We start from the raw sequence: 113,418 nt of genomic DNA, 5'->3' as shown, positions 1-113,418 counted from the left end.
GTAGAGAAGTTCCAGCACCCCCAAAGGACCGGATCGGGACAACATCAGGTAGACCAGCAAACCGACGACGACTGGTGGGAACCCCATCAGAGCGTTCACAAGGATAATCAGCGCCCGCCGTCCCGGAAACCGCGCGACGGCCAAAGCTGCCCCAATAGGCATCCCGATGACCGCCGAAATCAGAACAGCAAAGATCGAAACACGCAGCGACAACAACACAATTGCCCACAGCTCTGCATCCCCTTCGAGGATCAGCGAGAGCGCTTGGGTGAATTCTGATGCAAATCCCTGCATATCCTACCATTCATGCCGTATGCTGTGACAAAATGCTATAAATTACAGGGAAATACTAAAGGTTCTGTCCAGCAAGTACAGGCACAAATTCGACATTCAAAACTAAGAACGCGGCCCCGTCAGGGCCGCGTTTGATTGGCACGTCTTTTGCTGTAGCTGGCTCAGTTCAGCGCAGCGTCGGTGATCTGATGTGTCCATGCTCCTTCAGGCTTTTTGGTGATAACCGGATCAGATCCGCCCGCCAACAGGGTATCAACCGTGCGGTCGAAATCGGCTGGATCCAGCGCCCCGTTCGACCCTGCGGTCAGCTTGGCAATCTCGCCCATCATGCGCTTTTGATGCTCCTCGGTCTGGGCACCGGTCGCATCGTTTTCGAGAACGATCTCAGCGGCTTCATCCGGGTTCTCTTCGGCGTATTTCCAACCCTTCATCGAGGCACGGACAAACCGTTCCATCTTGTCGGTGAAGGCCGCATCGCTCAAATTTTCTTCAAGCACATATAGACCATCCTCAAGCGTGGCGACGCCCTGATCTTCGTATTTGAAGGTTACCAGTTCTTCAGGCGTGACACCGGCATCAATGACCTGCCAATACTCATTGTAGGTCATGGTGCTGATGCAATCGGCCTGACGCTGCAGCAGCGGGTCGACGTTAAAGCCTTGTTTCAGCACTTCGACACCGCTGTCGCTTTTGCCATCGGTACCGATTCCCAGCTGACTCATCCAGCTCATGAACGGGAATTCGTTGCCGAAGAACCAGACTCCCAGCGTGCGATTTTTGAGATCTTCAGGCGAGGCAATCCCCGCATCTTTCCAGCAGGTCAGCATCATGCCCGAGCTCTTGAAAGGCTGCGCGATGTTCACCAGAGGCAGACCCTTTTCGCGCGCAGCAAGTGCAGCCGGCATCCATTCCACCGTAACGTCTGCTCCGCCACCTGCGATCACCTGTGTAGGCGCAATATCAGGACCGCCAGGCAGAATGGTGACGTCCAGCCCCTCTTCTTCGTAGAACCCTTTATCTTTTGCCACATAATAGCCCGCAAACTGCGCTTGCGTGACCCACTTCAATTGCAGTGTCACCTCATCCGCAGCAAGTGTCGCACTGGCTGCCAGGCTAAAGGCCGCAACCGCCCCACTGAGTAGCTTCTTCATCTTCATATCTCCTAGTTGCTTATGTTTGCCCCGTTTATGGGGTCTGTTGAATTATTCCTTTATCCTCGCTGCGACGGATGCCAGAAGGTCACCGCCTTTTCGATCATCGCCACTACGCCATAGAAGGCCGTCCCCGCCAGCGCGGCCACTACAATCTCGGCCCACACCATATCCAGCGACAATTGCCCGACGCTGGTCGATATCCGAAAGCCCATGCCCAATGTGGGGGAGCCAAAGAACTCAGCCACGATAGCGCCGATCAGCGCCAGAGTGGTAGAAATCTTTAGCCCGTTGAAAATAAACGGCATCGCGGCGGGGAGGCGAAGTTTCAGGAAGCTCTGCCAATAGGTGGCGGCATAGGTCTCCATCAGATCGCGCTGCATCGTTGTGGCTTCGCGCAGCCCTGCCACCGTGTTCACCAGCATCGGGAAGAACACCATCACTACGACGACCGCCGCCTTGGAATGCCAGTCGAACCCGAACCACATCACTAGAATGGGTGCGGTGCCCACGATCGGCAGCGCTGCAACGAAGTTGCCGACGGGAAGAAGCCCGAGGCGCAGGAAATCCCATCTATCCACGGCAATTGCCATGAGAAAGGCCGAACCGCAGCCGATGATGTAGCCGCTGAGTGCTCCCTTGATGATCGTTTGAACAAAGTCAGCCCAAAGTGTCGGCAAACTGCCCCAGAAACGGTCCCAGATGACTGATGGCGCGGGCAGAATGACCAAGGGCACTTCTAGTCCACGCACCACCAGTTCCCAGATGCCAATCACGGTCAGACCGAAGATCAGGGGCGCAAGAAACCGCACCATCCGTGTGTCAGAATAGGGTCCGCTGGCCAGACGGCTGTTCAACCACCAGCCAAATAACCAGACAGCGATTGCACCAAGAATAGGTATCATTGTGCCATCCCCATTCGTTTCAGGACGGTCCGCTCGATCAGCCCCAGCAACCCGACGAGACAGGCGGCGAGAATGGCCGCAGCAAACAGCGCCGACCAGATCTGTACCGTCTGGCCATAGTAGCTACCGGCCAACAGCCGTGCACCCAACCCGGCAACAGCCCCGGTCGGCAGTTCTCCAACAATGGCCCCGACCAGCGAAGCAGCGACGCCAATTTTCAGCGATGTAAACAGATAGGGCATCGAGGCCGGCAGCCGCAGTTTCCAAAACCCTTGCGAACGGCTGGCATTGTAGGTTCGCAGCAAATCCAACTGCATAGCATCCGGACTGCGCAGCCCTTTTACCATGCCTACGACGACGGGGAAGAAACTCAGATACGCCGAAATGATCGCCTTCGGAATGATCCCTTGAACCCCAACAGAATACAGAACAACAATGATCATCGGAGCCAACGCAATGATAGGAATGGTCTGGCTGACGATCGCCCAGGGCATCACCGACAGATCCATCACCCGACTGTGCACGATCCCGACCGCCAGTAGGATGCCCAACCCGGTTCCGATAGCAAAACCCAGCATCGTGGCGCTCAGCGTGACCCAGCCATGATAAATCAGAGAGCGTTTCGAGGTGATTTTTTTCTCAATCGTGGTTTCCCACAACTCAATCCCAACTTGATGCGGTGCAGGCAGCCGCGGGCGCTCCTGCGCCCATGTGGCTGGGATTGCAAACGCGTTGTTCAAGGCCAGACCGATCTCACCCATGTCACGGCGATCCTTGGCTGAAGGTGGTTGGACTTCAGCACCCGCGCGCTCCTGTTCGGTCAGAACCCCTTTGATATTCATAGGAATACAGGCCGCGTACCAGACAACGACAATGGCGGCGATCACGGTGAGGACTGCAATGATCTGCTTCATGCGTGCCACTCCATCCGAATGACAGGCACCGTGTCAGGTGGCACCGGAGGCTCTCTTCCCGTCTCAACAAAGCCCTCGCGCCGATAAAACCGTTGCGCGTCGACATTTGGCACATGTGTGGTCAGCCAAAGATGGTCGCGCCCCTCCTTCGCCTTATCCAGCAATTGCTTGCCGATGCCCTGTCCAGTGCGCAAACAATACAGCGCACCAACCTTATGTTCGACCGGATCGACAGACATATAGCAATCAATCGGATCACCTGCGATCCAGATGTCCCTGTTCGGAAACGCCTCAAGGATCAGATCCGCCAGCTTTTCTTCTGGCAATTCCTCGGGTATCCAATCGGCCTGGGCGGCCCAGGTCGCGATGATGCGCGCGCAATCCCCCACATCTTCGCGGGATGCCCGTCTGATGCCTTTATCCGCCATCACACATCATCCCCATGACCCGCTCGCAATCCTTCTCGCACGCGGTGGGCGACCTCGATAAACTCGGGCGTGTCACGGATATCCAAAGGCCGCTCTTTCGGCAGAGGGCTATCGATCACATCCGTGATCCGGCCAGGCCGAGGGCTCATCACCACGATCTTGGTGCTGAGATACACCGCTTCGGGGATCGAATGTGTTACGAAACCGATGGTCTTCTCGGTGCGCGCCCATAATGCCAGAAGCTGTTCGTTCAGATGGTCGCGCACAATCTCATCCAGCGCACCGAACGGTTCGTCCATCAGCAGAATATCCGCATCAAATGCCAAGGCCCGCGCAATACTGGCCCGCTGTTGCATCCCGCCCGAGAGCTGCCAGGGGAACTTACCGCCAAATCCATCAAGATCAACAAGTTCCAGAACCTTTCTAACGCGTTCCTCCTGCTCGGTAGAGGAATAGCCCATGATCTCAAGCGGCAGCTTGATGTTCTTTGCAATGGTCCGCCACGGGTAGAGCCCGGCCGCCTGAAACACATACCCATAAGCGCGCTTTCGCCGTGCTTCGTCAGGCGTCATGCCATTCACGGTCAGGGTCCCGCCGGTCGGTGTTTCCAGCGCTGCGATACAGCGCAGGAACGTCGTCTTGCCGCAGCCCGAGGGGCCGATAAAACTAACGAACTCCCCCTTGCCAATCGACAAGTTCACATCTTTCAGCGCGTGAATAGGCCCATCATTCGTCTGAAATGTAAGATCCAGCTGCCTTGCCTCAATAACGGGCTGAGTAGTATTTTCTGTGTTCATTCCATTGCCTTGAAGAAGCTCAGACCCGGGTCGCCGGAAAGGCGACCCAAGGGGTTTATACACCCGTTGCCGGTATACCTGTCCGCTCAACAGGCCGGGGCGCTGTCAACTCTTTCCAGGTGCTCAGCGCCTTGTTCACATGGGTATTGGCCTCACGTGCCACGAACTTCCCGTGCCCTTCCTGAGTCTGAATCTCGCCATCATATACGGCCACCGCACCGCGGGTCAGCGTGAACCGGGGCAACCCGCGCACTTCCTTGCCTTCGAACACGTTGTAATCGATCGACGACTGCTGCGTATCGGCCGAGATCACCTTGGCCTTATCCGGATCCCAAACCACCAGATCAGCATCCGCGCCCACGAGAACCGCACCTTTTTTCGGATAACAATTCAATATCTTGGCGATGTTAGTTGAAGTAACAGCCACGAACTCATTCGGTGTCAACCTACCTGTATTCACCCCATGTGTCCAAAGCATCGGCATCCGATCCTCCAGCCCTCCGGTCCCGTTCGGTATTTTGGTGAAATCACCCACGCCATATCGTTTCTGCTCGGTGGTAAAGGCACAATGGTCCGTTGCTACGACGCTCAGCGTTCCTGACTGCAAACCGTTCCACAAGCTATCCTGATGCTGTTTGTTCCGGAACGGAGGGCTCATGACTCGCCGTGCCGCATGCTCCCAATCGTGGTGGAAATACTCGCTTTCATCCAATGTTAGGTGTTGGATCAAAGGCTCGCCCCAAACCCGTTTGCCCTGCATCTTGGCGCGTCGAATAGCCTCGTGCGCCTCCTCACAGGAAGTATGCACCACATAGAGCGGCACACCCGCCATATCCGCGATCATGATCGCGCGGTTGGTTGCCTCACCTTCCACCTGTGGCGGGCGGGAATAGGCATGCGCCTCTGGCCCGGTATTACCTTCTGCCAATAGCTTCGCACTCAGTTCTGCAACCACATCGCCATTCTCGGCATGAACCATCGCGGTGCCACCCAACTCGGCCAGACGCTTGAACGAAGCAAACAGCTCATCGTCGTTCACCATCAGCGCGCCTTTATAGGCCATGAAATGCTTGAACGTATTGATGCCACGCGTCTCGATGACGGTTTTGATGTCGTCAAACACCTGCTCGCCCCACCAGGTCACCGCCATATGGAACGAATAATCACAGTTCGCGCGCGTAGACTTGTTGTCCCAACGCTTCAGGGCGTCCAACAGGCTTTCGCCCGGATTAGGCAACGCGAAATCCACAACCATCGTGGTCCCGCCTGCCAGCGCTGCGCGTGTTCCGCTTTCGAAATCATCGCTGGAATAGGTTCCCATAAACGGCATTTCCAGATGCGTGTGCGGGTCGATCCCTCCGGGCATGACATAACAGCCCGATGCATCAAGTTCCTTATCACCTCGTAGGTCCGGCCCAATCTCAGTAATCACACCACCTTCGACCTTTACATCCGCCTTATAGGTCAGATCAGCGGTCACAACGGTTCCGTTCTTGATTACAGTGCTCATGTTAAACTCCCTGATGCGGTCTGCGCCGCTTGCTTCATCTGGCTAAGAATACCCCGGGGGAGCCGCCCATCGGGCGACGGGGGCAGAGCCCCCTATTCCACGATCCCAGCCGTCTCGACGACCGCATGCAACAGAACATCCGCCCCGGCTGCAGCCCAATCCTTGCTGATCTCCTCAGCTTCATTATGGCTCAACCCATCAACGCATGGGCACATCACCATCGCCGTTGGCGCTACCCGGTTGATCCAGCAGGCATCATGACCGGCGCCCGAGATGATATCCGTATGCGAATACCCCAACCGCTCAGCCGCATCGCGCACCGCCGCCACGCAACCTTCATCAAACTTCACCGGATCAAAACCGCCCACTTTCTCGAATTCGATCTGCAGCCCCATCTCTTCGACGATATCTTCAGCTGCGACTCGCAGACGGTTCTCCATATCAGTGATCACGTCCAACTCGGGCGAGCGAAAATCGACCGTGAACACTGCCTTTCCAGGGATCACATTGCGTGAGTTCGGATAGACATCGATATGCCCCGCCGCACCCACGGCATGAGGTGCATGCGACCATGCAATCTCGTCCACTTTCTCAAGAATACGCGCCATCGCCAGCCCGGCATTCTTGCGCATCGGCATCGGTGTAGACCCAGTATGCGCATCCTTGCCGGTCACGGTAACCTGGGTCCAGCTCAAACCCTGACCATGGGTTACAACGCCAATATCCTTACCCTCAGCTTCCAGAATCGGGCCCTGTTCAATGTGCAACTCAAAGAAAGCGTGCATCTTGCGCGCGCCAACCTCTTCATCGCCGCGCCAACCGATGCGGTTCAGTTCATCCCCGAACTTCTTTCCTTCGGCATCCTCACGTGCATAAGCCCAGTCCTGAGTGTGCATTCCGGCAAACACCCCCGAAGACAACATCGCCGGGGCATATCGCGTTCCTTCTTCGTTGGTCCAATTGGTGGCCACAATAGGGTGCTTGGTCTTGATGCCCAGGTCATTCAGCGTGCGAATGATCTCCAGCCCACCAAGCACGCCAAGAACGCCATCATACTTGCCACCTGTGGGCTGCGTATCCAAATGCGACCCTACATAAACCGGCAGTGCCTCGGGGTCCGCTCCCTCTCGTCGGGCAAACATGTTGCCCATCTGGTCCAACCCCATCGAGCAACCGGCATCCTCGCACCATTTCTGAAACAACGCGCGCCCTTCGGCATCCTCGTCCGTTAGCGTCTGACGGTTGTTCCCACCCGCGACGCCCGGGCCGATCTTGGCCATCTCCATCAGGCTGTCCCATAACCTGTCGCCATTGATCCTGAGATTCTGCGCCGGAGCTGCCATCTTGTTCTTCCCTGTTGCTTGCGATTTGGCTCGCTTTTGGTGTCTTGATTTGACCATCTGGTCAAACTCACGCTATCACGGGTTCGACATCAGTCAAGAAATTGCAGTGGCCTGCCGGAATTTTCGACATAATTGACGCCCAACTGGCCGAAAAAAGGACAACAGGTGAACATGCCCAAAGACCGCGCCCCAACCCGGATTCAGCAAAAGAACCGAGCAGCGATTCTCGAGGCGGCCCTGAATGTGTTCTCAGCCCACGGTTTTCGCGGCGCAACCGTCGACCAAATTGCAGCTGAGGCGGGGCTGAGCAAGCCCAACCTGCTCTATTATTTTCCATCGAAAGAAGCGATCCATACAGCCCTGTTGTCGGGTCTGCTTGAAGTCTGGCTCGCTCCCCTGCACGCGTTGAATGAAGATGGCGACCCACTGGAAGAAATACTATCTTATATCCAACGCAAGCTTGAGATGAGCCGCGATCTGCCGCGCGAGAGCCGCCTCTTTGCCAATGAGCTTGTTCAGGGCGCGCCGCGCATTCATGAAGCTTTGTCCAGCGATCTCAAAAAACTGGTCGATGAAAAAACCACGATTCTGACAAGCTGGATGGCTCAGGGCAAAATTGCACGAGTCCATCCCTATCATCTGATTTTCTCGATCTGGGCACTGACACAGCATTATGCGGATTTCGATGTTCAAGTCCGGGCAATTCTTGGGGAAGAAGACCCATTCGAAGGCGCAGTTCCGTTCGTGGAAACGCTCTATCGAAAACTGCTTACACCTTAAGAGACACTTAACCCTATTGAGAAAAGCTCGGAGCATGAAGACGTATCGCTCAGATCCCGAGCCTTGGATCACCCAGCTTTTCTCGTCCCGATCTGCTCGAACGGGAGCTGTTGTGCGACGCTCAGTTGCTTGGGTCGAACGCGAGGTTGGTCACGCGGCTTTTCAGGCAGAAGTGAAACGGCGCGGATACCATTTGATCCGCACCGCCAATCAATATGTCATCATCTGCCACAACGGACCCATCGACATTCTGTTCTGAGTAAATTCGTCGAATTTTCTCCGCCAAGATTTTTCGACGAAAAATCTCTGGCTACTCCGCCGCTTTCGCCATGGGGTTGTTGGGGTGTGTCGTCCAATTGGCATATTCAGGATCAACGACCTTGCCTGTGCGCGGATCAACCGCTCCGGCGGCCATCGGCTCCATGGAAATACACCCCTCTACAGGGCACACATCCACGCAAAGATTGCAGGCCACACATTCCTCGTCGATAACCTCGAACACCCGATCCGCCGACATCGAAATCGCCTGATGGCTGGTGTCTTCACAGGCTGCAAAACAGCGACCGCATTTGATGCACTGATCCTGATCGATCTTCGCTTTGGCGATGTAGTTGAGGTTCAGATATTGCCAATCCGTCACATTGGGCACTGCGCGTCCGATCACTTCGTCGATATTGGCATAGCCTTTCTCATCCATCCATTCTGATAAGCCAGCCGTCAATTCATCGATGATTTTGAACCCATAGGTCATCGCTGCAGTGCAGACCTGAACATTGCCGCAACCCAGCGAGATAAACTCTGCTGCATCGCGCCAAGTGGTGACGCCACCGATGCCTGAGATCGGTAGCCCATGCGTGGCTTCAGCCCGCGCAATCTCGGACACCATCGACAACGCGATTGGTTTCACCGCCGGTCCGCAGTAGCCACCATGGCTGCCTTTACCGTCAATCGAGGGTTCGGGGCTGAACGTGTCCAGATTGACACTGGTGATCGAGTTGATCGTATTGATCAGCGATACCGCATCCGCGCCCCCATTCTTCGCCGCCGCCGCAGGTTTGCGGATATCCGTAATGTTCGGCGTTAGCTTCACGATAACTGGGCGGTCGTAATACTGTTTGCACCAACGGGTCACCATTTCGATGTATTCCGGCACCTGCCCGACGGCAGACCCCATACCCCGCTCGCTCATCCCGTGCGGACAGCCAAAATTCAGCTCGATCCCGTCCGCACCGGTTTCAGCCACACGCGGCAGAATGGCCTTCCAAGCAGCCTCTTCACAGGGCACCATGATCGAGGCGATCAGGGCGCGATCTGGATAATCCGCCTTTACGCGGGCCATTTCCTCAAGGTTCACCTCAAGCGGTCGATCTGTGATCAGTTCGATGTTGTTGAGTCCCAACAACCGGCGGTCCGCACCATAAATCGCGCCATAGCGTGGGCCGTTCACATTCACGACCGGAGGCCCCTCGGCCCCCAAGGTCTTCCACACTACGCCGCCCCATCCGGCCTCGAAGGCGCGGCGAACATTGTACTCCTTATCCGTCGGTGGCGCGGAGGCCAGCCAATACGGGTTCGGGCTTGATATTCCAAGAAAGTTTGATGTTAAATCAGCCATTTATCCGGCCTCCCTGATGCAGTTCTGCATCTTTGTCTTTGAGTTTCACGCGCTCAGAGCAGCGTGGATATCCATCGCGGCATCGCGACCTTCGGCTACGGCGGTCACGGTCAGGTCTTCGCCTCCTGCCGCACAGTCTCCGCCAGCCCACACACCGGCCATTGAAGTGCGTCCCGCCCCGGTCACGGCAATCTTATTGCCATCCAGCGTTAGGCCTTCCGGCGCACCGTCAAGCGTCTGACCGATGGCCTTAAGAACCTGATCGGCCGGCACACGGACAGTTTCACCCGTTCCGGTCAGTCGACCATCATGGCTCGCAGTATACTCCAATTCGATCTCTGCTGCGGCACCATTTCCGTGAATGGCCACCGGCTGAACATTGCAGAGAATCCGAACACCATGCGACGCCGCCAAATCCTGTTCGTACCGGCTGGCACCCATCGCGTCGCGACCTCGGCGATAGGCGATGGTGACGTGCTCAGCGCCTAGCAGTTTCGATTTCACTGCCGCATCTACGGCAGTCATACCACCGCCAATCACAACGACATTGCGACCCACAGGTAGATCAACCAGATCGCTGGCCTGTCGCACATCCGAGATAAAGTCGACCGCCGGGCGCACCCCGTCTTCATCGACCCCATCAGCCCGCAGTGCGTTCACCCCCGCAAGTCCTATTGACAGGAAAACAGCGTCATAGTTCTCCTGCAACCCTTCCAGAGAAATCGTCTCTCCCAGAATCGAACCGGTCTCGATCGCGATCCCGCCTATTTTAAGCAGCCAATCGACCTCGGCCTGTGCAAAATCATTGGTAGATTTATACGCCGCAATCCCGTATTCGTTTAGACCGCCTGGCTTGGGCTTGCCTTCGTGGATCACCACATCATGCCCCAGCATCGCCAGACGATGCGCACAGGCCAGACCGGCGGGCCCTGCCCCGACCACAGCGATTGTCTTGCCGGTTGACGTGGCGCGCTCGAACGGATGAACGCCCGAAGCCATCACATCGTCGGTTGCATAACGCTGCAGGCGTCCGATCTCGACCGGCTTGCCTTCTGCCGTCTCACGCACGCAAGCCTCTTCACACAAAGTTTCGGTCGGACAAACCCGGGCACACATGCCGCCCAGAATGTTCTGCTCCAGAATGGTCTGCCCTGCCGCCTGCGGTTGCCCGGCCTGAATCTGGCGAATGAACAACGGAATATCGATATCCGTAGGACAGGCCGTCACACATGGCGCGTCATAGCAGAAATAGCATCGATCGGCGGCCACAGCGGCCTCGTGCGGGGCCAGTGGCGGATGCAGATCGGTGAAATTCGAGGTCAGCTCATCGCTGGAAAGCCGCCCGGAGACGATCCCGGGTGCCATCTGGCCCTGTGCCATCACTCTACTCCCTGTAGATATGTTTGTTATGGACCCCAGCTTGCCACAATCTGATTTTTTATCAATTGGTAAAATTTGCCAAATGGTCAAAAAATGAAAAATCCGGGCGGAATGGCCCGGATTTAGGCAGAAATTGCCTATTTTGTTGGCAGCGGCGGCTCAGACCATCCCGCCCAGGTGGCCGGATTTGATCCAAACACGGGCTCCGCCCTCTCCTGCTACAGCAGCAAAGCGTGATCCAGGCGGCAAGCGCAACCAGTCCCAAGTGCCAAATTCTTCGCCCGCCTCGGCAAAGCCACCTTCGATAACAAAGACCTCAAACCCCTTATCGGCATCCAATTCAATATGTTCGCCCGCGCCCCAGGTTTGCACCTGGACATCCTCATGCACATCCTTGAACAAATCGATATCTCCGCCCCCGTTGATCGAGCGCCGAACCTCGGTGCGGTCATCGGGGTCGAACTGATGCAATTTGACCAGAATAGTCGCGCCTTCGCTGGCCGAGGGTGTATGGGAGGACGTCGGGGGATTGCGTACATAGCTGCCGACAGGGAAATCTCCGGTTTCATCCTGGAACACTCCGTCCAGCACCAGATATTCCTCACCCCCGTCATGAGTATGCGACGAAAACGCGCTGCCGGGGGCAAAGCGCACGATGGTTGTGGCACGCGCCACTTCCTCGCCAATGCGGTCCAGCATCTTGCGTTCGACGCCAGCAGCCGGTGACGCGACCCATTCGGTCTGATCAAAGTGAACGGCGACCCGCTGTGTGAAATCTGCATTGACCCGCATATGCAATCCTCCTGCGTTGCTGTCACATTAGATGGGAGCACGAGCCGGATTTGCAAACCGGTCATGTTTGGGGTTTTGACGCCCTTCACAGCTTGTTGTACTTCCGGTTGAGGCAGCGGCCGAATACCGGCCCGATCAGAAAGCGCAACACGATGCAGGCAAGCCCGGCGACATTCAACATCCTCATCATCGGGCAAAACAACCGGCTGCAATACGAGGCTCTTTTGTTCGCCGCCTCGCTGCGCCACAGCTCACCAGGGTTCAAAGGTCGGCTGTTCGTCGGGGTGCCACAGCCCGGCCCTCTTTGGCCTCAGAACCCCAGCATTCAGGATGCCGAAGTTCTTGAAGCCCTGCAGCATCTGGGTGCCGAGATTCTGCCTTTTGAATCTCATGCTTTTGGCTCGAGCTATCCCAATGGCAACAAGATCGAAGCTTTGCTGGCGATGCCAGAGGGCGAGCCCTTTGCCTTTTTCGACTCCGACACTCTGATCACCGGCGAAATTTCCGACGTCCCGTTCGATTTCGAACAGCCCGGCGCCTCACTTCGGGTCGAGGGAACATGGCCCAAACCCACGCTCTACGGCCCAGGATATGAGGGTATCTGGCGCGCACTGTATGACCGGTTCGGGCTAGATTTCGAAAGCTCTCTCGATCCCAGCCAGCCCGAGGGCTATTGGCGGCGCTACCTGTATTTTAACGCCGGTTATTTCTTCTACAAATGCCCCCGCCAATTTGGTGAGCGGTTTATGGGCTATGCCCGCACCATTCGCGACGAGGAAATCCCCGAACTGACCGGGCAAGTTCTGAACCCGTGGCTAGATCAGATCGCCTTGCCGCTGGTCATCCATTCCTTCGGTGGCGGACGGGATGCCCTGCCCGAGGGCCTGCTGGATGGTCGGATCAGCTGCCACTATCGCCTGTTCCCGATGCTCTACGCCCGCGAAAGCGATCATGTGGTCGAGATATTGGAAACCGTCGTGGCCCCGAACAAGATCAAAAAAGTGCTCAAAGGCTATGATCCACTGAAGAAGCTGGTGATACAGCGCAAGGGTGCGAAGATCCGGGCATTGTTCGACCGAAACAACCTGCCCGCACGCGAACAGGTCATTCGCAAAACGATCAAGTCCAAGGGGCTTTGGCTGCGGTGACGCGGACATTGTGCCGGGCGAGCCAATGTCCTAGAGATTCAGCAACACACATTCCAACAGGAGATTTCCTCGATGTCTGACGGACCCACCTACGGTTTTGACACGCTGCAAATTCACGCCGGGGCCCGCCCCGACCCTGCCACAGGCGCGCGCCAGACACCGATCTACCAGACCACCGCTTATGTCTTCCGCGACGCTGACCACGCCGCCGCGCTGTTCAATCTGCAGGAAGTGGGTTTTATCTATTCGCGACTGACCAACCCGACTGTTGCGGTGCTGCAGGAACGTGTGGCGACGCTTGAAGGCGGTGTCGGTGCGGTCTGCTGTTCCTCGGGACACGCAGCGCAGATCATGGCGCTGTTCCCGCTGATGGGGCCGGGCTGCAATGTTGTCGCCTCGACCCGCCTCTACGGTGGGACGGTGACGCAGTTTAGCCAGACGATCAAACGTTTCGGCTGGTCGGCCAAATTCGTTGATACCGATGATCTGGACGCTGTGAAGGCCGCTATCGACGAAAACACCCGCGCGGTGTTCTGCGAATCCATCGCCAACCCGGGCGGTTATGTCACCGATATCCGTGCGCTGGCGGATGTGGCGGACGCAGCAGGCATTCCGCTGATCGTCGACAACACCTCGGCCACGCCCTACCTGTGCCGCCCGATTGAACACGGCGCGACTCTGGTCGTTCACTCGACCACCAAGTACCTGACCGGCAACGGCACCGTGACCGGCGGCTGCATCGTGGATTCGGGCAAGTTCGACTGGTCGGCGAATGACAAGTTCCCCTCGCTCAGCGAACCCGAATCCGCCTATCACGGCCTGAAATTCCACGAGACCTTCGGCCCGCTCGCCTTTACATTCCACGGCATCGCGATCGGTCTACGCGATCTGGGCATGACGATGAACCCTCAGGCGGCGCATTACACTCTGATGGGGATAGAAACGCTATCGCTACGGATGGAGCGCCATGTCGAAAACGCGCAGAAAATAGCAGCGTGGCTCGAGGCAGACGACCGTGTGGATTACGTGACATATGCTGGCCTGCCATCCTCGCCCTATAGCGACAGGGTAAAAAAGCACTACCCGCGCGGCGCGGGCGCCCTGTTCACCTTTGCGGTCAAGGGCGGCTATGACGCCTGCGTAAAGCTGGTGAACGCGCTTGAGATCTTCAGCCACGTGGCCAACCTTGGCGACGCACGGTCGCTGATCATCCACTCGGCCTCGACCACACACCGTCAGTTGACGCCCGAGCAGCAGGAAGCTGCAGGCGCAGGCCCTGGAGTGGTGCGCGTGTCCATCGGGATCGAGGATGCAGACGATCTGATCGCTGATCTCGATCAGGCTCTGTCCAAAGCCAGCGCCTGATCCGATGACCGGGCACAACACAAATGAACTGGGTCAACCCATCGGTTTTTCGGTCACGGGCGAGTTTCCTCGCCCCACGCCACCTTACACACCGATGCAGGGCCGGTTCTGTTCCGTTGTGCCATTGGATGTAAACAGGCACGCGCCCGGCTTGTACCGGGCGTTTGCCAATGACATGGACGGCCACAATTGGACTTATCTGCCCTACGGCCCGTTCGACTCTGAGGCGGATTTCACCGCATGGGCGCAGTCAAACTGCATGGATGCGGACCCGATGTTCCATACAGTGCTCGACGCGGATGAGGTACCCGTGGGGATGGCCTCATACCTTCGGGTCGAACCAGCAGCAGGTTCAATTGAAGTGGGTTACATCCACTTCTCTCCCCTGCTCCAGCGCAAACCGCAATCGACCGAGGTTATGTATCTGATGATGCGCCGTGTGTTCGATGAGCTTGGTTATCGCCGCTATGAATGGAAATGCGACGCCCTGAACGCGCCATCAAAACGCGCAGCTGAACGTTTGGGTTTCACGTTCGAGGGCGTCTTCCGGCAGGCGACACATTACAAAGGACGCAACCGGGATACGGCGTGGTTTTCGATTATCGACAGCGAGTGGCCGCGCATTCGCGCGGCATTCGAGAACTGGCTTGCGCCGGGGAATTTCGATGCATCGGGCCAGCAGCGCCAACCGCTGCAAGCCCGCGTTGGATCGTAGCTTACTCCGCGATTTCGAACTCCATCGCGATATTGACCGAAACGGAAATCTCTCCGCCTGCGACCGGCACGCCACCGGCGTCCGACATCGCCATCTCGCGCATCTGAGCCATCGGGCGAACACCTCCGCCGTGGTCGTTGATCGATAGGACGGGACCCAGGGTAACTCCGGACGCCTGCGCCAGTTGCTGCGCCTTCTCGGTCGCATCTGCCACAGCTTTGGCCCGTGCTTCAGCCTCAAGCGGTTTGGGCTCTTGCACGCCAAAGCTCAGACCGCCGAAATCATTGGCACCGTCCTTGATGACCGCATCCATGATCTGGCCCAGATTATCCAGATCCCGCACGCGTACCGAAACGCGGTTGGACGCGGTGAACCCAGTGATCTTGGGTGGCTCATTGCTGGAATTGCTGCGCCCCGACCAGACCGGTGAAAGCGAAAGATCGCGCGTCTGAACATCGCGCGCCTCCAATCCCATTTCGTCCAGTCGTTTGAGGATCTGCGTCACCGCGTCCGAGGTCGCCTGCATCGCTACCGATGCCTGCGCATCCTGATTGGTCACGCCCAGTGTTATCGTTGCCATATCGGGTGCAACCAGAGCCGTACCGGTCCCGCTGACCGAGATGCGACGTTCTTCCGCATGGGCGGGCAGAGTCGCGGTGGCAGCGGCCATGGCGGCCAAAAAAGCAAGTGTCTTCAAGATGATCCCTCCTTGATGCTTGCTCTCAAGATGGGTGGTCGGGCCCGTACACGGCAAGGGGGAAACGTGCCTTTTTCTTTCCCTCGGCGAGTTCCTGCTCTAATCTCGGCGGGCAGACATCTAAGCGTTTGCATAAAAGCCGACAATTATGGTTCATCGCGATTATGAAACCCGCCTTTGCGCTGTCATTTTCTGAAAACGGCATTTCCTTGCATCATCAGTCGGATGGAGACTGGTACTGCATTGGAACCGTTCCGTTAGATGCGTCGGATTTCGCGGACCAGATGCAGGCCCTTCGGGATCAGGGATTCGCGCTGGAAAATGACCTGAGTTGCAAGCTTGTGATTCCTTCAGATCAGGTGCGCCTCTTGGTTGTCGACACCGATGGTTTGGACACCGAAGCAGCGGCGAAAAAGGTCAAGGATACGTTGGCCGCAGCCACGCCCTATGAGCTATCAGAGCTGGCTTATGTCGCGGGCAACGCGGGGACTGAGACCCCGGTTGCCGCTGTGGCCCAGCAAACGCTGGACGAAGCCAGCGCATTTGCCACCGATCATGGCTTTATCCCCGAGGCATTCTGGGTCAGCGCAACCGGCAACGATGCTCTGGACGCGCCATTTCTGGAACTGCCGATCATTGTGGATGAGGACGCTGTGATTGCGGCCCCCAAACCCGTTGATACGCCGGACATACCGGTTCACGCCATCGCTGAAGATGCAGCCCCCCCTGCATTTGAGCCTGCTACCAAAGCACTGCCCTCGTCTGCCAAGACAGGAACGGATCTGAAACGCTTTGCAATTCCTGCGATCGCAGCGTCGGTTGTGGTTGGAATGTTGCTGGGTGTCTGGTCTTACAACAGCTCTGACCCCGAAATTGTCGAAGTGGCCGAACCGTTAGAGCCCGAGCTGCAGCCAGAGCCAGAAATTGCAACTGCAGAACCGCAGGCACAACCCGAACCTCAGGAAACCGAGATCGCAAGCCTCCCACAAGAACCTGAAGTGGCAGAGGAAGAACCGGTGCTCACCCCCACGGACGAGGCCATTCTCGAAGCACTGAAGATTGAACCGGAGCCGGTCGAAGACATCGCTGATCTGCCAGAGAGCAGAACCGAGTTTCGTGAGTTTACCGGCACCGCCCCTGTTGAACCTTCAGAACTGGAGCCAGCGCCTGTGGCTGGCGTGGATAATCAATATCTCACATCGGTCGATCGCTCGGACCTGTCGACCGATTCCGTCGCACTACCCGAACTTGCCAGCCTCGACACAGATGCGTCTTTTGAGTCGATCTCTTTGCCAGGCCAAGCGGGGCAGCGGTTCAACCTGGATGAACGCGGACTTGTGACGCCAAGTGCCGAAGGCACGCTGAACCCGGCCGGTGTGATGGTTTATCTGGGTCGTCCCGCATCCGTGCCCCCCGAACCCCCAACCAGGTTCGAAACAGAACCCGTTGTCATAGAAGAGGTCGATGAGAGACTCGCGGCGTTTCGCCCACGGCCACGCCCGGAAAATCTGGTGGATCAATTCGAACGCCAGCAACTTGGCGGTCGATCCCGGCAAGAGCTGGCCTCGGTCCGGCCTAAGCTGCGGCCCGAGTCTCTGCAAACCCCTCCGCAGGTCGATGAAACCCCGACTGCGCTGGCTGTTGTACGGGTACCCCGTCCAAAAATCAGGCCTGCCAGCATCACGGCGCGCGCGACACGGCAACCTAGTTCTGGGAGTGCAGCGCTGGCCTCGACCGCAAATGTGGCCAGTAATGCCGATGAAGTTGGTTCGTTCCAGCCCAGAACGGTCAACCCCAAAATCCCGTCTTCCGCGTCAGTTGCGCGACAAGCAACCATCGACAACGCGATTAACCTGCGCAAGTTGAACCTAATCGGCGTGTACGGCACCCCTGCAAACCGCCGTGCTTTGGTCCGCCTGCCCAGCGGACGCTACAAAAAGCTGAAGGTGGGCGATCGCATCGACGGAGGTAATGTCATCGCTATCGGCGACAGCGAGTTGCGCTATCAGAAGCGCGGCAAGAACATCACGCTCAAGATGCCGCGCGGGTAAAGAAAAAGCGCCATGTCGGTCAGACACGGCGCTCGGTTGATTTCATTGATTCATGTTTAAGCTGCCGAGATTTCACCCGACTCGATCTGCTCGCGTTCGATCGATTCAAACAGGGCTTTGAAATTGCCCTCACCAAACCCGTCATCCCCTTTACGCTGAATGAACTCAAAGAAGATCGGGCCAATGACTGTTTTCGAAAAGATCTGCAGCAGAATCTTGGTCTCACCGCCATCAACAACGCCTTCGCCGTCGATCAGAATGCCGTGCTTCATCATCCGATGCTTGGGCTCATCATGGCCGGACACACGGTCGTAAGACATGTCATAATAGGCCTCGTTCGGACCGGGCATGAACTTCAGACCCTTCTCGGCAATGGCATCGGTCGAGGCGTAGATGTCGTCGCTGCCCACCGCGATATGCTGGATGCCTTCGCCGTTGTACTTCTTCAGGTAGGAGACGATCTGTCCGGTCTCTCCACGATCTTCATTGATCGGAATGCGGATGCGACCACAAGGTGAAGTCAGCGCGCGACTGTAAAGCCCGGTGAACTTACCTTGAATGTCGAAAAAGCGGATTTCACGGAAGTTGAACAGGTCGCCATAGAATTCGAACCACTTGTCCATGTTGCCCTTGAACACGTTGTGGGTCAGGTGATCGAGATAGTAGAACCCATCGCCGCGCGGTTTTGACTGCTCCAGCCATTCAAATTCCTCGTTGTAGGGCGAGGTGTCATAATACTGATCGATGAAGTAGATCAGCGAACCACCAATGCCCTTGATCGCCGGAACGTTCATGGTCTTGTCTGCGCCATCATAGGGCTCAGCCCCTTTGGCGATCGCGTGCTCATAAGCCTTCTGAGCATCAACAACGCGCCAGCCCATGGCAGGGGCGCAGGGGCCGTGCTCGGCCACGAATTTGGCTGCAAAACTGTCAGGATCCGCGTTCAGGATGTAGGTTACATCACCCTGTTGCCAAAGCTCAACCTTGGGGGTGTTGCGGTGATAGCCGACATAGTCGAAGCCCATTCGCGCAAACAGGTCTCGCAACTCTTGCGGCTCGGGGTGTGCGAATTCAACAAACTCAAACCCGTCGGTACCGGCTGGGTTTTCTTCGCTGATGACAGATTTCGGGGCGTTATGCGGGAAAGGACCCATGGCGCGTCTCCTCGGAAAACAGGAATTTCTTTGCTGATTCAAAAATACGCCTTAATGAGTGCTGTTTCTGCGCATTGTTTTCGTATAAACTAAGTTTAGATGCGTACTTTCCGCATATTGATTGCAAATTTTGGGGAAACGCCGCACGTGCTGGATCGGATTGATATCGGAATACTCGCAGCTTTGCAGCGCGACGCGCATCTGACGTCGCAGCAATTGGGTGATGTGCTGAATCTATCCGCCAGTCAGGCGGGCCGTCGCCGACAGCGCCTTGAGGCCGAGGGTTATATCACTGGGTACACCGCACGACTGGACCCGCTGAGGCTGGGGCTACAGGTTCAGGGGTTCATTCAGGTGCATCTGGGCACTCATGGCCCCGAACAATCCGCAGGCTTCGCCCGCATGGTCAACACCCGCCCCGAGATCACCAGCGCCTGGACGATGACAGGTGAGGCAGATTATCTGCTTCACGTCTATTGTGACGACTTATCCGCACTCAATACCTTGCTTCACGAAGTGATCCTGCCGCATCCTGCAGTTGCACGGGTGCAAAGCCAGATCGTAATGGACCAATTGAAACGCGACGCGCCGCTCCCGACCTGAGCGGATTTAAGAGGACAATAATGAACGAGTTCCTTTATCAGGCATCGATCTATCTGGCAGCTGCGGTGATCGCGGTGCCGCTTTCCGCCCGTCTGGGTCTGGGATCGGTGCTGGGTTATCTGGCCGCAGGCATCGCGATTGGACCAATTCTGGGGCTAGTTGGCGCAGAGACCGAAAGCCTACAGCATGTGGCCGAATTCGGCGTCGTGATGATGCTGTTCCTGATCGGGCTCGAGCTTGAGCCCCGTGCCTTGTGGGATATGCGGGACAAATTGTTAGGCTTGGGCGGGTTGCAGGTCGGCCTGTCGACCGCCGCAATCGCAGCTGTGGCGTTCTATGCGGGTCATCAATGGTCGGTGGCGCTGGCGGTTGGATTGACCTTGTCGCTTTCTTCCACGGCAATCGTGCTGCAGACCCTGTCCGAAAAGGGCCTGATGCAAACCAACGGAGGTCGAGCGACCTTCTCGGTCCTGCTGACGCAGGACATTGCCGTAATCCCGATCCTAGCTTTCCTGCCGCTGCTTGCCCTGCCCGCAAGCATCCACATCGAAGATGACGGCTCCATCAGCCGCGGCGTAGGCATAGCCAAAGACGCGGATTATCACGCCAAACTCTCGCTGGTCGAAGGTCTGCCCGGCTGGGCCGTTACGCTTGTCACCATTGGCGCCGTCGCGTTTGTCGTATTGGCCGGCATCTACCTGACCCGCCCACTGTTCCGTTTCATCCACGCCACCCACCTGCGCGAAATGTATACGGCACTGGCGCTAATGATCGTGGTCGGCATCTCGTTCCTGATGACCCTTGTGGGCCTGTCGCCCGCTCTTGGCGCGTTTCTGGCCGGAGTGGTTCTGGCCAGTTCGGAGTTCCGACACGAAATGGAAAGCGACCTTGAGCCGTTCAAGGGGCTGTTGCTGGGCCTGTTCTTCATCACTGTGGGCGCTGGGATCGATATCGGGTATTTCTTCGCCGACCCGTTTGACCTGATCGGTTTGGCCTTGCTGGTCATACTGGCCAAGGGGATCATCCTGTTCATCGTCGGGCGCGCCTTCAAGCTGCGCGGGCGCGATCACTGGCTGTTCACGCTGGGTTTGGCCCAGGCCGGTGAATTCGGCTTTGTCTTGTTGGCGTTTTCTACGCAGCAGAACGTGATTCCGCCGGGCTTGTCGCAAAAACTGTTGATGATCATCGCGCTGACCATGTTGATCACACCGCTTCTGTTTATCGTCTACGACGTACTTTCGCGCTTTCTCGGCGAGAGCAATCCGCAGGTTGAACCCGATCAGATCGACGAAAAAGGCCCTGTCATCATCGCCGGGATCGGTCGCTTTGGGCAGATCGTCAACCGGCTGGTACAGGCAAGCGGGTTTAAAACAGTTGTTCTGGACCACGATATCGAAACGATCCAGCTGATGCGACGGTTCGGTGTCAAAGGCTTCCTTGGCGACCCCACTCGCCCCGAATTGCTGCGCGCTGCTGGAATCGAAAAGGCAGCGGTCCTTGTCGCGGCCATGGATGACTACAAACAGGTCACACGTCTCGTCGGATATGCCCGCCGCCAGCGGCCCGATCTGCACATCATCGCCCGCGCCCGCGACCGCAACCATGTCTATGAACTGTATCAGGCCGGGGCCAACGACATTGTCCGCGAGATGTTCGACGGATCGCTACGCGCGGGCCGCTATGTTTTGGAGAACATTGGCCTCAGTGAATACGAGGCCGCACAGGCCGAACAGACCTTCTATCACCACGACCGGGGATCGGTGCGCGAGCTTGCAGAACTGTGGATCCCCGGCATGCCGACAGCCGAAAACAAAAAATACATCGAGCGTGCGCGGCAACTGGAAAAAGATCTGGAAACCGCGCTGCTGGAACTGGCCGAGGAACACGCCAAGAAGTCGGCTTAACCGTCCGACACACCTGCTTCAGCGAATGTCGCCATGCCGGAATGGCAAGCAACCGCGCTTTTCAAAATGTTGATCGCCAACGCCCCGCCCGAGCCCTCGCCCAAGCGCAAACCGAGGCTCAGCAACGGCTCTTTGCCCAGCTTGTCTAGCATCGCGGCATGTGCGCCCTCGGCGCTTTGGTGGCCCGCGATGGTGTGATCAAGCGCTGTTTCCGAAATCTGCGCCAGACAGGCTGCAGCTGCGGTGCAGATGAATCCATCCAGAATAACCGGTACCCGCAATACGCGCGCGGCGGCTATCGCGCCAGCCATAGCCGCAATCTCGCGTCCGCCGAGACACCTTAGAATATGAAGTCCATCGCCCTGACCATGCAGAGCGACGCCTTCCGCAACAACCCGGGTTTTGTTCGCCAGTCCGGCATCATCCACACCGGTCCCGCGCCCGGTCCAGTCGGCGGCATCCCGGCCAAATAGCGCGCAAGCGATGGCGGCAGCCGGCGTGGTATTTCCGATCCCCATCTCTCCAACAACCAGCAGATCGGCCTGCGGATCAACCGCCTGCCATCCTGTGCGCAGTGCGCTTAGAAATTCCTCTTCGCTCATCGCGGGGGCTTGGGTAAAATCTGCGGTCGGACGGTCCAGCTCCAGCGCGTGCACGTCCATCTTCGCGCCCGCAGCCTTTGCCAACTGGTTGATCGCCGCGCCGCCATGTTCGAAATTCATGACCATCTGCACCGTCACTTCGGGCGGGAACGCCGAGACACCTTGAGCAGTTACGCCATGGTTGCCAGCAAACACGATGACCTGCGGCGCATCGATCCGAGGCCGCGCATCCCCGCGCCAACCTGCATACCAGATCGCCAGATCCTCAAGCCGCCCCAACGCGCCGGGCGGTTTGGTTAGTTGACCGTTGCGCTCTTCCGCGCCCTGCTTGGCAGCGGTGTCCGGACCGGGTGCGCCGGTCAGCGCATTGCGGAAACTGTTCAGGTCATTGAGTTCGGGCAGCATGGAAAGCCTCGTTGCATCAGAGTGGTTGTGTGTGTTTAACCAATGCTGGCAAAGCAACAAGACCCGGAAAGGCCTGGGAGTGACCAAAAACGACACCGCCCCGTTTTCCCTGTGGGATATCCCGCTGGCTCTGGTCCTTTTGACGCGCCTGCCCCTACCGCGCCTGCCCGATCAAGCGTTCACCCGCCAGTCGCGTGCGGCTTGGGCCTATCCCCTTGCCGGGCTTGTTGTGGGGGCGCTGGCTTGCGGAGTCGCCTGGATTGCAATCTGGGCGCAGCTGCCAACCCTTGCCACCGCCGCCCTGCTGGTCGCCGCGTTGATCATCGCAACCGGAGCGATGCACGAAGACGGGCTAGCCGATACAGTCGATGGGCTTTGGGGCGGCTTTACAGCCGAACGTCGGTTGGAGATCATGAAAGACAGCCATATCGGCACCTACGGCGTGCTGGCCTTGCTGCTGGCCCAACTGCTCCGAATTGCGGCTGTCATGGCGCTGATCGGTGCAGGTCTGTTGACGGGCGTGTTGGCCGCCTGCCTGTTCTCACGCGCCATGCTGCCCGCGCTGATGCGCCTGCTGCCCAATGCCCGCAAATCGGGGCTGAGCCATTCTGTTGGTGCGCCCCCTGTGTCAGCGGTTCTGGCTGGCATCGGGTTGGCCGTCGTACTGTCGTTAGTGCTGCTGGGCGGATCAGCTATTCCGCCGGTGCTCTGCGCCCTGCTTGCAGCGGCTTTTGTCGCTCGCATCGCCAAGACCAAGATCGGTGGCCAAACCGGTGATATTCTGGGGGCCACGCAGCAGACCTCGGAAATCACCTTCCTCCTGGCGCTGACAGCCTCAATCTAAGACGCCCCACCGGTTTCAATGCGCAGCGTCGCGCCACAGTGTTTGCAATGCACAGCATCCGGATCGTGCCGGAACAGGCCGCAGCTTGGGCATTTGTAGCGCACTTTCTGCGGCATGAAGATCGCCTGCGCCAGACGGACAAACAACGCCACGCCAACAACCATGATGAAAACGGAAAACAGCTTTCCCGCTGGTGTGCCCAGCGTGATATCTCCGAACCCCGTTGTCGTCAGGGTCGCCATAGTGAAATAAAGTGCGTCGATATAGGGGGTCTGCGCATCTTCGGGGACGAAAAAGACCAGTACTGCAGTCGAGGTTGCAAAAACAAAGACCATCAGATTGATCGCCGCAATCACCGCGTCCTCGTGGGTTCGGAAGAAAGGACTATCTCGGCGCAAATCCCGCAGCAGATGATAGGAATGGATCAGCCGCAACGCGCGCAATATCCGAAGAAACGCGAGATTGCCGGTCAGGAACGGGTCAAGCAGCAGCGACACGATCACAACGATGTCTGCCATCGTGTAAATCTGGCGCAGCAGTTTCCAGCGGTCTTTGGAAATCCACATCCGCGCGCAGAAATCCATTAGGATGATCAGCCCGACACCCAAACTTGCCGCCGTCAGCCCAGGCCCATGCGGGATATTCGCCGTGGAGACAAAAAAGATGATCGAGGCGATATCGAACAGGATCAGCCCATAGCGAAACCAGACCGAGACCGGCTCGTGGCTGATGTAGAGAAACTTGACAGTTTGCTTCATCATGTCCCCGTATCTTCCTGCAGTTACAGAAAAATACCCGACACACACCACAAGACCAAGCGCCTAGTCACGAAAAAGGGCCGCCCCGGATATCGGGACGACCCTTAAATTGGCTTGAACGCGATCAGGCTGCGCGTGAGGTCAGAACCTCATCGACCTGTTTGGCAGCCGAAATCTCATCGGCGCCAGAAACTGCGGCCACTTCGCGTGTCAGACGTTCCAGCGCGGCTTCGTACAGCTGACGTTCGGAATAACTCTGCTCGCGCTGGTCGTCGGTGCGGTGCAGGTCGCGGACCACTTCGGCGATCGAGATCAGGTCACCCGAGTTGATCTTTTGCTCGTATTCCTGCGCCCGGCGCGACCACATGGCACGCTTGACCTTGGCTTTGCCCTTCAGCGTCTTCATTGCCTGGCTGATCACATCCGGTGAGCTGAGCGACCGAAGCCCCGATTCAGTGACCTTGTTAGTCGGCACGCGCAGGGTCATTTTGTCTTTTTCAAAAGAAATCACGAACAGCTCAAGCGAGAAGCCCGCAACTTCCTGCTCTTCGATTGACACGATCTGACCTACGCCATGAGCCGGGTAGACGACATAATCGTTCGGGCGGAACTCAAGCTTTTTCGATTTCGACATTCATATTCATCCTTCATTACTGATCGGGATATGAGACGACAAAAGCACCACAGCCGAGGCCCTGCATGGCCCCGTCAGGCGGCTTATTTGTCATAAATTCAGAACTCCAAAGCGAGCATACTTACGGAGCACATCCCAATCACAGTCATCATTCGGTCCTAAGTATATCACAAATTTGCGACACTCAAAAGACCGCGCCAAGGTAAATGGAAAATTCCCTTTCTACCTCAACTAATTAATGCACAGATTGATGCCAAATGAACGGTAACCGGCTGCCGAATCGGTCAACCGCCCTCGCCGGGGGCTTCCGAGAAATATTTCTCCATCTTGCCTTCTTCGCCGTCGCGTTCCTCGGCCTCGGGTAAGGGGTCTTTTTTGGTCACGATCACCGGCCACATTTCCGAGTATTTCCGGTTGAACTCGACCCACTGCTCCATCCCCGGCTCGGTATCGGGGCGGATGGCGTCGGCGGGGCATTCGGGTTCGCAGACACCGCAGTCAATGCATTCGTCGGGGTGAATGACCAATGTGTTTTCACCTTCGTAGAAACAATCCACCGGACAAACCTCGACACAGTCGGTGTATTTGCAGCCAATGCAGTTTTCGGTGACAACGTAGGTCATGTTGGATTTCCCGTTTGCGCTTTGGCGACTAGCTAATCCAGTCTGACCGCCGCTTCAAGGTCAGATCACCCCTTTGGGATGCGAGAAAGATCAAGCGCGCGTCTTTCTTTCTTGGTTGGACGACCTTTTCCCTCAAACGCAGGATTCTTGGGCGATACGTCCTGCTTTTCGGTCATATCGAAGTACAAAGCTTGCGCCTCGGGGGCCGGGCCGCGACGCACGCCAAGCGCTTCGATACGTACAACCCGAACAATACGCCCCTGCGGAAAGGTCAGGACATCTCCGGGTGCCACGGCTTGCGCCGGTTTCAGCACCCGATTTCCGTTCAGACGCACATGGCCGCCGCTGACCTGTTTGGCGGCCAGGCTACGGGTCTTGAAGAACCGCGCCTGCCACAACCATTTGTCGATCCGCAGCTTGGCCTCGGCCATCGCGGATCAGTTGCCGTCCTTCAGACCCATCAACGCTGCCGCAAACGGGTTATCGGGATCGATTGCCTTTTCCTTTTTGGGTGGCCGTGACGAGAAGGTCTTGGCGCCCTGAGGCTTGCCCCCCTTCTTGCCATGCGGCTTGCCCTGAGGTTTACCACGCGGCTTGCCCTTGCCCTGCCCCTGCTCGCGACGCGGACCACGGTTTTGCTGACGTTGGCGCCCCCAAGTGAAGGTGTAGAACACCTCAATTTCGGGCTCATCCAATTTGGACTCTGCTGATTTCTCAGTGGCCGTAACCTCTGCTGCCGCCTCGGTGCTTTCGGAGGCTTCGGCTGACGCCTCGGCGGTTATACCGACGTCATCCGCTTCGGCATTTGCGGTCGGTGTCTCATCGACGACGGGTTGTTCCTCAGCTTCCGCCACAGGCTGCTCCGTGGGGACCGGTTTGGCCTTCTCACGTTCGCCGCGTTCGGCCTTGTAACCCAGTCCCTGCATCAGGTCTGCAAACTGTTCCAAGGTCATGCCGGTAATTGACAACATGTCGGGTTTGGCTTCGAACCCACCGCGGCTGTCCTCGGACCGCAGCATGTCGGCCAACCGTTCCAGCATATCGATCCGGATCGAGCGTTCGCCCGCATCGCGGTAGCCGCACATGGTGTCATAGCCCAGCGGCGCGTCCTTGGCGACCGGAACGGTAACCAGACCCGGAGGTGGTGCTTCGGGGAACTCCTGCAAGCCGCCGGACAATGCCCATAGTACCAGACGCAGGCGCGTTGGCGCGGGTTTCAGCAGCAGCGGCATGAAGATGGTGAATTGACCGAACCGGATGCCATGTTTGCGCAGCGCACCACGGGCGTCCTGATCCAGATCCTTGACCTCTTGCGCAACCTGCGTACGGGGCAGCACACCCAACGACTCGACCATACGGAAGGCAAAGCCCTTCGCCAGGCCCGTCAATTCTTCATCCCGCGACAGGTTCAGCAGCGGCTCGAACAGGGCTGCCACTTTGCGGTCGATGAAATGCTGCAGGCGGCGCTGAACCTTCTGTTCCACGTCCGGCCCGGCGGCCTCATCGACAAAAACCTCGACCACAGGCTTGAGAGGCTCGGCACCGGCAACAAGTTTGCCCACGGCATACTCGCCCCACATCAGGCCACCCTGATCAGTGAAATCAATTTCGGTATCGGGCGCATTGTAGAAGCGATCGGCACGCAGATGGAATTGCGGCGCGAGTGCTTGCAGAGAGGCTGACTTCAAGGCTTTCGCTTCAGTCCCCTGCGCGCTTTTGTCCGGGGTAAACCGGAACCCTTCCAGACGACCGACGAATTCGCCTTCGACGGTCACTTCACCCTTGTCATTTACTTCGGCCAAAAGGGCCTCCTTCTGTTTGAGCCGGCGCAGCAACACTGACGTGCGCCGGTCCACAAATCGCTGAGTCAAACGGTCGTGAAGAGCGTCCGACAGCCTGTCTTCTACAGTGCGCGTTTCCTCGCGCCAATGGGATTCGTCACGCACCCAACCGTTTCGTTGCGCAACATATGTCCAAGTGCGAATATATGCCAACCTTTTGGACAATGCATCAATGTCGCCATGGGTTTGGTCGATACGGCGGATTTGCCGCGCCATGAAATCATCGGGGATACTTCCGCGCTCATGCAGATGGCCATAGATCACCTCAAGCAGGCTGGCATGTTCGGCATGGCTGATGCCGCGAAAATCGGGGATTCTGCACACATCCCATAGCAAACGGATCGACGGTCCATCGCTGGCACGGGCAACGACTTCGGTGACTTGGGACAGAGATTTCAGGACGTTCAGATCGTCAGCTGGCCGCGCTTTGATCAGGTGCTCATTGTCTGGGCTGATCTCAAGCGAGTCGATTAGTGCGTCGATTGAGCCGAACCGCAAAGCGGCATTCCGCCAATTCAACTTTTTCATAGGCGTGAACCGGCTGTCCATAATGGCTTGGGCTACGCCCTCATCCAGCGGCGGAGCCTCGCCCGTCACACCAAACGTGCCATCCGACATTCCGCGCCCGGCCCGTCCTGCGATCTGGGCCAACTCGTTGGGGGCCAGAGGCCGCATTCGGCGGCCATCAAACTTGGTCAGAGATGAGAACGCCACATGGTTCACATCCAGGTTCAACCCCATTCCGATGGCATCCGTAGCCACCAGATAATCAACCTCACCGTTTTGATAGAGGTCAACCTGCGCATTCCGCGTGCGAGGGCTGAGCGCCCCCATGACGACCGCCGCCCCGCCCTTTTGGCGACGAAGCAGCTCGGCGATGGCATAGACATTGTCGACCGAGAATCCGACGATCGCACTGCGTGCAGGCATTCGGCTGATCTTTTTCGAACCAGAATAGACCAGCTGAGACATCCGTTCACGCCGGATGAACTGCGCTTCTGGCACAAGGGCCGCGATGGGGCCGCGCATGGTGTCAGAGCCGAGGAATAGCGTTTCATTGGTGCCGCGCGACCGCAACAGGCGATCAGTAAAGACATGGCCGCGTTCGGGATCCACGCAAAGCTGAATTTCGTCAATCGCCACAAAATCAGTGCCCATGCCTTCTGGCATCGCCTCAACTGTACAGACCCAGTATTGTGTGCGCGGCGGTACGATCCGTTCCTCGCCTGTCACCAGCGCCACAACAGACGGACCGCGAATAGCGACAATCTTGTCATAGACCTCGCGCGCGAGCAGCCGCAGCGGCAGACCGATGACACCGGTCCGGTACCCCAGCATACGTTCAATCGCGTAGTGAGTTTTACCTGTGTTCGTCGGGCCAAGTACGGCCACGATTCGGGATGACCCGCTCACCTTTGCCCCCTGCGCCCTGAGACTTACAGCGCCTTGCCTTCAACCTGAGGCTTCAGCCGATTCACGGCATTGGTTACTTCTTCATGATGGGGATGTATAGACAGCGCACGTGAATAGGCCTCAAGTGCTTGTTCTGGCTTACCCACGATCTCAAAGATGAGGCCAAGGCCGTAGATAGCGTCGTAGTTGTTCGGATTCAGCGTCAATGCCTGTTCAAGATCCGCCGCAGCCATGCCAAACCTGTCAATGCCGAAGAAAACCGAAGCGCGCACATGCCAACCCTCGGCAAATTCGGGTGCGTGATCGGTAAGCGCCGTCAAATGATCAAGCGCTGCCTCGACATCCCCGTCATCCAGCGCTTCGCGTCCGCGTTCCAACAGCAAATCCGCCGAAGCCGAACCTGATTGTGACCACAGCGCCTGCAACTGCCGATCCAATCCGATGGCCTGTTCGGGCGTCGATTGCGCCAGTTGCTGCAACAGTGATGCCTCGTCCCGCGAATCCGCCTGCTGCGCGATGCAACTGGTGGAAAACGTGACTATGACGGCAAGTGCCGCGACGGTACGTTTGAGATTGGTGATTGCAATACCCATAACAATGGTCAGTGTAGCGTAGCGACCGGGGATGTCCATTCACGGCGCATGAACAATATGAGGAAGACCATGAGCGATATTCTGGAAAAAGCCGCGGCGGCATTGAATGAGAAACTGTCGGGCGGCGATTTCGATGCGTCAGCCAAATTTGCCATTGCCGATCTGGGTTCTATCATTCTGGATGCAAGCGGTGCGCGGGTAAGCGACGAAGATGCTGATGTGACCCTCAGCGCCGATGCGGACACCTTTGAACAGATCCTCAGCGGCGACCTGAACCCAACCGGTGCGTTTATGTCCGGCAAGCTGAGCGTTGACGGAGACATGGGTATCGCCATGAAACTCGCCTCGGTGCTGGCCTGATGGAGTTTTCGCCGGCCCCCTTATTCGAAGACGTGGCCGGCGGCCCTGCCGATGGTGCGGCGCATTGGCTGATCACCGAAGATGGCAAACGTATCCGCGTGGCACATTGGCTGCCCGACGGCGATGCGCGCGGCACGGTGATGCTGTTCCCCGGTCGCACGGAATACATCGAAAAATATGGTGATACCGCCAAGGAATTTGTGAACCGGGGCTTTGCAAGCCTCGCGGTCGATTGGCGCGGGCAAGGGCTTGCAGATCGCCTGCTGGATGATCCGCGGATCGGTCATGTCGAACAATTTACCGATTACCAGCACGACGTTCGCTCAATACTGAAACTGGCCGAAAAACTGGAGTTGCCCAAGCCTTGGTACGTCATAGGCCATTCCATGGGCGGGGCTATCGGGCTTCGCGCCGTTCTGGAGGGGGCTGATTTTGCGGCCTGCGCCTTTACGGGCCCGATGTGGGGGATTTTCTTTACACCAATCATGAAGCCGCTCAGCCAGCTAACTGCCTATTGGGGGCCACGCTTGGGCTTGGGCGAGAAAACACCGCCCACCACCACGCTAGAGAGCTATGTGGCCTCACAGCCCTTCGAAGGAAACGTGCTGACACGCGATCCGGCGATGTACCGAATGATGCAGGATCAGTTGGCCGCACACCCTGAACTTGCTTTGGGTGCACCGTCCACCATCTGGCTGCGCGAGGCGCTGGATGAATGCACCTGGCTGATGGAACAGACCGCGCCCGAGATCCCTGCCCTGACCTTCTTGGGTAGCCATGAACAGATCGTAGACCGCAAGGCCATTCGGGCACGTATGGCCAACTGGCCTAGCGGTACTCTGATCGAGATCCCCGACGGCGAACACGAAGTTCTGATGGAGGCACCCGAGGTGCGCGGGCCGGTCTTTGATCAACTTGCTGCACATTTCGCGGCAGCCGCGGCGAAACCAAAACCCGAGCCCTGTCATTAAGGTTTGACCAGACAGCTTGCTTGTGATCCGGACGTGCCGCGCCTAAATGTTTGCCAACGCAGTTTATTCGAGGTGTTCCATGCGCGACCTTCCCTTTCCCGTCCGTGATGCAAATGCAGGCGGCAGTGCCGATGATCTGGGCAATTTGCCGGAATGGGATCTGACGGACCTCTATGCCTCGGAAGATGCACCCGAACTGGCCCGCGATCTGGACTGGTTGGAGGGCGAATGTGCGTCCTTTGCCACTGATTATGAGGGTAAGCTGGCCGAATTGGACGCAGCTGGCCTACTGACCTGCGTGCTGCGCAACGAAAAGATCAACGCCATCGCCGGGCGGATCATGTCCTTTGCCGGATTGCGCTATTACCAACTGACCACCGACGCGGATCGCGCCAAGTTCCTGTCTGACATGCAGGAGAAGATCACCGTCTTCACCACGCCTCTGGTGTTCTTCACGCTGGAACTGAATCGCATCGACGATGACGCGCTGGCTGCGCATTTTGCCGCCAATTCTGATCTGGCGCGATTCGAGCCCGTGTTCCGTCGCATCCGCGCGATGAAACCGTATCAGCTATCCGACGAGCTTGAGAAATTTCTGCACGACCTCGGCGTTGTCGGTGACGCGTGGGAACGCCTGTTCGACGAAACAATCGCGGGTCTGACCTTCACCGTCGATGGTGAAGAGCTGAACATCGAAGGTACGCTGAACCTGCTGACCGAGCAGGATCGCGCCAAGCGTGAAGCCGCAGCGCGCGAACTCGCCACCGTTTTCCAAAGCAATATCAAAACCTTCGCGCGCGTGCACAATACGCAGGCCAAGGAAAAAGAAATCGTTGACCGCTGGCGCAACATGCCAACTGCTCAAACTGGTCGCCACCTGTCGAACGATGTCGAGCCCGAAGTGGTCGAAGCCCTGCGCGAGGCCGTTGTGGCCGCCTACCCCAAGCTGAGCCATCGTTACTACGAACTGAAACGCAAATGGCTTGGTCTGGACGTGATGCAAGTGTGGGACCGTAATGCTCCGTTGCCGATGGAGGATACCCGCATCGTCGATTGGTCAGAGGCCGAGAAGACGGTGATGGACGCCTATAACGCGTTTGATCCTCGGATGGGTGAGATCGCAGCTCCCTTCTTCTCGAAGGGTTGGATTGATGCGGCCGTGAAGCCCGGCAAAGCCCCCGGCGCCTTTGCGCATCCCACCGTGACCGAAGTTCATCCCTACGTGATGCTCAACTATCTGGGCAAACCGCGCGATGTGATGACCTTGGCGCATGAATTGGGCCACGGCGTGCATCAGGTATTGGCCGCCGATCAGGGCGAGATGCTTTCATCGACCCCGCTGACCTTGGCTGAAACTGCTTCGGTCTTTGGTGAAATGCTGACCTTCCGCAAAATGCTGGATCAGGCCGAGACAGCGGAACAGCGCAAGGTGCTTCTGGCCGGTAAGGTCGAGGACATGATCAACACAGTTGTCCGCCAGATCGCCTTCTACGACTTCGAATGCAAACTGCACGCCGCCCGTCGTGAGGGCGAGCTGACACCAGACGACATCAACGCCCTTTGGATGAGCGTTCAGGCTGAAAGCCTTGGCCCCGCATTCGAATTCATGGACGGGTACGAGACCTTCTGGGCCTATATCCCGCACTTCGTCCACTCACCGTTCTACGTCTATGCCTATGCGTTTGGCGACGGCTTGGTGAACGCGCTTTATTCGGTTTACGAAAGCGGTGCGGACGGGTTCGAGGACAAGTATTTCGAAATGCTGCGGGCTGGTGGCTCCAAGCACCACAAAGAGCTTCTGGCCCCGTTCGGACTGGACGCCAGCGATCCTGAGTTCTGGGACAAAGGCCTGTCGATGATCTCGGGCTTTATTGACGAACTGGAAGCGATGGAAAGCTAAAGTTGAAAGGCAGCCTGTATGGCTGCCTCATTTCTCTTTGGCGGATTTCATGGTCGTCACGAAAATGGCCGTAACAATCAATACTGCGCCGACAATCGCAAGCGGTGTGATCGTTGCGCCCAGAAACAGTGCCGAGTTGACAAAGGTAAACACAACCGAGGCGGCGAATAGCAACGTCGCCGTCAAAGTCGACACGCGGGCGGCGGCCTCGTACCAAAGATAATAGGCAAGCGCGGTCGGCAAAACGCCCAGAAGGATCAAGAAGATCACGTCGTTTGCGGTCGGCATCTGAATAGAAAAAGCCGCCAGTGGCACCAGCAAAACGCCCGAACACAAAAAGATGCCAAACAGGAAGTTCAACCTTTCGGCAGTGGTCTCCGATGACTGCATCGCGCGGCTGCTGGAAATCAGGAACACCGCCCAGCTAAGTCCCGCCCCGATTTCCATCAGATCGCCCAGCAGGGGTTCTCCCCCGCCTTGAAAATCCCGATAGACGGTTAGAAACACACCGAGGATCGCCAGCAGGGTTGCCAATACATCAGTCCGGCCAACGGTTGTATCCGCGAAGAAATACAGAAATATCAACACGAAGAACGGCGCGGTATTCTCAAGCACCATCGCATTAGCAGCACCTGTATGTTCCAAACCTATGTGGAACAGGATATAGTTCACCACCGTCGACAACACCGCCAGCCGGAAGTTCCAATCCCTGTACTGGATTGAAACCCGTGCGCCCATCACCCGCAACATGCAGTAAATCGCAAAAGCAGCAATGAACAGGCGAGACACGGCAATCTGTAACCCGCCGAGATCACTAGTCAAATATCGCACGATAACGCTGTGCGTGCCCCATAGAAACGCGGCTAGGAACCCAAGAACCAACCCGTTTTGCAGTACTGATCTCTGCGGCTGATCCTTCACCGGGTGCTCCTCGCGTTATTTCAACTGACTGTCTTTCGAACCCCGCCGATTGATCCCGCCGCGAGATTTGAAGCTGCTGTCACGCTCTTGCTGGCAATCCAGGCACAGCTTTACGCCGGGCAGAGCAAGGCGGCGTTTTTCGGGGATCGGTTCTTCGCATTCGGCACAATGGGTCAGGCTTTCGCCCACAGGTCGCTTTTGCGCCTGCATCCGCGCCAGTTCATCTGAAATCGAGGCTTCGATCTGTTCACTCACCGCGCCATCGCGCGCCCAGCCGCCTGCCATTTAGCCCTCCTGATCCGGTCGGGACAGGATACGCGAGACACCACAGGCGTGGCAAGCTAGAGCGCAACGGCGGCGTCAAAGACCTGATCGATAACCTCTTGTGTACCCCTCACGAATTCCAACGAACAGGGATATTCAACCCCTTCGCGAACCGATCGGCAGAACGCTTCGACCTGCAATTGATAGTGGTTGTCCGCTGGAAACCGGGGCACCAGAACTTCAAGGCCCGGTCGGTGCAGTTCAACCCGCGCCTCGCCGAACACACGGGCATTGAACGGAGCAGTCAGACGGATCATGCCACCTTCTCCGTGAAACACCATTTCCTGATGTGGATGCATGCGTGTAGAGACGTAGGCGGAATAGGTAAATTCGGGAAACTGCGCGCGTATCTCGGTGAAGACATCCACGTCATTTTCCCACCGGATCGCACCGTTGACCGAGACCGGCTCTTGCCCAGTCGCAAACCGAGCGCTGCCGATAACATACACCCCGATGTCACGCAGCCCGCCCCCACCGGTTTCCGCACGGTTGCGGATGTTGCCCGTGTCCGCCCGGTTGTCATAGCTGAACGCCCCGGTGACATGGACCAGCCGGCCGATCGCTCCGTCCGCGATCAGTTTACGGGTCAGATGCCACTGAGGGTGATGCACGATCATATATGCTTCGGCAGCCAGCAAACCCGTCTGGTCCCTCTTTGCGATCAGCGCGTCAAACTCATCGGCCCGCATGGTCATCGGCTTTTCGCACAGCACATGCTTGCCCGCATCCAGCGCCTTCAGGCTCCATTCGACGTGAAGATGGTTGGGCAGCGGGATGTACACCGCCTCAATCTCAGGATCGGCTAGCAATGCCTCATAGCTGTTGTAGACATTCAAATCAGGGCAATATCTGGCAAAGGGCTCGGCCTTGGCCGTATCCGAGGTCGCCAACCCCGCCAGCCGCGCGCCCTCTGCCGCATGGATGGCGGGCGCCATGTGTTGTCGTGCGAATCTGGCTGCACCCAGAACACCCCAATTGACCGGTTTATGCATGCGCGCCCCCTAAAAATTGATGTAACCCGCCCAGGGCGAGCTCAATGTAATTCAGTTCCTGATCTGTCTATCAACCACCTGCCAATAAGTCAGTCCCTTCTCTATCTATTTGAAAATCATACGCCTCGGTAAATTTTTTGATGAGATTAAAAAAACCCGATAACCTTATACTTTATATCGATAATCTAAAATCGATTTGCGTCAAACCTGCCCTCGCAAATCAGTTTTGTTGATCCAGTCTGATACTGCCGCCGTAGCTCAAACATCGACTGAATCATGCTCGGATGGCGCTCTGGCAACATCCGGAGCAACGGCAAACAGGGTGGGAGGCTTACTGAAATGCCAGCAACACATACGATTACAGGAACAGTGCTAAAAAGCGGTGATCCCGGAACGTTTGACAGCGACAATCAGGATTTCGACATTCTCCGCGAAGCGGTGATTGCAGCCGGGCTGGCGGAAACGCTGGACAATCCTGAGGCAGAACTGACCGTCTTTGCCCCAAATGACGCTGCCTTTATTACTCTGGCACAAACGCTTGGGTATAAAGGGGATGACGAGGCTGGAGCATTGGGCCACATCATCAAGGCGCTCACCCTGCTTGGCGGCGGAGACCCTATCCCTTTGCTAACCAACATTTTGAAGTATCACGTGGTCGATGGTGAGTTCGACAGCACCACAGTGGTCGGTCTAGGCGACGGGGCTGAAATCCAAACTCTGCTTGGGTCGTCAGTCGAACTGAACCTTGAAAGCGATCCCCCCAGTCTGGGCGATGCCGATCCGGGCATCGACGATCCCGGCTTGATCGCGTTCGACGTGGATGCGTCAAACGGTATCATTCACGTACTTGACGGCGTACTTCTACCCGTCTCGGTGTCGGGCATTCTGGGCAAAAAGAACACGGATTTTATCCTGGGTGACAGCAGCGATGAATTCATCTTTACCGGACGCGGCAAAGACTTTGTTCACGGTGATGGTGGCAATGACGTGATCAACACCGGCTCGGGCAATGATGTGGCGCTTGGCGGTGCCGGGAACGACATAATCTTCGGGGGGCGCGGAAAGGATATTCTGCGTGGCGATGAAGGCCATGACAAAATCTTCGGAGGGCGTGGGAAAGACATCATCGACGGCGGCGAAGGCAATGACAAACTCTTTGGTGGGCGCGGTAAGGATACGTTTGTATTCGATGAAGGCGACGGTCACGACTGGATTGTCGATTTCCGCGTCGGCAAGGACAAGATCGACCTGTCCGAATACGATGGCATCAACAGCTTTGAGGACATCGAAGACGATATCGACGGTAAGTTCTTCGGGACTAAGATCGAGTTGGACGACGGAGACAGCATCTATCTGTCAGGCGTCTGGGCAAGCCACCTGTCCGAGTCCGATTTCATTTTCGCATAACAAAAAAAATCAGCCCGCTCATATGGCGGGCTGATATCAGTCTGGGGTTAGTTTGAACCCAGCATACCTTTTTCGCGCGCAAGCTCTCGCATCTTCTTTTGCAGCTTCTCGAACGCGCGCACTTCGATCTGACGAATACGTTCACGGCTGACATTGTACTGCGTGCTCAGCTCTTCCAGCGTAACAGCCTGGTCCATCAGACGGCGCTGAGTCAGGATGTCTTTCTCGCGATCGTTCAGAACATCCAGCGCAGCAGCGAGCAATTCGCGCCGGGCTTCCAATTCATCGCGCGCCTCGTAGTCACCAGCCTGATCGGCATCTTCATCTTCCAGCCAATCCTGCCACTGCATGGTGCCTTCGCCTTCGGACCCCACGGTCGCGTTCAGCGAAGCATCGCCACCGGACATCCGACGGTTCATGCTGATCACTTCTTCCTCTGTCACTCCGAGGTCTTCTGCAATCTTGGCCACGTTTTCAGGACGCAGATCACCCTCTTCCAGCGCGCCAATGCGTGCCTTTGCTTTACGCAGGTTGAAGAACAGCTTTTTCTGCGCCGATGTTGTACCCAGTTTCACCATCGACCACGACCGAAGGACGTATTCCTGGATCGAAGCGCGGATCCACCACATGGCATAGGTCGCCAGCCGGAAGCCTTTTTCGGGGTCGAATTTCTTGACCGCCTGCATCAGGCCCACATTGGCCTCGGAAATCACCTCGGCCTGCGGCAGGCCATAACCGCGATATCCCATGGCGATCTTGGCCGCCAGACGCAGGTGTGACGTGACCATTTTATGCGCGGCCTCGGTATCCTGTTCCTCGACCCAGCGCTTGGCCAGCATATATTCTTCCTCCGGCTCCAGCAGAGGAAACTTGCGAATCTCCTGCATATAGCGGTTCAGCCCACCCTCGGGTGTCGGCGCTGGAAGATTTGAGTAATTTGCCATTTATTTTCTGCCCCTTGGACAAATGTTTAAGCCCTTAACATGGGATATGGGTACCAGACCCGATACATTCAAGAGGATCTGTTAACAGTCTGAGATTAACCCTATGTAAAGGAAAGCTGAAAAGGCCTTTTTCACAAGCCTTTGCAGTTTATTTCAGTGGTTTTCTGAGATTTTCCAGCAGGTCCGCCATATCCTGCGGCAGCGGGGCTTCAAAACGTAATACCTGGCCCGAAACCGGGTGTTCGAAGCCTAACACTGCTGCGTGCAGAGCTTGGCGGGGGAAAGCCTGCACCGCCTCGGCGGCCTCAGGCGTGAATGACCGCGCAGCCAGTTTGCGCTTTCCGCCGTAAACCGGGTCTCCGACAAGCCCGTGGCCGGCATGGGCCATATGGACACGGATTTGATGCGTTCGGCCCGTCTCAAGCCAGCATTCGATCAGAGAGAGGCTGCCCGGCGTTCCAAAAACCTCGACAATCCTTGCGCGCGTTACCGCATGGCGCCCACCGTGAAACAGCACAGCCTGCTTTTGTCGATCGGTCTTGTGCCGTGCCAGCTGTGTCGTCAGACGCATGATGTTGCCCGGCTCAAAGCTAACACCCTTGATCCCACGCAACCGAGGGTCATTGGCATCCGGCACACCATAGCAGATCGCGCGATAGTAGCGCTCGACGCTATGCGCCTCGAACTGGGCAGCCAGCCCGTGATGCGCCGCATCCGATTTCGCCACAACCAGCAACCCGCTGGTTTCCTTGTCGATCCGGTGCACGATGCCCGGGCGCTTGACGCCCCCAACACCCGAGAGATCATCCCCGCAATGATGCAGCAGCGCATTGACTAGCGTACCATTCGGCGAGCCCGGCGCCGGATGCACGACCATCCCTGCTGGTTTGTTGATCACGATCAGATCGTCGTCCTCATAGACGACTTCAAGTGGGATATCCTCAGCGCCGATATGACTATCTTCGGCTTCGGCCACGGTGATCCCAATCTGCGCGCCTTCGGTTATCTTAGCTTTGGGGTCTTCTACGGCGACGCCATCAACGGTGACGGCACCCTCATTGATCAGTCGGGCCAGCCGGGTGCGCGACAGGTTCTCTTCCGCTGGCACATCCCGCGCAAGCGCCTTATCAAGGCGGGGCGGCGGAGCGGCCGCGATATGAAACTCTATCAGGCGGGTGCCCATGACTGTCCCTTCCGAACCTCAGGAACCGCAGGAAACACCGCAGCTTCGACTGCTGCGGCGGATGGTCATGCTGTTGACCGCGGTAATGATTGGCGGGGTTCTAGTGACATTCGCCCTGATTGTCATCCGCCTATCGGACCGCACTCCGAAGCTGCCCGACCAGATCGAACTTCCGGACGGCGCAAAAGCGCAAGCGTTGACCATCGGCAACAACTGGTATGCGGTCGTGACCGAGGACAATCGGATTCTGATCTTCGACAAGACGACCGGAAACCTGCGCCAAGAGGTTACGCTGAACTAGTTTACGCCTGACCCGAAAGTCGATTCAGTTGATTGGTAAACCGCTTGTGGGGCGGATACAGGTCGCGCGCTTTCTCAAGATAGGGGCTTGCCTTGTTCTTGTTCCCGCGCCGCATGTGTATCTGGCCCGCCATGCCCTGAATAACGACGGTCACGTCATCAAGATCGGCAGCTTTCAGAATAAGCTTCTCGCCCTGCCCGATCTTGCCCGTCCGCTCAAACAAGCGACCCATGGCGAACATGAGAAACGGGCTTTCCGGGTCACAAGCTAGCGCCTCTGACATCGCTCGATGCGCAGCTACGGTATCGCCTTCTGCTTCGTAAAGTTCGGACAGCCGCTTTTGGTACAAGGCACTTTCCGGCACTTCAGCTACGATCTGGCGGGTTTTATCAATGGCGTGGGCCCCCGACAATTCCCCCAGATGCCTCTGTAGTATCACCCTCGCGCCCAACAATCGCGGGTCGTCTGCTGGTACGTCGTGAATCTCATCGAGTGAGGTAGAAAGCGCTTCCAATCTTTGTTGGTGATCAAAGATACGACTTGCGCGTTGATCCAGCGCCAACTCGGCCCAATCCAAGAGTATGAAATCGAAGTTGCAAGGACGCCTGACGACAACCTTACGCTGAACCAGATACAGGTTATTGAACGGTGCAAACCGGCGTTGCCGAACGACCTTCTGCAACGACCAATCCACAGGCGGCATTAGCCTAAGCGCAAGTTGGGCGCGGTAGAGCATTCTGGACCCCAGCACCACAACATCCGGCCGTAAGGGTTTGGACCAGAACGCTTTAGCAAAGTGCAGCGTCGCCGCACCGCGCTTGCCCTGCATGCCAAGAACAGCGCCGCGCAACGCGCACAAAACAGAATAGTCTTCGGGCCAGAGATGCGGGTTCTGCAATCCCTCATTTGCAAGTGCCTCGCTTTCCTGCCACTTCGACAGGTAAAAACAGTTCAGGGATTGCAGAAGTGGCATAAAGGCGTTGTCGGCCCCGGCGTCCAGAATAGGTTTCGCACTATCATACGCCTCTTCGCAGCGATCCTGCGCTGACAGATATTGCACCGCCTTTGAATAGATATGCGCCGCCTCTGAGGGATTCGGAAAGGCCGATGGCCCCTTCGCAACCCGTTCGATGAACCGCGCATTGGCCGCCTGCATCTCATCCCTGGACAATACATCGCGGAACACTTTACGCTGCTGCCCCGAAATCCGGGCTGCAGCCATTGAAAAGCCAGATATGTGTGGCGCGATCACCTGATCCGCCCGTGACATCGCAAAAAGCTCCAGAAAGTCCCGCTGCGCCCGCGTCAGAGCTGACAGATCAGCGATATCTGACATCTGCATGAGCTCCGGAAACCGTTGCTTGAAACGGTCTATCACCTCTGGCTGATCCGAAAACATGATCACCGTCTGGCCTTTGGATTTCTCCAGATGGGCCTCGTAAAACTCGTCAGGTTCGATCTTGGCGGGCCAGATTGAATGCTTCCATGGTAATCCGTTCAGGATTTCTGCGCGCCGAATGTGGTAAGCCGAAACCCCCTGCCCCGAGAGCTTCTGATCCGCGCGATACATGATCTGACGAACCTCATCCACAAATCCTACGCTATGTATGAAATCGCGATAGCGGGGACGGATGGTTTCGATATCTTCCCACGGGAAGCCAAATATCTCGCTCGCTTCTTCGACCAGAACCGAACGGCCAGAAGCCAAATGGTCGATCAGCCGCTCGGGCGATGGATCGTGTTGGAAGGCCCAAATTGGCAGAGCGGTCGCGCTTATCGCGTCGAACTCTGCCTGATCAAGGAAATGCGCATCCATCCAGTCTTTGGTGAATAACTCCTCGGGATGATCCAACTCCGGCGCATCGGCGCCTTGCGGGAACCAGTTCACCCGGTAGTCTGTCCCAAAGTCTTCGGCCAGACGGATACAGGTCAGGATCATCAGCAGGCGCGCGCCCAAACAATCCGTACGCTGACCAATGAAAACGCCACGCGTTTGGATCATTGCGCGATCCCGGTGGTCAATGCCCTGCCAATTATTCCAATTATCTGATACATACAGACATTCCCAAACCACGTTCGCCTAAGGTCTTACACAACCGCTACAGTTGAGGCGAGATGCGAAAAACGCGGTGTTTCGCAATTTGTTGCAATGCGAGGTTAAGCAACCGCCGGACGGGCCTGCGACAAGTCCGGAGAAATGCGAATGGCCTGCGAGATCAAGTTCAGGCGCGCGATTGAGCGCTGGGAAATGATATCCGCCGGAATGCGTGTGGCCGCTGCCAAGGCGTCCGTCAGTGAAACGCCGACATCCGTTGTCAACACGCGCAGCGCGGTGGTCAGGTTCAGATCGGCCCCGGCCAGGGTTCCATCCGGTAAGGTCAGCCTGCTGTTTTCACGTTGGATGACACGCCCTTCCAGCTTGAATTCCCGCAGATCCGTTCCAGCAACGGCCATCGCGTCGCTCACCAGAAACAGATGCCCCGGCCCCTGTTTAGCTGCAAAGGCGGCGCGCATCGTCTGCGGGTGAACATGGATTGCATCCGCTATCAACCCGGCAGACATCGCACCGCTGGACAAGACTGCGCCAACCAGCCCCGGTTCGCGGTTGCCCAACTGACTCATCGCGTTAAACAAATGGGTGGCGCAGTGCGCGCCCGCCTGTGCGTAAGCCACGCAGGTTTGAAACTCGGCATCACTGTGCCCCAACGACACGATGACATCCGCCTTGCTGAGCGTTTCGACCTGAGCAATCGTGACGCTTTCCGGCGCAAGCGTGACCATCAATGCAGGCAACGCCCCTGCCGCTTCTATCAGCTGTGCAAGATCAGCGTCCTGCATCCGGCGGATCAGCCCGCCGTCATGCGCGCCCTTGCGTCGCACCGAGAGATGCGGCCCCTCAAGATGCAAGCCGACAATCCCCTGAACTCCGCGCTGAATGGCCTGAGAAGCAGCAGAAATGGCAGCCGTTGTCTTTTCGGGCGTGTCCGTGATCAGCGTCGGAAGGATCGACGTCGCGCCAAGCTTGCGATGAGCCGCCGCAATACGCTGTAATGTCTCGACCGATGGATCGTCGTTGAACATGACGCCTCCGCCGCCATTCACCTGCAAATCTACATAGCCGGGGCTTAAAATATCACCCGACAGATCCTGAACCATCTCATCCGAAGGCAACTCGGCTTCGGGCAAAATACTGTCGAGCTGCCCGCCGACGAAACGGGCGGCGTGGCCGTCCTTCAGGGTTTTACCATCAAAGATAAGCCCGCCCGCGAAGGTGATCGTCGCATCGGTCATACCGTCTCCGTCACTTTCCGCAGGTGACGCGGTGCATCGGGATTGATGCCCCGGCGCGTGGCCACAGTTTCGACCATACCGTAGAACGAAGCGATTGAGGCTACCGGATCTGTCATCCAGTGCGTGGTGCGGACATGTGGTAGCCTCACGGCATCAGACACCTGATTGGTCGTTGCGAAGACTTTTGCGCCCTTAGCTGCGAGCGCATCGGCGACTTCGGCGATGTTGGCCTCAGCCGCGTCTCCGGACGAGAACGCAATCACCGGAAAGCCCTGATCCACGATCGAAACCGGGCCATGCAGAACTTCCGCCGAGGAATAGCTTTCCGCATGAATCTGGCAGGTTTCCTTGAATTTCAGCGCCGCCTCATTCGAAATTGCCCAGGACATCCCACGTCCCAACGTGAACAGGGATTGTCCATCGACTGCCTCGACCATCGCGCTCCAATCGCAGGTGATCGCCCGCGATAAATCTTCCGGCAATTTGTGAATTGCAGCCAGCAAGGTATCGTCGCCCTTGACCTCGGCCAGCAACCAAAGCCCGGCGACCAGAGAGGTGACGAAAGTCTTGGTGGCAGCCACGCTAAGCTCGGGGCCTGCAAGGATGGGCAGAGCCGAGGTGGCGTTCTGGGCCAGTGCAGACGTGGTATCGTTCGTGATCGCCACCGAATACGCGCCGCCTTCTGTCAGGGACTTCGTCAGCTGTACGATGTCGGGGCTTTGACCCGATTGGGAAACCGAAATACACAGCGCCCCAGGGCATCGCATATCGACCCCGTAGATCGATTTCACGCTCGGCCCAACCGAGGCCATGGGCAGGCCCAGCAGCAGTTCTGAAGCGTATTTCAGATAGCTGCAGGCATGGTCCGACGAACCTCGCGCAACCGAAATCAGGAAGCCGGGATCGTGCGCGCGGATCGCGCTTGCGGTCTTTGTAATCGCCGTGGCACCATCAGTGAGAAGCCGATCAACGGCAAAAGGTATCTCATTGATTTCCTGCCGCATTTGAGTTGTATCGCTGGACATGAGCCCCGCCTTTCAGGTTGACAGACGCAGCTCTGCCACGAAATCGTAAGCATCGCCGTGATAGATGGATCGGGTCAGTTCAGCAACGCGCCCGCTTTCTAGATACGAGGTCCGCTGAATGCGCAGCCCCGCCGTACCTTCAGCAACGTCCAGCAATCCAGCCTCGGTTGCTTCTAGATTGATGGCCGAGATTTTCTGGATCGCACGCACCGGGCGATTGCCCGAGTGTTCGAGAAAGGCGTAGAGCGATCCGGTAACCTCAGTCGGGTTAGGTAATATATCCAGCGGCAACGCCGCGCGTTCCAGCGCCATCGGTCGCCCGCCAGCCGCGCGCAGACGATGAATGCGGGCGACCTGATCACTCGCCGATAGGCCCAGCGCCAGCATCTCATCAGGTGACGGCAGGAATATTCCGCGCTCCAACCAGGTTGAAGTCGTTTCAAAACCGCGCCTCTCCATGTCTTCGGTAAACGAGGTCAAATGCGACAGCGACTGCTCAACCCGCGCAACCGCTTGACGCACGAATGATCCCGAGCCTTGCCGCTGTTCAATCGCGCCTTTGCGCACAAGTTCCTGAATCGCCTTGCGGACCGTCACCCGCGACAGGTCTGTCAGTTCGGCAATCTCGCGCTCGGGCGGGAGTGAACTGTTCGGGGCCAGAATACCCTCTTCGATCCCCTGCTCCAGCCGCTGCCGCAACTGCACGTAACGCGGACCGGCAGTCTGACCCAGCCAACCCTCGGGCCGCAAGAAGTCAGCAACGCTCATGTCGGGTCTCCTTTTGAAAGGCGTGGGCCAACGCGGTGGCACCGGTCAACGGATCGCCCAGCGGTTCGGCCAATTCCTGTTGCATTGGCGCAGGCAGAAATTCCGCATATTGCGGGCCGATGCCGCCGGTCAGGCAGATCGAAAGGCCGGGCATCCAGCCCATCGCCAACATCTGATCCGCCAAATACTGCGCACTATCCTCCATGATCGACAGCGCAAGCGCATCCCCTTGCTTTGCGTGTTGCGTGACAACAGGCGCCAGCGCTCCGAACTCGGTAGGCGACATCTTGGAGGCGGTCCTGACAATCCCAGCAGCGCCATCAAAACGCGACAACAGGCTGTCCGCCAATTCAGACGCAGGCTTCAGAGCGTCCACACAGTCAAGCGTAAAGGCCAAAGCCCGCCGCCCAACCCATTGCGCCGAGGCCTGATCCCCGAGAACAGGTCCCCAGCCCCCGGCAAATGACCTGCGATCCCCATTCTGGACCGCCAGAAAAGAACCCGTTCCGCAATGCGCTACGAAACCGTCTTTCGAACCCAACGCACCACGTAATGCGGCGGGCCTGTCATCTTCAATCAGAACATGGTCAAATGGCAGCTTTTCTGCCAGCCGATCAGCCAGCGCGCGCCCCGTGATACCGGCCAGCCCCAAGTAGGCTGGCGCACGAGCGATTTGAGTTGCCTCTAGTCCGGCACGTCGGGCCAAAGCAGCAATTCCGTGCATCAACTCAGCGCAGGCTGCGTCAAAATCGGTTGATACATTTGCCGCACCAACCTCGACACACTGAACCGCAGAGCCGTCTGAAACAGCAAGACGGCAGCGTGTTCCACCGCCATCAGCGGCCAGCACAATGGTATCAGAAGGGCGACTCATGGAGATACCTTTATAATACCTATTTCTAATTTTGAAGACCAAATTCCACAATAATGCAGTAATAGTTGTCTAAATCTTGAAAATAGTGGGTATAAAAATAAAATGGTAGACTAATGGTATCTAAAAGGTATGATATTCAAAATCTCGGGGGAGAATCACGTGACCAAGCCAGTTACCGAACAGCTACATCAAGACGCGATCGGACTTGACGCCCGACCGCTGACTGAGGTAGCCGAGCTGCTGGCCCGCTCGCAAGCCGACGCTGCCGCTGCCCCGCTTTCCTCGCTGCCCACCCTCTGCGCAGGCGCAAAAGCTATGGCGCAATCCATCCGATCGGGCGGGGTTTTGCGCTATTTGGCGGCAGGCTCTTCCGGCTTGATGGCCGCCTCGGATGCGCTGGAACTGGGGGGAACTTTTTCGATACCAGCCCGCCAGATTCGCATCCATATGGCAGGTGGATTGCCCTCAGGGGTAGAGATGCCGGGAGATGTCGAAGATGCCACCGACGGCCTTGCCCGTGAACTGGCCGATCTTTCTGCCAAAGACACCTTGATCACCGTCTCGGCCAGCGGAACCACACCGTACACAACCGCAGCAGCGCGGATCGCGCGGGACAGAGGCGCCACAGTTATCGGCATTGCCAATAACGGGGGCACCGAACTGTTGCAGCTTTCTGACCATCCAATCCTGCTTTCGACACCACCTGAACTGATCTCGGGCTCTACCCGCATGGGCGCTGGTACAGCGCAGAAAATCGCACTGAACATGCTTTCGACGCTGATGGCGATGGAGCTTGGGCATATTCAGGACGGCATGATGATCAATTTGCGTGCTGACAATGACAAGCTACGCGCCCGAGCCAACGGGATCGTCTGTCAGTTGACCGGCGTTTCCTCCGCTCAGGCTACAAAGGCGTTGACTGCGGCAGAGGGCAACCTCAAATGCGCGGCCCTTTTGGCTGTAGGCGCAGGGTCCCTGGACGCGGCGCAAGCAATGCTAAGCAACACCGACGATCACCTCCGCCCTGCGCTGGAGCGGATGAAACAAAACCAAGAAACCATCAACCTGGGAGATATCAAATGACACGCAAAGTTCTGAGCCTTGCCTTGATGAGCACGGCGCTGGTCACAAGCGCCTATGCGCAAGAGGCCACTTTGACCATCGAAAGCTGGCGAAACGACGATCTGGCGTTGTGGCAGGAGAAGATCATTCCGGCGTTCGAGGCCGAGAATCCCGGCATCAAAGTAATATTCTCGCCCTCTGCACCGGCAGAATACAACGCTGTCTTAAACTCAAAGCTCGAGGCCGGATCGGCTGGCGATCTGATTACCTGCCGTCCGTTTGATGCCTCGCTTGCGCTATACGAGTCGGGGCACCTGACCGATCTGTCTGATCTTGAGGCCATGGGAAATTTCTCGGACGTGGCCAAATCTGCGTGGCAAACCGATGACGGTTCGGCCAGTTTTTGCGTCCCGATGGCGTCAGTGATTCACGGCTTCATCTACAATAAAGATGCGTTCAATGAGTTGGGCATCGAAGTTCCAACTACCGAAGCTGAGTTCTTTGCCGCCCTCGATAAGATCAAGGAAGACGGTACCTATATCCCGATGGCGATGGGCACCAATGACCAGTGGGAAGCCGCAACGATGGGCTATAACAATATCGGCCCAAACTACTGGAAGGGTGAAGAAGGTCGTCAGGCGCTGATCAAAGGCGAGCAGAAGCTGACCGACCCCCAGTGGGTCGCCCCGTATGCGACACTGGCCAAGTGGGCGGACTACCTCGGCGACGGTTATGAGGCACAGACCTATCCCGACAGCCAGAACCTGTTCACCCTGGGTCGTGCAGCGGTCTATCCAGCAGGCAGCTGGGAAATCTCGGGCTTCAACACGCAGGCCGATTTCGAAATGGGCGCCTTTAAGCCACCGGTCCAGAACGCGGGCGATACCTGCTATATTTCGGACCACACCGATATCGGCATAGGCATGAACGCGGCGAGCGAAAACCAAGAAGCTGCGCGCACCTTCCTGGCTTGGGTCGCAAGCCCGGAATTCGCCAGCATCTTCGGTAACGCCCTACCCGGCTTTTTCCCGCTGTCCAGCACTCCGGTCGAGTTGGAAGACCCACTGGCCAAGGAAATCGTCGGTTGGCGGGATGAGTGCGAAAGCACAATCCGCTCGACCTACCAAATCTTGTCGCGCGGCACACCGAACCTCGAAAACGAGACTTGGGGTGCATCCGTTGCAGCCATCAAGGGTGCCGAGACACCCGAAGCGCTGGGTCAGCAACTGCAAGACGGTCTGGCCAGCTGGTACGCACCGCATCAGTAACACCTAGGCCACTCACACCGGACGCGGCTACCGCGTCGCGTCCGGACCTTTCCCCCGGAGATTCCCATGCAGACCCGCCGCATACGCTGGCACATTGCCGTTTTCCTCGCCCCTGCGGTGCTGGTCTACACGGCAGTGATGATCTTCCCCTTGTTCAACACACTGCGCCTCGCACTGTTCACCGAGGTTGATCAGACACGTATCTACGTGGGCTTGCAGAATTTTCGCACCCTGTTCTTCGATCCGATCTGGTCCGAGCAGTTCTGGAACGCTTTGGGCAACAACTTCTGGTTCTTCCTGATCCATATGCTGGTGCAGAACCCTATCGGTATCGCTCTGGCGGCACTACTTTCGCATCCCCGCCTGCGGTTTGCGGCGCTCTACCGGTCCGCGATCTTCATTCCGACCATTCTGAGCTTTGTGATCGTCGGTTTCGCGTGGAAGCTGATATTGTCCCCGCTTTGGGGCATCGCACCTTCAATGCTGGACGCCATTGGTCTGAAGTCGCTGTTTGCACCATGGCTGGGCAAGGAAGAATACGCGCTGACAACACTGGCACTTGTCTCGGTCTGGCAATTCGTCGGCATCCCGATGATGTTGATCTACGCCGCTCTGCTGTCGATCCCCGAAGAGATTCTTGAAGCCGGAGAAATAGACGGCATCACCGGTGCTTCGGCGTTCTGGAAGATCAAGCTGCCGTTGATCATTCCCTCGATTGGCATCATCTCGATCCTGACATTCGTCGGCAATTTCAACGCGTTCGACCTGATCTACGTCTCGCAAGGTGCGCTGGCAGGGCCGGATTTCTCAACCGATATCCTAGGCACCTTCATGTACCGCACCTTCTTTGGCTTCCAACTGCAACTGGGCGACCCGCATATGGGCTCCGCCATCGCTGGCGCCATGTTCGCGATCATCCTTGTGGGTGTCTGCATCTACCTCTTCGGCATCCAGACCCGGATGCGCCGGTATCAACTGTGAGGATAGCCGGATGAACAAAGCACGCCATAACCCGCTGAACACGGCCGCCATGCATGGGGCGCTGATCCTCTACACGTTGATCGCCCTCTTCCCGGTCTTCGTGATCATCATCAACAGCTTCAAAACCCGACGCTCGATTTTCCGCGAGCCGCTCGCTCTGCCCGATGCCGAAAGCTTTTCTCTCATCGGTTACCAGACGGTTATGAAACAGGGGGATTTCTTCCTCTATTTCCAAAACTCACTGATCGTGACCGTGGTGTCGCTGGCCTTCGTTCTGCTGTTCGGCGCCATGGCCGCTTTTGCCCTGAGCGAATACAAATTCAAGGGCAACACTCTGATGGGCCTCTATCTGGCGCTTGGGATTATGATCCCGATCCGCATCGGCACCGTGGCGATACTAGAGATGATGGTGGCAACCGGGTTGGTGAACACCCTTTGGGCCCTGATCCTTGTCTATACCGCGCAAGGTCTGCCGCTGGCGGTGTTCATCCTGTCTGAATTCATGCGGCAAGTCTCGGACGATCTGAAGAACGCAGGCCGCGTCGATGGGCTGTCCGAATACACCATATTCTTCCGATTGGTCCTACCGCTGGTCCGCCCCGCCATGGCGACCGTGGCCGTGTTCAACATGATCCCCATCTGGAACGACCTCTGGTTCCCGCTGATCCTTGCCCCGGCCGAGGAAACCAAAACACTGACGCTGGGCAGCCAGGTCTTTATCGGCCAGTTCGTCACCGACTGGAACGCGGTTCTGTCGGCGCTCAGCATGGCGATCCTGCCGGTGCTGGTGCTCTATGTCATCTTCTCGCGCCAACTGATCCGCGGCATCACTTCAGGAGCTGTCAAATGACCAAAGTTCTGATCGCTGGCCTCGGCAATATGGGGCTGAGCCACGCTTTGGCCCACCATCACCACCCGGACGCTGAAGTCGTGGGGCTGGTGAACCGGTCTGGCCGCGTGGATCATCCTGGCCTGACAGGCTATCCAGCCTATTCTGAGTTTCACACCGCTCTGGCCGAGACCAAGCCCGATCTGGTGGTCGTGGCGACCTACTCCGACAGCCACGCCGATTTCGCCTGCGCGGCGATGGAGGCCGGGGCGCATGTATTTGTCGAAAAGCCGCTAGCGACCACTGTGGCAGATGCCAAACGAGTCGTCGCGAAAGCCATTGAAACCAAACGCAAACTGATCATCGGCTACATCCTGCGCCATCACCCTTCATGGATGCGCCTTATTTCCGAGGCGCGCGACCTGGGCGGGCCCTACGTGTTCCGGCTGAATCTCAACCAACAAAGCAGCGGGGCCGAGTGGGAAACACACAAAGCTCTGATGCAGACCACCTCGCCCATCGTCGATTGCGGTGTGCATTATGTCGACGTGATGTGTCAGATCACTGACTCCGACCCCGTGCGAGTCCACGGCATGGGCCTGCGCCTAAGCGATGAGATCGCCGAAGACATGTACAACTACGGCCAGTTTCAGGTGGTCTTCGAGGATGGCTCGGTCGGCTGGTATGAGGCCGGTTGGGGCCCGATGATGTCCGAAACCGCGTTCTTCGTGAAAGACATCGTGTCGCCCAACGGCTCGGTCTCGATCACCGATGGCAACAAGGGCGCATCCGCCGATATCGACGGACACACCAAGGTTGGCGGCCTTCTGGTCCATCGCCCCGATGGCGACCAGACAATCGACATGCCCGATGAGCCCGGCCATCAGCAGCTCTGCGATGCCGAACAAGCCTATATGCTGCGCGCCATCGCCGAGGACATCGACCTGACCCGCCATATGAACGACGCCGTGCAATCGCTGGCCATCTGTCTAGCTGCCGATGAAAGCATCCGCATTGGCCAACCCATTTCGCTGAAAGAGGCACGCACATGACCGCCCTGACGCTGACAAACGTGAACAAGTCCTTCGGCACTGTCGAGGTACTGAAAGATATTAACATCGAAGTCGAAGACGGAGAATTCGTCGTCTTCGTCGGCCCCTCCGGCTGCGGCAAGTCCACCCTGCTACGCGTGATCGCGGGGCTGGAGGACGTGACCTCGGGCGAAGTGCGCATTGCCGGAGAGGTGATGAACCTTACGCCCCCCTCGAAACGCGGCATCGCGATGGTGTTCCAAAGCTATGCACTCTATCCCCACCTGAATGTGCGCAAGAACATGTCGCTGGCACTGAAACAGGAAGGCCAGAGCAAGCAGGTCATCGAAGAACGCGTCGCCAAGGCCAGCAAGATGCTGAACCTTGAGCCCTATATCGACCGTTACCCCTCAGAACTGTCAGGCGGCCAGCGCCAACGTGTCGCCATCGGGCGTGCCATTGTGCGTGAACCCAAACTGTTTCTGTTTGACGAACCCTTATCCAATCTGGACGCCGCCCTGCGTATGAATACGCGACTGGAAATCGCCAATCTGCATCAGCAGCTCGATGCATCGATGATCTACGTCACCCACGACCAGACCGAGGCGATGACGCTCGCTGACAAGATCGTCGTCCTGCGCGACGGGCGCGTTGAACAGGTTGGCAGCCCGATGGAGCTATATAATAACCCCGCCAACCAGTTCGTCGCGGGTTTCCTTGGCGCTCCGTCGATGAATTTCTTCCCCGCCAGCGTGATCGGCGACAGCGCGGACACAACATTGGGCATCCGCCCAGAGGACTTGTACTTATCCGACGAAGGCCCCCTGACCGCAAACGTGACCCATGTTGAGCATCTGGGTGGAGACACAAACGTGATCGCGATGATGCAAGACCACCAGATAACCGCGCGCCTGTTCGGCCAGCATCAGGTCAACGCTGGTGAATCCGTCCATTTCGGCTACGCCCAAGATCGAACCTATCGCTTCAACCAACAGGGCGCCCGTCTCACCTGACAATTTCGGGTAAAGATCTCAGGATGTTGGTGCGGTCGAGAAGACTCGAACTTCCACGGGTGTTACCCCACAGCGACCTCAACGCTGCGCGTCTACCAATTCCGCCACGACCGCAATGCCAATGACTTGGTAGAGGGGCGTATAGACGCTGAGCCGCGCGATGTGAAGAGGCAAAAACACAGCCGATTGAAATCACGTGCTTTAGCCATATCTAACCGCGATACAATGCAATCTGGAGCAGCCATGCCCTCGCCCGATCCCCGCCCTACAGTGCAGATTGATGTCGTCTCGGATGTGGTCTGTCCGTGGTGTATTGTCGGCTTTCGTCAACTCGATGCCGCACTGAAGCAAGAGAATGTGCTGGCCAGATTGCGCTGGCATCCGTTCGAACTGAACCCCAACATGGGGCCAGAGGGACAGAACCTGAGGGAGCATATTGCCGAGAAATATGGCTCGACGCCCGAACAAAGCCAGCAGGCGCGCGAGCGGTTGACTGCGTTGGGCACTGAACTTGGGTTCACCTTCAATTTCACTGATGACAGCAGAATCGTGAACACCTTTGCCGCGCATCAACTGCTTGACTGGGCGGAAACACAGGGGCGTCAGCATCCGCTGAAACTGACCCTGTTCGAAACCTATTTCACCAAGCAACAGGATGTCTCTGACGTCGAAGTGTTGATGGGCGCGGTCGAGGCAGCCGGGCTCGACCCGGAGGCGGCGCGAACCGCACTTGAATCAGGTGCGCATGCCCAACCGGTGCGTGAAAAACAAGATTTCTGGAGCAGCCGGGGTATCTCGGGCGTGCCTTCGATGGTGCTTGGAGGGAAATATCTGCTGACCGGCGCACAGGGCACGGACACTTATACGCAGGTCCTGCAACGCTGCCTGGCCGAGGCCGCCTGACCCCTTCCCCCTGCCCCGCAGACGGTCTAAGGAACGAGCATGGAATGGAAGACTACCGACGAGCTGATCGACTACGACGAGGCCACTGCCTTCATGGAGGCGCGCGTTGCTGCGATTGCAGCGGGTGAGGCGGACGAATGCATTTGGCTGTTGGAACACCCTCCGCTTTATACCGCTGGGACTTCTGCCAAGCGAGAAGATCTGACCGATCCGGATCGCTTTCCGGTCTATGAAAGCAAGCGCGGTGGACAGTACACCTATCACGGCCCCGGTCAGCGCGTTGTTTACGTCATGCTTGATGTGGGCAAACGCGGTCATGATGTGCGCCGCTTTGTGCAGCAGCTTGAGGCGTGGGTGATTGCGGCTCTGGCCGAGTTCAATGTCACCGGTGAGATCCGCGACGGCCGCGTGGGCGTCTGGGTGCAACGGCAAGACAAGCCGCTGACGATCACCGGCCAGCCAGCCGAGGACAAGATCGCGGCCATCGGCATTCGCCTACGGAAATGGATCAGCTTTCACGGCATCTCAATCAATGTCGAGCCGAACCTGTCACATTTCACCGGTATCGTGCCCTGCGGAATTCAGGAACACGGGGTGACCTCACTGGTCGATCTTGGGTTGCCGGTGACCATGGATGACGTCGATGTTGCGCTAAAAAAGACCTTTGATGAGGTCTTCGCCACCGAAGGCGCCTAGTTTATAGGTGATTCCACGTATTCGGACAGATCTGGCCAGAATACGCAAAAGACAATGCTAGTATTTGGGGCACTCTGTTTCGAAAATCATTCAGAAAATTCCTTTGAATGGTCTCAATTCGCCTCAAATTCAGGGATTCTTCACATCCTCTCCTTACAAACGCCATCTGAACACATAGTATGTAATGACCGTTCATGAGTGAGTGGTGTGTTAACCGGTGATCTCAGGGCTGCCCTGCGAAATCCGTGAAAGTGTTTGGTTACGAGTCTGCCGTTCCGACCCCATATCGGAACGGCAATTCTCGTTTTAGGCCCCTAAATCTGTTGATGCCCAAATCGGGTTGATCCAACGCAAGCGTGCCCGCTGGCTTCGATTTCAAGCGTAACATGGCCAAGCCCAAACTTGTTCTGCAGAACCTGCTTGACCATCACCCGGATATCCTCGGCACTATCTTGTGCGTCGGGTTTGATGACCAGATGCGCCGACAGCGCGGGCTCACGCTCCTGCATGCTCCACAGATGGATGTGGTGAACTCCTGCCACGCCCGATACGCCTTCAATGGCTGTGGCGACCTCTTCCGGATCCAATTCTGTTGGCGCGCCCAACATCAGAACGCGTATGGTTTCACCGATCTCGGATTTGACGTGCCAAAGGATGTAAAGTGAGATCATGATGGTGACCGCTGGGTCGACCCAAGTCCAGTTGAAGACAATTACAGCGGTACCTGCGACAATCACGGCGACGGACCCCAATGCGTCGGCCACATTGTGCAGGAATGCCGCACGAATATTCATGCTGTCCTTGGACATGGAATAGGTCAGCATAGCGGTGACAAGGTCGACGACCAATGCGATCCCAGCGATCCAGACAACGATCCAGCCATTAACCGGCTCGGGCTCCACAAACCGCATTACGCCTTCGTACAGCAGATAAACCGACAGAACGATCAGTGTTGTGTAGTTAACCAGCGCCGCTACAACCTCGGCCCGGCCATACCCGAAACTCATACGCGCGTTTGCGGGTCGACGAGCGATCTTGCGGGCAAAGAATGCGATGACCAGCGCGATCGCATCTGACAGGTTGTGCAAGGCGTCCGCAATCAAGGCGAGCGACCCTGAAATAACCCCGCCCACAATCTGCGCCAGCGTCAAGAACAAATTGACCGCGATGGCCCAGGCAACGCGCGCATCTCCGGCCTGCGGATCAACATGCGCGTGGCTGTGCCCTTTGTGGGAATGCTGATGAGCCATTTTAGTGAGTCCTATTTTCTAAATCACCATGCTACATAATTCCTCTAGTGACTAGAGGTTCAAGGGGGTGTTTTCGAAAATGAATGCAATCGGGGCTCCCTCATTTCGCACTGGATTCAAAGCACCTACGATCCGGTTCTGGACTTCTACCGCCGTTCGAACCTACTGCGGGTAATCGGCGCCGCTATGACGAAACCGCGCTGCGGCGGTTGCAATGCGTACGCCATGGCCAAGATCTGGCCACCCGCTGGCCCAATTAGAGGCTTTGCTCACACTCGAAAGTGCAAATGGAAAAACTTGAACCGGGCTAATGATATCGCCGGACAGCAGCCTGATGATTTACGAGTCCGGATCGCACGCATGAAATGAATGGAACAAGACTGATCCGTATTCCTCAGGTCTGCGACGGGCAGCGCGATTACGCAAGTGTCGTGCTCCATGCGTTTGGTGATCACGTCGCCTGCGACAGCTCGCTTCGAAGGTGGATCAGGTCAGTGCCGCGCGGATCTTGTCGGCGTGTTGAGCAATCAGGTCAAAATCGCCCATTTTACCGGGCGGGCGTATCGAGACGCCCTCGTGGCGCGGCAATACATGCACATGCAGGTGAAATACCTCTTGCCCGCCTGCGGCCTCATTGAATTGTTGAACGGTGACGCCATCTGCGCCAAACGCTTCTTTCACAGCGTGAGCCATCTTCTGTACCGTCGCCATCACCGCTGCCAGTTGCTCGGGCGTTGCATCCAGCATGTTGCGACAGGGGGTTTTGGGGATCACCAACAAATGCCCGTCCGCCCGGGGCATGATATCCATCAGCGCGACGGTGTCGTCGTCTTCATACACACGGTTTGACGGGATTTCTCCGCGCAGGATCTTGGCAAAGACATTTTCGGGATCATAAGCGGTCATTACAGGCCTCCGGTGTTGGATTTACCCGTTGTTCTGAGCCGCCGCTTGATGCGGGTCAAGCGGGTTTCCCCGTCACCACTTGTAATCGCGGACTGAATCCCCAAATCCCTCGCATCCGAGGTCAGATTATCGCGCAGCACAGTCTGCCCGCGACAATTAATCTTGATCCAGATCAAACTCGACCATTGAAGGTCGCCCCTTCGCAATCTAAAACCAGCAGGAATCCCGCGCGTTGGAGAGGTCCGACTGCGCGGTACAGTTGCAACAGGAGGCACCTAATGGCAGACGCAGCCATTCATGGTCACGAGCATGAAGATCAGCGCGGCTTTTTCACCCGCTGGTTCATGTCGACCAACCACAAGGACATCGGGATTCTCTACCTGGTCTTTTCGGCCCTTGCCGGTCTGATCTCGGTTCTGATGACTGTCTATATGCGGCTCGAACTGATGCACCCCGGTGTTCAGTATATGTGCCTCGAAGGTTTCATGGCCGATCCATGTACCCCCAACGGTCACCTCTGGAACGTGATGATCACCTATCACGGTGTTCTGATGATGTTCTTCGTGGTCATCCCCGCCCTGTTCGGCGGATTTGGCAACTATTTCATGCCGTTGCAGATCGGCGCGCCGGACATGGCGTTCCCGCGGATGAACAACCTGTCCTTCTGGCTGTATGTCGCTGGCACCTCGCTGGGCGTCGCCTCGCTGCTCAGCCCCGGTGGTAATGACCAGCTTGGTTCAGGTGTTGGCTGGGTTCTGTATCCACCGCTGTCGACGACCGAAGGCGGCATGTCCATGGACCTTGCGATCTTCGCCGTGCACGTATCGGGCGCCTCCTCGATCCTCGGCGCGATCAACATGATCACCACCTTCCTGAATATGCGTGCCCCGGGCATGACACTGTTCAAGGTGCCTCTGTTCAGCTGGTCGATCTTCGTCACTTCGTGGCTGATTCTGCTGTCGCTGCCGGTTCTGGCAGGCGCGATCACCATGCTGCTGATGGACCGCAACTTCGGCTTCACCTTCTTTGATCCGGCCGGTGGCGGCGATCCGATCCTGTATCAGCACATCCTTTGGTTCTTTGGCCACCCGGAAGTGTACATTGTGATCCTGCCCGGCTTTGGCATCATCAGCCACGTGATCGCGACCTTCGCGCGCAAACCAATCTTCGGCTACCTGCCGATGGTCTGGGCGATCATCGCGATCGGTGTGCTGGGCTTCGTCGTATGGGCGCACCACATGTACACCGTTGGCATGTCGCTGCGCCAGCAGGCCTACTTCATGCTGGCCACGATGGTCATCGCGGTTCCGACCGGCGTTAAGGTCTTCTCGTGGATCGCGACCATGTGGGGCGGCTCGATCGAGTTCAAAACCCCGATGCTGTTCGCCTTCGGCTTCCTGTTCCTGTTCACCGTTGGTGGTGTGACCGGCGTTGTGCTGTCGCAGGCCGGCGTGGACCGTGCCTATCACGACACCTACTACGTCGTTGCGCACTTCCACTACGTGATGAGCTTGGGTGCCGTCTTCGCGATCTTCGCTGGCGTGTACTTCTACTTCTCGAAGATGACGGGCCGTCAGTATTCCGAGTTCTGGGGCAAGGTTCACTTCTGGCTGTTCTTCATCGGCGCCAACCTGACCTTCTTCCCGCAGCACTTCCTGGGCCGTCAGGGCATGCCACGCCGCTATATCGACTACCCTGAAGCGTTTGCTCAGTGGAACTTCGTTTCGTCGATTGGTGCGTTCATCTCGTTCGCCTCGTTCCTGCTGTTCTTCGGCATCGTGATCTACGCCCTGCTGCGTGGTGCGAAAGAGACACGCCCGAACCCGTGGAACGAATACGCGGATACGTTGGAATGGACCCTGCCCACGCCGCCGCCTGAACACACGTTCGAGCAGCTGCCCAAGCAGGAAGACTGGGACAAGGGCCACGCGCACTAATCCCGCCATCCAAACCAAATTCAGCAAAGCCCCGCCCCGTGCGGGGCTTTGTGTTTTTTATGCCCCCAGTCCGCAACTTGCTGCACCCAACACGTAGACGCACCAAAGATCAGGCCGCTAGTATTTGCGAAAACAGCATAATCTAAGACGGGTGCGCGCCACATGATTCTCCATCACGGCATCACACTTCGGCAACTGGTCAAAGGCTCTGCCGGGTTCATTTGCATCGTCATGGCCTGGATACTCCTGCTTGAACTAGTGGATGAAGTTACTCCGCTTGAGTTGATCTCGAACTCCAGCCCACCGGTCACGATGCTGGGTTTGGCAGTGGCATTTTTTCTGGGTTTCAAGAACACCTCGGCCTATGGCCGCTGGGTCGAGGCCCGCAAGATCTGGGGGGACATCGTCAACGCCAGTCGCGATTGGGGCAACACGATCAGCAATCTGGTTCAGGCTGACGGCACGCCGCTTGCGCCCGAGATACGGCGTGAATTGCTGGAACGTCATATCGCTTGGCTCAACATGCTGGCATTTCAGCTGCGCCAGCCCGCAACGCATGGACGTGCCCGCCGCCCGTGGATGTTCGGACACAAACCGGTCGTGGACAAAATCGCGCTGCATCAGGAACCCGAATGCTGGCGCGATACCCAACTGGCGGCTGATTTGCCTCTGCTCGAAGGGAAATCCAACCGTGCCGCGTACCTGTTGTTCCTTCAGGGTGAGCGGCTTTCATCACTGGCGCAATCCGGCAAGATCGACCCCTATTGGCATGTGGCGCTGATGAACCGGCTAGCACGGTTTGCAGACGCGCAAGGCCAAAGCGAACGTATCAAGAATACCCCCTTCCCACGGCAGGTCGCCGAGGTCGGACGCATCTTCAGCTATATTTTTATCTTCATGTTACCGCTGGCGTTGAATGACCAACGCTCGATCACCGCTGGCATGGGCTACTCGGTAACAAAATCCGTTCTGCTTGACTGGGCAGTCTTTGCTCCGATCGGAGCGTTGGTTTGCTGGATTTTCTTCGTGACTGAACGGGTCAGCGCCTCGATGGAGGACCCGTTCGAAGGCGACGTAACCGATGTTCCAATCTCGTCCATCTGCCGCATGATCGAAATCGACCTGCGCCAGATGACTTCCTGCGGCACTGCCCCTCAGCCGACAGAACCCATCGACAAAGCGTTACTTTGACCATTTAAATTGGGCAAAGATCGAAAAAACCTCCGTTTTGCGGTATTCTGGTTGGCAAAGCCCCTTTTGACAGGAGCCTTGCAATGCCCGAGATCGACTTTTGGTATTCAATCGGCAGCACTTACAGTTTTCTGACCATCACGCGCCTGGATGGCTGGTGCGAAGAAAACGATGCGACAGTAACCTGGCGCCCCTTCAACGTGCGCACGGTGATGTCGGAACAGCAAAATATTCCCTTCGCTGGCAAACCGGTGAAGTCGGCCTATATGTGGCGCGATATTGAGCGGCGCGCCGCGAAATATCACATCCACGCCAAACTTCCCGCCCCCTATCCAATTTCTGACCTGGCGCTGGCAAATCAGGTGGCTTTGCTGGGCATGCAGGACGGCTGGGGCGCGGGGTTCACGCAAAATCTTTATCGGATCTGGTTCGAGGACGGGATTGAAGCCGGTAGCGAAAGCGCCATTTCCGAAGCCCTGCTTCGGTGCCAACAAGATCCACGCCTGATGCTTGCCCGTGCCCGCAGCCCGGACGCTGTTGCAGCCTTGGAGGACGAGACAAACAAGGCCATCAAACTGGGGGTTTTCGGCGCACCCAGCTTTGTTGTCCGCGACGAAGTGTTCTGGGGTGATGACCGGCTTGACGATGCCCTGTCATGGGTCCGCGTCGGCCACGTTGTCTGACTGATTTTTGCTTCGACATTGCGCCGGTCTGAGCTAGGTTCTCGCCATGCCTTATCAATGGACAGAAAACTCGGACGCTGAACAGGAACTGCGGCTTTGGCCGCACAACTCCTTGCCACCACGTGGTGCAATGACCGTCATCTTGTCGGTGTTCCTGTTCGGACTGATCCCGCTGCTGGCGATGTTGGGTTCGATCGTCCTGTGGGGTCTGCTGCCGTTCCTACTGCTGACGGTTCTGGGCCTCTGGTTGGCAATCCAGACAAATTATCGCGCGCGCAGCGTGTTCGAGGTTCTGACCTTAGGCCAGACGCAAGCCCACCTTGTGCACCACCACCCAGACAAGGGCGATCAGGAATGGACCTGCAACCGCTATTGGGCCCGTCCTGAAATGCACACCAGCGGTGGTCCGGTACCCCATTACGTAACGCTGATCGGCGATGGGCGCGAAGTTGAGATCGGCGCGTTCCTGTCCGAGGACGAGCGGATCGCGCTGTTTGATGATCTGAGTCAGAAACTGCGCAAATCGACGTGACTAAGCGCCGTTCGAGTTAGCGCAAAGATGATCTTTGACCATCGGTCCTACTTTGCCGAAATCCATCTGACCGGTATAGCGCGATTTCAACTCGCCCATCACCTTGCCCATATCGCGGATTGAGCCCGCCCCAGTAGACGTGATGGCGGTCTGAATGGCCTTGCTAACCTCGTCGTCGTCCAGCTGTTTGGGCAGGAATTCCTCAATCACCTCAACCTCGCGCAGTTCCCGCTCGGCCAAATCAAGGCGTCCGCCCTCTTCGTAGGCGCGTGCGCTTTCCTTGCGCTGCTTGGTCATTTTACCCAGAATTTCAAGCACTTCGGCATCGCCGCAGCCTTTGGTCTCTTCATTGTCAGAGGCGCGCGAAGCAATATCACGATCCTTGATCGCCGCATTGATCAGGCGCAGTGTCGAAAGACGCTCGGCGGCTTTGTCTTTCATAGCTTGCTTCAGGGCAGAGTTCACCCGTGATCGCATATCCATATGGTCTGTCCATCCCCATGGCAAAGGAACCCTGACCATATCGAAACAAAAAGGTTGGTACAACAGTGGACATTAATTGTAACTCATTGATTTTTAACAATAGCCCAAAATTTGAACAGACTTGACCCTAGCGTATATCCCACTTAGTTATGCGCCCGTTTACCTTGCAGGAGAGTCGCGCCATGGCCCAGAACGCCCCGTCTAAGCCCACCGCATGTCTGGCGTTGGCCGATGGAACCCTGTTTTACGGTGTGGGCTTCGGCGCAACCGGTCAAACCGAGGCCGAGTTGTGTTTCAACACCGCCATGACAGGCTATCAAGAGATCATGACCGATCCTTCTTATGCGGGCCAGATCGTGACCTTCACTTTCCCGCATATCGGCAATGTCGGAGTGAATCCCGAAGATGACGAAACCGGCGATCCTGTGGCAGCCGGGATGGTCGTTAAATGGGATCCGACCGAGCCGTCGAATTGGCGCGCGACAGAAGAGCTAAAAAGCTGGCTGGCCCGCCGTGGTCGCATCGCAATCGGCGGCGTCGATACCCGCCGCCTGACCCGGGCGATCCGTCAGCAAGGCGCACCGCACGTGGCGCTGGCTCATGATCCCGAGGGAAACTTCGATATCGAAGCCCTGATTGCTGCAGCGCGTAGTTTTGCGGGTCTCGAAGGGATGGATCTGGCCAAAGAAGTCACCTGCGCCCAAAGCTATCGCTGGGATGAGATGCGTTGGGCTTGGCCCGATGGCTACCAGCGTCAGGAAGCTCCGATGCACAAGGTGGTCGCGATCGACTATGGTGCCAAGCGCAACATCTTGCGCTGTCTCGCCTCGGCGGGTTGCGACGTAACCGTATTGCCCGCCACCGCAACGGCTGCGGAGGTGCTGGCACACAAGCCGGACGGAGTGTTCCTGTCAAACGGACCCGGCGATCCGGCGGCTACCGGCGAATATGCTGTTCCGATGATAAAGGAAGTGCTGGATACAACAAATCTGCCCGTCTTTGGCATTTGCCTAGGCCATCAGATGCTGGCACTGGCGCTTGGCGGGCAGACGATCAAGATGAACCACGGCCACCATGGTGCCAATCACCCGGTCAAGGATATGGAAACCGGCAAGGTCGAGATCACCTCGATGAACCACGGCTTCGCCGTGGACGCGGAAACACTGCCCGATGGCGTAGTCGAAACGCATCGCTCTCTGTTTGACGGCTCGAACTGCGGCATCCGCATGACGGGTCGCCCGGTTTATTCGGTGCAGCATCATCCAGAAGCGTCACCCGGCCCGCAGGACAGTTTCTACCTGTTCGAACGCTTTGCCGCGGCGATGGCGGATAAAAAAGCACAAGCTTAAAGGCGAATTCAACAGCGTTAACCGTGTGTTAACCGTGTGTTAACCCTGACTAAGCAACCCTGCTGGATGTTACATGCGGCAGGGTTTCGTTATGGTCGAATTGAATCTCCAGCGTCAGACACTGGCGCAGCCTGTGCCCGGGCCGCATTCGCGCAAACCGCTCGGCACATGTCTCGTCGAACAAGGCATCATCACATCCGACCAGTTGGCGCGCGCCCTGCGGATGCAAGTATTCCAGAACGCGCCATTGGGGGAAATACTCGTCGGTGAAGGATGGGCCAGCCGTGCGCAGGTTCTCTCGGCGCTGTCTGACCAAACCGGCCTTCAGATCGCCGATCTTGCGCAGGTACCACCAGCCGCAGACCTCTGCTTGCTCGAACCGGTCGAGTTTTGGTTGGAGCACAATGTACTGCCCTGGATGCGTGTGGGGCCAATCCTGCTGATCGCTACAGCCAGGCCAGATACATTCGACGCAGTGGCAGACGCATTGAAACGCCACCGTTGCACAATCATCCCGGTTCTGGCAGGACCCGAGCAGATCGATGCCGCCATCGCCCGTCAATATGCTCAACCGCTGGCACAAGCTGCAGAAACTCGCGTTGAGGCGCGGCAAAGCTGCAGGAATTGGTCGGCCCAGACGCGCCGTGGGCCGATCATTGGGTTTATCCTGTTCGCGGCACTCTGTGTTTGTTTCCCGATAGTTGGCCTCGGCCTTCTTTTGGGCTTTGCACTGCTGACCCTAGGACTGTTCTTGTCTCTCAGACTCTCGGGGCTCATTGCTTATCTATGGCGAGAAAAATCTGAGCCAACAACAAAGACCTCTGAGTCGCTTCGCCTACCCCGCGTCTCGATCCTTGTGCCGCTATATAAGGAACGCGAGATTGCCGATGACCTGATCGCCCGGCTGCGCCGCCTGACCTATCCCAAAGCGTTGCTGGATGTCATTTTGGTGCTGGAAGAGCGGGATGACGTAACCAATGAGGCGCTCAGGCAAATAGAACTGCCAACCTGGATGCGCGCCATTGTTGTGCCGGATCGGGGTGACCTGACCACCAAGCCCCGTGCGATGAACTATGCGCTGGATTTCTGCCGTGGAGAGATTTTGGGCGTTTGGGATGCCGAAGACGCGCCGCAACCCGATCAGATTGAAACCGTTGTCCGCCATTTCGCGAACGCCCCAAAGGAGGTGGTGTGCCTTCAAGGTATTCTAGACTACTACAATCCGCGCACCAATTGGCGGTCGCGCTGTTTTAGCATCGAATACAGCGGCTGGTTTCGCGTCGTCCTGAAAGGCATCGCGCGAATTGGTCTGGTCGTTCCGCTGGGCGGCACAACCTTCTTTTTTCGCCGTGACAAGCTGGTCGAACTGGGCGGTTGGGATGCCCATAATGTCACCGAAGATGCCGATCTGGGTGTCCGCCTAAGCCGTGCCGGATATCGGACCGAGATCGTCAGCACCACGACCTATGAAGAGGCGAACTTTCGCGCCTGGCCATGGGTCAAGCAGCGTTCGCGTTGGCTGAAGGGGTTCATGGTCACCTATCTGGTGCATATGCGCGCACCACGCCAATTGCTGCGCGATCTGGGTTTGCTGCGTTTTTTGGGCTTACAGGCCTTTTTTCTGGGAACACTGGGCCAATTCCTTCTGGCGCCGCTTTTGTGGGCGTTCTGGCCCATCTTTTTCGGGCTGCCCCACCTGTATCAACCAATCCTGACACCCGGTTTATTGACTGCCTGCGTAGTTCTGTTTCTCGTCGCCGAAGCCGCCAACCTATTGGTGGGTATCTGCGGTGTCATCGCAGGCAAACGCAGGTTCCTGCTACCCTGGGTGCCGACCATGGTGCTTTACTATCCGCTGGGCGTGTTGGCGGCCTACAAAGGCCTGTGGGAACTGGCGGTCAATCCGTTCTTCTGGGACAAGACCCAGCACGGCCATGCGGTCGAGGAACGTGAGGCCGCTATTTCTCGCGCCGGATCGCATCCTGTTTCAGCCGCGTCATAAAAGCGACCGAAATGTGATCCTGCAACGCCTTGGCCGCCGCGTCCTCGTCTCGCGCCGCAATCGCGTCCACGATGCCTTTGTGCTCGCTCTGCGCAATCTCGCCACGCCCTTCTGCGGCCAGCGATGTGGTCACCATCAAGGCCATGGTCCGATGCACCAGATCAAGCTGCTGTACCAGATAGCGGTTATGCGAAGCCAGGTGAATCTGTTCGTGAAATCTCCGGTTGGCCCGCGACAGCGCAACAGGATCTCCGATCAACTCATTATCGGCCACCACCATGTCCCGAAGGACCCGAATTTCCTCTTCGGTTGCGTGTTTTGCGGCCAGACGTGCGGCCAGCCCTTCCAATTCACGCCGGACAACATAAAGCTCGGCCATCTGGTTGTGGTCCAATGAGGCCACGATCAACGACCGCCCGTCCCGTTCCAGCAACGACTGCGTTTCCAGCCGCTGCAGCGCCTCGCGGATCGGAGTGCGCGAAACGCCAAACCGCTCGGCCAGTTCGCTTTCCACCAGCCGATCACCAGGCTTGTAGACACCGACGTCTATCGCTTCGAGAATAAGGCTATAGGCGTCCGTATTGGACTGTTTGGATTGGGGCATCGGCTGAATTGTCTCCTCGTTCGGACCTGTCTAGCCGCCACACGCCCCCCCGATCAAGTGCGGCATTGAAAACCGCAGCCCATCGCCCTAAACCCAAAGCATGGTCAAACCTGCCTTTTCCCATGTCACCCAATGGGTGTTCGATCTAGACAACACGCTTTACCCGCCGCATATGCGCCTGTTCGATCAGATCGAAGTGCTGATGACGGATTACGTCGTGCAAGCTATCGGCGTCGACCGCCCCGAGGCCGACCGGTTGCGTTCGCATTACTGGCGCGAATACGGCACGACACTCGCGGGCCTGATGGCAGAGCACGATCTGGACCCCGATCCCTATCTGTACGCCGTGCATCAGGTGGACATGAGCCATATGGAACCCGATGTTGCGCTGGCGGAACATATCCGCGCTTTGCCCGGGCGACGCATTGTCTATACCAATGGATCTGCACCTTATGCCGAGCGCGTTCTGGCGGCACGCGGTCTGAATGGGCTGTTCGACGCGATCTATGGCGTAGAACACGCAGGCTATCGCCCCAAGCCGCAAAAAGCCGCGTTCGAGGCGATCTTTGCGCAGGATGGAATCGATACCGCGAAAGCCGCCATGTTCGAAGATGATCCACGCAATCTGGCCGCCCCGCACGAGATGGGAATGCGTACCGTGCACGTCGCGCCTGACCCGCACGAGGCTGACCATATTCACCATCACACCGATGATCTGACCGGGTTTCTGGGTCGCCTGCGATAGGCTGTCACACTGCGACGATCTGTTCGTTTCGCAGTTGCAGAATTGACCCCATATGCAGCTCAGCGACGAACAGAATCGGAGACCCCAATGACCGCGCTTGAGATGCCTCAGCGCCTGCCTCTTTGGCAGCGCTTTTTGTTTGCAATTCCCGTGTTTGGCTGGATGGCCCGGGACGCGGCCAATGCCGAAGCTGAAGACCTTTATTATACAGCCGCGGCGCTGGTCAGCATGTGGGGCTGTTCCATCCTTCTGTTCGGCCTGCCGGGTCTTTACATTCCCGCCCTGATGCTGGTGCCGACGATGTTCCTTGTCCTGATTTTGATCTCTCGGGGATAAAGCACGAGACAGGATGTCACTTGGCGCCCACCGCGCAACAGCACTAGTGTCTGCGGCAACGGAGACATACTCATGACTGACAGCTGTGACATCCTGATTTCCGGCGGCGGAATCGCCGGATTGACCGCCGCCGCCGCCTTTGGCGCTGCCGGGTTCGACGTAGTCTGCGTCGATCCCACCCCTCCGATCACCGAGCGGGACGTGGACGGATCGGATCTGCGTACCACCGCTTTTTTGCAGCCTGCCCACGGTCTGTTGGAACAATGCGGGCTTTGGGCCAAGCTGGATGCCCACGCCGCGCCCCTGCAGATCATGCGCATCGTGGACGCGGGTGGCGATGTGCCCGAACCGCGCGTCGTGCGTGATTTCAACGCCGCCGATATCTCGGATCAGCCATTCGGATGGAACCTGCCCAACTGGCTGCTGCGCCGCGAGATGGTGGCGCGACTAGCCGAACTGCCGAATGTCGATTTCCGCCCCGGCACCGGTACGGTCAGCCTGTTCACCCGCACCAATGAGGCACGGGTCGGCCTGAGCGACGGCACCCGCATCCGCTGCAAACTGGTAATCGCCGCCGACGGGCGCAGTTCACCAATGCGCAAAGCTGCCGGGATCAATGTTCATACCACGCGCTACGGCCAAAAGGCCCTCGCCTTCGCCGTCACCCATCCCATCCCGCACGACAATGTCTCGACCGAGATTCACCGCTCGGGCGGGCCGTTCACATTGGTCCCCCTGCCCGACTGGCAAGGCCAGCCGTCCTCGGCCATTGTCTGGATGGAACGTGGGCCACGTGCCGTTGAACTGTTAAACCTTGAAACCGACGCGTTCGAAGCCGCCATGACCGAACGCTCTTGCGGGCTGTTCGGACCGCTGAAATTGGCCTCACGCCGGACGATCTGGCCGATCATCAGCCAGTCGGCGGAACGGTTGTCGGGCGAACGCATCGCGCTGATGGCCGAGGCCGCGCATGTGGTGCCACCTATTGGTGCGCAGGGGCTGAACATGTCGTTGGGCGATCTGCGCTGCTTGCTGGAATTGACGCAAGCCCGGCCCGAGGGCTTAGGCGATGCGCAGATGCTGGATTCCTATCACAAGGCCCGCCATACCGAGATCGAACTGCGCGTCAAAGGCATCGACTTGCTGAACCGCGCATCGATGATCGAAGCGCGTCCGCTGCGCGACGCACGAGCGATGGGGCTGAATGCGCTCTATTCCCTACCACCCGTGCGCAAGACGCTAATGCAAATGGGCCTCGGCGTCCGCTGAACCGTAGGGCGGGCTTCTGCCCGCCACGCTATTACAGCACCTGATCCAGAACCCGTTTCAGGCGCGCAATCGTGTCGTCAACATCATACAGCTTGTCCAAGCCAAACAGGCCGAGACGGAAGGTGCTGAACCCTTCGGGTTCGTCACATTGCAGCGGTACGCCGGCTGCGATCTGCATGCCCAGGGCCGCGAACTTCTTGCCGTTCTGCACTTCGGGGTCTGCTGTATAGCTGACCACCACACCCGGCGCGCCGAACCCTTCGGCGGCAACCGACATGACGCCCTTGTCCCTAAGATAGGCCCGGACGCCATCACCCAGCGCCCATTGCGCCGCGCGCAGCTTTTCGAAGCCGTACGCGCGCGTCTCGGCCATTGTGTCGCGGAAGGAAAGCAGAGAATCCGTTGGCATGGTGGCGTGATAGGCATGGCCGCCATTCTCGTAGGCCTGCATGATCTGGCGCCACTTCTTCAAATCTATCGCAAAGCTATCGGATGAGGTTTCTGCCAGCCGCGCCTCGGCGCGTTCGGATAGCATGACAAGACCGGCGCATGGCGTTGCGCTCCACCCCTTCTGCGGAGCCGAGATCAGCACATCCACTCCGGTGGCCTTCATATCGACCCAGGCACAGCCCGAGGCGATGCAGTCCAGCACCATCAACGCCCCCACCTCATGCGCAGCAGCGGCCATCGCTGTCACATAATCATCAGGCAGAATCACTCCGGCCGAGGTCTCAACATGCGGCGCGAAGACAATACCCGGTCGTTTCTCATGGATTGTCGCCACAACTTCATCAATCGGGGCCGGAGCAAAAGGTGACGGGCTGGAATTGCCGGTTTCGCGCGCTTTGAGAACGGTGGTCGACGATGTCAGATCACCTGACTCGATGATCTGGCTCCACCGATATGAAAACCACCCATTGCGTACGACAAGCACATCAGCATCCCGCGCAAACTGTCGCGCGACGGCTTCCATCCCATAGGTGCCTCCGCCGGGAATGACCGCAACGCCTTCAGCATTGTAAACTTCACGCAGCATTGCTGAAATATCGCGCATGACTTGCTGAAAACTTGCAGACATATGGTTCAGAGAACGGTCGGTAAAAACCACCGAGAACTCCTCCAGCCCGCCCGGGTCAACAGTATTCAGTAGTGCCGGCATGACGCATCCTTTCTATTGGGTCCTTTTTGTTCTGCCTTGTCTTGCGCGCTCGGTAAAGCGTCAAACGCAGCCTGAAGTTGACCCAAAGTAACCCACAGCCAAAAATTTCATTTTGAGTTTTTACATGCCACAATTAGCAGAAATGACGCCAACCAGAGTCAGGTCCCCTTTACACCCTAGCGTGTTTCTGAACAGATACACACACTTTGAACAAGAACGGATAATTTTACTCGTGACTGCGCAAAAGCGGATTAGTTTTCAAGTCGTTCGAGACGAGGTAAAGCGGCGGATTGAATCCCGCATATGGCCTCAGGGCTCGCTTTTACCCACCGAAACCCAATTAGCGGAAGAGTTCAATTGTGCCCGCGCCACGGTGAACCGGGCGCTGAGGGAGCTCGCTGAACAGGGCTTTGTCGAGCGCAAGCGCAAAAGCGGAACGCGGGTCAAGAAAGAACCACGCAAACAAGCCAAGCTTGAAATTTCACTTGCGAGACAAGCGGTTGAGAACCAAAACTCAGCCTATCGCTATGCGCTGGTGGAACGGAACGTGGTCTACAGCCCCGGCTGGCTGACCTCGCAACTGAATGTCGAACCGGACGCGCGCGTTCTGCACGTGATCTGCATGCACTATGCAGACAACCGCCCCTTCCAGCTTGAAGAACGCTGGATCAATATCGAAGCCGTGCCCGAGGTCGAGCAAGCCGACCTCAACAAAAGTGGCCCACACGAATGGTTGTTGAATGCTGCCCCGTTCACCGAAGCTGAAATCGCCTTTTGCGCGATCTCGGCGGACAATCGTCTAGCTGATTTCATGGGCACGACCACTGGCACTTCGATGATTCAGCTGGAACGGACCACGTGGAAGGACGGGCAACCGATGACTTTCGCCCGCATGACCCATCATCCGGGGTTCCGCATCCGCACTAAATACTAACCGATCGGCCCGGGCAGGCGTTCTTCGCTCAGCAGTACATTGGCTTCGACCTCTCCGGCCCCTGGTAAGGTCATCACCCTTCGGCGCAGAACCCGTTCGAAGTCTGACAGATCCCGCGCCACGACGCGCAAGCGATAATCATAAAGACCCAGCACATGCTCAACCGTCTGCACCTCGGGAATGGCGCTGACGGCACGTTCAAAATCTTCAAGGCTGACCTGCCCTTTTCGCGCAAGTTTCACGCCGAGAAAGACGGTCACTCCAAAACCCAGGGCCTCGGCATTCAGACGCAGCCGCCGCCCCTTGATCACGCCTGCTTCTTCCAGTCGACGAATACGCCGCCAGGTCGCGGGCTGCGATAAGCCAAAGCGGCGCCCCAGAGCTCCCGCGCTTTGGGTCGCGTCCTGCACCAGCGCGCGCAGAATTCTGCGGTCGATCTCATCCAGTTCGATCATACCGGCAGCACCTCGTCCCGCTTGACCCGTGCGATATGCATAAGGGCTTCGATATCGGCAATATGCGGGAGAGTCAGAATGCGATCGCGATAGACCTGTTGATAATGCGCCATATCTCGCGCCAACACCGATAGGCGCACATCCACCCGACCAAGGAAGGTCTGGATCTCGATCACCTCGGCCACGTTCCGCGCCGCCGCCGTGAATTCGTCGAACGCCCGTGCCTGCGTCTTGTCCAGCGTGATCCGCAAAGAGACCTCGACCGCATAGCCCAAGGCGGCCCAGTCGATAACGGCTTCCTGCCCCTCGATCACTCCTGCCGCCTGCATTTTTTCGATCCGGCGCCAGCAGACGCCCGAAGTGATGCGGCATCGCTCAGCCAATTCTGCCGTTGTCAGGCTTGGCTCGGCCTGGAAGTGGCGTAGTATACGTCGATCAACATCATCAAGCATGATTTTTTCACATTTTGCTCAATAGAAGAATTATTCTTCATCTATTTGTCAAATACCCAATCCAAACCCTATCGCCAATAGCAATCACGCAAGATAGAAGCACATCAATCGAAACTGAAAGGACCGGCGAAATGCGCGTCTATTACGATCGCGATTGCGACATCAACCTGATCAAAGACAAAAAAGTGGCGATTCTGGGCTACGGCTCGCAAGGCCACGCCCACGCGCTGAACCTGCGCGACTCGGGCGCCAAGAACCTGGTCATCGCCCTGCGCGAAGGCTCCCCCTCGGCCAAGAAAGCCGAAGCGGAAGGCCTGCAGGTGATGGGCATCGCCGAAGCCGCAGCCTGGTGCGACGTTATTATGTTCACCATGCCTGACGAACTGCAGGCTGAGACGTACAAGAAATACGTGCACGACAACATCAAGCCAGGTGCGGCCATCGCGTTCGCCCACGGCCTGAACGTCCATTTTGGCCTGATCGAGCCGAAAGAAGGCGTTGACGTGATCATGATGGCCCCCAAAGGCCCCGGTCACACCGTGCGCGGCGAATACACCAAAGGCGGCGGCGTTCCTTGCCTCGTCGCGGTCGACAACGACGCGACCGGCAAAGCGCTGGAAATCGGCCTGTCCTACTGCTCGGCCATCGGTGGCGGCCGTTCGGGCATCATCGAAACCAACTTCCGCGAGGAATGCGAAACCGACCTGTTCGGTGAGCAGGCCGTACTGTGCGGCGGTCTGGTTGAACTGATCCGCTGCGGCTTTGAAACGCTGGTTGAGGCCGGCTACGCGCCCGAGATGGCATATTTCGAGTGTCTGCACGAAGTGAAGCTGATCGTTGACCTGATCTATGAAGGCGGCATCGCCAACATGGATTATTCGATCTCGAACACGGCTGAATATGGCCAGTACGTCACCGGCCCGCGTATTTTGAAATACGACGAGACCAAAGCGCGTATGAAAGAGGTTCTGAACGACATCCAGCAGGGTAAATTCGTCCGTGACTTCATGCTGGAGAACGCTGTAGGCCAACCGACCATCAAAGCGTCGCGCCGTGCGAACGATGAGCACATGATCGAGGAAACCGGTGCAAAACTGCGCGCCATGATGCCCTGGATCTCGGCTGGCAAAATGGTCGACAAAGAAAAGAACTAAGTCTGACAATTGTCAGCGAAAGGGCGGCCCCGGTGGCCGCCCTTTTCATTTGGTGACAGCATTTGCGTAGCATTCGCCCAGAACATAATCCCAGCCACTGTCGTAACCGGTGCGTTTGTCCGACGCCTCAGATGTCCAGACTTCCCAGCCCGAATGGGTCAGAGTGACCATGGTCTGCCCGGCTCCGTGGGCTGCGAACCGGACCTCAACCCGCGTGGGGCGGTCGGTGTTGGTGCCGGGGTGCCAGCTGAAGGCCAGGCGAGCCCCCTGTTCGAAGATCAACACCTTGCCCCAATCAGCGCGGGTGCCATCGAACATGGTTTCATAAACCGCACCGCCGACATGAGGTTCGATCACAACTGCCAGCGCAGGCTTGCCTTGCGCCGCTGAGACAGCGTGCCCATCCAATGGCCACCATTTGGCAATGCGATTTACAAAAACATCAAAGGCGTGCTCGGGCGCTGCGTTTACAACGATGGTCTTGATGATTGGTTCGATCATGCATCTCGTCCTTCGTTTACCTCGGCGGCGAAACTCTCCAACACGTCCGACCAGTATTGCTCGAGCCAGGCGCGCAGGTCGGCCAGCCCCTCGGGTCGGGCGGCATAGATGCGGCGCGTTCCCTCAGCCCTGCAAACGACAAGTCCGGCATCGGACAAGACCTTTAAATGTTGCGAGACCGCCGGGCGGCTTACGGGCAAATCCGCAGCCAGATCACCAACCGCCCTGGGGCGCTTGGCCACCGCCTCAAAAACCTGACGACGGGTCGAATCCCCTAAAGCCGAAAGCACTTCTTTGTAAGCCATAGCTTACGGTAAGTAATGACTTACCTAATGTCAATATCAGCGCGTGACACCGTCAGATTCGCGGGATAAGTGGATGGAATGGTTCAACAACCGACAAAACAGGATTGGAGCGGTGTTTTCACGCTGGGCCTCATCTGGGGCGGGACGTTTATGGTGGTTGCCATGGCGTTGGAAGGCTATGGACCGGTCACCGTGGCGACGTCGCGCACCACATTGGGTGCCGTTATGCTGCTGGTGCTGATGCGCCTTACCGGACGGCGTATTCCGAGTTTGACACCAGCCCTTTTGAGTTCGATTTTCTTCATCGGCATTCTGTCGACGGCGGTTCCCTTCATGCTGTTAAGCTGGGGGCAACAATTTGTCCCTTCGGCCTTTGCGGGTCTGTCCATGGCGGCGATTCCGCTGATGGTTCTGCCGCTGGCACATTTCTTTTCGGATGAGCCTATGAACCTACGGCGTCTGGTCGGCGTTTGCCTTGGCTTCTCTGGCGCGCTTGTGTTGATCGGGCCCGGTCTGGCGCAATTGGGTCAGGGTACGCAGCCACTGGCGCAAATGGCCTGCGTCACGGCAGCCTTGTGCTACGCCAGCTCGTCGATCCTGACCCGCCGCTGCCCGCCGATTGAACCGATGGCTCTGGCAGCCCTGACGCTGCTGGTTGGCGCAGTACTATTGATACCTATCATGCTGCTAACCGAGGGGCTGCCCTCGTGGCAGGGAACGCGCCCCAGTCTGGCCCTGATCGTTCTGGGCCTTGTCCCCACGGCCTTCGCCACCCTGCTGCGAGTATCCATCACCCGCAGCGCCGGGTCCGTCTTTCTGACGCTGGTGAACTATCAGGTGCCCGTTTGGTCGATGGTGTTCGGGGCCTGGATTCTATCCGAAGCCCTGCCGCTGCGGTTCTATATCGCGCTTGCCATGATCCTAACCGGGCTGGCAATCAGCCAGTGGTTCACTCTGCAGAAAATGCTACTGGGGCGTTAACCTGTCGCCGCCTCAACCTCGGATACGATCCCATCGACCACTTGGGTCAGCAGTGCGGCATCTTCGCATTCCGCCATCACCCGGATCAGAGGTTCCGTGCCCGATTTGCGGATCAGCAAACGCCCCTGCCCATTCAGACGCGCCTCGGCCTCGGAAATCGCGCTTTTGACGCTGGCCGCTTCCAGCGGGGCCTGCCCCGCGCTAAAGCGCACATTCTTCAGCAATTGCGGCACCGTCTCAAACTGGCGCGATAGGTCCGAGGCTTTCTTGCCGGATTGCACCATCTCTGCCAGAAAATGCAGCCCCGCCATCAGACCGTCGCCGGTTGTGGCATAATCGCTCATCACGATGTGACCTGACTGTTCGCCACCAAGATTGAAACCACCCTCGCGCATCCGTTCAACCACATAGCGGTCGCCAACGGCGGTCCGCTCCAGACGCAGCCCCTGCCCGGCCAGGTGCCGCTCCAACCCGAGGTTCGACATCACAGTGGCGACCAAGGCGCCGCCTTTCAGCTGATCCGCGCGGGACCAGGCGGTCGCCAACAGGGCCATCAACTGATCCCCATCAGCAACAGCGCCGGTTTCGTCGATCACAACGACGCGGTCGGCATCCCCATCCAGACAGATACCTACATCGGCGCCATGTGAAACCACGGTTTCGGCCGCAACACGAGGCTGGGTTGAGCCACATCCGAGGTTGATGTTCTTGCCGTTCGGCGCGATGCCGACCGGGATCACATCTGCTCCCAACTCCCAAAGAACTTCCGGCGCAGTACGGTGCGCGGCACCGTTGGCGCAGTCGATCACGACCTTCAGCCCATCCAAGCGCAGATTGCGCGGCAGCGATGATTTCACACGCTCGCCATAACGGAACCGTGCATCGTCAACCCGACGCGCACGACCAATATTCTGCGCCTGTGCGGGGCTTACACCTTCTTCGATCAGCCGCTCGATCTCAATCTCGGCCTGATCGGACAGCTTGAACCCGTCCGGCCCAAAGAATTTAATTCCATTGTCGATCGCCGGATTGTGACTGGCCGAGATCATCACGCCCAGATCCGCGCGCATCGAGCGCGTCATCAACCCTACCGCAGGAGTCGGCACCGGCCCCAGCAGAAGCACGTTCATACCCGTCGAGGTCAAACCTGCCGTCAGCGCATTTTCCAGCATATAGCCCGACAGCCGCGTATCCTTGCCAATGACAACGCGGTGTACGCCCGAGGCATCGCGGCGGAAATACCGCCCCACAGCGGCGCCAATTCGCAAAGCCATTTCCGCCGTCATAGGGTGCGTGTTGGCGGTGCCCCGCACCCCGTCGGTTCCAAACAGCTTGCGCATAAGTCGGTCTCCTGAAAATTCCTTTTGCCCGGATTACCGGACGGCGGCCCATAGACGCAAGGCCTGAGCCGTCTCGGCCACGTCATGTACCCGTACAATCTGCACGCCCTGTGATATTCCCGCCAGAGCAACCGCGATTGACCCCGGCGCGCGGGTATCCTTGCGCGGCTCTTTGCCGATCTGACCAATAAATCCCTTGCGCGAAACGCCCAAAAGGATTGGACAGCCCAGCCCGTGAAACAGGCTGAGATTGCGTAGAAGGGTCAGGTTGTGGTCCAGATTCTTGCCAAACCCGATGCCCGGATCGATGACAATCAAATCGCGGCTGAGCCCCAGTCCTTCAAGATGCGCGATTTGCCCCTCAAGGAAATCGTAAACATCCAGCAGAACATTGTCATAGTGCGGGTCATCCTGCATCGTGGTCGGATCACCCTGCATATGCATCACACAAACCGGAGCCTCAATCTGCGCGCAAAATGGTGCAAGTTTAGGATCGAAGGTAAATCCTGACACATCGTTGATCAGTCCCGCACCCGCCTGATGCGCTGCCTTGGCAACACCGGCCTTGCGAGTATCGATCGAGATCAACACATCCGTCTCGCCCCGAATTGCCTCAATCAAAGGGCGTGTGCGGGCAATCTCTTCGTCTTCAGGCACAAAATCAGCGCCCGGGCGCGTGGATTCGCCGCCAATGTCCAGAATACTTGCACCATGCGCTACCATGTCGGCGGCAGCGGTCCGAGCGGCCTCGACCGAGTTATGCAGCCCCCCATCCGAGAAGCTATCCGGCGTGGCATTCAGAATGCCCATGATCTGCGTTCGTGCCATATCAAGTCCGGCAATCGCTGGACGCGCGCAGGTCAGACGATCCAGCTGTTCCTTTGGGATTTCAACGGCATCGACGATCTGGGTGCTTTGCCCGCGCTCAATCCGCTCGGCCTGTGAGAACCACAGCACCTGCCCTGCCAGTGGCACCGCCCCGTCGACGCGCGTGCTCCCATGCTGGACCAATGGGCGGTAATAGACGGTCACAGTTGCGCCTGCTCCACCGGAACTGCGCGCAATGGCGTTTTGGGGGCTTCGGGCAGGTCTCCGCCAATAACCAGCATCTCGCTGGCTTCAAAGGTTGCAGCGAACCAAGCAGCCAGCGCCACCGCGTCAGACGGCGCGGCTGAGGGGCCATCGACCGCATCCAGAACAATTTTGGAGGGTGCCCAAACACAAATCTGGCCGTTTTTCATCGCCCAATCCAACTCGGTCCGCGTTGAAACGACCACGCAACGGTGATCGCGCGCAGCCAGAACCCAGGCGTTCTGTTCAATTGCCAACAGATCTATCCGGCGTTGGGTCATTGCGTGACCCGTCTGCGGCACATCCAGATCAGACGCCCCAACACACAGGATCAGCGGGCGCTGGCGATTCTCAAGCTGGTCGATCCAGCCGGTGAGATTACCTGATGAAATCGCTGCATTCGACAGAAAGACCAACCGTGGATGTGGCCGCTCTTCTTCGGTCACATCATGATGTACCGCATCCTTGCCGCGCACGATCTCGACGCCAAGCGCGCCGGGTCCACGATCCAGTTTTTCAATGCGGACAAAAGCTCTTACAGCCTGAGGCTCAAGCAGAATGCGCTCCGCCACGCGATCTGCCAGTGTCTCGAGCAAATTTAGCCGTTCAGCAGCCAGCTCAAACGCAATCGCTTCGGTTACACGGTCGTAAGACAGAATACGATCCACGTCATCATCGATGGGGTCTGTCAGCGGACGCACCTCGACCACGATGTTAAAGCAGATCCGTTGCGTGGTACCGCGTTCGGCCTGAAACGCCCCGATCTCGACCTCAACTATGTGATCGCGCAGCGAAATGCGGTCCAGCGCACCGCGCGCGGCGGTAGCCTCGGACCGTTCGGACGGGTGCGCAAAGGCAAGACGGATTTCAGAGCTCATGCGGCGGACCTTTTCGGGCTCGGTGGACTGATGATCAGCCCACTTTAGGCGTTTCGCGGGCGTATAGCATCGCAGCAAACGCCTTTCCAGCTACGGAATGCGGCGTTACGTGACCCGGAACCAGCTCATCATACCCGATGCCGCATGGCCAAGCATGTGACAATGCAACAGCCAGTTGCCCGGATTGTCAGCTACCAACGCTACCTGCCGCACCTGCCCTCGCTCGACTAGAACAGTGTCGCGCCACGGCCCTAGTGTACCGTCCTGCAGGATAATGCGAAAATGGTGTCCATGCAGATGCATCGCATGTGGAAACGCCGTTTCATTTGCGAATTCAATCCGATGAACTGATCCCAATCGCGCATCCAGAAACGGATCATCTGGCCGCTCTGCATATCCGTTCAAAGCCCAGAATCGTCCAAGCTGAGCCAACTCGCGCCCCGACAGCTCGGAATCGCCCAATTTGGCGCTCTCCAGCCAGCGCATTGCCCCCCCCTGCATCGTCATACGATGCAGAGGTGTATTCTGCAGTTCAATTTCGGGCATTCGGTTTGCTGGCAACGGTCTAACTTTTGCATCAGCAATACGCGATGCTACTCCGAACACATCAAATTTGACGAGTCCGTAAGCGCCATCCCGTTCTACACTCACAATACTTGCCGTCTGGCCGGATTCCGCTGAGACATCAACGATCAAGTCAACCCGCTGCGCAGGCGCCAAAGGAAAACTGCTCTCAACTCGCAATGGAACCTCAAGCGGCATACCGTCAAGCGCAACAATCCAACCAGCAAGCCCGTCGAGCGCTACGTCGAATACCCGGGCATTCGCGGCATTGATCACCCGCAATCGCAATCGTTCAGACGCCTGCACCGGATAAGAAGGGTCAAACTCTCCGTTCACCGTTACAATGTTGCCCAGCCGACCCGCATGGCTCAGATCATGAGCATTGTCGAAATCGCTGGATATCTTTGCGCTCTCGGTGTCAAGGCGCCAATCGTCCAGCATTAAGGTCAGGTCCTGATCAACATCGGGTCCGCTGGCTTCTTCGACGATCAAAGGGCCATAAAGCCCACGCGCGACCTGCTCCATCGATTGGTTGTGCGCATGATACCAATAGGTTCCCGCATCCGGCACCACGAAATCATATTCAAAGTTGGATTCTGGCTGCACAACTTCCTGCGTCAGGCCGGGCACTCCATCCATCGCATTGTCGATCCGGATGCCATGCCAGTGAACGGTCGTTGGTTGCGGCAGCATGTTTACAATCTTGCGGCGTACCCGAGCCCCCTGCGGAACACGGATTTCCGCGCCCGGAACACCGCCGCCATAACTCCAGACCGGAGTTTCCGGATATCCCTGGGGCGCGATCTGCTGGAGGGAAGTCTGTGCCACCAGTTCGGTGGCAGATGCCATCGCCACGCGTGGTATCATCGACAAGGCCAGGGTCGATTGCAGAAACTGTCGGCGTGATATGGTCATTGCAAGCCTCCTGGCTCGCAACATAGTTGGTAAAACGCCTGTTGCCAGCACCCTTCCAGCGCTGGTGCGTCAATCAGTTGCTGGCCGTGCGATAATTGTGCTTGTAGAAGATATGCACGCCAATACGCGCCGTTTCTTTATAGACGCGGGACCAGGACGGGCGCACTGCCTTGGTGTGATAGTGCGTGGCACCTGCGGTCATCTCTTCAGCTACACCATCGATTGCGGCACGGGCGACTTTCGAAACGCGATCATAAGCGCGTTTTTCGTTGATAATCTCTTTCTGCCCGTCACAGGTGTAGGTGAACTGGCACTGATATTTCTTGCCCGTTCCTTGCTTGATCACACCGCACAGTGAATCCGGAAAGCGACCGCTTTCAACCCGGTTCAGGATAACCTCGGCCACTGCAAACTGACCGCGTACGCTTTCACCGCGAGCCTCGAAATACAGCGCTTCGGCAAGACAACGAAAATTTTCATCTCCGGTCGCCTTTGGCTGCTGGTCCAGCCAGGCTTTGGTGTAGGAGATTTCGACTTTTTCCGGCGCCTTACGCGGCTTAAACAGTTTCAGGTAATCGCGGAAGCTTTGTGCTGGCAACTCGTTACGTGTGACCAACTCAACAGATTTTGTATCGCCTTGCCTATCGGCAAAGGACAAACTCGGTAGCAAGGCTGCGGCCCCCACGGCAACAGCCACTATGTAGCGTCTCATCAGATAACCTCGCACAGGCACAAACGCGCCATACCCTCCCCCGGCGGGCGCGACGAGGCTAATACCCCAGACGAAGCGAGACGTCCAGTTCTGAAAAAAATGCAAGAGAAAAACCGCTCACGCCGCCAATTATTATCGACAGCGGAACGTTTCTTACGCCACTATTTCTAGGTAGGAGACAGTTAGTCAACCCCCAAGTTTGGACGAAATCGCCAGTTGAGCGGCAGACAGCCGAGCGACAGGAACCCGGAAAGGAGAACAGGACACATAGTCGAATCCAAGTGACCGGCAGATAGCGATTGATTCGGGGTTACCACCATGTTCGCCACAGACAGAAAGCGTAACGTCTGGTTGGGCTTGACGCCCGCGCTCGGCCCCCAGCTTCAGCAATTCACCTACCCCATCTGCATCCAGAACGTGAAATGGATCTTCGCCAAACACGCCTTGGCGGACATATGCCGACATGAAGCGCCCAGCGTCATCGCGCGACAATCCGTAGGTCATCTGGGTCAGGTCGTTTGTTCCAAAGCTTAGGAAAGCGGAATGTGGCGCAATCTCATTCGCGCGCAGACAGGCCCGAGGCGTTTCCACCATCACTCCCAATCGATAGTCGAACTCCTGCCCCTGCTCCGAGGCAACCTCGGCCGCTACAGTATCGATGCGTGTTTTGACCAGTTCAACCTCGCGCTTGGCCGAGACCAGCGGGATCATGACCTCGGGTACGACAGGGGCACCTTCTTTGCTGGCCTCAACCGTCGCCTCGAAGATCGCGCGTGCCTGCATGTCGTAGATTTCCGGCACGGTGACACCCAGACGAACCCCGCGCAACCCCAGCATCGGGTTGTACTCGCTCATCGCCTCGACCCGACGTTCGACATCCGAGATTGGCAAATCCAGCGCCTCAGCCAGCTCGCGCTGACCAGTGCGCGTAGTGGGCAGAAACTCGTGCAAGGGCGGATCGAACAGGCGGATGCAGACCGGCTGCCCCTCCATAATCCGGAACAACTGCACAAAATCCTGCCGTTGCATCGGCAGCAACCGTTCCAGCACAGCGGCACGTCCAGACGGGGTCTGCGCAAAGATCATTTCGCGCATAACGGTCAGGCGGCCAGGATCGAAGAACATGTGTTCCGTTCGGCACAACCCGATCCCTTCTGCTTTGAAGTTTCGCGCAGTTTGCGCGTCAGCGGGTGTATCGGCGTTGGCGCGGATGGCGATGTCCCGCTCGGCATCGGCCCAGCTCATCAGTGTCTGAAAGCAATCATCCAGCGCCGCTTCAAGCATCTCGGGTTGTCCGGCCAGAACCTGACCAGAAGTCCCATCGATGGTCAGAATATCGCCTGTCTTGAACACTCGCCCATCTGGTGCGCTTAGCAGCTTTTTCTTGGTCTGGAATCGCATCTCGGACGCGCCGACGATACACGGCAGACCCAGACCTCGGCCAATCACCGCCGCATGGCTGGTGATCCCGCCCTTTTCGGTCAAAACAGCTACTGCGGCATGCATTCCGCGCACATCTTCGGGCGAGGTTTCACGGCGCACAAGAATACAGGGCTCCCCCCGCGCGGCGCTGGCCTGCGCTTCGGCAGCCGTAAAGACAATTCGACCGGTCGCTGCACCGGGGCTGGCCGCGATGGCTGTGGTCAGCACATCACGCTCGGCCTCAGGATGGACCTGCCGGTGCAGAAGTTCATTCAGCGAATGCGGGTCGATCCGCATCACGGCCTCTTGCGGCGGAATGATCCCGTCTTCGGCCAAGCGCACCGCGATCCGCATCCCGGCCCGCGACCCGCGCGGAACCCGCACGCCGTCCAGAATATGCACCTTGCCGTTCTGCACCACGAATTCGACCTGCATCTCTTCGCGCAGCTTCTCACGCATTAACGCAGCGTGGGCCTTGAGATCGGCAAAAGCCTCGGGCGCCACATCCTCCAGCGATTGGCCGCGCTCGTCCTTTTCCAGATACAGCGCAGCTACACCTTCCCCGAGCGCATCGCGCCCCTGGCTCTGGCTCAGATAGCGGCCCGTGATTTGGGGCATACCTGTCGCAGGGTCAATCAGTTGCAACACGCCTGAACCGCATTCCCCCTGTCCGACGCCCGGGATCATCTCTTGAATCACCAGCCCCAAACCGGCATCCGCAGGTGCGCCCTTGGCCTGCCGCAGCAGCCGGGCCGACGTGCCATCCCAGGCACGCGCCATCGAACGCAGAACACCGATCAGTTGCTCTCCTCGATCTTGCGGGAAGGACTCGTCGGTTTCATCTTCATACGCCCGCAGGGACAAGCTCAGCCCTTCGCGCCCATCCGCATCGATGGTATCGAACACATCCGGGTCCAGACGCGCAATATGGAGCGCATAGCTCTGCACAAACCGCAGATATAGCGCCGCCGCCGCATCCGCCCCCATTTCCGCAGACCGATCCAGATATCGGGCATCGTTCATGCCGATATTCAGCACCGCCCCCGGTCCACCCCAGTCAGGATCTTCTGAACTGGGCCGTACACACAGCAATGACTCGGCGTCGAACTGTTCCAGAATGGCCGCGATGTCGGGAATGTCGCCCTTGGCAATTCGCTGCACCGCGTCAAAAGAAAGGGCCACGGTCCGCGGCACCGGCATGTCCAGCCTGACCAGTCGTTGCAGGCACTTCGCCCGGCCACCATGGGTATTGGCGGCAACGGGCGCTTTTGGAGTGATAAGCGTGGTATGCGGATTATTCTGCACTGCGGCACCTTTTGGTTTCACCGCAGCATAAGCCCCTGCGCCCTTGGCGCAAGGGCGTTATCCCTCGATACGCGTCAGATCAGCAACGCTAGAGCAGACCTTACGGATCTGGCTCAGCAGGTTCAGACGGTTGCGGCGCAGAATGTCATTATCGGTATTGACCTGCACGTCCTCAAAGAACGCATCCACCGGCCCGCGCAGTTCGGCCATTGCCGCCATCGCTGTCGGGAAATCCTCGGCCTTCAGCGCGGGATCGATCTTGGCCTCTGCCGCGTCAAGCGCTGCAAACAGTGCCTTTTCGCTGTCAGTTTCAGCAAACTTCACATCCGCGCCGTAAGAGTATTCGACTCCATCCTTCTCTTCCGCCTGAGACAGGATGTTGTTCGCACGCTTGAACCCCTGCACGAGGTTCTCTCCATCCTCGGTCGCAATCACCGCATTCAGAGCGCGGGCGCGTTTTACCAGGAGGTTGAGGTCGTCATTCCCCTCCATCGCGATACAAGCGTCGATGACATCATGGCGGATGCCTTCGTCTCGGAGGAAGACTTTGAGGCGGTCGTGGAAGAAAGAAAGAAGATCGTCAGACGCGTCAGGAACCTTTTTCTCAAGCTCAAGAAATGCTGCTGCGGGCGATCCTTCAAGCTTTTCTTTGACAGTCTGGAATGAAGCACCAAAGACACCATGTTTTGCGATTTCTTCCAGGAGATCGCGGACATTCGCTTCGGGCAAAGCCTCATTGATAGCGCGTTCTGATCGAACCAGTTGACTATCGAAAAAACGGTCCAACCGAAGACGCAGACCATTATTCACGATTAGTCGAATTACCCCTAACGCCGCGCGACGCAGAGCAAACGGGTCCTTCGACCCGGTTGGTTTCTCATCAATCGCCCAAAATCCTGTCAGCGTATCTAGCTTGTCGGCCAGCGCTACGGTCACCGACAGCGGTGCGGTGGGCACGTCATCCGACGGCCCCAGCGGCGAGTAATGCTCCTGCGCCACAGCCGCGACGGCAGCGTCTTCGCCAGCCGCTTCGATATAATACCGCCCCATAAGCCCTTGAAGTTCAGGAAATTCATAGACCATTTCGGAGTTCAGATCAGCCTTGGCCAAACGCGCGGCTTTCTCGGCCTGATCCGCATCCGCCCCGACCACTGAGGCCAGTTCTCGGGCCAGCGCGGCAATGCGGTCGATGCGTTCCGCCTGAGTGCCCAGCTTGTTGTGGAAAGTCACATTCTCCAACGCGCGGGTCCATTGGGCGATGTCCGACTTGGCAACGCGCAGGTCGTTCTCCCAGAAGAATTTCGCATCGGCCAGACGGGCCGACAAAACCTTCTGGTTCCCCGCCAGAATGGTTGCGCCGTTATCGGCGGTCTCGCGATTGGCGACGGTAATGAAGCGCTCGATCCGCCCCGTCTTGGGGTTCTTCACAGAAAAGAACTTCTGATGCTCTTTCATCGAGGTCTGCAGTACCTCGGGCGGCAGCTCAAGAAACTCCTCGTCGATCTGCCCCATCAGCACAACGGGCCATTCGACCAGACCGGCAACTTCTGCCAGCAGACCCTTGTCGTCGACGACTTCCAGACCGGCGGCGAAGGCCATGTTCTGGGCATCGTTCCAGATATGTTCGGCGCGCTCTTCGGGCGACAGCACCACGAAGGCGCGTTTCAGCTTGGCGGCATAATCCTCGAACGAGGTCACCGTAAACCGGTTCGGGGCCATAAAATGATGGCCCTCAGTCGTATCACCGGACGTGATCCCTTCGATCGCAAGCGGCACGACCTGCGCGCCTGCTTCATCGGTCAGGATGCACAGGATCGAGTGCAAGGGCCGTACCCACCGCACCGATCCAGCCCCCCAGCGCATGGATTTGGGCCAGGGGAAGTTTCGAATGGTAGCTTCTAAGACCTCGGCGATGATTTCAGCTGCTGGACGACCCGCCTTTTCAATGGTGGCGAAATACACTGCGCCTTTGGGCGTGTCGCGCTCTTCCAGCTGGTCTCGGGTCAGTCCCGCGCCGCGTAGAAAGCCTTCGATGGCTTTGTCAGGCGCGCCGACCTTTGGGCCTTTGCGTTCTTCGCGGATTGTCGGGCTTTCCGCCAGCAGGCCTTCAACCGCCAGCGTCAGGCGACGCGGCGTCGTCAGTGCAGCGGCAGAGCCATAGGTCAGACCGCCTTCGACCAGACCATCGGTGATCCGCTTTTTCAGGTCTTCACCGGCGCGGGTCTGCATGCGCGCGGGGATTTCCTCGGAAAACAGTTCGATCAGCAGGTCGGGCATTTTCGGTCCTTAGAAATTGACAATCGTCTGAATGACGATGGCATTGGCGATGTCCACAAAGAATGCGGATACAAGGGGCAGTACGATAAAGGCAATAGGCGACGGGCCATATCGCTTGGTTACGGCGGTCATATTTGCGATAGCTGTGGGGGTAGCACCCAGAGCGAACCCCCCGAACCCGGCGGCCAGAACGGCGGCGCGGTAATTCGATCCCATCAACGGAAACAGAACCCAGATCACGAACACCACGGCAAACAGGGTCTGGGCGGTCATGATCACCGCAATCGCAAGGCCCAGTTCGGCGATGGTCCACAGTTGAAGGCTCATCAGCGACATCGCCAGAAATGCACCAAGCGCGAATTCCGAGATCAGCGCCAGCGAGGGCGTGCGTGAGACCGGCTTGGCATTCGGCGCGAACATGGCGCGGAGATTGGCAATCACGATCCCCATGATAAGGCAGGGCACAAACAACGGCAGTTTCAGCCCTGCGGCGCTGATTGCTTCGCTCAGGATCGCGCCTGAAATGATCGCGAGGTTGAGATACAGCAGCACCCGCATGATTGTCAGATGATCAATCTCGGATTTCTGGTCGACCTCATTGGGCAGGCCCACCGTATGCTCTTCCCCGGGGCGTTCGGGGCTGAGATTGCGCCCCTCGATCAGCAGCCGCGCAATCGGCCCCCCGACCAGAGCGGCCAGCACGAGACCCAATGTGGCCACGGCCACCCCCAACTCGGTTGCGCCACTCAAACCGGTGGCGCCCGCAACTTCGGGGGCCCAGGCGATCGCGGTTCCGTGCCCCCCGATCAGCGCAGCAGACCCGAACAGCACCCCGGCTTGCGCCGGATAACCGAACATCGCGGCCCCCGCAGCGCCGATCACGTTTTGCGCAACGATGGTCAGAAGCGTCAAAATCAGAAGCAAAAGCAAAGGCTTGCCGCCCGCAATCAAATCGGACAGACGGGCATTTAGACCAATCCCGGCAAAGAACAGAACCAATAGAAAGTCTCGTGCGGTCAAGCCAAAGGATAGCTCAATGCCGAAACCAAGATACAGCGCCAATACCACGAGCGAGGCAAGAAGGCCCCCGGTTACCGGCTCGGGGATGTTGAAGCTGCGCAATTGTGCGACACGGGCGTTGATCTCTGCCCCCAGCAGATAGACCGCAAAGCCCAGCGTTGCTGTCAGGAACTCCGGTATCTCAACGACCATCCCCATCTGCATCAGCCCTCGGGCCTGGGTGGGCACTCCTCGCCCACAACCGTGCCGTCATAGGCCTTTTCACCGCAATTGTTCAGCGCATGCCAGACGTAGCCTTTACCATCCTGTGTAATGGCAACGATCCGGTCGACACCATAATGGATGTTCTTGGTGCCCAAGAAAGCCTGTGCTTGACCCGATTTCAATACGTCGGCCAGCGCAACTGCGTCGTAGCAGTCAAACCACCCTGGCGCGGTCAATGGCTCGGGGTTCTCGACAGGGGTAAAATCCACCATTTGATCCGGCCTCAACTCGGTTTCGAAACAGGCCCGATACCGGATCGGAGAACTGTCGGCGTCAATGGCCTTAAACCCAGTATAGGCGATGGCTTCGGGCGCTTCCGCCCCTTGCGCCAGCAGGACCACATCCTGGCCCGGGCGCGGTTCTACCTCATAATAGAACCCATAAACCTGCAGGTAATACATGCCAGCACCGGCCAGAACTCCAGAAATCAGAAGGATTAGCGCAACCAATTTTCCAGTCATCGTTTACGCCACCTCTTTCAAGTTCATAGAAAATAAGACAGGTTCCCAAGCAGTACGGTCAGAAACGAGGCTACTCGCATGGAAACCACTCTTGCCGTCGGATTCTTTGGCGCGCTTTTTGCAATCATGAATCCGATTACCAACTTGCCTGTGTTCCTGAGTGTTACGCAAGACCTGCCCATTTCGGATCAACGCAAAGTGGCTGTGAAGACTGCGCTTTATTGCACGATCCTCGGTGGCGCCTTCGCTGCGATCGGCAGTCACGCGCTTGGGCTCTTTGGCATCAGCGTCGATGACCTGCGCGTCGCCGGTGGCCTTGTTGTACTGATGATCGGCCTGAACATGCTGAACGGGAACCAGAGCAGCTCGCATCACGGAACCGACGGAGAAAAGAAATCCTATCCCGCGCCCGAGACCGTTGCGTTCTATCCCTTGGCTTTTCCCATTCTGGTCGGCCCCGGAACAATCACAACACTGATCCTTTATGCGCACCACATCAAAACCCCGGTCGAAGCCGTTGTCTATGCAGGTGTATTTCTGTTCGTGGTGGCCTTGCTTTTGATCACGTTCTGGAACGCATCGGCGTTGGCTAAGCGGCTGTCGGACAATGCCCGAGTGATAATGAGCCGCTTCATGGGCATGATCCTTGCGGCTATCGCAATCAGCATGATCGCAGACGGCCTGAAGGCGTTGTTGCCCGGACTGGCCTAGGCGCTGCATCAAGCTTCGAACCCGGCAGCCTCGGTCTGCACGAACGCATCGGCGCATTGCTTGGCCAATGCGCGAACGCGGCCGATATAGGCCTGTCTTTCGGTAACCGAAATCACCCCGCGGGCGTCCAGCAAGTTGAAGATGTGGCTGGCCTTGATGCACTGATCATATGCGGGATGCGCCATGATGATGCGCTTGCCCGTCTTCGGGTCGTCATGTTCCTGCGCCAGAATGGTCGCGCATTCGGTTTCAGCCTCTTCGAAATGACGCAGCAGGACCTCGGTATTGGCAATATCGAAGTTCCAGCGGGCGTATTCCTCTTCGGTCTGCTTGAAGATGTCGCCATAGGTCAGCGGGCTGGGTGATTGCGGATCGTTGAACGGCATATCCATCACATGATCAATGCCCAGCACATACATGGCCAGACGTTCCAGACCATAGGTCAGCTCACCCGAAACCGGCGCACAGTCATGGCCGCCGACCTGCTGGAAATAGGTGAACTGGCTGACTTCCATGCCGTCACACCAGACCTCCCATCCCAGACCCCACGCACCCAGAGTGGGGCTTTCCCAGTCATCCTCGACAAAGCGGATGTCGTGCAGATCCATGTCGATGCCGATGGCCTCAAGGCTGCCCAGATACAGCTCTTGCAGATCCGGCGGGCTGGGTTTGATCAGCACCTGGTATTGATAGTAATGCTGCAACCGGTTCGGGTTTTCGCCATAACGTCCGTCTGTCGGGCGACGCGAGGGCTGAACGTAGGCCGCTGCCCAAGCCTTGGACCCCAAAGCCCGCAACGTGGTTGCTGGATGGAACGTACCTGCGCCGACCTCCATGTCATAGGGCTGTAGGATCGCACAACCTTTCGACGCCCAATAGGACTGAAGCCTTAGGATAATCTCTTGAAATGAACGTGGTGCGCTATTGGGTTCGGTCATGACAATTCCCTTGGACGCGCGGGGCGCCCGGTTCCGGTAGGTTCGGCCCTTCCTATGCAAGGCATCCAAGGGCGTCAACGGGCCAATCGGCCACTCTGTCGCTGAGCGGCCACACACAGAATTCCCCGTATTCCGGGCATGGCAATCGGACCGCGATTCCGCGTAATCTGCGCCAAAGTGAAAACACTGCAGAACACGGGCAGACAATGACACGCGTATTTACGGTTATTACATTCTTTATCCTCTTCGGCCTGCGCGCCGCTTTTGCCCAGCAAGATGCGGGCGTCTTTGTTCAGATCGAGGCGCAGCCGTCGCTGCGCGAGGCGCAGGAACGGGCGCAGGTCTATGCGAACGCACTGCCCGATGTGAACGGGTTTCGGCTGAATTCCGGCTGGTATGCCATTGTTATCGGGCCCTATTTACGCGACGACGCCGAACAGGTGCTGCGCGTTTACCGGGCCGAGCGTCAGATCCCATCGGACAGTTTCATCGCATTCTCCAGCGCGCTGGGGCAACAGTTCTGGCCCATCGGTGCCAACATCCTGAACCGCGGCGTCGTCACCGCCCCGATCCAGCCCGAGCCGCAGCTAGAGCAGCCCTTGGCCGGTCTTACCCTGCAGGACGCAGATGAAACCCGTTCGCAGGCTCTGCAGGGCGAACGCCTTTTGACCGCGCAAGAGCGCAGAGACCTGCAAACCGCGTTGCAGGCAGCCGGGTTCTACAATTCAACAATTGACGGAGCCTTTGGTCAGGGCACCCGCCGCTCGATGGGCGATTGGCAACGTTCCAACGGGTTCGACGCGACTGGCGTTCTGACCACGCTGCAGCGCAAAACCCTGATGGATGACTACAACGCTCCACTGATCAGCGTCGGGATGGCACGCTATTCCGACCCGCAAGCCGGGATCGAACTGGACATGCCAATAGGCGTCTTGGGCTTTGACCGTTACGAGGCACCCTTTGCCCATTTCAACCCCACTTCTGATCTGGACGCCAAGGCGCTGCTGATCTCGCAGGAAGGCTCTGCCGCAACCCTGCGGGCGCTCTATCAAGTGATGCAGTCGCTTGAAATCGTTCCTCTGGACGGTGAGCGCAGCCTGCGCGGCAACAGCTTCACGATTGAAGGACGCGGAAATGGCATGGCCTCGTTCACGCAAGCAGCTCTGAAAGACGGCAAGATCAAAGGTTTCACGCTGGTCTGGCCTGCCGGGGATGAGGCTCGCCGTGCCCGAGTTCTGGCCGCGATGCGCGCAAGCTTTGCCACGACCGATGCCGTACTGGATGCAGGTGCCGGAGCGGATGCCGACCAGCGCATCGATTTGATGTCTGGACTGCAAATCCGCAAACCGCGGCTATCGCGATCGGGCTTCTTCGCCGACGCTGGTGGTACGGTTCTGACGGTCACCGAGGCCGCTGAAAGCTGCACCCGCATCACGCTGGACGGTGACCAAGAGGTTCAGCTGGCTTGGCAGGATGCCGATCTTGGTGTCGCTGTGCTGCGTCCTAGCAAGACCCTAGCCCCGATCAGTGTTGCCGAGTTCCGCGCGGGCGTTCCGCGTATTCAGTCTCAGGTCGCTGTTTCGGGCTTTTCTTACGAAGGCGCATTGGGTGCCCCTACTCTGACCTTTGGCGAAATCGCTGATATCCGCGGCCTGAATGGAGAAGATGGCGTCAAACGCCTTGCACTGTCCGCCCAACCCGGCGACGCGGGAGGACCTGTTTTTGACGATAGCGGCAGCGTTGTTGGCATGTTGCTACCTGCCCCTTCCGATGGGCGTACCCTGCCCGACTCGGTCAGCCTTGCGGCGAATGTGGCACGTCTGACCGAGGTTCTGACCAAGGCGGGCATCTCAGGTCAGCCCGCGCAAGGCTCAGCCCAGATTTCACCCAACGAACTGAGCCGCAGAGCCAACGGAATGACCGTTCTGGTGCACTGCTGGGACTGAACAATCAGGTTCAGGAAAAGGCGCTGCACGAAGGTGCACGCCTTTTTTCATAGGTTTACAGGATATCCGGTGTGACCCGTATTAATGTGGGAACCTCGGCCTGAAAGGCGGCGCGCACTGCGTCCTGCATCTCATCCAGCGTCTTCGGTGCAGCTGACAGCGCCCCGAACGCCTCGGCCAGTTTGCAGAAATCCGGGTTTCGCGCGATCACCGCATTGGGCGCGATCTGTCCGCGCACCATGCTCTCTTCAATCTCTTTGAGTTTACCATTGTCCCACAGAATGATGGGTAGCGGCAGGCCGAGTTCGACAGCAACCCCAAGCTCTTGCATTGTGTAGTGAAAACCATAGTCACCCGCGATGACCGCTGTGGGTTTGCCCCGCCGTGCTACTGCACCACCGATCCCGGCTGGCAGGGCGTAACCCAGCGTGCCAAATCCAGTCGGGTGGTGCCAATGATAAGGAAAGCCCATGTCCCAGACTTCTTTCGCGACATACGCGAATTGGGTCATGTCCGAATAAATCATCGTATCCAAGGGCATGGCCGCCCTGAGTGCATCGACCACGGGGACAATGCCCGGGCGCTCGGCATCTACCTCGGCCCGCCAGCGCGCGCGCGCCTCGCGCACCTCGTCCGCAGACCAACCAGCGGCTGGTTTTACCTGATCGGACACTGCCCACAGCGCATGCGCAAAACTCTCACCATCTGCCTGCAGTTTGACAGCCGCACGATGGTGGTCTGACAGCACTTGCGGGTCCAGATCAACACGCACCATAGTTGCGTTGTGGCCCAGATTATGGCGCCACAGATCAACCTCGCCCAGTTCAGCACCGACAACAACGACAAGATCAGCCGAGGCAATTACTTTGGCGCTGCCCGGTCGTGGCAGCATCGATCCGAAATCCAGCGGATAATCGGACCCGGCCAGCCCGCGACCGGCATAGGTCGTGAAGCACGCCGCCCCCAACTGGGTCAGGATCTGTCGCCAAAGGTTAGACCGGCACCCGCCGCCTAATATGAACAAAGGCCGCTGCGCGATATTCAGCAGCGACAGAACCGGTGCCACATCCGGTGGAACAGTCTGGTTGCGCAAGGCAGGCTGGTTTGGAAAAGGCGCAGGCGCTGCCTCGGCCTCCAATTGCGCGATGGGTACCTGAATGTGTTTCGGTCGCGGGCGCGACAGCTCAAACTCTTCGAAGGCGCGCTCGATCAGACCATAGGCAGCCTGGGCATTGTTCGCCTGACAGGACCAGTCTGTAACTGTCTCGGCCGCAGCGCGCTGATCCTTCATCTGATGCAATTGGCCACGCAGTGCTTGTGTCTCTTCGAGGCAAGAAGACAACACCAGCATCGGCACCGAATCCGAATAAGCCTGCCCCATCGGCGTCATGATGTTGCACAGGCCCGGTCCGGTGATCACATAGGCCACCCCCGGCTTGCCAGACGCGCGGGCATATCCATCGGCCATGAAACCGGCCCCCTGCTCGTGCCGGGCCAGAACATGCGTGATCCCGGCCTCTTCGATACCGCGATACATTTCCTGATTATGCACGCCCGGTATGCCAAAGATCACGTCAACGCCACGATCCTTAAGCATGTGCGAGATCTGCGCCCCAAGGGGTCGTTTCATTAGCCTCTCCAGAATTGAACGGTAAAGATTGCGTAGACAGCTAGCAGTTCAAGGCGTCCGACCAGCATCCCGATCGTCAGCAGCCACTTGGCACCGTCATTCAGCCCCGCAAAGTTGCCTGCTGGCCCGATCTGTTCCCCCAGTCCCGGCCCCACATTAGCCAGTGCCGTCGCGGCCCCCGATACCGAGGTGATAAAGTCCAACCCAGTCAGGGCCAGCGCCCACGACAGAACCCCCATCGATAGTGCAAAGAACATGAAGAAACTCATGACCGAGGTCAGCACGTCGCGACTGATCGGTCGTCCATCATAGCGCGGCACGAACACACCATGCGGCGAACGAATTCGGCTGAGCTGGGTTTTAATCGACGCAAACAGCAATTGATAGCGGAACACCTTGATCGAACACGCGGTGGACCCCGCGCAACCGCCAATCAATCCGATCAGGAAGAACAACATGACCGGAAAACTGCCCCAGCCCATATAGTCGACACTCGCGTACCCTGTGCCCGAAATGATCGATGTGATGTTGAACAGCGACTCGCGGAATGCCTGCTCCCAATGGTGCGGAAAGACCGAAGTCAGGAAGATCGACATAATCACAACCAGAACCACGATGGTTGCCAGAAACGCCCGAATCTGGCTGTCTTTCCACAACGAGCTTGTGTGACCATTGGCCAATTGCACATACCGCACGAATGGCAGCGCCGCGAGGATCATGAAGATGGCAGCGGCATATTCCAGAGGTCCCGAAAACCGGGCGAAAGAGCTGTCATAGTTTGAAAACCCGCCCGTCGCGATTGTGGTCATGGCATGTACGACGGCGTCAAAAAAGCTCATGCCGAAACCGGCATAGACCAATGCGCAGACCACCGTCAGAAATACGTAGATCAAGGAAATCTGCCCGGCGATCTCTTGCGCACGAGGCAGAATTTTTCCCATGGTTTCAAACCCTTCCGAGCGGAAGATCTGCATCCCACCAACGCGCAGCTCGGGTAGGAACACCATCGCCACGACGATGATTCCGATGCCCCCCAACCATTGCAAAACGCCCCGCCAGAGCAACAAGCCCTGTGGCAGTTCGTCTAGCCCCGAGATCACGGTTGAACCTGTGGTGGTCAGCCCCGACATCGCCTCGAAATAGGCATCGACGAAACGCAGTTCAGTTTCGCCGAACAGAAACGGAATTGCGCCAAAAACCGGCAACGCCACCCAGACACCCGAAGTCAGCAAAAAGGTCTGACGGATGGTCAGACCTTCGCCCACTCCGTTGGAACAACTCATCGCAAGAACACTGCCGGTCAGCAGTGTTATGACCGCGCTTTCAAAGAAAACATGCCACTCGCCCCGCCCCTCGATCATGTCGACAAGCATAGGCAGCAGCATGGTCGCCCCTAGAATGGCGACCAGCAGGCCAATCACATATCCGACCGGGCGAAGATCCATCATGACGGGCAGCGTTGGCGCGCCAGCCCGACGGTGTCAAGCAGATGATCCGTGTTAACTGTCGGATTTTATCTCAACGCCCGGCATCGCGGGTGGCTTCGACGGGGCGCGTGCACGACGCGGTGCCGGTTTGGCCTGCTCAGCCGACGCAGCTGCGGGTTTCTTCGTCGCAGGTTTTGCAGCGGCAGGTTTCGGAGCCGCTGTGGCCAGAGGCGCAGCTTTTGCCGGGGCGGGCTTTGCTGGGGCGGGCTTAGCTGCCGCAGGTGCCTTGGGCGCCGCTTTTGCCGTGTTTGCTGATGCTTTCGGCGCTGCGGCTGCCGGTTGTGCCTTGGCTTGTGCTGAAGATTTGAACTCCGCAACCGGCTTGGCCGCCGTTGATACTGGCTTGGCCGCTTTCGAGGCGGGTTTTGCAGATACTTTGGCCTTCGCCGGTGCTGCTTTCACAGCCGGTTTGGCTACCGGGGCCGCCTTGGGTGCAGCGGCCGCAACCTTAGGAGCTGCCGCTTTCGGCGCTGGTGCCGCCGCAGGCTTAGCCGCCGCCTTCGGCTTTGGTGCTGCTTTGGGTTTCGGCGCGGCTTTAGGCTTTGCTGCAACCTTGGCTTTTGCAACCGGTCTTGCTGGCTTTCGCGTTGCTGGGGTCGCCGCTTTGCGGGCAACCGGTGCGGGTGCCTCGGCTGTCTTCAATCCGTGCAGAGGTGTCATCGGCAGATCAAACGCCGCGCGGGTCATGATCTGCATGATCTCAATCTGGCTGGCCATTGCGTAACCGGCCATCCGGATGGCCGCTGCCTGAAACTCAAGCGGTTGAGTAATCGGATTCATTGCATGTCTCTCCTGATAAAACCGAGGCAGCGGGTAGATGAGTAAAGGACCCCGCCCGCCCCAATCGTCCGGGCGGATTTGCAGGTTGGCGGTCCAAGGCGTTGCACGTCCCGGTTTCCTTTCGGGCTGCGCGACCCGGTTTTTACGGATGCGCAGCAGCTGCACTCGGGGACAATCTAGCGCAATTTAGGGTGCAGATGCAGCATTTCTTGCTGCAATGCGGCAAAAAAGCGCCCATGCAGGATTTTTGACTGTTTTTCCAGCAGCTTCCGCAGGGTCAATCAGCCCACATGAAACAGCGTCGTAAACAAACGCGGGTCCAGGCTCGCGGTTTCGAAGGTTGGACCTTCGGTTAGAATCGAGACCGCATCATGGCTGTGCAGGCTTTCCTGATGGCTGGCGATCACACGGAAATCGCCGACATGATGATCGGCCTGCAGCTCGGCGCAGAAAAGACGCGCGGCATCTTCCACGAATATGGGATTGGCAGCGTTCAGTTCGGCAAAGGCCTGTTCATCTTCGCGCTTGACCATCACCTGAGTTTCGGTTGGCACCGCGCGGCGGCACAGCGCGATCAGATCTTCGAACCACAGACAATCGGCGTTGCAATCGATAACCACCGAAATCCGCGCCACCGAGCGCTGGGAATGCGGCGTCGCCAACTGCCCGCGGGTTGCGCGCGCGTGTTCGCTCAGTTCCAATGAACAGGGGCATGTGGACGAATAGACATAGTCCAGATGCATAATCTTCAGACGTTCTCCGCCTTGATCAACCAGTTCCAGCGCGATGTCGTAATACTGGTATCCGGACAAGCCCGAACGCAGGCTCTCAATCCGATCGGGATAGGATAACCGCATCTGTATGCGCGCATCCAAACTATCCAGATCAGTCAGATAGTCGTTCAGCGCTGCCTCCATCACCTCAAAACTAAAGGTGCGCTCGGCGTGCTTGTAGAAGGACCGCATGATACGAGACATGTTGATGCCCTTCTTCTCGGCCTCAAGGCTGACAGACCCGGTGACCGAGGTCTCAAGTGTCAGCTCGGCACCGCTTTTGCGATGGAACCGGATCGGCAGGCGGAAATTCGAGATGCCGACATGCTGGATTTGCTGCTTCGAACCCCGGATCAGGCTGGATGGACCGTTTTGCAGATCCGGCAATGTGGCCTTGTAGGCTGCATCCGCCTCGAACTCGTGGGGATATTCGCGCGACAGGGCTGGATAGTTTGACGGCAACAGCCCCGGGACAAGCTGCGCAATGGCCGGGTCCAGTTGACTGATCTCGGCCGCCGAGGCTGATTTCGCCCATTCGCGCAGCACCTTGAGCGCTGCTGCGGCCTGATCGTGATCGGGTGTCTCGTTGATGTCGCGCGGATGAATGTTCATTGGCACGGATCCCTTGCTAGGCCGACGGTTATATACCACCGAGGTTTAATTACCATTCCGGAACGATACGCGCCAAATATCATCCCGGATCGAAATTAGATGGGAAAAACCGTCACTTTTCAACCAAAAGCGCCCGATCAGGCGGATCACACCCGCCTGATCATGGGTCATAGGCGCTGTCCTAGCTCTGCGAGGCGGCCAAAGCGCGTTCGATATCCGCGAGCAGATCATCGGCATCTTCCAGCCCCACCGAAAGGCGGATCAGGCCCGGCGTGATACCCAACTCATCGCGTTGTTCGTCGCTCAGACGCTGGTGCGTTGTGGTGGCCGGGTGCGTTGCGATCGACTTGGCATCGCCCAGATTGTTCGAGATCACAGGGATCGTCAGCGCATTCAGGAAAGCAAATGCCGCCGCTTTGCCGCCCTTGATGTCCAGCGATAGAACCGTACCGCCCTTGCCGCCCAGCTGCTCTTGCACCAACGCGTTTTGCGCATGGGTTCTCAGCCCGGGATACAGCGTCCGCTCCAGCGCCGAATGCCCTTCCAAAGCTTCTGCAATCTTCTGTGCGCTGTCAGCTTGCGCATTCACACGCAGGGCCATGGTTTCAAGACCTTTGACCATGATCCAAGCGCTGAACGGGCTAAGCGCACCGCCGGTGTGCTTCATGTAAGGCTCGACCGTGCCACGGATGAATTCCTTGGTGCCGATGATCACGCCGCCCAGCGCCCGGCCCTGCCCGTCGATATGCTTGGTCGCCGAATAGACCACCACGTCGGCTCCCTGTTCGATCGCGCGCGAGAACACGGGTGTCGAGAACACGTTGTCCACGATTACAACCGCACCCACCGCATGGGCCAGCTTAGACACGGACGTGATGTCGATCACTTCAAGCGTCGGGTTCGACATGGATTCAAAAAACACTGCCTTGGTGTCAGGCCGGATCGCGGCCTCCCACGCGTCCAGATCGGTGCCGTCTACAAAGGTCACCTCAACGCCATAACGCGTCAGGATGTTTTCGAGGATATACAGACAGGACCCAAAAAGCGCCTTGGCTGAAACCACATGGTCGCCCGCCTGCAGCATCGAAGTCAGCGCACCGTTCACAGCGGCCATACCTGAAGCGGTGGCAAACGCATCCTCGCCGCCTTCCAAAGCTGCGATACGCTGCTCGAACATCGACACGGTGGGGTTGCCGTAGCGGGCATAGATGAACTCATCCGGGCCGCTTTCGATAAACCGGGCCTCGGCCTGCTCGGCGTTTTCGTAGACAAACCCTTGCGTCAGAAAGATCGACTCAGAAACTTCATTGTACTGACTGCGACGGACGCCGCCATGGACGGCTTGGGTGCGTTTGTTCCAGCTCTCGCTCATCTCATTCCTTTCAGCCCCGCATTGGAGGCAAACAAAAAACCCCAGACGCGGCCAAGCGAAAGGGGTCTTTCATCCTGACCTTTTAGCGGTGTTGTTTAACGTGGCCCGCAATCCGGTAACAAATCGCCACATGAATGAAGATGCGTTTACGCCCCGCCCCGGAACACGTCAAGCCCGACTGATCACCGGTCACGCTTTCGTAACACGGCCGGGCGCGCTATTGCCGTTTGTGCAGAAAGCTTCATGATCGCCCAAACTCAAGGAGGCCCCATGATTGATCTCTATTTCTGGCCCACGCCCAACGGCTGGAAAGTGTCCATCGCTCTGGAAGAGATGGAGCTGCCCTACAAAACCCACTTAATCAACATCGGCAAGGGCGACCAGTTCGATCCCGAGTTTTTAAAGATCTCGCCCAATAACCGCATGCCCGCCATCGTCGACCCGGACGGCCCTGGCGGCGCGCCTGTTTCGGTCTTCGAAAGCGGCGCGATCCTGATGTACCTCGCCCGCAAGACCGGGCGATTCTACGGCAATTCCGAACGTGACAGGATCGCAGTCGAGGAATGGTTGATGTGGCAAATGGGCGGCGTTGGTCCGATGGCCGGCCAAGCGCATCACTTCCTTAGATACGCCCCACATCTGGACCCGCCACAAGACCATCCCTATCCGAAAGATCGCTATCGCAGTGAGGTCGGGCGTCTCTACGGCGTTCTCGACCGGAGGCTGGTCGAAAACGAATACGTCGCCGGCGATTTCTACTCCATCGCCGACATGTCGATCTGGGGCTGGGCCAGCCTATGGGAAGGCCAGCAACAGGTGCTTGAGGACAAACCGCATTTCACCCGCTGGCTGGACATGATGAGCGCTCGTCCTGCGGTTATAGCAGGCCGCGCGTTGCACGCAGACCTGCGGGGAGATCATCGGGACCAGAAATCACAGGGCGTTTTGTTTAAACGGTAAGCAGGGGGTATGTTTGGATCGCAAGTCATATTTTCTGGATGCTAGAATCAGGAGTGACTTTTGACTGCGATAGTACAATCGGCTTCTAAATCTGTTCCGCCCGAGACTCTCGCCGATCTTCTTTGGAGCACAGATCCAAAACTAAACGGCTACATGTTTGGTAAAATGGATGTCTTGCACAAGATCATCGGAACGGAATGGACTGCGCAACAGGGTTTGTATTCATACAAACATGCCTTTACGGCCATGCAACACGACAAGGTTGCGGGTCTCCTTATTGGGCATACAGACGAAGAGTATTCTGCGAATTTCGATTTTTCCGTGGATAATCAGGCTAATGCTCTTGGCGAAGATGAAGCGCTTCATCTAAAATCTGCCTTGCATTGGATGGATCGGTTATTTCCTGCCCCGCGTCAAAACTCCTACTACATTCTCGAATTCGCCGTGAGTCCAGATATGCAGGGCACTGGTATTGCCGGCCAACTCTTTGAAGTAGCAACAAAACGAGCTTTGGCTGGCGAGTGCAATCAGATATGCCTTGACGTAGCCGCCAACAATGAAGCCGTTAGTTTTTATGAGCATATTGGATTTAACGTCGAAATTGAAACACGCGTGCCCGTATTGGACGACGAATATGGAATAGGTGTGCACCTGCACATGGTCCACGAGATCGATCAAAGCCTCTGACATCGGCGCAGGCTCAATCACAATATTGTTGATAAGAACATTCATGCGCGACCGTTCAAGTCGCAATTCCCTCTAGAAACACTTAACTCGCTTCACTAAGGAAGAATTCGACAACCGAAAAAGGAAGACGCACGCAATGGCAAAGATCACCTATGTCGAGCATGGCGGTACCGAACATACAGTCGAGGTCGCCAACGGACTGACAGTCATGGAGGGGGCCCGTGACAACAATATTCCCGGCATCGAGGCCGATTGCGGTGGCGCCTGCGCCTGCTCGACCTGCCACGTCTATATCCACGCAGATTGGGTCGAGAGAATCCCCGCCAAGGACGACATGGAAGAAGACATGCTGGACTTCGCCTATGAACCCGACCCGACCCGCTCGCGCCTGACCTGCCAGATCAAGGTCACCGACGCGCTGGATGGTCTGGTTGTGCAGATGCCCGAAAAGCAGATCTGATGCACTCTGATGCGCCGCGTCAGCCCAACCGCCTTTGGCACCGTCGGGCGCGCGGCGCTGTTCTGATGGTTTGCATTTGGCTAACGGGGAATATGCCCGCAGCCAGCGGCGAAACCAAAGTATCTGCTCGCTTCACGGAACCAACAACACGCTACGCCCATGGGGTGCTTGGCGACGCCGTCGAATACGGTGCTTTGGAAATCGACGTCGGAACAAGTCTTTCCTCGGCGGCACAGCGAAAAGCCGATAGCTCCAAACGCTCGACCGTTACTGTACGTCTGCCCGAAGACCGCGTATTCGAAGATCTTGCCCCACGCCTGGCCGATATCGATCAGGACGGGTTGCCAGAAATCATCGTTGTAGAGACCCAGCAGCATACGGGTGCTCAACTGGCGATCTATGACATAAATGGTCAAAAAATCGTCGCCACCCCCCATATCGGCACACGCAACCGCTGGCTCGCCCCCATCGGTGCCGCCGATCTGGATGGTGATGGACATGTCGAGATCGCCTATGTCGACCGCCCGCACCTAGCCAAAACTCTGCGCATCTGGCGTTACAAAGACGGTGAACTCATTGAAATCTCGACAATCCCTGGCCTTACCAATCACAGGATCGGAGAAGATTTTATTTCAGGCGGTCTGCGCCAATGCGAAACGCACCCTGAGCTGATCCTCGCCAGCGCCGACTGGTCGCGGATCATAGGCGTCTCGTACAGCAAAGGCTGGCGACAAAAAGACCTCGGACCACTCAACAGTCTCAAAGATCTGGCCAACGCACTAAAGTGCTGATCCGATCTTCATCTGGCCATAAATCTCTTGGGGAGCGCGAGGGGCTGGCCCCTCGCTCACAAATATTCAAGACGGGCGCAGCCCGACTACTGAGTTAAAGCGCGCGCCAGCCGATGTCGCGACGGAAGAACCCTTCAGGCCAATCAACACCTTCAACCATGTCATACGCCCGGTCGCGTGCGTCTTTCAGCGTTTCCCCACGCGCAGTCACATTCAGAACGCGGCCACCCGCGGCCTGAACCTTGCCTTCAGCCGCTTTTGTCCCCGCGTGGAATACCATGTTGCTACTATCCTCGGCCAGATCACCCAGGCCGTTGATCACAGTGCCTTTTTCATAAGAACCAGGATACCCCTTTGCCGCCATCACGACCGTGATGGCGTGATCGTCGGCCCAGTTCACCCGCGTCTCAGCCAAGCGACCCTCGGCCGCCGCGTGCATCAGGTCCATGGCCTGAGCGCCAAGGCGCATCATCAGTACCTGACATTCGGGATCTCCGAACCGCACGTTGTACTCCACCAACCTGGGCTGACCATCCTTGATCATCAAACCGGCGTAGAGCACACCCTGAAACGGTGTCCCGCGCCGCTTCATCTCGGCCACCGTCGGGCGCACGATCTGATCCATCGCAAGGGCCTCGATCTCGGCGCTCAGCACCGGGGCCGGAGAATAGGCGCCCATCCCCCCAGTGTTCAGCCCGGTATCGCCCTCGCCGACGCGCTTGTGATCCTGCGCTGTGCCGATCGACAGGATATCCTCTCCGTCACAGAGCACGAACAGAGACGCCTCCTCGCCCTCCATGAACTCCTCGATCACCACTTCGGCCCCCGCGCCACCAAAGGCTCCGCCGAACATGTCGTCAATCGCGTTCAGGGCGGTTTGCTCGTCCATCGCAACGATCACGCCCTTCCCGGCAGCCAGCCCATCGGCCTTGACCACGATCGGGGTCCCCTGCGCACGGATGTATTCCTTGGCGGGCTCAGCCTCGGCGAACCGGGCATAAGCCGCCGTCGGCGCGCCGGATGCGTCACAGATTTCCTTGGTGAAACTTTTTGAGGCCTCCAACCGCGCCGCTTCTGCCGAGGGCCCGAAAACCAGCACACCCGCTTCGCGCAGCCGGTCAGCGACCCCTGCGGCCAAAGGCGCTTCGGGGCCAACGATCACGAAATCAATCGCGTTTTCCTCGGCAAAGTTGACCACAGCACCGCCATTCTCAATGTCCACCGCCGCGCACTCTGCGATCTGGGCGATCCCGGCATTCCCCGGCGCCACAATCAGGCGATCACATTTGGGGTTTTGCATCACCGCCCAAGCCAGACTGTGCTCGCGTCCACCGCTGCCGAGAATGAGGATATTCATGAAACGCTCCGATCTGCTTGGCCTTGCCTGCGCGGCGTTCTAAGCTGCGCAGAGATTTGACACAAGGCGCTGAAATGTCCGACCTGCTAGATGACCCGATTCCGGGTCAGAACACCCCCGAATACACTGTCTCGGACATCTCAGGCGAGGTGAAGCGCACGCTCGAGGGCACCTTTGGCCGAATCCGTGTGCGTGGAGAAGTGGGCCGCGTGTTCAAGGCCCGTTCGGGTCATCTGTATTACGACATAAAGGACGACCGGAACGTGCTGGCCTGCACAACTTGGAAAGGGCAGATTTCTGGTCTTTCAGTTGTTCCCGAAGAAGGCCTCGAGGTTGTCGTCACCGGGCGCCTGACAGCTTTTGGAGCCCAGTCGAAATACAACCTGAATGTCGATGAAGTCGCCGTCGCCGGGCAAGGCGCGCTGATGGCATTGCTGGAAAAGCGCAAAAAGCAGCTCGAATCCGAAGGCTTGTTTGCGGCTGAACGCAAGAAACCCCTGCCCTACTTGCCGCAGATCATCGGCGTTGTCACTTCGCCCTCCGGTGCGGTGATCCGAGACATCTTGCATCGGCTGCGTGATCGGTTCCCGCGCAAAGTACTGATCTGGCCCGTCGCGGTTCAGGGGGCAAACTGTGCCCCCGAAGTGACCCGCGCCATCGAAGGCTTCAATCAACTCACACCGGGCGGGGCCCTCCCGCGACCCGACCTGATTATCGTCGCGCGCGGCGGTGGGTCCATAGAAGACCTCTGGGGCTTCAACGAAGAAAGCGTAGCGCGCGCGACTGCAGCCTCAGAAATCCCGCTGATCTCGGCCGTCGGGCACGAGACGGACACCACCCTGATCGACTATGTCTCGGACCGCCGCGCGCCTACGCCAACCGCCGCTGCCGAACTTGCCGTACCGGTCCGCATGGAACTGCTGGCTTGGACCAACGAACAAGGGGCCCGCCTGTCGCGCGCCTCAACGGATGCCGTGCAACGCCGCAGCCAGCGTCTGCGCGACCTGTCCCGAGCCCTGCCCCGCCCCGATACACTGCTGGAAAGCCCGCGCCAAAGGCTCGACCAAATCTCGGAACGCCTGCCCAACGCGCTGATCCGGGGTGTTCAGAACCGCCGCGTCAAACTGCTGGACAGTGCGGCCCGCCTGCGCCCCTCGACCCTGCGCAGCTTTGTCGAAACCCGCCGCGATCGCTGGCGCAACCTGTCCTCACGCCTGTCACTGCGCCCGATCCAGCGCGAGCTGGAAACACGGCGCGACGCTCTGAATCGCCTATCCGAACGCCTGAACACCGGGCAATCCACGCGATTGGACCGCCTGCGCCAGCAGATGGACGCCACCGACCGCCTACGTGAAACGCTGAGCTACAAGGCGACGCTCGGGCGTGGCTACGCCGTCGTGCGCGCCGAAGGAGAGGTCATCACAACCAAAGCTCAAGCCTCCGGTCACGCTGTTCTTGAGATCGAATTCGCTGACGGTCGCCTCAGGACCGGGGCTGCGGGCAAGGCGCCACCCAAGAAATCCAAACAGGCACCTCCTGATCAGGGATCGTTGTTCTGACCGATGTTGACGATCTGGGGCCGTAAAACATCCTCGAACGTTCAGGCCCTAATGTGGTGCGTGGGTGAGCTTGGCCTAGAATACCAGCGTCACGATCTTGGCCATCGCTTCGGCGGGCTGGACACTGCAGCGTTTCGGGCACTGAACCCAAACAAAACCATCCCCGTCCTGCAAGATGGCGACAACCCACCGCTTTGGGAAACCGGCGCCATCCTGCGATATCTGGCCACCCAATATGGCGAACAGGCATTCTGGCCTTCGGATCCTGCCCGGCGCGCCACGATCGACAAATGGGCCGAATGGGCGAAACTCAACGTGGCGATGGCGTTTACCGTTCCGGTGTTCTGGCAAATTGTGCGAACACCCGTTGAACAGCAGGACCAAACAGCGATCCATCGGGCCGTCAGCGATTTGGAAATCAAACTGGCAATCGCAGACAAGGAGCTGGACCAAAACACGTTCCTTGCGGGTGAGCATTTTACACTGGCGGATATACAGTTCGGCACGTCCTTTACCGCTACTACGATATCGACATCGTCCGCACTCCGTTACCGCATTTGCGTCGATACTATGAACGGCTAACCGAAAGGCCCGCGTTTCAACATCACGTCATGCTGGACTATGAAGACCTGCGACCATTTCAGACCCCGACATCCGGTCCGTAGCACAACATCTCTTCGCCAATATCCTCGGCCTCGTACAACTCGGTCGCTGTCGGATCGCCCTCGAATTGCGCGATCAATCCGCCCCCAGATTGCCAGAAAACCCAGCATTGCGGCGCCAGTTGATCCTCATAGATGAAACAGATCTGATCTTCCTGCTCGTACCAAACTCCGTTCATGCAATTGCCATCCAGAAATGACCAGATGACTCGGCGGTCTGGCAGATACCGTTCGACTCCGTAGGCCTGCCCATCGAACCCGTAATACAAGGTTTTTCCACGCGTATACGCATCGAATTCAGACCCCGTCAGAGGCGACTGCGCCGCAACGGGCTGTGAGGCAAGGGTCAGCAGAATCAAGCAAATTCGGATCATGACCACACTGTGTCAGAAGCAGCCCACAAGTGCCATTCAACCTTTCCACATTGCGACGATCGGCAAGATAACTCCACGTCACGCCTTGATGCACCGCCGAGATCATGGCGATGATTGACTCAAAAACATCGGGGACGCACCATGACGACACTTCTTTTCTGGATTGCGGCGGCCTGCGCGCTGGCCTACCTGCCACTTACCGCGCGCCCGGCCGGCACCCTGCGTAGCATGCTGAAAACAGCATCGGTCGTGCTGCTGGCAGGCGTCGCCATACTGGCAAGCGCGCCATGGCTCCTGATCCTCGCCCTCACCTTCTGCGCGATAGGTGATGCCCTTCTGTCACGCGAAACCGACAGCACATTCATGGCAGGCATCGGTGCATTTGCTGCGGGGCATTTGGCCTATATCGCCTTGTTTATGACGAGCCCCAGCAGCAGCCCTGAACAGATCTTCGACCACCCCGCGATCTTCTGGTCCCTGATCATCCTGGGCATCGTTATGGCCACGCTGCTCACCCCCCGCGCCGGAGACCTCAAAATCCCCGTCCTCGCCTATATTCCAATCATCCTGGGCATGGGCATCACCGTTCTTGCCCTTCCCGAAACTGGAGCACTACGCTGGGCCCTTCCCGCCGCGATGGCATTCATCGCCTCGGACCTGGCGCTTGCGACTGAAAAGTTCCTGCTACCTGCCAATCACCCGGCCCTGAAGCTTGCGTCCTATCTGGTCTGGCCGCTTTATTGGGCGGCCCAAGCCGGGTTTCTGATCGCCTTCACCTGACCCTTTGCAACTGCCTTCAATCCACATTAGGTGAGGGGAACACCTGCGGAGATCAAAAATGGCGTTTTTCTCAAAGCTCAAGGACAAGCTGTTCAAATCCTCATCGCGCCTCGAAGAGGGGCTGGATGCAATTGTCGAGGATGGCGGCGAGGAAACCCCAAATCCTGATCCGGTGATCCACGAACCTGAGCCCGAACCGCAACCGGTTCCCGAAGTGCCGGAACCCACGCCCGCGCCCCAACCGGTCGAGCCTCCCGCTCCGATCCCGGCTGATCCCACACCGGCGCCTCCACCCCCAGAGGTTCCAGAATCCAAGGGTTTGATGGGTCGCCTGTTCGGCCGAAATGAATCCAAGACCGTTGTCCGCCGCACGCTGGATGACGACATGCTGGAGCAACTCGAAGAGCTTCTGATCGCCTCGGATATGGGCGTCGACACCGCCTTGCGCGTTACGTCCAACATGGCCGAGGGCCGCTTTGGCCGCAAACTCTCGACCCAGGAAATCAAACAGCTGCTGGCGCAGGAGGTTGCCCGCGTGATGGAACCCGTGGCCAAACCAATGCCGATCTACCCCAAACGCCCGCAAGTGGTGCTGGTTGTTGGCGTCAACGGTTCGGGCAAAACTACGACAATCGGTAAGCTTGCCAGCCAGTTCAAAGCCGCCGGCAAGAAAGTCGTCATCGCCGCCGGAGACACATTCCGCGCCGCCGCCGTCGAGCAGCTGCAGGTCTGGGGTGACCGCGCAGGCGTTCCAGTGCTCACCGCCCCCGAAGGCTCCGACCCTGCTTCGCTGGCCTTTGATGCGCTGACCAAAGCGCAGAACGAAGGTGCCGACCTGCTGATGATCGACACAGCAGGCCGCCTGCAAAACCGCGCCGACCTGATGGAAGAGCTGGCCAAAATCGTCCGCGTCATCCGCAAGGTTGACGACACCGCACCGCACAACACTCTGCTGGTGCTGGACGCCACCACCGGGCAAAACGCCCTCAGTCAGGTCGAAACCTTCCGCAAACTGGCCGATGTCTCGGGCCTCGTGATGACCAAACTGGACGGCACAGCCAAAGGCGGCGTGCTGGTCGCCCTCGCCGACAAGTTCGGCCTTCCGATCCACGCCATTGGTGTCGGTGAGCAAATCGACGACCTCGCCCCGTTTGATCCCGAAGAATTCGCCGCCGCCCTGACGGGCCTACAATCCTGATCCGCCCCTTCATCTGGCCGAAAATACCTTCGGGGGGCGTGGGGGGCAGACAGCCCCCCACTCTCTCCGCCCAAGCGAAAGCCCCGATTTGAGCGACTGGCTGATCTCCCTCGAAGGCACCGAAGCAGGCCACCAGCTCGCCCTCGCGCTCGCGCTGATGGCGGCCTTCCTGCATGCGGTTTTCGGTGCACTGCAAAAAGGCCGCCACGACCCGTGGATGTCGCGCGGGGCGATCGATGCCTGCTACTGCCTTATGGCGATACCATTCGCCTTCTTCATCGTGCCATGGCCCGAACCTTACATGTGGCCGATCTTTGGCGTCGTCTGGCTGATCCATATCGGCTATAAAGTGCTGCAGGCGATGGCCTACACCAAAGGCTCCTATACCGTTGTCTATCCGGTCGTGCGCGGTACTGGCCCGCTCTTCACCGTGATCGGAGCCTATCTTTTGTTCGGTGAAACCTTCTCGGCCATCCAATGGCTTGGAGTCGCGACGCTTCTTGCGGGTATCTTCGGCCTTGCCGCCTATAACCTGTGCTACCTTGAGACTAATCGAGATACGCTGCAAATCGCGCTTGTGCTGGCGGTCGTCACGGGCCTCTTCGTGGCGCTCTATACGACCTATGATGCCTACGGTATCCGCGCTACGGCCGACCCGTTCACCTTCCTTGCGTGGTTCTTCATGATCGACGGGGCCGCGATGCCGATCTATGCTGCGCTCAGATACCGCGCTATGACCCACCGCCCGGCACTTGGCCCCCTGATGCTGCGCGGGTTCGCGGGCGGTATAATCGCGCCGATGTCCTTCGGTGCCATCATGCTCGCCACACGGCTCGACAAGGTCGGAGAAGCGGCGGTCCTGCGCGAAACCTCCACCGTCTTCGCCGCCCTCATCGGCTGGCTGGTGCTGAAAGAAACCGTAGGGCCCAGACGCATCGCGTTGATGGCATTGATTGCACTCGGCGCCGTAATAGTTGAAATGGGCGGGTAAGCAGCAGGTTGGAATCATGGCAGAGAAAAAAGACATCAACCCTTTCCTCAAACAGGTACTGGAACTTGGGCCTCCGCTTGCCTTCTTTTTCATCTACCTGCGCCTGCGTGATGACAATTTCGTGATCGGCGGCACCGAGTATTCGGGCTTTATCGTCGCCACCATCCTGTTCGTGCCTCTGATGCTGGCTGCCATGGGCATCCTCTGGTACCTGACCGGCAAGCTCAGCCGGATGCAGATTTTCACCGCATTCATGGTGATTTTCTTCGGCGGCCTCACCGCGTGGTTCAATGACGAGCGGTTTTTCAAGATGAAAACAACACTGGTCTATGGCTTCTTTTCCGCCATCCTCGGGATCGGGCTTTTGCAGGGGAAATCCTACCTGGCATATGTTCTGGACGAGATGCTACCCATGCAGCACGAGGGCTGGATGATCCTCACCCGGCGTCTGTGTGCCTGTTTCGCAGTACTGGCCGCAGCCAATGAATTGGTCTGGCGCACGATGTCAACGGACCTATGGGTCAAGATCGAAACCTTCGGCTTTCCCATTGCCTTGATGGCGTTTCTGATGATGCAGTTCAACCTGCTACAAAGCTATATGGATGATCCCGACAAGCAATAACTGTTCTTGCCCAAGCGTAACAAGCTAACAAAATTTCTTGGCTTAAGCTTGAAGCTGTGAAAAGTTGGGTCACCACCCGCACCACTCAACCCCGGAGATCAGCGCCCGAATGATGGCATTTCCCAACAGTGGATTCCTGTCCGAAGCCTCTGAAGAGCTGCGCACCATGCTGGCAGCCCAGGCCACCGAAGTCACATTGGATCGGGGCGATGTCCTGTTCGAGCAGGACGATGAAGGCGATGCGCTCTATGCCATTCTTTCCGGTGCGCTCGAAGTGTCATTTCTTGCGTCGAGCGGGCGCAAGCTGTCTCTCAGCATGATGCGCCCAGGTGAGGTGTTCGGGGAAATCGCGTTGTTCGACAGCGGTCCCCGCACCGCAACCGTTACTGCAGCTGAGCCCTCCAAAGTCCTGCGCGTTCGCCAGAAAGACATGATGGCGCAGATCCGGGAACATCCTGACCTTGCGGTGGATCTGATCCGCTTGGCCGGTCTTCGCATGCGTTATATGGGCGCTCAATTGAACGAGCAGGTATTCCTGCCAATGCCGATCCGACTGGCGCGCAAGCTTTTGCACCTGGCAGGACAACAGGACAGCCCAACGGCACGTATCACGCTTTCGCAGAGTGAATTGGCCGAATTTGTCGGTGCGACGCGTGAGGCAGTGTCAAAGACCATTTCGACATGGAAACGCGACAATGTCGTCGAAGCTTCGCGCGGCGGGCTGCAGATCCACGACTTTGACGCGCTGCGGCAACTGGCCGAATCCGATTTAATCTAAATTTTCGGCACAGATGTGATCCGCTTCACATACGCAGCTTTAAGATTGCCCTAAGGTCAATCCCGTTACCGTAGGAGGTCGGTTTTATCATCCCCGATATCTGTCCACCGACCTCTCCCTGTACAGAGCCATATGCCTTCCCCGGCATATGGCTTTTTTCTTAACGAAGTATGAAAAAGGCCGGGAAAATATCCCGACCTTCTAATTTCGGATCTGTTCGCTGAGTTTATTATTCTAGGCTCAGCGCTACGAACCGGGGTTCCCCGCCCCGCCGCACCAGCAGCAACAGAGATTTGCGTCCTGCTTCACGCGCCTCATCCATCCGCGTCTCCAGATCAGTGATCGAAGTCACCTTCTGCTGCCCCGCCTCAGTGATAAGATCACCGGCGCGCAGACCCTTTTCAAAGGCTTCCGAGGATTCATCAACATTGGTCACCAACAATCCTTCGGCATCGGCATCCAGACCCAATTCCTCGCGCTGGCTATCCCCCAGCGGAGCGATGGTCAGGCCAAGAATATCCTTGTCTTCCTCAGTCGGCGTTTCGGCTTCCGGCTCTTCGCCGTTCTCGGCACGTTCGGCGTCTTCGCGGCGGCCCAGCGTCACCAGCACGGTCTGGGTGCCTCCATCACGGTGCACGACCACACGCACAGATTTGCCAACGGTGGTCTCTCCCACCTGCCGCACAAGGCCGCGTGTATCCTCGACCTCGACGCCATCAAAGCTGATGATCACGTCTCCGGCCAGCAGGCCCGCTTCTTTTGCCGGGCCGTCCGGTACATCGCTGATCAACGCACCTCCGGGTTTGTCCAGCCCCATCGCCTCGGCCATATCCTCGGTCACGTCCTGAATGCGCACGCCCAACCAACCGCGGCGGGTCTCCCCGAACTCACGCAGTTGATCAACGACCTTGATCACCACGTTCGAAGCCATCGAGAAACCAATCCCGATCGAGCCGCCATTGGGCGACAGGATCGCAGTATTTACGCCGATCACCTCGCCATTCATGTTGAACAGCGGCCCACCCGAGTTGCCCCGGTTGATCGCAGCATCGGTCTGGATGTAGTCATCATATGACCCGCTCAGTGCCCGATTCCGGGCCGAGATAATCCCTGCTGACACCGAAAAGCCCTGCCCCAGCGGGTTGCCCATCGCGATCACCCAATCGCCCACGCGGGCAATGTCGCTGTCACCGAACTGCACGTATTTCAGCGGCCCTTTCGCCTCGACTTTCAGCAGCGCGATGTCGGTCTTTTCGTCCCGGCCGATTACCTTGGCAACCAAATCTTTCGCGGGCTGACCATCACCGGGAAAAAACTCGACCAATATCTCATCGGCTTCGGCAATCACGTGATTGTTGGTGACGATATAGCCGTCTTCCGAGATCACGAAGCCCGAGCCCAGCGCATTGCTGCGACGTGGACGATTTTCATTGTCCCCGCCATTGCGATCCTGAAACTCTCGGAAAAAGTCTTCGAATGGTGAGCCCTCAGGCACGATCCCTTGCGGGCCAGTCTGGCCTTCGATCAGCGTCGACGTGGTGATATTGACCACCGCAGGGCTAATCTGTTCAGCCAGCGGCGCCAGGCTATCACCCCGCGCCTGCGCGGACACCGATTGAGCCAAAACCAGCAGCACCCCCACTAAGGTCAGCCACATCAGCCGCATCTTCATAACAAAATCGTCCCGTCGGACGGACACACTGCGCGCCTTAGCCTGCACTTGGGGTCTCCTTGTTGACTAATTCTCTGTTGGCATCACCCGGATGCCCTTCTTTGCAACCAATGTAGTCAGTTTGTCCCGGCCCGCAACTCGGGATCGCGGGGAAATCACCGGTGCGTGAAACCATCGCATCAAAAACCGACCTGATATGCGCCCCACAGCAGCACCAGCCCACTGACCACACAAAGCAGCCCGACCAGCCGCCGCGCCTGTTCCGGCAACGCGCGCAGCGCCTCAAGCATGCGTTCTATAAGCGAAGGGGCCAGCGCATAGGCCAGCCCCTCGACAATCAGTACCAGCCCGAAGGCCAGAAGGATCATGCCCATCACTCAGCGGCCGCAGCTGCCGGTGCCCGACGCCCGGTCGGAGAAGCAAGGTAGTTGAAGAACTCCGAGTCCGGGCTCAGGATCAACGAGCTGTTGCTGCCTTGCAGAGCGTTCTCGTAAGCAGTGAGCGACCGGTAGAATTCAAAGAATTCCGGATCGGCACCATAGGCTTCGGCGAAGATCGCGTTGCGTTCGGCATCGGCCTCACCGCGAATGATCTCGGCCTCACGGTTGGCGTCGGAAACCAGTTCAACCACGGTCCGGTCGGCCTGCGCGCGCACTCGCTGCGCGGCTTCGTTACCGCGGGCGCGTTCGTCGGTCGCTTCACGTTCACGTTCCGCCTTCATCCGGTCAAACGTCGCCTCAAGGTTGGCCTGCGGCAGATCGGTCGCCTTCAGACGCACGTCGATTACGTTCACGCCCAGCGCACGTGCCTGTGCAATCGCGCTGTTGCGGATACGCAGCATCAGCGCGGCACGATCCGAACTCAGGATGTCTCGGGACGAAACCGAACCCAGCACTTCGCGGGTTTCGGCGCGCAGGATGCGGTCCAGACGATCCTCGGCAACCGGGATACCGCCGACACCAACGGCCTGACGGAACTGTTCCAGATCAGAAATCCGGTAGCGTGCGAAGGCATCGACCACCAGACGACGATCGTCCAGAGGCGTCACTTCCAGCGGCTGAACGTCAATCGACAGGATACGGTCGTCATACCGCACCACTTCCTGAATCAGCGGGATTTTGAATGCCAGCCCCGGATCTTCCTTAACCGCAACAACGCGACCAAATTGCAGAACCAGAGCGCGCTCACGCTCGTCCACGATGAAGATCGAGGACAGAACACCGACTATCGCAAGAAAGATGATCGGCAGAATAAACGTTGTCTTACGCATCAGTTGCTCTCCCCTGCAGGGTTACGGCGCAACTCGTTGAGCGGCAGATAAGGCACAACGCCCTGCCCCGATCCTGTCGAGTTTTCATCCAGAATGATCTTGTCCACGTCACCCAGCACCTGCTCCATGCGTTCCAGATACAGACGTTTGCGGGTCACATCAGGTGCTTTGGAATACTCCTCCAAAACCGCGCTAAAGCGGCTGGCTTCACCCTGTGCACCGTTGATCTGCTGGGCACGATAAGCTTCAGCCTCTTCCAGTACCTGCGCGGCTTCACCACGCGCCTCAGCGAGAACGCGGTTGGCATAGGCGTCAGCGACGTTCTGCAACCTGTCACGCTCCTGCGCGGCGGCCTGAACGTCGCGGAACGCGGCAATCACGTCCTGCGGTGGGTCAGCCTTGTCAAAGTTCACACGAACGATGTTCACACCCGAATCGTAGCTGTCCATTGTCTCTTGGATCAGTTCCTGCAGGCGATCAGCAATGATACCGCGATCCCGGTTCAGGATCGGCGCAAGTTCGCTCTGCGCAATAATCTCACGCATCGCCGATTCAGACACGGCGCGGATCGTCTGGCGCGGATCACGCAGGTTGAACAGGAATTTCGCCGGGTCATTGATGTTCCAGACAACCTGATAGTCGATATCGACCACATTCTCGTCGCCGGTCAGCATCAGACCATCGTCGCTGCCACGGGCACCGCCCATGTCTTCGTTCTGTTCGCGGGTGACCGGAATGACCTCGGCGGTCACAAACGGCCAAGGCGCAAAGTTCAGACCCGGATTTCCGACAGCCGAGAACTCACCCAGAAACAGTTCGACAGATTGTTCTTCGGGTTTGACTGTATAAAAGCTTGCTAGCCCCCACAGACCTGCCGCAACCAACAGACCGATCGCTACGGTTCCCTTAGTAAACGCGGGGCCACCGCCGCCGCCCGAACCATTTGTACCACGGCCACCGCCGCCACGACCGCCCATCAGGACGCGTAGCTGTTCCTGGCCCTTTTTCATCAGCTCATCGATCTCGGGGATCTGCGGGCCGTCACCTTCGGGGGGCTTGCGCCCATCCCCGTTATTACCCCGATTTCCTCCGCCTCCGGATGAGCCTCCGCCCCCCCAGGGGCCGCCGCTGTTGCCCGCCATATGTATCTTTTCCCTTGTGTTGGACCGTGTGATCACGGGTTCCCTTGTAACGTGTGTGCGCGCGCTTGCAAATCAAGCCGTGCGCACAGGTTGCCGCATTGTCACCAGTTCTTCGGCCATCACCGGATGAACTGCAACCGTACGGTCGAAATCTTCTTTGGTGGCACCCATCTTTACGGCAATTCCGGCAAGTTGGATCATCTCACCCGCGCCCGGCGCAACGATGTGACAGCCGAGTATTTTCCGCGTCTCTTGCGACACGATCAGCTTCATCAGCACGCGCTGTGTGCCTCCTGCAAACGCCTTCTGCATGGGCTTGAATGAGGTCGCATAAACCTCAATCGGTTCCTGTTCCGCAGCCGCTTCCTCGCTGAGGCCCACAGTACCCATTTCCGGCTGGGTAAAGATGGCGGTCGGGATCAGTTCGTGATCAACGGGCGTTGGGTTGCCTTTAAAGACGGTCTCGACAAAGGCCATGCCTTCGCGGATCGCCACAGGGGTCAGGTTCACCCGATCGGTTACATCACCAATGGCAAAGATCGAGGGCACGCCTGTCTGGCTGTACTCATCCACGATGATCTCACCCTTGCGACCGCGCGCGACGCCCAAAGCCTCAAGCCCCAGATCATCCGCATTCGGCGCGCGACCCGTGGCATACATCACAACGTCGAACAGCTGCTCGGAGCCATTTGTGGCCTTCACCCAGATTTTGTCGCCTTGCTTTTTCATCTCAAGCACGTTGGTACCCAGATGCAGATCGATCCCGTTCTGGCACATCTCTTCACTGATCAGCCCGCGCGCCTCATCATCAAAGCCCCGCAGAATCTGCGCCCCGCGATAGAACTGAGTCGTTTTGACCCCCATCCCATTCATGATCCCGGCAAATTCACAGGCGATATAGCCACCGCCAACGATCAGCATGGATTCGGGCAGTTCCTCCAGGTGGAAAATCTCATTCGAGGTGATCGCAAGATCAGATCCGGGGAACTCGGGTACAACCGGACGACCGCCCGTTGCGACAAGAATATGCTTGGCTGTCTTGCGGGTACCATCAGCCAGTTCCACCGTATGCGGATCAACGACATGGGCGCGCTTGTCGAAACTCTCGACACCATTGTTCTTCAGGATATTGCGGTAGATACCTTCCAACCGATCGAGCTCTGCGTGCAGCTTAACTTTGAAAGTGTTCCAGTTGAACGCACCCGGCTGCATGTCCCAGCCATAAGCCTGCGCGTCCCCGACCGTATCCGCGAACTCGCTGGCGAAAACCATCAGCTTCTTGGGTACACAGCCACGGATCACGCAGGTTCCGCCGTAACGATCCTCTTCCGCCAGAGCCACCTTGGCGCCGTTTTCACCCGCCGCCACCCGTGCCGCGCGAACTCCGCCCGAGCCGCCTCCGATGACGAACAGATCATAGTCAAAGCTCATGTACGAGTTCCTTTTATTCCGCGTGGCCAAAATTCACTGGATATCTGGGCGCAAATCCTGAACTGCCAACCCCTGGCGCGGGAAATAGTGATTTTTCTTCTGCAGTTTATCGCGCTACTTGCCTGATCTTTAGTCCGCCAGATCGGAAAACAGGTTGTCCCCACCGTCACCCAGCATATCGGTCAGGACTGTACCCTCATTGATATCACGCAATTCGACCCGGCCATCGCCATAACCAATGAGAACCTTGTCGCAAATATCAATGAACAGCCCATTTTCGACCACACCCGGGATCTGATTCATCACCAGTGCCAGTTGGCGGGCATTGCCGATCCGCTTGAGATGCAGGTCCAGAATGTGATTGCCCTCATCCGTAACCTTGGGTGCCTCACCGTTCATGCGCAAAGTGACCGAGGTGCCCAGCACATCCATTGTGTCCAGCGCCTCTTCAATCAGGGTGCGGGTGGTCTGCCAGCCGAACGGGATCACCTCGACCGGCAGAGGGAATGCGCCCAGCGTCTCAACCTCTTTGCCTGCATCCGCGATCACCACCATCTGATCGCTGGCTGTGGCCACAATCTTTTCCTGCAACAGCGCAGCACCACCGCCCTTGATCAGGTTGAACTCGCCATCAAACTCATCCGCGCCGTCGATTGTCAGGTCCAACCAGCCGGCCTGATCCAGCGAGACGACCTCGATCCCTTCTTCCCGCGCCAATTGCGCCGTCGCGGTCGAGGTCGGAACCCCCTTGATTTTCAACCCTTCATCGCGCACCCGTTCACCCAGGCGGCGCACCAACCATGCGGCGGTCGAGCCTGTCCCCAATCCCACACGCATCCCCTCCTGAACAAGATCGGCGGCGCGACAGGCAGCAACGTATTTCGCTTTGTCGATGGGCGACAAGTCTCTGGTCATGGCAGCTTCCCCCAAGAATACTGCCAGACTTATACGGAATGCCCCGCGCAACTGCGAGAGGCAAAACACTCCGCACCTGTGCTAACATGTCGCTGAAATACGCGTTTCCGATAGGAAACGTCGCAATCAGCCTCTATTGTGATCGCCAGACCCCCTAGATAGTCGCCATGGAATCGCCATACCGCCTGCACTACGCCCCCGACAACGCCTCGCTGGTGATCCGACTGGCGCTGGAAGAGATGGGCCTACCCTATGAGACCATACTGGTCGATCGCGCCCGTGATGCACAGAATAGTGCGGCGTATCGGGCGTTGAATCCGAACGGGCTGATCCCGGTGCTGGAGACGCCCCAGGGTCCGATCTTCGAGACCGCCGCAATCCTGCTGTGGCTGGCTGATACGCATGGGCAATTGGCCCCGACACAGGTCAGCCCTGATCGGGCGGCATTCCTGAAGTGGCTGTTCTTCGCCTCTAATACCCTGCATGCCGATCTGCGAATCCTGTTCTATGCCGAGAAATACATCGCGGCAGATCAGGCCGATACACTACGCTCCGGCATCCGCCCCCGGCTGCGGCAGCACCTGAAACTGCTGGATGCTCAGGCCCAAAAAGCGCCCGACTGGTTCAGTGCTGATCACCCTTCAGTCCTGACGATATATGTCGCCTGCATGATGCGCTGGATGGCGCTCTATCCCGCTAAGGCGGACCGCAGCTGGTATCAACTCGCCGACACGCCTTATCTGCAAAAAATCCTGATGCAGCTAGAATCAAACCCGTCGACCCGCGCAGCTATTGCCGCCGAGGGGCTGGGGGTCACTCCCTTCACCTCGCCGACCTACGCCAACCCTCCAGAAGGCTCAGCTACCTGATATGTTTCTCTCTGTCTTCGATATGTTCAAAGTGGGCATCGGCCCATCTTCTTCCCACACCATGGGTCCGATGGTGGCCGCCGCACGGTTCCTTGACCTGATGCGCGCCTCACCGTTCGAGTTTTCGGGCCTGCGCGGCTCGTTGCACGGCTCGCTGGCCTTTACCGGCGTCGGCCACGCCACCGACCGCGCTACAATTCTGGGCCTCGCCGGGTTTGTGCCTGACACCTATGACAACGACAAGGCCGAAGCCACACTGGCAGCTATCGCAGAATCCCATACGGTGACACCCGAAGGCCTGCCGACGCTGAGCTTTGATCCCAAAGCCGATCTGATCTTCGACTACGACAACAATCTGCCCGGTCATGCCAATGGTATGATCCTGATGGCCACTGACGCACAAGGCGATGTCATCCTGCGTCAGGTCTACTACTCCATCGGTGGAGGATTTGTTCTTACGGAAGAGGAATTGGCCGAAGGCAAGGCAACTGACGAAGGTGCGCCTGTGCCCTTCCCGTTCAAATCCGCCGCCGAAATGCTGCAAATGGCCAAAGACAACGGTAAAAGCATCGCTCAGATGAAGCGCGAAAATGAGATCGCGCGCGGTTGCGCGGATAGCTTTGCCAAAGGCACCGCGCGTCTTTGGCAGGTCATGAATGACTGCATCGAGCGTGGGCTAAAAACGGATGGCATCCTGCCCGGTGGTCTCAGCGTGCGCCGCCGCGCCAAAGGCATTCACGATGCCCTGCTGGCGGAACGCGGCATGAACCTGAATGCCCCGCATACGATCAACGACTGGATGAGCGTCTACGCCATGGCCGTGAACGAGGAAAACGCAGCCGGTGGGCAGGTTGTCACCGCCCCTACAAATGGCGCGGCGGGCGTGCTGCC

111 protein-coding genes, 1 tRNA gene and 1 riboswitch (2 of these 113 only partly in view) are annotated in these 113,418 nt (G+C 57.9%); of the genes, 49 read left to right on the top strand and 63 right to left on the bottom strand.

Annotation, left to right across the window (positions count from 1 at the left end):
* From ACR0EN_RS00880 to ACR0EN_RS00845, 8 genes are all read right to left on the bottom strand, one after another.
* Nucleotides 1-294 carry the beginning of an ABC transporter permease gene (locus ACR0EN_RS00880; protein ID WP_480561689.1) on the bottom strand. 420 nt of this gene lie to the left of the window's left edge, so the window shows 294 of its 714 coding nt (coding positions 1-294); it begins with the start codon at nt 292-294; its stop codon lies beyond the left edge, outside the window.
* Nucleotides 295-455: 161 nt separating this feature from the next.
* On the bottom strand, nt 456-1,445 hold the full coding sequence (locus tag ACR0EN_RS00875) for an ABC transporter substrate-binding protein (RefSeq protein ID WP_170393369.1): 990 nt from the start codon (nt 1,443-1,445) through the stop codon (nt 456-458).
* Between the two features lie 59 nt (nt 1,446-1,504).
* Nucleotides 1,505-2,350 (bottom strand): ABC transporter permease, encoded by an 846-nt coding sequence (locus tag ACR0EN_RS00870; protein WP_480584789.1) that lies wholly within the window; start codon nt 2,348-2,350, stop codon nt 1,505-1,507.
* A complete protein-coding gene (locus ACR0EN_RS00865) occupies nt 2,347-3,264 on the bottom strand; it encodes an ABC transporter permease (protein WP_480584787.1) in 918 nt (305 codons plus the stop codon). Before ACR0EN_RS00865 ends, ACR0EN_RS00870 begins: the two co-directional genes overlap by 4 nt.
* Nucleotides 3,261-3,692 carry a GNAT family N-acetyltransferase gene (locus ACR0EN_RS00860; protein WP_480584784.1) on the bottom strand — a complete coding sequence of 144 codons (432 nt, stop codon included), beginning with the start codon at nt 3,690-3,692 and terminating at the stop codon, nt 3,261-3,263. Before ACR0EN_RS00860 ends, ACR0EN_RS00865 begins: the two co-directional genes overlap by 4 nt.
* Nucleotides 3,692-4,489, bottom strand: a complete 798-nt coding sequence (locus ACR0EN_RS00855; RefSeq protein ID WP_480584782.1) for an ABC transporter ATP-binding protein — start codon at nt 4,487-4,489, stop codon at nt 3,692-3,694. Before ACR0EN_RS00855 ends, ACR0EN_RS00860 begins: the two co-directional genes overlap by 1 nt.
* Nucleotides 4,490-4,544: 55 nt before the next feature.
* A complete protein-coding gene (gene hydA / locus ACR0EN_RS00850) occupies nt 4,545-5,999 on the bottom strand; it encodes a dihydropyrimidinase (RefSeq protein ID WP_480584779.1) in 1,455 nt (484 codons plus the stop codon).
* Nucleotides 6,000-6,091: 92 nt separating this feature from the next.
* Nucleotides 6,092-7,342, bottom strand: coding sequence for a Zn-dependent hydrolase (locus ACR0EN_RS00845; RefSeq protein WP_170563162.1), 1,251 nt, complete (start codon nt 7,340-7,342; stop codon nt 6,092-6,094).
* A gap of 171 nt (nt 7,343-7,513) precedes the next feature.
* Here ACR0EN_RS00845 and ACR0EN_RS00840 point away from each other — a divergent pair, with 171 nt between their 5' ends.
* Both ACR0EN_RS00840 and ACR0EN_RS00835 read left to right on the top strand, forming a co-directional pair.
* Nucleotides 7,514-8,122, top strand: coding sequence for a TetR family transcriptional regulator C-terminal domain-containing protein (locus ACR0EN_RS00840; RefSeq protein ID WP_170393378.1), 609 nt, complete (start codon nt 7,514-7,516; stop codon nt 8,120-8,122).
* A gap of 112 nt (nt 8,123-8,234) precedes the next feature.
* On the top strand, nt 8,235-8,381 hold the full coding sequence (locus ACR0EN_RS00835; protein ID WP_480584776.1) for a hypothetical protein: 147 nt from the start codon (nt 8,235-8,237) through the stop codon (nt 8,379-8,381).
* A gap of 51 nt (nt 8,382-8,432) precedes the next feature.
* Here ACR0EN_RS00835 and preA read toward each other — a convergent pair whose 3' ends face one another.
* From preA to ACR0EN_RS00820, 3 genes are all read right to left on the bottom strand, one after another.
* Nucleotides 8,433-9,737 carry an NAD-dependent dihydropyrimidine dehydrogenase subunit PreA gene (gene preA, locus ACR0EN_RS00830; protein ID WP_170393380.1) on the bottom strand — a complete coding sequence of 435 codons (1,305 nt, stop codon included), beginning with the start codon at nt 9,735-9,737 and terminating at the stop codon, nt 8,433-8,435.
* 45 nt (nt 9,738-9,782) lie between these two features.
* The gene (locus ACR0EN_RS00825) at nt 9,783-11,117 is read right to left on the bottom strand and encodes an NAD(P)-dependent oxidoreductase (RefSeq protein ID WP_480584773.1); all 1,335 of its coding nucleotides are present in this window, start codon (nt 11,115-11,117) and stop codon (nt 9,783-9,785) included.
* Between the two features lie 159 nt (nt 11,118-11,276).
* On the bottom strand, nt 11,277-11,909 hold the full coding sequence (locus ACR0EN_RS00820; RefSeq protein WP_170610220.1) for a cupin domain-containing protein: 633 nt from the start codon (nt 11,907-11,909) through the stop codon (nt 11,277-11,279).
* A gap of 152 nt (nt 11,910-12,061) precedes the next feature.
* On the opposite strand from ACR0EN_RS00820, the gene ACR0EN_RS00815 reads away from it, so the two are divergent.
* The 3 genes from ACR0EN_RS00815 (at nt 12,062) to ACR0EN_RS00805 (ending at nt 15,137) form a co-directional block, all read left to right on the top strand.
* The gene (locus tag ACR0EN_RS00815) at nt 12,062-13,057 is read left to right on the top strand and encodes a hypothetical protein (RefSeq protein ID WP_170817645.1); all 996 of its coding nucleotides are present in this window, start codon (nt 12,062-12,064) and stop codon (nt 13,055-13,057) included.
* Nucleotides 13,058-13,129: 72 nt separating this feature from the next.
* Nucleotides 13,130-14,422 carry an O-acetylhomoserine aminocarboxypropyltransferase/cysteine synthase family protein gene (locus ACR0EN_RS00810; RefSeq protein ID WP_170563171.1) on the top strand — a complete coding sequence of 431 codons (1,293 nt, stop codon included), beginning with the start codon at nt 13,130-13,132 and terminating at the stop codon, nt 14,420-14,422.
* A 4-nt stretch (nt 14,423-14,426) separates the two neighbouring features.
* Entirely contained in the window at nt 14,427-15,137 is a 711-nt protein-coding gene (locus tag ACR0EN_RS00805; RefSeq protein ID WP_480584768.1) for a GNAT family N-acetyltransferase, read from the top strand.
* Nucleotide 15,138: 1 nt separating this feature from the next.
* Here ACR0EN_RS00805 and ACR0EN_RS00800 read toward each other — a convergent pair whose 3' ends face one another.
* Entirely contained in the window at nt 15,139-15,834 is a 696-nt protein-coding gene (locus tag ACR0EN_RS00800) for an SIMPL domain-containing protein (protein WP_170421149.1), read from the bottom strand.
* A 164-nt stretch (nt 15,835-15,998) separates the two neighbouring features.
* On the opposite strand from ACR0EN_RS00800, the gene ACR0EN_RS00795 reads away from it, so the two are divergent.
* On the top strand, nt 15,999-17,885 hold the full coding sequence (locus ACR0EN_RS00795; RefSeq protein ID WP_480584767.1) for a hypothetical protein: 1,887 nt from the start codon (nt 15,999-16,001) through the stop codon (nt 17,883-17,885).
* 56 nt (nt 17,886-17,941) lie between these two features.
* Here ACR0EN_RS00795 and hppD read toward each other — a convergent pair whose 3' ends face one another.
* The gene (gene hppD, locus ACR0EN_RS00790; RefSeq protein ID WP_480584764.1) at nt 17,942-19,039 is read right to left on the bottom strand and encodes a 4-hydroxyphenylpyruvate dioxygenase; all 1,098 of its coding nucleotides are present in this window, start codon (nt 19,037-19,039) and stop codon (nt 17,942-17,944) included.
* Nucleotides 19,040-19,186: 147 nt separating this feature from the next.
* Here hppD and ACR0EN_RS00785 point away from each other — a divergent pair, with 147 nt between their 5' ends.
* On the top strand, nt 19,187-19,642 hold the full coding sequence (locus ACR0EN_RS00785) for an Lrp/AsnC family transcriptional regulator (RefSeq protein WP_170405101.1): 456 nt from the start codon (nt 19,187-19,189) through the stop codon (nt 19,640-19,642).
* 20 nt (nt 19,643-19,662) lie between these two features.
* On the top strand, nt 19,663-21,546 hold the full coding sequence (locus ACR0EN_RS00780) for a monovalent cation:proton antiporter-2 (CPA2) family protein (protein ID WP_170393396.1): 1,884 nt from the start codon (nt 19,663-19,665) through the stop codon (nt 21,544-21,546).
* On the opposite strand, the gene cobT is transcribed toward ACR0EN_RS00780, so the two are convergent.
* The gene (cobT, locus tag ACR0EN_RS00775; RefSeq protein WP_480584761.1) at nt 21,543-22,553 is read right to left on the bottom strand and encodes a nicotinate-nucleotide--dimethylbenzimidazole phosphoribosyltransferase; all 1,011 of its coding nucleotides are present in this window, start codon (nt 22,551-22,553) and stop codon (nt 21,543-21,545) included. The genes ACR0EN_RS00780 and cobT overlap by 4 nt on opposite strands.
* A 79-nt stretch (nt 22,554-22,632) precedes the next feature.
* On the opposite strand from cobT, the gene cobS reads away from it, so the two are divergent.
* On the top strand, nt 22,633-23,397 hold the full coding sequence (gene cobS, locus ACR0EN_RS00770; protein ID WP_170626038.1) for an adenosylcobinamide-GDP ribazoletransferase: 765 nt from the start codon (nt 22,633-22,635) through the stop codon (nt 23,395-23,397).
* On the opposite strand, the gene ACR0EN_RS00765 is transcribed toward cobS, so the two are convergent.
* The 6 genes from ACR0EN_RS00765 to ACR0EN_RS00740 all read right to left on the bottom strand — a co-directional run bounded on the left by ACR0EN_RS00765 (nt 23,394) and on the right by ACR0EN_RS00740 (nt 29,298).
* Nucleotides 23,394-24,155: an ion channel gene (locus ACR0EN_RS00765; RefSeq protein ID WP_170406404.1), complete on the bottom strand. Its 762-nt coding sequence runs from the start codon at nt 24,153-24,155 to the stop codon at nt 23,394-23,396. The two genes, cobS and ACR0EN_RS00765, sit on opposite strands and share 4 nt — an antisense overlap.
* 124 nt (nt 24,156-24,279) lie before the next feature.
* On the bottom strand, nt 24,280-24,789 hold the full coding sequence (locus ACR0EN_RS00760) for a CarD family transcriptional regulator (RefSeq protein WP_010439402.1): 510 nt from the start codon (nt 24,787-24,789) through the stop codon (nt 24,280-24,282).
* A 284-nt stretch (nt 24,790-25,073) separates the two neighbouring features.
* A complete protein-coding gene (gene fdxA, locus ACR0EN_RS00755; RefSeq protein ID WP_010439399.1) occupies nt 25,074-25,412 on the bottom strand; it encodes a ferredoxin FdxA in 339 nt (112 codons plus the stop codon).
* A gap of 65 nt (nt 25,413-25,477) precedes the next feature.
* Nucleotides 25,478-25,843 carry an RNA-binding S4 domain-containing protein gene (locus ACR0EN_RS00750; protein WP_170393403.1) on the bottom strand — a complete coding sequence of 122 codons (366 nt, stop codon included), beginning with the start codon at nt 25,841-25,843 and terminating at the stop codon, nt 25,478-25,480.
* Between the two features lie 6 nt (nt 25,844-25,849).
* On the bottom strand, nt 25,850-28,666 hold the full coding sequence (locus ACR0EN_RS00745; RefSeq protein ID WP_170817640.1) for a helicase-related protein: 2,817 nt from the start codon (nt 28,664-28,666) through the stop codon (nt 25,850-25,852).
* 23 nt (nt 28,667-28,689) lie between these two features.
* Nucleotides 28,690-29,298, bottom strand: a complete 609-nt coding sequence (locus tag ACR0EN_RS00740; protein WP_170510932.1) for a tetratricopeptide repeat protein — start codon at nt 29,296-29,298, stop codon at nt 28,690-28,692.
* Nucleotides 29,299-29,328: 30 nt separating this feature from the next.
* Here ACR0EN_RS00740 and ACR0EN_RS00735 point away from each other — a divergent pair, with 30 nt between their 5' ends.
* The 3 genes from ACR0EN_RS00735 (at nt 29,329) to ACR0EN_RS00725 (ending at nt 32,490) form a co-directional block, all read left to right on the top strand.
* Nucleotides 29,329-29,619, top strand: coding sequence for an SCP2 sterol-binding domain-containing protein (locus ACR0EN_RS00735; protein WP_170393409.1), 291 nt, complete (start codon nt 29,329-29,331; stop codon nt 29,617-29,619).
* The gene (locus ACR0EN_RS00730) at nt 29,619-30,590 is read left to right on the top strand and encodes an alpha/beta hydrolase (protein WP_170393411.1); all 972 of its coding nucleotides are present in this window, start codon (nt 29,619-29,621) and stop codon (nt 30,588-30,590) included. Before ACR0EN_RS00735 ends, ACR0EN_RS00730 begins: the two co-directional genes overlap by 1 nt.
* Nucleotides 30,591-30,669: 79 nt before the next feature.
* Nucleotides 30,670-32,490, top strand: coding sequence for a M3 family oligoendopeptidase (locus ACR0EN_RS00725; protein ID WP_480584757.1), 1,821 nt, complete (start codon nt 30,670-30,672; stop codon nt 32,488-32,490).
* Nucleotides 32,491-32,517: 27 nt separating this feature from the next.
* Here ACR0EN_RS00725 and ACR0EN_RS00720 read toward each other — a convergent pair whose 3' ends face one another.
* The 3 genes from ACR0EN_RS00720 to ACR0EN_RS00710 are packed head-to-tail and all read right to left on the bottom strand — an operon-like array spanning nt 32,518 to nt 34,727.
* The gene (locus ACR0EN_RS00720; RefSeq protein WP_480584754.1) at nt 32,518-33,411 is read right to left on the bottom strand and encodes a DMT family transporter; all 894 of its coding nucleotides are present in this window, start codon (nt 33,409-33,411) and stop codon (nt 32,518-32,520) included.
* Nucleotides 33,412-33,426: 15 nt separating this feature from the next.
* Nucleotides 33,427-33,696 (bottom strand): DksA/TraR family C4-type zinc finger protein, encoded by a 270-nt coding sequence (locus ACR0EN_RS00715; protein ID WP_170393417.1) that lies wholly within the window; start codon nt 33,694-33,696, stop codon nt 33,427-33,429.
* Nucleotides 33,697-33,752: 56 nt separating this feature from the next.
* Nucleotides 33,753-34,727: a Gfo/Idh/MocA family protein gene (locus ACR0EN_RS00710; RefSeq protein ID WP_480584751.1), complete on the bottom strand. Its 975-nt coding sequence runs from the start codon at nt 34,725-34,727 to the stop codon at nt 33,753-33,755.
* Nucleotides 34,728-35,066: 339 nt separating this feature from the next.
* On the opposite strand from ACR0EN_RS00710, the gene ACR0EN_RS00705 reads away from it, so the two are divergent.
* Entirely contained in the window at nt 35,067-36,134 is a 1,068-nt protein-coding gene (locus ACR0EN_RS00705) for a fasciclin domain-containing protein (RefSeq protein ID WP_170817635.1), read from the top strand.
* A gap of 47 nt (nt 36,135-36,181) precedes the next feature.
* On the opposite strand, the gene rpoH is transcribed toward ACR0EN_RS00705, so the two are convergent.
* Both rpoH and ACR0EN_RS00695 read right to left on the bottom strand, forming a co-directional pair.
* Nucleotides 36,182-37,078, bottom strand: a complete 897-nt coding sequence (gene rpoH / locus ACR0EN_RS00700) for an RNA polymerase sigma factor RpoH (RefSeq protein WP_170393423.1) — start codon at nt 37,076-37,078, stop codon at nt 36,182-36,184.
* Nucleotides 37,079-37,226: 148 nt separating this feature from the next.
* Nucleotides 37,227-38,261: an RluA family pseudouridine synthase gene (locus ACR0EN_RS00695; protein WP_170817634.1), complete on the bottom strand. Its 1,035-nt coding sequence runs from the start codon at nt 38,259-38,261 to the stop codon at nt 37,227-37,229.
* Between ACR0EN_RS00695 and ACR0EN_RS00690 the strand changes: the two genes are divergently transcribed.
* A complete protein-coding gene (locus ACR0EN_RS00690) occupies nt 38,260-38,562 on the top strand; it encodes a DUF6476 family protein (protein ID WP_170421127.1) in 303 nt (100 codons plus the stop codon). The two genes, ACR0EN_RS00695 and ACR0EN_RS00690, sit on opposite strands and share 2 nt — an antisense overlap.
* A 1-nt stretch (nt 38,563) precedes the next feature.
* Here the strand turns inward: ACR0EN_RS00690 and ACR0EN_RS00685 are convergent, their stop codons facing one another.
* The 5 genes from ACR0EN_RS00685 to ACR0EN_RS00665 form a co-directional block, all read right to left on the bottom strand.
* Nucleotides 38,564-40,564, bottom strand: coding sequence for a tetratricopeptide repeat protein (locus ACR0EN_RS00685; protein ID WP_480584747.1), 2,001 nt, complete (start codon nt 40,562-40,564; stop codon nt 38,564-38,566).
* A 155-nt stretch (nt 40,565-40,719) separates the two neighbouring features.
* Entirely contained in the window at nt 40,720-41,853 is a 1,134-nt protein-coding gene (nagA, locus tag ACR0EN_RS00680; RefSeq protein WP_480584744.1) for an N-acetylglucosamine-6-phosphate deacetylase, read from the bottom strand.
* Nucleotides 41,850-42,878 carry an SIS domain-containing protein gene (locus ACR0EN_RS00675; protein ID WP_480584741.1) on the bottom strand — a complete coding sequence of 343 codons (1,029 nt, stop codon included), beginning with the start codon at nt 42,876-42,878 and terminating at the stop codon, nt 41,850-41,852. The genes nagA and ACR0EN_RS00675 overlap by 4 nt, the downstream gene beginning before the upstream one ends.
* A gap of 12 nt (nt 42,879-42,890) precedes the next feature.
* Nucleotides 42,891-43,646, bottom strand: a complete 756-nt coding sequence (locus tag ACR0EN_RS00670) for a GntR family transcriptional regulator (protein WP_170393434.1) — start codon at nt 43,644-43,646, stop codon at nt 42,891-42,893.
* Nucleotides 43,633-44,520 carry a BadF/BadG/BcrA/BcrD ATPase family protein gene (locus ACR0EN_RS00665; RefSeq protein WP_170731894.1) on the bottom strand — a complete coding sequence of 296 codons (888 nt, stop codon included), beginning with the start codon at nt 44,518-44,520 and terminating at the stop codon, nt 43,633-43,635. The genes ACR0EN_RS00670 and ACR0EN_RS00665 overlap by 14 nt, the downstream gene beginning before the upstream one ends.
* 159 nt (nt 44,521-44,679) lie before the next feature.
* Between ACR0EN_RS00665 and ACR0EN_RS00660 the strand changes: the two genes are divergently transcribed.
* The 6 genes from ACR0EN_RS00660 (at nt 44,680) to ACR0EN_RS00635 (ending at nt 50,704) form a co-directional block, all read left to right on the top strand.
* Nucleotides 44,680-45,603 (top strand): N-acetylmuramic acid 6-phosphate etherase, encoded by a 924-nt coding sequence (locus ACR0EN_RS00660; RefSeq protein ID WP_170662210.1) that lies wholly within the window; start codon nt 44,680-44,682, stop codon nt 45,601-45,603.
* Complete coding sequence (locus ACR0EN_RS00655) at nt 45,600-46,850, top strand: ABC transporter substrate-binding protein (RefSeq protein WP_170393441.1); 1,251 nt, start codon at nt 45,600-45,602, stop codon at nt 46,848-46,850. The genes ACR0EN_RS00660 and ACR0EN_RS00655 overlap by 4 nt, the downstream gene beginning before the upstream one ends.
* Nucleotides 46,851-46,916: 66 nt before the next feature.
* Nucleotides 46,917-47,831 carry a carbohydrate ABC transporter permease gene (locus ACR0EN_RS00650; protein WP_170421115.1) on the top strand — a complete coding sequence of 305 codons (915 nt, stop codon included), beginning with the start codon at nt 46,917-46,919 and terminating at the stop codon, nt 47,829-47,831.
* Between the two features lie 10 nt (nt 47,832-47,841).
* The gene (locus tag ACR0EN_RS00645; protein WP_170393445.1) at nt 47,842-48,681 is read left to right on the top strand and encodes a carbohydrate ABC transporter permease; all 840 of its coding nucleotides are present in this window, start codon (nt 47,842-47,844) and stop codon (nt 48,679-48,681) included.
* Nucleotides 48,678-49,712 (top strand): Gfo/Idh/MocA family protein, encoded by a 1,035-nt coding sequence (locus ACR0EN_RS00640; protein WP_480584737.1) that lies wholly within the window; start codon nt 48,678-48,680, stop codon nt 49,710-49,712. Before ACR0EN_RS00645 ends, ACR0EN_RS00640 begins: the two co-directional genes overlap by 4 nt.
* A complete protein-coding gene (locus tag ACR0EN_RS00635; protein WP_170817629.1) occupies nt 49,709-50,704 on the top strand; it encodes an ABC transporter ATP-binding protein in 996 nt (331 codons plus the stop codon). Before ACR0EN_RS00640 ends, ACR0EN_RS00635 begins: the two co-directional genes overlap by 4 nt.
* 27 nt (nt 50,705-50,731) lie before the next feature.
* On the opposite strand, the gene ACR0EN_RS00630 is transcribed toward ACR0EN_RS00635, so the two are convergent.
* Nucleotides 50,732-50,818: transfer RNA gene (locus tag ACR0EN_RS00630), tRNA-Leu, on the bottom strand.
* Nucleotides 50,819-50,947: 129 nt separating this feature from the next.
* Here ACR0EN_RS00630 and ACR0EN_RS00625 point away from each other — a divergent pair.
* A complete protein-coding gene (locus tag ACR0EN_RS00625) occupies nt 50,948-51,607 on the top strand; it encodes a DsbA family oxidoreductase (protein ID WP_170817628.1) in 660 nt (219 codons plus the stop codon).
* A 39-nt stretch (nt 51,608-51,646) separates the two neighbouring features.
* Nucleotides 51,647-52,303 carry a lipoyl(octanoyl) transferase LipB gene (gene lipB / locus ACR0EN_RS00620; RefSeq protein ID WP_480584734.1) on the top strand — a complete coding sequence of 219 codons (657 nt, stop codon included), beginning with the start codon at nt 51,647-51,649 and terminating at the stop codon, nt 52,301-52,303.
* Nucleotides 52,304-52,617: 314 nt separating this feature from the next.
* On the opposite strand, the gene ACR0EN_RS00615 is transcribed toward lipB, so the two are convergent.
* Together ACR0EN_RS00615 and ACR0EN_RS00610 are read right to left on the bottom strand one after the other, a co-directional pair.
* The gene (locus tag ACR0EN_RS00615) at nt 52,618-53,553 is read right to left on the bottom strand and encodes a cation diffusion facilitator family transporter (protein ID WP_480584731.1); all 936 of its coding nucleotides are present in this window, start codon (nt 53,551-53,553) and stop codon (nt 52,618-52,620) included.
* Between the two features lie 486 nt (nt 53,554-54,039).
* A complete protein-coding gene (locus tag ACR0EN_RS00610) occupies nt 54,040-54,459 on the bottom strand; it encodes an HIT family protein (RefSeq protein WP_170510549.1) in 420 nt (139 codons plus the stop codon).
* Nucleotides 54,460-54,737: 278 nt separating this feature from the next.
* On the opposite strand from ACR0EN_RS00610, the gene ctaD reads away from it, so the two are divergent.
* From ctaD to ACR0EN_RS00590, 4 genes are all read left to right on the top strand, one after another.
* On the top strand, nt 54,738-56,396 hold the full coding sequence (ctaD, locus tag ACR0EN_RS00605) for a cytochrome c oxidase subunit I (protein WP_170393460.1): 1,659 nt from the start codon (nt 54,738-54,740) through the stop codon (nt 56,394-56,396).
* Between the two features lie 162 nt (nt 56,397-56,558).
* Nucleotides 56,559-57,587, top strand: coding sequence for a bestrophin family protein (locus tag ACR0EN_RS00600; protein WP_170405037.1), 1,029 nt, complete (start codon nt 56,559-56,561; stop codon nt 57,585-57,587).
* An 83-nt stretch (nt 57,588-57,670) separates the two neighbouring features.
* Nucleotides 57,671-58,270, top strand: a complete 600-nt coding sequence (locus tag ACR0EN_RS00595; protein ID WP_170393465.1) for a 2-hydroxychromene-2-carboxylate isomerase — start codon at nt 57,671-57,673, stop codon at nt 58,268-58,270.
* 46 nt (nt 58,271-58,316) lie between these two features.
* Nucleotides 58,317-58,802 carry a DUF2244 domain-containing protein gene (locus ACR0EN_RS00590; protein ID WP_170510555.1) on the top strand — a complete coding sequence of 162 codons (486 nt, stop codon included), beginning with the start codon at nt 58,317-58,319 and terminating at the stop codon, nt 58,800-58,802.
* Here the strand turns inward: ACR0EN_RS00590 and ACR0EN_RS00585 are convergent, their stop codons facing one another.
* The gene (locus tag ACR0EN_RS00585; protein ID WP_170393469.1) at nt 58,803-59,285 is read right to left on the bottom strand and encodes a GatB/YqeY domain-containing protein; all 483 of its coding nucleotides are present in this window, start codon (nt 59,283-59,285) and stop codon (nt 58,803-58,805) included.
* 182 nt (nt 59,286-59,467) lie between these two features.
* Between ACR0EN_RS00585 and carA the strand changes: the two genes are divergently transcribed.
* The gene (gene carA / locus ACR0EN_RS00580) at nt 59,468-60,634 is read left to right on the top strand and encodes a glutamine-hydrolyzing carbamoyl-phosphate synthase small subunit (protein WP_480584729.1); all 1,167 of its coding nucleotides are present in this window, start codon (nt 59,468-59,470) and stop codon (nt 60,632-60,634) included.
* Between the two features lie 91 nt (nt 60,635-60,725).
* Nucleotides 60,726-62,636, top strand: coding sequence for a glycosyltransferase family 2 protein (locus ACR0EN_RS00575; protein WP_480584726.1), 1,911 nt, complete (start codon nt 60,726-60,728; stop codon nt 62,634-62,636).
* Here the strand turns inward: ACR0EN_RS00575 and ACR0EN_RS00570 are convergent.
* Entirely contained in the window at nt 62,593-63,240 is a 648-nt protein-coding gene (locus tag ACR0EN_RS00570; RefSeq protein WP_170817625.1) for a GntR family transcriptional regulator, read from the bottom strand. The two genes, ACR0EN_RS00575 and ACR0EN_RS00570, sit on opposite strands and share 44 nt — an antisense overlap.
* A 100-nt stretch (nt 63,241-63,340) precedes the next feature.
* On the opposite strand from ACR0EN_RS00570, the gene ACR0EN_RS00565 reads away from it, so the two are divergent.
* From ACR0EN_RS00565 to ACR0EN_RS00555, 3 genes are all read left to right on the top strand, one after another.
* A complete protein-coding gene (locus ACR0EN_RS00565) occupies nt 63,341-63,985 on the top strand; it encodes a pyrimidine 5'-nucleotidase (RefSeq protein ID WP_170635565.1) in 645 nt (214 codons plus the stop codon).
* A gap of 87 nt (nt 63,986-64,072) precedes the next feature.
* A complete protein-coding gene (locus ACR0EN_RS00560; RefSeq protein ID WP_170393477.1) occupies nt 64,073-64,321 on the top strand; it encodes a hypothetical protein in 249 nt (82 codons plus the stop codon).
* 72 nt (nt 64,322-64,393) lie between these two features.
* Complete coding sequence (locus ACR0EN_RS00555; protein WP_170393479.1) at nt 64,394-65,590, top strand: UbiH/UbiF family hydroxylase; 1,197 nt, start codon at nt 64,394-64,396, stop codon at nt 65,588-65,590.
* A 31-nt stretch (nt 65,591-65,621) separates the two neighbouring features.
* Here the strand turns inward: ACR0EN_RS00555 and ACR0EN_RS00550 are convergent, their stop codons facing one another.
* Entirely contained in the window at nt 65,622-66,749 is a 1,128-nt protein-coding gene (locus tag ACR0EN_RS00550; protein WP_170393481.1) for an aminotransferase class V-fold PLP-dependent enzyme, read from the bottom strand.
* Nucleotides 66,750-66,981: 232 nt separating this feature from the next.
* Here ACR0EN_RS00550 and ACR0EN_RS00545 point away from each other — a divergent pair, with 232 nt between their 5' ends.
* The gene (locus ACR0EN_RS00545) at nt 66,982-67,683 is read left to right on the top strand and encodes a GntR family transcriptional regulator (protein ID WP_170393483.1); all 702 of its coding nucleotides are present in this window, start codon (nt 66,982-66,984) and stop codon (nt 67,681-67,683) included.
* Here the strand turns inward: ACR0EN_RS00545 and ACR0EN_RS00540 are convergent.
* Together ACR0EN_RS00540 and ACR0EN_RS00535 are read right to left on the bottom strand one after the other, a co-directional pair.
* Nucleotides 67,680-68,138: an Lrp/AsnC family transcriptional regulator gene (locus ACR0EN_RS00540; RefSeq protein WP_170817624.1), complete on the bottom strand. Its 459-nt coding sequence runs from the start codon at nt 68,136-68,138 to the stop codon at nt 67,680-67,682. The two genes, ACR0EN_RS00545 and ACR0EN_RS00540, sit on opposite strands and share 4 nt — an antisense overlap.
* Nucleotides 68,135-68,590 carry an Lrp/AsnC family transcriptional regulator gene (locus ACR0EN_RS00535; protein WP_170393487.1) on the bottom strand — a complete coding sequence of 152 codons (456 nt, stop codon included), beginning with the start codon at nt 68,588-68,590 and terminating at the stop codon, nt 68,135-68,137. The genes ACR0EN_RS00540 and ACR0EN_RS00535 overlap by 4 nt, the downstream gene beginning before the upstream one ends.
* A 131-nt stretch (nt 68,591-68,721) precedes the next feature.
* On the opposite strand from ACR0EN_RS00535, the gene ilvC reads away from it, so the two are divergent.
* Nucleotides 68,722-69,744 carry a ketol-acid reductoisomerase gene (gene ilvC, locus ACR0EN_RS00530; protein WP_170393489.1) on the top strand — a complete coding sequence of 341 codons (1,023 nt, stop codon included), beginning with the start codon at nt 68,722-68,724 and terminating at the stop codon, nt 69,742-69,744.
* Nucleotides 69,745-69,789: 45 nt separating this feature from the next.
* Here ilvC and ACR0EN_RS00525 read toward each other — a convergent pair whose 3' ends face one another.
* Nucleotides 69,790-70,245, bottom strand: coding sequence for an SRPBCC family protein (locus tag ACR0EN_RS00525; RefSeq protein WP_170610148.1), 456 nt, complete (start codon nt 70,243-70,245; stop codon nt 69,790-69,792).
* Entirely contained in the window at nt 70,242-70,550 is a 309-nt protein-coding gene (locus ACR0EN_RS00520) for a metalloregulator ArsR/SmtB family transcription factor (protein ID WP_170421087.1), read from the bottom strand. The genes ACR0EN_RS00525 and ACR0EN_RS00520 overlap by 4 nt, the downstream gene beginning before the upstream one ends.
* Nucleotides 70,551-70,628: 78 nt before the next feature.
* Between ACR0EN_RS00520 and ACR0EN_RS00515 the strand changes: the two genes are divergently transcribed.
* The gene (locus ACR0EN_RS00515; RefSeq protein ID WP_170405007.1) at nt 70,629-71,531 is read left to right on the top strand and encodes a DMT family transporter; all 903 of its coding nucleotides are present in this window, start codon (nt 70,629-70,631) and stop codon (nt 71,529-71,531) included.
* On the opposite strand, the gene glmM is transcribed toward ACR0EN_RS00515, so the two are convergent.
* From glmM to ACR0EN_RS00470, 9 genes are all read right to left on the bottom strand, one after another.
* The gene (gene glmM / locus ACR0EN_RS00510) at nt 71,528-72,871 is read right to left on the bottom strand and encodes a phosphoglucosamine mutase (RefSeq protein WP_170393497.1); all 1,344 of its coding nucleotides are present in this window, start codon (nt 72,869-72,871) and stop codon (nt 71,528-71,530) included. The genes ACR0EN_RS00515 and glmM overlap by 4 nt on opposite strands.
* A 33-nt stretch (nt 72,872-72,904) precedes the next feature.
* A complete protein-coding gene (gene folP, locus ACR0EN_RS00505) occupies nt 72,905-73,903 on the bottom strand; it encodes a dihydropteroate synthase (RefSeq protein WP_480584722.1) in 999 nt (332 codons plus the stop codon).
* Nucleotides 73,900-74,820, bottom strand: a complete 921-nt coding sequence (locus ACR0EN_RS00500; RefSeq protein ID WP_170393501.1) for a dihydroneopterin aldolase — start codon at nt 74,818-74,820, stop codon at nt 73,900-73,902. The genes folP and ACR0EN_RS00500 overlap by 4 nt, the downstream gene beginning before the upstream one ends.
* Nucleotides 74,821-74,925: 105 nt before the next feature.
* Complete coding sequence (locus ACR0EN_RS00495) at nt 74,926-76,299, bottom strand: multicopper oxidase family protein (protein ID WP_480584719.1); 1,374 nt, start codon at nt 76,297-76,299, stop codon at nt 74,926-74,928.
* A gap of 73 nt (nt 76,300-76,372) precedes the next feature.
* Nucleotides 76,373-77,011 carry a cell wall hydrolase gene (locus ACR0EN_RS00490; protein ID WP_170393504.1) on the bottom strand — a complete coding sequence of 213 codons (639 nt, stop codon included), beginning with the start codon at nt 77,009-77,011 and terminating at the stop codon, nt 76,373-76,375.
* Nucleotides 77,012-77,197: 186 nt separating this feature from the next.
* The gene (locus ACR0EN_RS00485; RefSeq protein ID WP_480584716.1) at nt 77,198-79,759 is read right to left on the bottom strand and encodes a putative PEP-binding protein; all 2,562 of its coding nucleotides are present in this window, start codon (nt 79,757-79,759) and stop codon (nt 77,198-77,200) included.
* Nucleotides 79,760-79,795: 36 nt separating this feature from the next.
* Complete coding sequence (gene glyS, locus ACR0EN_RS00480; RefSeq protein ID WP_480584713.1) at nt 79,796-82,015, bottom strand: glycine--tRNA ligase subunit beta; 2,220 nt, start codon at nt 82,013-82,015, stop codon at nt 79,796-79,798.
* Between the two features lie 9 nt (nt 82,016-82,024).
* On the bottom strand, nt 82,025-83,233 hold the full coding sequence (gene gltS / locus ACR0EN_RS00475; protein ID WP_170596125.1) for a sodium/glutamate symporter: 1,209 nt from the start codon (nt 83,231-83,233) through the stop codon (nt 82,025-82,027).
* A 5-nt stretch (nt 83,234-83,238) separates the two neighbouring features.
* Nucleotides 83,239-83,760: a DUF6446 family protein gene (locus ACR0EN_RS00470; RefSeq protein WP_170465487.1), complete on the bottom strand. Its 522-nt coding sequence runs from the start codon at nt 83,758-83,760 to the stop codon at nt 83,239-83,241.
* A gap of 78 nt (nt 83,761-83,838) precedes the next feature.
* Between ACR0EN_RS00470 and ACR0EN_RS00465 the strand changes: the two genes are divergently transcribed.
* Entirely contained in the window at nt 83,839-84,471 is a 633-nt protein-coding gene (locus ACR0EN_RS00465; RefSeq protein WP_170626061.1) for a MarC family protein, read from the top strand.
* An 8-nt stretch (nt 84,472-84,479) separates the two neighbouring features.
* Here the strand turns inward: ACR0EN_RS00465 and ACR0EN_RS00460 are convergent, their stop codons facing one another.
* Entirely contained in the window at nt 84,480-85,409 is a 930-nt protein-coding gene (locus ACR0EN_RS00460; protein WP_480584710.1) for a glycine--tRNA ligase subunit alpha, read from the bottom strand.
* Between the two features lie 206 nt (nt 85,410-85,615).
* Between ACR0EN_RS00460 and ACR0EN_RS00455 the strand changes: the two genes are divergently transcribed.
* The gene (locus ACR0EN_RS00455; RefSeq protein WP_170817618.1) at nt 85,616-87,355 is read left to right on the top strand and encodes a serine protease; all 1,740 of its coding nucleotides are present in this window, start codon (nt 85,616-85,618) and stop codon (nt 87,353-87,355) included.
* A 55-nt stretch (nt 87,356-87,410) separates the two neighbouring features.
* Here ACR0EN_RS00455 and ACR0EN_RS00450 read toward each other — a convergent pair whose 3' ends face one another.
* From ACR0EN_RS00450 to metZ, 5 genes are all read right to left on the bottom strand, one after another.
* Entirely contained in the window at nt 87,411-88,985 is a 1,575-nt protein-coding gene (locus tag ACR0EN_RS00450) for a thiamine pyrophosphate-binding protein (RefSeq protein WP_480584707.1), read from the bottom strand.
* Nucleotides 88,985-90,433, bottom strand: coding sequence for a TrkH family potassium uptake protein (locus ACR0EN_RS00445; RefSeq protein WP_170393516.1), 1,449 nt, complete (start codon nt 90,431-90,433; stop codon nt 88,985-88,987). Before ACR0EN_RS00445 ends, ACR0EN_RS00450 begins: the two co-directional genes overlap by 1 nt.
* A 51-nt stretch (nt 90,434-90,484) precedes the next feature.
* Nucleotides 90,485-91,252 carry a hypothetical protein gene (locus ACR0EN_RS00440; protein ID WP_480584704.1) on the bottom strand — a complete coding sequence of 256 codons (768 nt, stop codon included), beginning with the start codon at nt 91,250-91,252 and terminating at the stop codon, nt 90,485-90,487.
* A 281-nt stretch (nt 91,253-91,533) separates the two neighbouring features.
* Nucleotides 91,534-92,637, bottom strand: coding sequence for a GTP cyclohydrolase FolE2 (gene folE2 / locus ACR0EN_RS00435; protein WP_480584701.1), 1,104 nt, complete (start codon nt 92,635-92,637; stop codon nt 91,534-91,536).
* Nucleotides 92,638-92,818: 181 nt separating this feature from the next.
* A complete protein-coding gene (gene metZ / locus ACR0EN_RS00430) occupies nt 92,819-94,009 on the bottom strand; it encodes an O-succinylhomoserine sulfhydrylase (RefSeq protein ID WP_170393523.1) in 1,191 nt (396 codons plus the stop codon).
* A 62-nt stretch (nt 94,010-94,071) separates the two neighbouring features.
* Nucleotides 94,072-94,149: riboswitch (SAM riboswitch) on the bottom strand.
* Nucleotides 94,150-94,279: 130 nt separating this feature from the next.
* Here metZ and ACR0EN_RS00425 point away from each other — a divergent pair.
* The 4 genes from ACR0EN_RS00425 (at nt 94,280) to ACR0EN_RS00410 (ending at nt 96,907) form a co-directional block, all read left to right on the top strand.
* Complete coding sequence (locus ACR0EN_RS00425) at nt 94,280-94,969, top strand: glutathione S-transferase N-terminal domain-containing protein (protein ID WP_480584699.1); 690 nt, start codon at nt 94,280-94,282, stop codon at nt 94,967-94,969.
* A gap of 60 nt (nt 94,970-95,029) precedes the next feature.
* On the top strand, nt 95,030-95,656 hold the full coding sequence (locus tag ACR0EN_RS00420; protein ID WP_170596016.1) for a GNAT family N-acetyltransferase: 627 nt from the start codon (nt 95,030-95,032) through the stop codon (nt 95,654-95,656).
* Between the two features lie 136 nt (nt 95,657-95,792).
* Nucleotides 95,793-96,116, top strand: a complete 324-nt coding sequence (locus ACR0EN_RS00415; protein WP_170596018.1) for a 2Fe-2S iron-sulfur cluster-binding protein — start codon at nt 95,793-95,795, stop codon at nt 96,114-96,116.
* A complete protein-coding gene (locus ACR0EN_RS00410; RefSeq protein WP_170596020.1) occupies nt 96,116-96,907 on the top strand; it encodes an FG-GAP repeat domain-containing protein in 792 nt (263 codons plus the stop codon). Before ACR0EN_RS00415 ends, ACR0EN_RS00410 begins: the two co-directional genes overlap by 1 nt.
* 94 nt (nt 96,908-97,001) lie before the next feature.
* Here the strand turns inward: ACR0EN_RS00410 and purD are convergent, their stop codons facing one another.
* The gene (gene purD, locus ACR0EN_RS00405) at nt 97,002-98,264 is read right to left on the bottom strand and encodes a phosphoribosylamine--glycine ligase (protein ID WP_480561771.1); all 1,263 of its coding nucleotides are present in this window, start codon (nt 98,262-98,264) and stop codon (nt 97,002-97,004) included.
* Nucleotides 98,265-98,338: 74 nt separating this feature from the next.
* Between purD and xseA the strand changes: the two genes are divergently transcribed.
* Nucleotides 98,339-99,823 carry an exodeoxyribonuclease VII large subunit gene (gene xseA / locus ACR0EN_RS00400; RefSeq protein WP_170393536.1) on the top strand — a complete coding sequence of 495 codons (1,485 nt, stop codon included), beginning with the start codon at nt 98,339-98,341 and terminating at the stop codon, nt 99,821-99,823.
* A 3-nt stretch (nt 99,824-99,826) separates the two neighbouring features.
* On the top strand, nt 99,827-100,405 hold the full coding sequence (locus ACR0EN_RS00395) for a glutathione S-transferase family protein (RefSeq protein ID WP_480584694.1): 579 nt from the start codon (nt 99,827-99,829) through the stop codon (nt 100,403-100,405).
* A gap of 58 nt (nt 100,406-100,463) precedes the next feature.
* Here ACR0EN_RS00395 and ACR0EN_RS00390 read toward each other — a convergent pair whose 3' ends face one another.
* A complete protein-coding gene (locus ACR0EN_RS00390) occupies nt 100,464-100,859 on the bottom strand; it encodes a hypothetical protein (RefSeq protein WP_170393540.1) in 396 nt (131 codons plus the stop codon).
* 141 nt (nt 100,860-101,000) lie between these two features.
* On the opposite strand from ACR0EN_RS00390, the gene ACR0EN_RS00385 reads away from it, so the two are divergent.
* The 5 genes from ACR0EN_RS00385 (at nt 101,001) to ACR0EN_RS00365 (ending at nt 105,228) form a co-directional block, all read left to right on the top strand.
* Nucleotides 101,001-101,639, top strand: a complete 639-nt coding sequence (locus ACR0EN_RS00385; protein WP_480584691.1) for a lysoplasmalogenase family protein — start codon at nt 101,001-101,003, stop codon at nt 101,637-101,639.
* Nucleotides 101,640-101,697: 58 nt separating this feature from the next.
* Nucleotides 101,698-102,837, top strand: coding sequence for a signal recognition particle-docking protein FtsY (gene ftsY / locus ACR0EN_RS00380; protein ID WP_170817610.1), 1,140 nt, complete (start codon nt 101,698-101,700; stop codon nt 102,835-102,837).
* A gap of 88 nt (nt 102,838-102,925) precedes the next feature.
* Nucleotides 102,926-103,828: an EamA family transporter gene (locus ACR0EN_RS00375; RefSeq protein ID WP_480584687.1), complete on the top strand. Its 903-nt coding sequence runs from the start codon at nt 102,926-102,928 to the stop codon at nt 103,826-103,828.
* Between the two features lie 16 nt (nt 103,829-103,844).
* Nucleotides 103,845-104,450: an inner membrane-spanning protein YciB gene (locus ACR0EN_RS00370; RefSeq protein ID WP_170393548.1), complete on the top strand. Its 606-nt coding sequence runs from the start codon at nt 103,845-103,847 to the stop codon at nt 104,448-104,450.
* Between the two features lie 109 nt (nt 104,451-104,559).
* The gene (locus ACR0EN_RS00365) at nt 104,560-105,228 is read left to right on the top strand and encodes a Crp/Fnr family transcriptional regulator (protein ID WP_170393550.1); all 669 of its coding nucleotides are present in this window, start codon (nt 104,560-104,562) and stop codon (nt 105,226-105,228) included.
* Nucleotides 105,229-105,457: 229 nt separating this feature from the next.
* Here the strand turns inward: ACR0EN_RS00365 and ACR0EN_RS00360 are convergent, their stop codons facing one another.
* The 6 genes from ACR0EN_RS00360 to rpiA form a co-directional block, all read right to left on the bottom strand.
* Entirely contained in the window at nt 105,458-106,900 is a 1,443-nt protein-coding gene (locus tag ACR0EN_RS00360) for a Do family serine endopeptidase (RefSeq protein ID WP_480585660.1), read from the bottom strand.
* Nucleotides 106,901-107,079: 179 nt separating this feature from the next.
* Entirely contained in the window at nt 107,080-107,274 is a 195-nt protein-coding gene (locus ACR0EN_RS00355) for a DUF2065 domain-containing protein (RefSeq protein ID WP_170393554.1), read from the bottom strand.
* A complete protein-coding gene (gene hflC / locus ACR0EN_RS00350) occupies nt 107,274-108,170 on the bottom strand; it encodes a protease modulator HflC (RefSeq protein ID WP_170393556.1) in 897 nt (298 codons plus the stop codon). Before hflC ends, ACR0EN_RS00355 begins: the two co-directional genes overlap by 1 nt.
* Complete coding sequence (hflK, locus tag ACR0EN_RS00345; RefSeq protein ID WP_170393723.1) at nt 108,170-109,312, bottom strand: FtsH protease activity modulator HflK; 1,143 nt, start codon at nt 109,310-109,312, stop codon at nt 108,170-108,172. Before hflK ends, hflC begins: the two co-directional genes overlap by 1 nt.
* Nucleotides 109,313-109,384: 72 nt before the next feature.
* Nucleotides 109,385-110,743: a glutathione-disulfide reductase gene (gene gor / locus ACR0EN_RS00340; protein WP_480584684.1), complete on the bottom strand. Its 1,359-nt coding sequence runs from the start codon at nt 110,741-110,743 to the stop codon at nt 109,385-109,387.
* Between the two features lie 129 nt (nt 110,744-110,872).
* Entirely contained in the window at nt 110,873-111,658 is a 786-nt protein-coding gene (gene rpiA / locus ACR0EN_RS00335) for a ribose-5-phosphate isomerase RpiA (protein WP_480584681.1), read from the bottom strand.
* Between the two features lie 167 nt (nt 111,659-111,825).
* Between rpiA and ACR0EN_RS00330 the strand changes: the two genes are divergently transcribed.
* Both ACR0EN_RS00330 and ACR0EN_RS00325 read left to right on the top strand, forming a co-directional pair.
* Nucleotides 111,826-112,527, top strand: a complete 702-nt coding sequence (locus ACR0EN_RS00330) for a glutathione S-transferase family protein (RefSeq protein WP_480584679.1) — start codon at nt 111,826-111,828, stop codon at nt 112,525-112,527.
* A 1-nt stretch (nt 112,528) separates the two neighbouring features.
* Nucleotides 112,529-113,418 carry the 5' portion of an L-serine ammonia-lyase gene (locus ACR0EN_RS00325; protein WP_170511074.1) on the top strand. It continues 484 nt past the right edge of the window, so 890 of the gene's 1,374 nt are visible here — the first part of the coding sequence; its start codon is at nt 112,529-112,531; its stop codon lies off the right edge, out of view.

This window comes from Ruegeria sp. AB7, assembly GCF_056542625.1.
The sequence above is the reverse complement of the archived record's forward strand: the minus strand, read 5'-3'. Positions and strand labels throughout refer to the sequence as shown.

Coding starts and splice junctions, on each gene's coding strand:
- ACR0EN_RS00875 (WP_170393369.1), bottom strand. CDS start 1,445: ATGAAGAAGCTACTCAGTGGGGCGGTTGCGGCCTTTAGCCTGGCAGCC.
- ACR0EN_RS00870 (WP_480584789.1), bottom strand. CDS start 2,350: ATGATACCTATTCTTGGTGCAATCGCTGTCTGGTTATTTGGCTGGTGG.
- ACR0EN_RS00865 (WP_480584787.1), bottom strand. CDS start 3,264: ATGAAGCAGATCATTGCAGTCCTCACCGTGATCGCCGCCATTGTCGTT.
- ACR0EN_RS00860 (WP_480584784.1), bottom strand. CDS start 3,692: ATGGCGGATAAAGGCATCAGACGGGCATCCCGCGAAGATGTGGGGGAT.
- ACR0EN_RS00855 (WP_480584782.1), bottom strand. CDS start 4,489: ATGAACACAGAAAATACTACTCAGCCCGTTATTGAGGCAAGGCAGCTG.
- hydA (WP_480584779.1), bottom strand. CDS start 5,999: ATGAGCACTGTAATCAAGAACGGAACCGTTGTGACCGCTGATCTGACC.
- ACR0EN_RS00845 (WP_170563162.1), bottom strand. CDS start 7,342: ATGGCAGCTCCGGCGCAGAATCTCAGGATCAATGGCGACAGGTTATGG.
- ACR0EN_RS00840 (WP_170393378.1), top strand. CDS start 7,514: ATGCCCAAAGACCGCGCCCCAACCCGGATTCAGCAAAAGAACCGAGCA.
- preA (WP_170393380.1), bottom strand. CDS start 9,737: ATGGCTGATTTAACATCAAACTTTCTTGGAATATCAAGCCCGAACCCG.
- ACR0EN_RS00825 (WP_480584773.1), bottom strand. CDS start 11,117: ATGGCACAGGGCCAGATGGCACCCGGGATCGTCTCCGGGCGGCTTTCC.
- ACR0EN_RS00820 (WP_170610220.1), bottom strand. CDS start 11,909: ATGCGGGTCAATGCAGATTTCACACAGCGGGTCGCCGTTCACTTTGAT.
- ACR0EN_RS00815 (WP_170817645.1), top strand. CDS start 12,062: ATGCAGGCAAGCCCGGCGACATTCAACATCCTCATCATCGGGCAAAAC.
- ACR0EN_RS00810 (WP_170563171.1), top strand. CDS start 13,130: ATGTCTGACGGACCCACCTACGGTTTTGACACGCTGCAAATTCACGCC.
- ACR0EN_RS00805 (WP_480584768.1), top strand. CDS start 14,427: ATGACCGGGCACAACACAAATGAACTGGGTCAACCCATCGGTTTTTCG.
- ACR0EN_RS00795 (WP_480584767.1), top strand. CDS start 15,999: ATGAAACCCGCCTTTGCGCTGTCATTTTCTGAAAACGGCATTTCCTTG.
- hppD (WP_480584764.1), bottom strand. CDS start 19,039: ATGGGTCCTTTCCCGCATAACGCCCCGAAATCTGTCATCAGCGAAGAA.
- ACR0EN_RS00780 (WP_170393396.1), top strand. CDS start 19,663: ATGAACGAGTTCCTTTATCAGGCATCGATCTATCTGGCAGCTGCGGTG.
- cobT (WP_480584761.1), bottom strand. CDS start 22,553: ATGCTGCCCGAACTCAATGACCTGAACAGTTTCCGCAATGCGCTGACC.
- ACR0EN_RS00765 (WP_170406404.1), bottom strand. CDS start 24,155: ATGAAGCAAACTGTCAAGTTTCTCTACATCAGCCACGAGCCGGTCTCG.
- ACR0EN_RS00760 (WP_010439402.1), bottom strand. CDS start 24,789: ATGTCGAAATCGAAAAAGCTTGAGTTCCGCCCGAACGATTATGTCGTC.
- fdxA (WP_010439399.1), bottom strand. CDS start 25,412: ATGACCTACGTTGTCACCGAAAACTGCATTGGCTGCAAATACACCGAC.
- ACR0EN_RS00750 (WP_170393403.1), bottom strand. CDS start 25,843: ATGGCCGAGGCCAAGCTGCGGATCGACAAATGGTTGTGGCAGGCGCGG.
- ACR0EN_RS00740 (WP_170510932.1), bottom strand. CDS start 29,298: ATGGACATCCCCGGTCGCTACGCTACACTGACCATTGTTATGGGTATT.
- ACR0EN_RS00735 (WP_170393409.1), top strand. CDS start 29,329: ATGAGCGATATTCTGGAAAAAGCCGCGGCGGCATTGAATGAGAAACTG.
- ACR0EN_RS00730 (WP_170393411.1), top strand. CDS start 29,619: ATGGAGTTTTCGCCGGCCCCCTTATTCGAAGACGTGGCCGGCGGCCCT.
- ACR0EN_RS00725 (WP_480584757.1), top strand. CDS start 30,670: ATGCGCGACCTTCCCTTTCCCGTCCGTGATGCAAATGCAGGCGGCAGT.
- ACR0EN_RS00715 (WP_170393417.1), bottom strand. CDS start 33,696: ATGGCAGGCGGCTGGGCGCGCGATGGCGCGGTGAGTGAACAGATCGAA.
- ACR0EN_RS00710 (WP_480584751.1), bottom strand. CDS start 34,727: ATGCATAAACCGGTCAATTGGGGTGTTCTGGGTGCAGCCAGATTCGCA.
- ACR0EN_RS00705 (WP_170817635.1), top strand. CDS start 35,067: ATGCCAGCAACACATACGATTACAGGAACAGTGCTAAAAAGCGGTGAT.
- rpoH (WP_170393423.1), bottom strand. CDS start 37,078: ATGGCAAATTACTCAAATCTTCCAGCGCCGACACCCGAGGGTGGGCTG.
- ACR0EN_RS00690 (WP_170421127.1), top strand. CDS start 38,260: ATGACTGTCCCTTCCGAACCTCAGGAACCGCAGGAAACACCGCAGCTT.
- ACR0EN_RS00695 (WP_170817634.1), bottom strand. CDS start 38,261: ATGGGCACCCGCCTGATAGAGTTTCATATCGCGGCCGCTCCGCCGCCC.
- ACR0EN_RS00685 (WP_480584747.1), bottom strand. CDS start 40,564: ATGATCCAAACGCGTGGCGTTTTCATTGGTCAGCGTACGGATTGTTTG.
- nagA (WP_480584744.1), bottom strand. CDS start 41,853: ATGACCGATGCGACGATCACCTTCGCGGGCGGGCTTATCTTTGATGGT.
- ACR0EN_RS00675 (WP_480584741.1), bottom strand. CDS start 42,878: ATGTCCAGCGATACAACTCAAATGCGGCAGGAAATCAATGAGATACCT.
- ACR0EN_RS00670 (WP_170393434.1), bottom strand. CDS start 43,646: ATGAGCGTTGCTGACTTCTTGCGGCCCGAGGGTTGGCTGGGTCAGACT.
- ACR0EN_RS00665 (WP_170731894.1), bottom strand. CDS start 44,520: ATGAGTCGCCCTTCTGATACCATTGTGCTGGCCGCTGATGGCGGTGGA.
- ACR0EN_RS00655 (WP_170393441.1), top strand. CDS start 45,600: ATGACACGCAAAGTTCTGAGCCTTGCCTTGATGAGCACGGCGCTGGTC.
- ACR0EN_RS00650 (WP_170421115.1), top strand. CDS start 46,917: ATGCAGACCCGCCGCATACGCTGGCACATTGCCGTTTTCCTCGCCCCT.
- ACR0EN_RS00645 (WP_170393445.1), top strand. CDS start 47,842: ATGAACAAAGCACGCCATAACCCGCTGAACACGGCCGCCATGCATGGG.
- ACR0EN_RS00640 (WP_480584737.1), top strand. CDS start 48,678: ATGACCAAAGTTCTGATCGCTGGCCTCGGCAATATGGGGCTGAGCCAC.
- ACR0EN_RS00635 (WP_170817629.1), top strand. CDS start 49,709: ATGACCGCCCTGACGCTGACAAACGTGAACAAGTCCTTCGGCACTGTC.
- ACR0EN_RS00625 (WP_170817628.1), top strand. CDS start 50,948: ATGCCCTCGCCCGATCCCCGCCCTACAGTGCAGATTGATGTCGTCTCG.
- lipB (WP_480584734.1), top strand. CDS start 51,647: ATGGAATGGAAGACTACCGACGAGCTGATCGACTACGACGAGGCCACT.
- ACR0EN_RS00615 (WP_480584731.1), bottom strand. CDS start 53,553: ATGGCTCATCAGCATTCCCACAAAGGGCACAGCCACGCGCATGTTGAT.
- ACR0EN_RS00610 (WP_170510549.1), bottom strand. CDS start 54,459: ATGACCGCTTATGATCCCGAAAATGTCTTTGCCAAGATCCTGCGCGGA.
- ctaD (WP_170393460.1), top strand. CDS start 54,738: ATGGCAGACGCAGCCATTCATGGTCACGAGCATGAAGATCAGCGCGGC.
- ACR0EN_RS00600 (WP_170405037.1), top strand. CDS start 56,559: ATGATTCTCCATCACGGCATCACACTTCGGCAACTGGTCAAAGGCTCT.
- ACR0EN_RS00595 (WP_170393465.1), top strand. CDS start 57,671: ATGCCCGAGATCGACTTTTGGTATTCAATCGGCAGCACTTACAGTTTT.
- ACR0EN_RS00590 (WP_170510555.1), top strand. CDS start 58,317: ATGCCTTATCAATGGACAGAAAACTCGGACGCTGAACAGGAACTGCGG.
- ACR0EN_RS00585 (WP_170393469.1), bottom strand. CDS start 59,285: ATGGATATGCGATCACGGGTGAACTCTGCCCTGAAGCAAGCTATGAAA.
- carA (WP_480584729.1), top strand. CDS start 59,468: ATGGCCCAGAACGCCCCGTCTAAGCCCACCGCATGTCTGGCGTTGGCC.
- ACR0EN_RS00575 (WP_480584726.1), top strand. CDS start 60,726: ATGGTCGAATTGAATCTCCAGCGTCAGACACTGGCGCAGCCTGTGCCC.
- ACR0EN_RS00570 (WP_170817625.1), bottom strand. CDS start 63,240: ATGCCCCAATCCAAACAGTCCAATACGGACGCCTATAGCCTTATTCTC.
- ACR0EN_RS00565 (WP_170635565.1), top strand. CDS start 63,341: ATGGTCAAACCTGCCTTTTCCCATGTCACCCAATGGGTGTTCGATCTA.
- ACR0EN_RS00560 (WP_170393477.1), top strand. CDS start 64,073: ATGACCGCGCTTGAGATGCCTCAGCGCCTGCCTCTTTGGCAGCGCTTT.
- ACR0EN_RS00555 (WP_170393479.1), top strand. CDS start 64,394: ATGACTGACAGCTGTGACATCCTGATTTCCGGCGGCGGAATCGCCGGA.
- ACR0EN_RS00550 (WP_170393481.1), bottom strand. CDS start 66,749: ATGCCGGCACTACTGAATACTGTTGACCCGGGCGGGCTGGAGGAGTTC.
- ACR0EN_RS00540 (WP_170817624.1), bottom strand. CDS start 68,138: ATGATCGAACTGGATGAGATCGACCGCAGAATTCTGCGCGCGCTGGTG.
- ACR0EN_RS00535 (WP_170393487.1), bottom strand. CDS start 68,590: ATGCTTGATGATGTTGATCGACGTATACTACGCCACTTCCAGGCCGAG.
- ilvC (WP_170393489.1), top strand. CDS start 68,722: ATGCGCGTCTATTACGATCGCGATTGCGACATCAACCTGATCAAAGAC.
- ACR0EN_RS00525 (WP_170610148.1), bottom strand. CDS start 70,245: ATGATCGAACCAATCATCAAGACCATCGTTGTAAACGCAGCGCCCGAG.
- ACR0EN_RS00520 (WP_170421087.1), bottom strand. CDS start 70,550: ATGGCTTACAAAGAAGTGCTTTCGGCTTTAGGGGATTCGACCCGTCGT.
- ACR0EN_RS00515 (WP_170405007.1), top strand. CDS start 70,629: ATGGTTCAACAACCGACAAAACAGGATTGGAGCGGTGTTTTCACGCTG.
- glmM (WP_170393497.1), bottom strand. CDS start 72,871: ATGCGCAAGCTGTTTGGAACCGACGGGGTGCGGGGCACCGCCAACACG.
- ACR0EN_RS00500 (WP_170393501.1), bottom strand. CDS start 74,820: ATGAGCTCTGAAATCCGTCTTGCCTTTGCGCACCCGTCCGAACGGTCC.
- ACR0EN_RS00495 (WP_480584719.1), bottom strand. CDS start 76,299: ATGACCATATCACGCCGACAGTTTCTGCAATCGACCCTGGCCTTGTCG.
- ACR0EN_RS00490 (WP_170393504.1), bottom strand. CDS start 77,011: ATGAGACGCTACATAGTGGCTGTTGCCGTGGGGGCCGCAGCCTTGCTA.
- glyS (WP_480584713.1), bottom strand. CDS start 82,015: ATGCCCGACCTGCTGATCGAACTGTTTTCCGAGGAAATCCCCGCGCGC.
- gltS (WP_170596125.1), bottom strand. CDS start 83,233: ATGGGGATGGTCGTTGAGATACCGGAGTTCCTGACAGCAACGCTGGGC.
- ACR0EN_RS00470 (WP_170465487.1), bottom strand. CDS start 83,760: ATGACTGGAAAATTGGTTGCGCTAATCCTTCTGATTTCTGGAGTTCTG.
- ACR0EN_RS00465 (WP_170626061.1), top strand. CDS start 83,839: ATGGAAACCACTCTTGCCGTCGGATTCTTTGGCGCGCTTTTTGCAATC.
- ACR0EN_RS00460 (WP_480584710.1), bottom strand. CDS start 85,409: ATGACCGAACCCAATAGCGCACCACGTTCATTTCAAGAGATTATCCTA.
- ACR0EN_RS00455 (WP_170817618.1), top strand. CDS start 85,616: ATGACACGCGTATTTACGGTTATTACATTCTTTATCCTCTTCGGCCTG.
- ACR0EN_RS00450 (WP_480584707.1), bottom strand. CDS start 88,985: ATGAAACGACCCCTTGGGGCGCAGATCTCGCACATGCTTAAGGATCGT.
- ACR0EN_RS00445 (WP_170393516.1), bottom strand. CDS start 90,433: ATGATGGATCTTCGCCCGGTCGGATATGTGATTGGCCTGCTGGTCGCC.
- ACR0EN_RS00440 (WP_480584704.1), bottom strand. CDS start 91,252: ATGAATCCGATTACTCAACCGCTTGAGTTTCAGGCAGCGGCCATCCGG.
- folE2 (WP_480584701.1), bottom strand. CDS start 92,637: ATGAACATTCATCCGCGCGACATCAACGAGACACCCGATCACGATCAG.
- metZ (WP_170393523.1), bottom strand. CDS start 94,009: ATGAGCGAGAGCTGGAACAAACGCACCCAAGCCGTCCATGGCGGCGTC.
- ACR0EN_RS00425 (WP_480584699.1), top strand. CDS start 94,280: ATGATTGATCTCTATTTCTGGCCCACGCCCAACGGCTGGAAAGTGTCC.
- ACR0EN_RS00415 (WP_170596018.1), top strand. CDS start 95,793: ATGGCAAAGATCACCTATGTCGAGCATGGCGGTACCGAACATACAGTC.
- ACR0EN_RS00410 (WP_170596020.1), top strand. CDS start 96,116: ATGCACTCTGATGCGCCGCGTCAGCCCAACCGCCTTTGGCACCGTCGG.
- purD (WP_480561771.1), bottom strand. CDS start 98,264: ATGAATATCCTCATTCTCGGCAGCGGTGGACGCGAGCACAGTCTGGCT.
- xseA (WP_170393536.1), top strand. CDS start 98,339: ATGTCCGACCTGCTAGATGACCCGATTCCGGGTCAGAACACCCCCGAA.
- ACR0EN_RS00395 (WP_480584694.1), top strand. CDS start 99,827: ATGTTGACGATCTGGGGCCGTAAAACATCCTCGAACGTTCAGGCCCTA.
- ACR0EN_RS00390 (WP_170393540.1), bottom strand. CDS start 100,859: ATGATCCGAATTTGCTTGATTCTGCTGACCCTTGCCTCACAGCCCGTT.
- ACR0EN_RS00385 (WP_480584691.1), top strand. CDS start 101,001: ATGACGACACTTCTTTTCTGGATTGCGGCGGCCTGCGCGCTGGCCTAC.
- ftsY (WP_170817610.1), top strand. CDS start 101,698: ATGGCGTTTTTCTCAAAGCTCAAGGACAAGCTGTTCAAATCCTCATCG.
- ACR0EN_RS00370 (WP_170393548.1), top strand. CDS start 103,845: ATGGCAGAGAAAAAAGACATCAACCCTTTCCTCAAACAGGTACTGGAA.
- ACR0EN_RS00365 (WP_170393550.1), top strand. CDS start 104,560: ATGATGGCATTTCCCAACAGTGGATTCCTGTCCGAAGCCTCTGAAGAG.
- ACR0EN_RS00360 (WP_480585660.1), bottom strand. CDS start 106,900: ATGAAGATGCGGCTGATGTGGCTGACCTTAGTGGGGGTGCTGCTGGTT.
- ACR0EN_RS00355 (WP_170393554.1), bottom strand. CDS start 107,274: ATGGGCATGATCCTTCTGGCCTTCGGGCTGGTACTGATTGTCGAGGGG.
- hflC (WP_170393556.1), bottom strand. CDS start 108,170: ATGCGTAAGACAACGTTTATTCTGCCGATCATCTTTCTTGCGATAGTC.
- hflK (WP_170393723.1), bottom strand. CDS start 109,312: ATGGCGGGCAACAGCGGCGGCCCCTGGGGGGGCGGAGGCTCATCCGGA.
- gor (WP_480584684.1), bottom strand. CDS start 110,743: ATGAGCTTTGACTATGATCTGTTCGTCATCGGAGGCGGCTCGGGCGGA.
- rpiA (WP_480584681.1), bottom strand. CDS start 111,658: ATGACCAGAGACTTGTCGCCCATCGACAAAGCGAAATACGTTGCTGCC.
- ACR0EN_RS00330 (WP_480584679.1), top strand. CDS start 111,826: ATGGAATCGCCATACCGCCTGCACTACGCCCCCGACAACGCCTCGCTG.